This is a genomic window from Streptomyces prunicolor NBRC 13075, assembly GCF_000367365.1.
Taxonomy (GTDB): domain Bacteria; phylum Actinomycetota; class Actinomycetes; order Streptomycetales; family Streptomycetaceae; genus Streptomyces; species Streptomyces prunicolor.
The window spans coordinates 1-115,343 of the sequence record NZ_BARF01000074.1 but is presented as its reverse complement, the minus strand read 5'-3'; the positions used below and the strand labels follow the sequence as shown (position 1 = coordinate 115,343).

Annotated in this window: 91 protein-coding genes, 1 tRNA gene and 2 pseudogenes (1 of these 94 running past the window's edge); 39 read left to right on the top strand and 55 right to left on the bottom strand. The window is 67.5% G+C overall.

Features of this window, described 5'->3' with window-relative positions; translation table 11 throughout:
- The 7 genes from SPR02S_RS31490 to SPR02S_RS31460 form a co-directional block, all read right to left on the bottom strand.
- Positions 1-331, bottom strand: the beginning of a protein-coding gene (locus SPR02S_RS31490; protein WP_026151031.1) for an RNA polymerase sigma factor. 1,211 nt of this gene lie to the left of the window's left edge; 331 of the gene's 1,542 nt are visible here — the first part of the coding sequence; the start codon lies at positions 329-331; its stop codon lies off the left edge, out of view.
- 434 nt (positions 332-765) lie between these two features.
- Positions 766-1,653, bottom strand: a complete 888-nt coding sequence (locus SPR02S_RS31485) for a FadR/GntR family transcriptional regulator (RefSeq protein WP_174447576.1) — start codon at positions 1,651-1,653, stop codon at positions 766-768.
- Positions 1,654-1,815: 162 nt separating this feature from the next.
- Positions 1,816-4,002 (bottom strand): ABC transporter ATP-binding protein, encoded by a 2,187-nt coding sequence (locus SPR02S_RS31480; RefSeq protein ID WP_026151030.1) that lies wholly within the window; start codon positions 4,000-4,002, stop codon positions 1,816-1,818.
- 104 nt (positions 4,003-4,106) lie between these two features.
- Positions 4,107-4,865 (bottom strand): NUDIX hydrolase, encoded by a 759-nt coding sequence (locus SPR02S_RS31475; RefSeq protein WP_019061010.1) that lies wholly within the window; start codon positions 4,863-4,865, stop codon positions 4,107-4,109.
- 129 nt (positions 4,866-4,994) lie between these two features.
- Complete coding sequence (locus tag SPR02S_RS31470; RefSeq protein WP_019061009.1) at positions 4,995-6,905, bottom strand: glycogen debranching N-terminal domain-containing protein; 1,911 nt, start codon at positions 6,903-6,905, stop codon at positions 4,995-4,997.
- Between the two features lie 803 nt (positions 6,906-7,708).
- On the bottom strand, positions 7,709-9,430 hold the full coding sequence (locus SPR02S_RS56710) for a DUF4192 domain-containing protein (RefSeq protein WP_019061008.1): 1,722 nt from the start codon (positions 9,428-9,430) through the stop codon (positions 7,709-7,711).
- A 193-nt stretch (positions 9,431-9,623) separates the two neighbouring features.
- Complete coding sequence (locus SPR02S_RS31460) at positions 9,624-11,783, bottom strand: RecQ family ATP-dependent DNA helicase (protein ID WP_019061007.1); 2,160 nt, start codon at positions 11,781-11,783, stop codon at positions 9,624-9,626.
- A 371-nt stretch (positions 11,784-12,154) separates the two neighbouring features.
- Here SPR02S_RS31460 and SPR02S_RS31455 point away from each other — a divergent pair, with 371 nt between their 5' ends.
- Complete coding sequence (locus SPR02S_RS31455; protein ID WP_019061006.1) at positions 12,155-12,790, top strand: hypothetical protein; 636 nt, start codon at positions 12,155-12,157, stop codon at positions 12,788-12,790.
- 259 nt (positions 12,791-13,049) lie between these two features.
- Here the strand turns inward: SPR02S_RS31455 and SPR02S_RS31450 are convergent, their stop codons facing one another.
- The 3 genes from SPR02S_RS31450 to SPR02S_RS31440 all read right to left on the bottom strand — a co-directional run bounded on the left by SPR02S_RS31450 (position 13,050) and on the right by SPR02S_RS31440 (position 15,167).
- Entirely contained in the window at positions 13,050-13,691 is a 642-nt protein-coding gene (locus tag SPR02S_RS31450; protein ID WP_078623062.1) for a hypothetical protein, read from the bottom strand.
- Positions 13,692-13,759: 68 nt separating this feature from the next.
- Positions 13,760-14,461: a ribonuclease HII gene (gene rnhB / locus SPR02S_RS31445; RefSeq protein WP_019061004.1), complete on the bottom strand. Its 702-nt coding sequence runs from the start codon at positions 14,459-14,461 to the stop codon at positions 13,760-13,762.
- 82 nt (positions 14,462-14,543) lie between these two features.
- Positions 14,544-15,167, bottom strand: coding sequence for a TetR/AcrR family transcriptional regulator (locus tag SPR02S_RS31440; RefSeq protein ID WP_019061003.1), 624 nt, complete (start codon positions 15,165-15,167; stop codon positions 14,544-14,546).
- 187 nt (positions 15,168-15,354) lie between these two features.
- On the opposite strand from SPR02S_RS31440, the gene SPR02S_RS31435 reads away from it, so the two are divergent.
- Positions 15,355-16,902: an MFS transporter gene (locus SPR02S_RS31435; protein WP_026151027.1), complete on the top strand. Its 1,548-nt coding sequence runs from the start codon at positions 15,355-15,357 to the stop codon at positions 16,900-16,902.
- A gap of 213 nt (positions 16,903-17,115) precedes the next feature.
- On the opposite strand, the gene SPR02S_RS31430 is transcribed toward SPR02S_RS31435, so the two are convergent.
- The 3 genes from SPR02S_RS31430 to SPR02S_RS56705 form a co-directional block, all read right to left on the bottom strand.
- Complete coding sequence (locus tag SPR02S_RS31430; RefSeq protein ID WP_052347082.1) at positions 17,116-18,066, bottom strand: ADP-ribosylglycohydrolase family protein; 951 nt, start codon at positions 18,064-18,066, stop codon at positions 17,116-17,118.
- Positions 18,067-18,078: 12 nt separating this feature from the next.
- Positions 18,079-18,738 (bottom strand): histidine phosphatase family protein, encoded by a 660-nt coding sequence (locus tag SPR02S_RS31425; protein ID WP_019061000.1) that lies wholly within the window; start codon positions 18,736-18,738, stop codon positions 18,079-18,081.
- Positions 18,739-18,878: 140 nt separating this feature from the next.
- Positions 18,879-19,484, bottom strand: a complete 606-nt coding sequence (locus SPR02S_RS56705) for a YdbC family protein (protein ID WP_043258608.1) — start codon at positions 19,482-19,484, stop codon at positions 18,879-18,881.
- A 155-nt stretch (positions 19,485-19,639) separates the two neighbouring features.
- Here SPR02S_RS56705 and SPR02S_RS31415 point away from each other — a divergent pair, with 155 nt between their 5' ends.
- Complete coding sequence (locus SPR02S_RS31415) at positions 19,640-20,173, top strand: TerD family protein (RefSeq protein WP_043258621.1); 534 nt, start codon at positions 19,640-19,642, stop codon at positions 20,171-20,173.
- Positions 20,174-20,191: 18 nt separating this feature from the next.
- Here SPR02S_RS31415 and SPR02S_RS31410 read toward each other — a convergent pair whose 3' ends face one another.
- The 3 genes from SPR02S_RS31410 to nrdR all read right to left on the bottom strand — a co-directional run bounded on the left by SPR02S_RS31410 (position 20,192) and on the right by nrdR (position 24,674).
- Positions 20,192-20,887 (bottom strand): DUF6215 domain-containing protein, encoded by a 696-nt coding sequence (locus tag SPR02S_RS31410; RefSeq protein ID WP_019060997.1) that lies wholly within the window; start codon positions 20,885-20,887, stop codon positions 20,192-20,194.
- 170 nt (positions 20,888-21,057) lie between these two features.
- A complete protein-coding gene (locus SPR02S_RS31405) occupies positions 21,058-23,958 on the bottom strand; it encodes a vitamin B12-dependent ribonucleotide reductase (RefSeq protein ID WP_019060996.1) in 2,901 nt (966 codons plus the stop codon).
- Between the two features lie 164 nt (positions 23,959-24,122).
- Positions 24,123-24,674: a transcriptional regulator NrdR gene (gene nrdR, locus SPR02S_RS31400; protein WP_019060995.1), complete on the bottom strand. Its 552-nt coding sequence runs from the start codon at positions 24,672-24,674 to the stop codon at positions 24,123-24,125.
- Between the two features lie 565 nt (positions 24,675-25,239).
- Here nrdR and lexA point away from each other — a divergent pair.
- Positions 25,240-26,019, top strand: coding sequence for a transcriptional repressor LexA (lexA, locus tag SPR02S_RS31395; protein WP_026151025.1), 780 nt, complete (start codon positions 25,240-25,242; stop codon positions 26,017-26,019).
- 170 nt (positions 26,020-26,189) lie between these two features.
- Here the strand turns inward: lexA and SPR02S_RS31390 are convergent, their stop codons facing one another.
- The 4 genes and pseudogenes from SPR02S_RS31390 to SPR02S_RS65060 form a co-directional block, all read right to left on the bottom strand.
- Positions 26,190-28,172, bottom strand: coding sequence for an ATP-dependent DNA helicase (locus SPR02S_RS31390; RefSeq protein WP_019060993.1), 1,983 nt, complete (start codon positions 28,170-28,172; stop codon positions 26,190-26,192).
- A gap of 485 nt (positions 28,173-28,657) precedes the next feature.
- Positions 28,658-29,638: a GNAT family N-acetyltransferase gene (locus SPR02S_RS31385; protein ID WP_052347081.1), complete on the bottom strand. Its 981-nt coding sequence runs from the start codon at positions 29,636-29,638 to the stop codon at positions 28,658-28,660.
- Positions 29,639-29,803: 165 nt separating this feature from the next.
- Positions 29,804-32,002, bottom strand: a complete 2,199-nt coding sequence (locus SPR02S_RS31380; RefSeq protein ID WP_019060991.1) for an IucA/IucC family protein — start codon at positions 32,000-32,002, stop codon at positions 29,804-29,806.
- A 153-nt stretch (positions 32,003-32,155) separates the two neighbouring features.
- A pseudogene (locus tag SPR02S_RS65060) lies at positions 32,156-32,751 on the bottom strand (aminotransferase class III-fold pyridoxal phosphate-dependent enzyme); the annotation flags it as partial.
- Positions 32,752-33,141: 390 nt separating this feature from the next.
- Here SPR02S_RS65060 and SPR02S_RS31370 point away from each other — a divergent pair.
- A complete protein-coding gene (locus tag SPR02S_RS31370) occupies positions 33,142-34,371 on the top strand; it encodes a trypsin-like serine peptidase (protein WP_019060990.1) in 1,230 nt (409 codons plus the stop codon).
- A gap of 88 nt (positions 34,372-34,459) precedes the next feature.
- Here SPR02S_RS31370 and hflX read toward each other — a convergent pair whose 3' ends face one another.
- From hflX to miaA, 6 genes are all read right to left on the bottom strand, one after another.
- Positions 34,460-35,953 (bottom strand): GTPase HflX, encoded by a 1,494-nt coding sequence (gene hflX, locus SPR02S_RS31365; protein ID WP_026151023.1) that lies wholly within the window; start codon positions 35,951-35,953, stop codon positions 34,460-34,462.
- A gap of 187 nt (positions 35,954-36,140) precedes the next feature.
- Entirely contained in the window at positions 36,141-37,670 is a 1,530-nt protein-coding gene (locus tag SPR02S_RS31360) for a M1 family metallopeptidase (protein ID WP_019060988.1), read from the bottom strand.
- A 411-nt stretch (positions 37,671-38,081) separates the two neighbouring features.
- On the bottom strand, positions 38,082-40,229 hold the full coding sequence (locus SPR02S_RS31355) for a RelA/SpoT family protein (protein ID WP_026151022.1): 2,148 nt from the start codon (positions 40,227-40,229) through the stop codon (positions 38,082-38,084).
- Between the two features lie 283 nt (positions 40,230-40,512).
- Complete coding sequence (gene dapF / locus SPR02S_RS31350; protein ID WP_019060986.1) at positions 40,513-41,382, bottom strand: diaminopimelate epimerase; 870 nt, start codon at positions 41,380-41,382, stop codon at positions 40,513-40,515.
- A 58-nt stretch (positions 41,383-41,440) separates the two neighbouring features.
- Positions 41,441-41,941, bottom strand: coding sequence for a hypothetical protein (locus SPR02S_RS31345; RefSeq protein WP_019060985.1), 501 nt, complete (start codon positions 41,939-41,941; stop codon positions 41,441-41,443).
- A 108-nt stretch (positions 41,942-42,049) separates the two neighbouring features.
- The gene (gene miaA, locus SPR02S_RS31340; RefSeq protein WP_019060984.1) at positions 42,050-42,988 is read right to left on the bottom strand and encodes a tRNA (adenosine(37)-N6)-dimethylallyltransferase MiaA; all 939 of its coding nucleotides are present in this window, start codon (positions 42,986-42,988) and stop codon (positions 42,050-42,052) included.
- Positions 42,989-43,264: 276 nt separating this feature from the next.
- Between miaA and SPR02S_RS31335 the strand changes: the two genes are divergently transcribed.
- Together SPR02S_RS31335 and SPR02S_RS31330 are read left to right on the top strand one after the other, a co-directional pair.
- Entirely contained in the window at positions 43,265-43,468 is a 204-nt protein-coding gene (locus SPR02S_RS31335; RefSeq protein ID WP_306305749.1) for a gliding motility protein, read from the top strand.
- A 24-nt stretch (positions 43,469-43,492) separates the two neighbouring features.
- Positions 43,493-43,792 carry an antitoxin gene (locus SPR02S_RS31330; protein ID WP_019060982.1) on the top strand — a complete coding sequence of 100 codons (300 nt, stop codon included), beginning with the start codon at positions 43,493-43,495 and terminating at the stop codon, positions 43,790-43,792.
- 700 nt (positions 43,793-44,492) lie between these two features.
- Here SPR02S_RS31330 and SPR02S_RS31325 read toward each other — a convergent pair.
- Positions 44,493-45,218 (bottom strand): class III extradiol dioxygenase subunit B-like domain-containing protein, encoded by a 726-nt coding sequence (locus SPR02S_RS31325; protein ID WP_019060981.1) that lies wholly within the window; start codon positions 45,216-45,218, stop codon positions 44,493-44,495.
- 210 nt (positions 45,219-45,428) lie between these two features.
- Positions 45,429-46,958, bottom strand: coding sequence for a tRNA (N6-isopentenyl adenosine(37)-C2)-methylthiotransferase MiaB (gene miaB / locus SPR02S_RS31320; RefSeq protein ID WP_078623061.1), 1,530 nt, complete (start codon positions 46,956-46,958; stop codon positions 45,429-45,431).
- Between miaB and SPR02S_RS31315 the strand changes: the two genes are divergently transcribed.
- Complete coding sequence (locus tag SPR02S_RS31315; protein ID WP_019060979.1) at positions 46,927-47,712, top strand: tyrosine-type recombinase/integrase; 786 nt, start codon at positions 46,927-46,929, stop codon at positions 47,710-47,712. The genes miaB and SPR02S_RS31315 overlap by 32 nt on opposite strands.
- A 59-nt stretch (positions 47,713-47,771) precedes the next feature.
- Here the strand turns inward: SPR02S_RS31315 and SPR02S_RS63350 are convergent, their stop codons facing one another.
- Complete coding sequence (locus SPR02S_RS63350; RefSeq protein WP_158697902.1) at positions 47,772-48,206, bottom strand: ATP-binding protein; 435 nt, start codon at positions 48,204-48,206, stop codon at positions 47,772-47,774.
- Positions 48,207-48,348: 142 nt separating this feature from the next.
- Between SPR02S_RS63350 and SPR02S_RS56695 the strand changes: the two genes are divergently transcribed.
- Entirely contained in the window at positions 48,349-49,122 is a 774-nt protein-coding gene (locus SPR02S_RS56695) for a hypothetical protein (protein WP_043258619.1), read from the top strand.
- 74 nt (positions 49,123-49,196) lie between these two features.
- Here the strand turns inward: SPR02S_RS56695 and SPR02S_RS31295 are convergent, their stop codons facing one another.
- Positions 49,197-49,745 (bottom strand): Lsr2 family DNA-binding protein, encoded by a 549-nt coding sequence (locus SPR02S_RS31295; protein WP_019060975.1) that lies wholly within the window; start codon positions 49,743-49,745, stop codon positions 49,197-49,199.
- A gap of 1,310 nt (positions 49,746-51,055) precedes the next feature.
- On the opposite strand from SPR02S_RS31295, the gene SPR02S_RS63345 reads away from it, so the two are divergent.
- The 16 genes from SPR02S_RS63345 (at position 51,056) to SPR02S_RS63310 (ending at position 64,434) form a co-directional block, all read left to right on the top strand.
- Positions 51,056-51,649 (top strand): hypothetical protein, encoded by a 594-nt coding sequence (locus SPR02S_RS63345; RefSeq protein WP_158697901.1) that lies wholly within the window; start codon positions 51,056-51,058, stop codon positions 51,647-51,649.
- Positions 51,650-51,725: 76 nt separating this feature from the next.
- Entirely contained in the window at positions 51,726-51,923 is a 198-nt protein-coding gene (locus tag SPR02S_RS63340; RefSeq protein ID WP_158697900.1) for a hypothetical protein, read from the top strand.
- 168 nt (positions 51,924-52,091) lie between these two features.
- Complete coding sequence (locus SPR02S_RS66235; protein ID WP_019060974.1) at positions 52,092-52,346, top strand: HNH endonuclease; 255 nt, start codon at positions 52,092-52,094, stop codon at positions 52,344-52,346.
- Positions 52,347-52,548: 202 nt separating this feature from the next.
- Positions 52,549-52,782: a hypothetical protein gene (locus tag SPR02S_RS63335; protein WP_158697899.1), complete on the top strand. Its 234-nt coding sequence runs from the start codon at positions 52,549-52,551 to the stop codon at positions 52,780-52,782.
- Entirely contained in the window at positions 52,779-54,224 is a 1,446-nt protein-coding gene (locus SPR02S_RS60645; RefSeq protein ID WP_078623060.1) for a terminase large subunit domain-containing protein, read from the top strand. Before SPR02S_RS63335 ends, SPR02S_RS60645 begins: the two co-directional genes overlap by 4 nt.
- A 44-nt stretch (positions 54,225-54,268) precedes the next feature.
- Positions 54,269-55,411: a phage portal protein gene (locus SPR02S_RS59590; protein WP_063746276.1), complete on the top strand. Its 1,143-nt coding sequence runs from the start codon at positions 54,269-54,271 to the stop codon at positions 55,409-55,411.
- Entirely contained in the window at positions 55,398-56,897 is a 1,500-nt protein-coding gene (locus tag SPR02S_RS60640) for an HK97 family phage prohead protease (protein ID WP_078623059.1), read from the top strand. Before SPR02S_RS59590 ends, SPR02S_RS60640 begins: the two co-directional genes overlap by 14 nt.
- Positions 56,898-56,908: 11 nt before the next feature.
- Complete coding sequence (locus SPR02S_RS31275; RefSeq protein WP_019060973.1) at positions 56,909-57,220, top strand: hypothetical protein; 312 nt, start codon at positions 56,909-56,911, stop codon at positions 57,218-57,220.
- Positions 57,220-57,603 carry a hypothetical protein gene (locus tag SPR02S_RS63330; RefSeq protein ID WP_158697898.1) on the top strand — a complete coding sequence of 128 codons (384 nt, stop codon included), beginning with the start codon at positions 57,220-57,222 and terminating at the stop codon, positions 57,601-57,603. Before SPR02S_RS31275 ends, SPR02S_RS63330 begins: the two co-directional genes overlap by 1 nt.
- Before the next feature lie 2 nt (positions 57,604-57,605).
- A complete protein-coding gene (locus SPR02S_RS63325) occupies positions 57,606-58,010 on the top strand; it encodes a hypothetical protein (protein ID WP_158697897.1) in 405 nt (134 codons plus the stop codon).
- Between the two features lie 32 nt (positions 58,011-58,042).
- A complete protein-coding gene (locus tag SPR02S_RS63320; protein WP_158697896.1) occupies positions 58,043-58,393 on the top strand; it encodes a hypothetical protein in 351 nt (116 codons plus the stop codon).
- Between the two features lie 23 nt (positions 58,394-58,416).
- Positions 58,417-58,653, top strand: coding sequence for a hypothetical protein (locus tag SPR02S_RS31270; protein ID WP_019060972.1), 237 nt, complete (start codon positions 58,417-58,419; stop codon positions 58,651-58,653).
- A gap of 446 nt (positions 58,654-59,099) precedes the next feature.
- Positions 59,100-61,304, top strand: a complete 2,205-nt coding sequence (locus tag SPR02S_RS60635; protein WP_158697895.1) for a phage tail tape measure protein — start codon at positions 59,100-59,102, stop codon at positions 61,302-61,304.
- A complete protein-coding gene (locus SPR02S_RS65055) occupies positions 61,304-62,488 on the top strand; it encodes a hypothetical protein (protein ID WP_245607644.1) in 1,185 nt (394 codons plus the stop codon). Before SPR02S_RS60635 ends, SPR02S_RS65055 begins: the two co-directional genes overlap by 1 nt.
- A 14-nt stretch (positions 62,489-62,502) precedes the next feature.
- The gene (locus SPR02S_RS63315; RefSeq protein ID WP_158697894.1) at positions 62,503-63,225 is read left to right on the top strand and encodes a hypothetical protein; all 723 of its coding nucleotides are present in this window, start codon (positions 62,503-62,505) and stop codon (positions 63,223-63,225) included.
- Positions 63,226-63,948: 723 nt separating this feature from the next.
- Complete coding sequence (locus SPR02S_RS63310; protein WP_158697893.1) at positions 63,949-64,434, top strand: hypothetical protein; 486 nt, start codon at positions 63,949-63,951, stop codon at positions 64,432-64,434.
- 489 nt (positions 64,435-64,923) lie between these two features.
- Here SPR02S_RS63310 and SPR02S_RS31255 read toward each other — a convergent pair whose 3' ends face one another.
- Complete coding sequence (locus SPR02S_RS31255) at positions 64,924-65,328, bottom strand: pyrophosphohydrolase domain-containing protein (RefSeq protein WP_019060969.1); 405 nt, start codon at positions 65,326-65,328, stop codon at positions 64,924-64,926.
- 182 nt (positions 65,329-65,510) lie between these two features.
- On the opposite strand from SPR02S_RS31255, the gene SPR02S_RS31250 reads away from it, so the two are divergent.
- Positions 65,511-66,509: a TAXI family TRAP transporter solute-binding subunit gene (locus SPR02S_RS31250; RefSeq protein ID WP_019060968.1), complete on the top strand. Its 999-nt coding sequence runs from the start codon at positions 65,511-65,513 to the stop codon at positions 66,507-66,509.
- 122 nt (positions 66,510-66,631) lie between these two features.
- Here the strand turns inward: SPR02S_RS31250 and SPR02S_RS31245 are convergent, their stop codons facing one another.
- Complete coding sequence (locus SPR02S_RS31245; protein ID WP_019060967.1) at positions 66,632-68,044, bottom strand: sensor histidine kinase; 1,413 nt, start codon at positions 68,042-68,044, stop codon at positions 66,632-66,634.
- Between the two features lie 9 nt (positions 68,045-68,053).
- Positions 68,054-68,740: a response regulator transcription factor gene (locus tag SPR02S_RS31240; protein ID WP_019060966.1), complete on the bottom strand. Its 687-nt coding sequence runs from the start codon at positions 68,738-68,740 to the stop codon at positions 68,054-68,056.
- Between the two features lie 313 nt (positions 68,741-69,053).
- On the opposite strand from SPR02S_RS31240, the gene SPR02S_RS31235 reads away from it, so the two are divergent.
- The 7 genes from SPR02S_RS31235 (at position 69,054) to SPR02S_RS31205 (ending at position 75,430) form a co-directional block, all read left to right on the top strand.
- On the top strand, positions 69,054-69,830 hold the full coding sequence (locus SPR02S_RS31235; RefSeq protein ID WP_019060965.1) for an amino acid ABC transporter ATP-binding protein: 777 nt from the start codon (positions 69,054-69,056) through the stop codon (positions 69,828-69,830).
- Between the two features lie 183 nt (positions 69,831-70,013).
- Complete coding sequence (locus tag SPR02S_RS31230; RefSeq protein ID WP_020684229.1) at positions 70,014-70,856, top strand: glutamate ABC transporter substrate-binding protein; 843 nt, start codon at positions 70,014-70,016, stop codon at positions 70,854-70,856.
- A 50-nt stretch (positions 70,857-70,906) separates the two neighbouring features.
- On the top strand, positions 70,907-71,575 hold the full coding sequence (locus SPR02S_RS31225; protein WP_019060963.1) for an amino acid ABC transporter permease: 669 nt from the start codon (positions 70,907-70,909) through the stop codon (positions 71,573-71,575).
- Positions 71,572-72,480: an amino acid ABC transporter permease gene (locus SPR02S_RS31220; RefSeq protein ID WP_019060962.1), complete on the top strand. Its 909-nt coding sequence runs from the start codon at positions 71,572-71,574 to the stop codon at positions 72,478-72,480. Before SPR02S_RS31225 ends, SPR02S_RS31220 begins: the two co-directional genes overlap by 4 nt.
- 175 nt (positions 72,481-72,655) lie before the next feature.
- Complete coding sequence (locus SPR02S_RS31215; protein ID WP_019060961.1) at positions 72,656-74,251, top strand: FAD-dependent monooxygenase; 1,596 nt, start codon at positions 72,656-72,658, stop codon at positions 74,249-74,251.
- Positions 74,252-74,492: 241 nt separating this feature from the next.
- The gene (locus tag SPR02S_RS31210) at positions 74,493-75,032 is read left to right on the top strand and encodes a cupin domain-containing protein (protein ID WP_026151020.1); all 540 of its coding nucleotides are present in this window, start codon (positions 74,493-74,495) and stop codon (positions 75,030-75,032) included.
- Positions 75,029-75,430 (top strand): rhodanese-like domain-containing protein, encoded by a 402-nt coding sequence (locus tag SPR02S_RS31205; RefSeq protein WP_019060959.1) that lies wholly within the window; start codon positions 75,029-75,031, stop codon positions 75,428-75,430. The genes SPR02S_RS31210 and SPR02S_RS31205 overlap by 4 nt, the downstream gene beginning before the upstream one ends.
- Positions 75,431-75,484: 54 nt before the next feature.
- Here SPR02S_RS31205 and SPR02S_RS31200 read toward each other — a convergent pair whose 3' ends face one another.
- From SPR02S_RS31200 to SPR02S_RS56675, 6 genes are all read right to left on the bottom strand, one after another.
- Complete coding sequence (locus SPR02S_RS31200) at positions 75,485-76,453, bottom strand: sugar ABC transporter substrate-binding protein (protein WP_043258606.1); 969 nt, start codon at positions 76,451-76,453, stop codon at positions 75,485-75,487.
- Positions 76,454-76,772: 319 nt separating this feature from the next.
- Positions 76,773-79,613, bottom strand: coding sequence for an ABC transporter permease (locus tag SPR02S_RS65050; protein ID WP_026151019.1), 2,841 nt, complete (start codon positions 79,611-79,613; stop codon positions 76,773-76,775).
- Positions 79,610-80,458 (bottom strand): transcriptional regulator, encoded by an 849-nt coding sequence (locus tag SPR02S_RS31190; RefSeq protein ID WP_019060956.1) that lies wholly within the window; start codon positions 80,456-80,458, stop codon positions 79,610-79,612. Before SPR02S_RS31190 ends, SPR02S_RS65050 begins: the two co-directional genes overlap by 4 nt.
- Positions 80,459-80,661: 203 nt before the next feature.
- The gene (gene recX / locus SPR02S_RS60630; protein ID WP_078623057.1) at positions 80,662-81,630 is read right to left on the bottom strand and encodes a recombination regulator RecX; all 969 of its coding nucleotides are present in this window, start codon (positions 81,628-81,630) and stop codon (positions 80,662-80,664) included.
- Positions 81,631-81,633: 3 nt separating this feature from the next.
- Positions 81,634-82,767, bottom strand: a complete 1,134-nt coding sequence (gene recA / locus SPR02S_RS31180) for a recombinase RecA (RefSeq protein WP_019060954.1) — start codon at positions 82,765-82,767, stop codon at positions 81,634-81,636.
- Positions 82,768-83,236: 469 nt separating this feature from the next.
- On the bottom strand, positions 83,237-83,509 hold the full coding sequence (locus tag SPR02S_RS56675) for a dihydrofolate reductase family protein (RefSeq protein ID WP_026151017.1): 273 nt from the start codon (positions 83,507-83,509) through the stop codon (positions 83,237-83,239).
- Positions 83,510-83,661: 152 nt separating this feature from the next.
- Here SPR02S_RS56675 and SPR02S_RS31170 point away from each other — a divergent pair, with 152 nt between their 5' ends.
- The gene (locus SPR02S_RS31170; RefSeq protein WP_019060953.1) at positions 83,662-84,420 is read left to right on the top strand and encodes a hypothetical protein; all 759 of its coding nucleotides are present in this window, start codon (positions 83,662-83,664) and stop codon (positions 84,418-84,420) included.
- Between the two features lie 34 nt (positions 84,421-84,454).
- Here the strand turns inward: SPR02S_RS31170 and SPR02S_RS56670 are convergent, their stop codons facing one another.
- Together SPR02S_RS56670 and SPR02S_RS31160 are read right to left on the bottom strand one after the other, a co-directional pair.
- On the bottom strand, positions 84,455-85,828 hold the full coding sequence (locus SPR02S_RS56670) for an AI-2E family transporter (RefSeq protein ID WP_019060952.1): 1,374 nt from the start codon (positions 85,826-85,828) through the stop codon (positions 84,455-84,457).
- 60 nt (positions 85,829-85,888) lie between these two features.
- Complete coding sequence (locus tag SPR02S_RS31160) at positions 85,889-86,083, bottom strand: DUF3046 domain-containing protein (protein WP_019060951.1); 195 nt, start codon at positions 86,081-86,083, stop codon at positions 85,889-85,891.
- Between the two features lie 79 nt (positions 86,084-86,162).
- Here SPR02S_RS31160 and SPR02S_RS31155 point away from each other — a divergent pair, with 79 nt between their 5' ends.
- A complete protein-coding gene (locus tag SPR02S_RS31155) occupies positions 86,163-87,107 on the top strand; it encodes a prenyltransferase/squalene oxidase repeat-containing protein (protein ID WP_019060950.1) in 945 nt (314 codons plus the stop codon).
- A gap of 12 nt (positions 87,108-87,119) precedes the next feature.
- On the opposite strand, the gene SPR02S_RS31150 is transcribed toward SPR02S_RS31155, so the two are convergent.
- Genes SPR02S_RS31150 through SPR02S_RS31140 form a run of 3 tightly spaced genes read right to left on the bottom strand, consistent with a single transcriptional unit; the run spans position 87,120 to position 89,082 of the window.
- Positions 87,120-87,428: an AzlD domain-containing protein gene (locus SPR02S_RS31150; protein ID WP_019060949.1), complete on the bottom strand. Its 309-nt coding sequence runs from the start codon at positions 87,426-87,428 to the stop codon at positions 87,120-87,122.
- The gene (locus tag SPR02S_RS31145; protein WP_086021679.1) at positions 87,425-88,192 is read right to left on the bottom strand and encodes an AzlC family ABC transporter permease; all 768 of its coding nucleotides are present in this window, start codon (positions 88,190-88,192) and stop codon (positions 87,425-87,427) included. The genes SPR02S_RS31150 and SPR02S_RS31145 overlap by 4 nt, the downstream gene beginning before the upstream one ends.
- Positions 88,096-89,082 (bottom strand): AraC family transcriptional regulator, encoded by a 987-nt coding sequence (locus SPR02S_RS31140; RefSeq protein ID WP_019060947.1) that lies wholly within the window; start codon positions 89,080-89,082, stop codon positions 88,096-88,098. The genes SPR02S_RS31145 and SPR02S_RS31140 overlap by 97 nt, the downstream gene beginning before the upstream one ends.
- Positions 89,083-89,258: 176 nt before the next feature.
- On the opposite strand from SPR02S_RS31140, the gene SPR02S_RS31135 reads away from it, so the two are divergent.
- From SPR02S_RS31135 to SPR02S_RS31125, 3 genes are all read left to right on the top strand, one after another.
- Positions 89,259-94,412 carry an ATP-dependent helicase gene (locus SPR02S_RS31135; protein WP_019060946.1) on the top strand — a complete coding sequence of 1,718 codons (5,154 nt, stop codon included), beginning with the start codon at positions 89,259-89,261 and terminating at the stop codon, positions 94,410-94,412.
- Positions 94,413-94,827: 415 nt separating this feature from the next.
- Positions 94,828-95,760, top strand: coding sequence for an Fpg/Nei family DNA glycosylase (locus SPR02S_RS31130; protein WP_019060945.1), 933 nt, complete (start codon positions 94,828-94,830; stop codon positions 95,758-95,760).
- 32 nt (positions 95,761-95,792) lie between these two features.
- Positions 95,793-96,557, top strand: a complete 765-nt coding sequence (locus SPR02S_RS31125; RefSeq protein WP_019060944.1) for an SDR family NAD(P)-dependent oxidoreductase — start codon at positions 95,793-95,795, stop codon at positions 96,555-96,557.
- A 199-nt stretch (positions 96,558-96,756) separates the two neighbouring features.
- Here SPR02S_RS31125 and SPR02S_RS65045 read toward each other — a convergent pair.
- From SPR02S_RS65045 to SPR02S_RS31085, 9 genes and pseudogenes are all read right to left on the bottom strand, one after another.
- Positions 96,757-96,990, bottom strand: a pseudogene (locus SPR02S_RS65045) (hypothetical protein); the annotation flags it as partial.
- Positions 96,991-97,327: 337 nt separating this feature from the next.
- Positions 97,328-97,702 carry a helix-turn-helix domain-containing protein gene (locus tag SPR02S_RS31120; RefSeq protein WP_019060943.1) on the bottom strand — a complete coding sequence of 125 codons (375 nt, stop codon included), beginning with the start codon at positions 97,700-97,702 and terminating at the stop codon, positions 97,328-97,330.
- 109 nt (positions 97,703-97,811) lie between these two features.
- A complete protein-coding gene (locus SPR02S_RS31115) occupies positions 97,812-98,357 on the bottom strand; it encodes a CinA family protein (protein ID WP_019060942.1) in 546 nt (181 codons plus the stop codon).
- Complete coding sequence (pgsA, locus tag SPR02S_RS31110; protein WP_026151015.1) at positions 98,354-99,229, bottom strand: CDP-diacylglycerol--glycerol-3-phosphate 3-phosphatidyltransferase; 876 nt, start codon at positions 99,227-99,229, stop codon at positions 98,354-98,356. Before pgsA ends, SPR02S_RS31115 begins: the two co-directional genes overlap by 4 nt.
- Complete coding sequence (gene rimO, locus SPR02S_RS31105) at positions 99,226-100,698, bottom strand: 30S ribosomal protein S12 methylthiotransferase RimO (protein ID WP_026151014.1); 1,473 nt, start codon at positions 100,696-100,698, stop codon at positions 99,226-99,228. The genes pgsA and rimO overlap by 4 nt, the downstream gene beginning before the upstream one ends.
- A gap of 110 nt (positions 100,699-100,808) precedes the next feature.
- Positions 100,809-101,666 (bottom strand): helix-turn-helix domain-containing protein, encoded by an 858-nt coding sequence (locus SPR02S_RS31100; RefSeq protein ID WP_019060939.1) that lies wholly within the window; start codon positions 101,664-101,666, stop codon positions 100,809-100,811.
- 275 nt (positions 101,667-101,941) lie between these two features.
- Positions 101,942-104,662, bottom strand: a complete 2,721-nt coding sequence (locus SPR02S_RS31095; protein WP_019060938.1) for a DNA translocase FtsK — start codon at positions 104,660-104,662, stop codon at positions 101,942-101,944.
- Positions 104,663-104,785: 123 nt separating this feature from the next.
- Positions 104,786-105,469 carry a response regulator gene (locus tag SPR02S_RS31090; RefSeq protein ID WP_019060937.1) on the bottom strand — a complete coding sequence of 228 codons (684 nt, stop codon included), beginning with the start codon at positions 105,467-105,469 and terminating at the stop codon, positions 104,786-104,788.
- A gap of 286 nt (positions 105,470-105,755) precedes the next feature.
- Positions 105,756-111,218, bottom strand: a complete 5,463-nt coding sequence (locus tag SPR02S_RS31085) for a HAMP domain-containing protein (protein WP_086021678.1) — start codon at positions 111,216-111,218, stop codon at positions 105,756-105,758.
- Between the two features lie 378 nt (positions 111,219-111,596).
- On the opposite strand from SPR02S_RS31085, the gene SPR02S_RS31080 reads away from it, so the two are divergent.
- Positions 111,597-114,347: a SpoIIE family protein phosphatase gene (locus tag SPR02S_RS31080; protein WP_026151012.1), complete on the top strand. Its 2,751-nt coding sequence runs from the start codon at positions 111,597-111,599 to the stop codon at positions 114,345-114,347.
- Between the two features lie 49 nt (positions 114,348-114,396).
- Here the strand turns inward: SPR02S_RS31080 and SPR02S_RS31075 are convergent.
- Positions 114,397-114,472 (bottom strand) — tRNA-Thr (locus SPR02S_RS31075).
- A gap of 95 nt (positions 114,473-114,567) precedes the next feature.
- Positions 114,568-115,230, bottom strand: coding sequence for a DegT/DnrJ/EryC1/StrS family aminotransferase (locus tag SPR02S_RS31070; RefSeq protein WP_019060934.1), 663 nt, complete (start codon positions 115,228-115,230; stop codon positions 114,568-114,570).
- Positions 115,231-115,343: the final 113 nt, after the last annotated feature.

Here is a 115,343-nt window from a genome sequence, read left to right as displayed (position 1 = left end):
CGGTGGCGGTGGCCTTCTTGGCGGTCACCGTCTTCGCGGCGACCGTCTTGGTGGCGGTGCGCTTGGCCGGACTCTTCGCTGCGACGCTCTTTCGGGTGCGCTTGGGCTCCGCGGCACTGACCATCAGCGTCACACCCTCTTCCTCGAGGATCTGGTTGAGGCTGCGCAGTACGTTCTTCCACTGAGTGGCCGGAATCTGGTCAGCTTCGAAGGCCCGACGCACGTCATCGCCGGCGATCTGCCCCTCAGCCTTTCCCCGCTCGATGAGCGCCATGACAGAGACGGACTCGGCGATCTCCGGCGGGAGCGTACGGGATGTGCTGGCCGACACGAACAACCTCTCGGAACGATGGAAAACGGCTTCCGGCCCCGTCCGGTACGGACAGGAACCGACGACCGCCGACTGGGGATGGGCCGACGGCGCGGGCTGGGGCCGGGAAGAAACACAGCGCCTTGAACGGCGTCCGTATTCCCTTCCGCGGCTGTCACCTCTTAGGTCATCGCGCAGTGCCCGCGAGCGTTACGCCCAATCTGCGTGGCCCGAGTCACACCCCGTAAGCGTTCAAAAACGGTCAGACACGGACAGAGGAGGTCACCCGCGGCCGCGACAAGCGCTCCTCCAGGAGATCCGACACCCCGTCGCACCGCCGGACCCCGCCGGATTCCCTGAAGGATCCTGCGGGGTCCGGCGGAAGACGGGCGCCCCGGCCGGGCGCCGCCAGGAGAACGCGGCACACCTCGACCGCGCCGGCCATCCCGCGCGCGTCAGTGTTCGCGCGGGGCGGGCACCACACGCTCCGGCTCGGGGTGCACGATGAGCAGCTGCCGCATGGCCGCCTCGGCCGTCGCACCGTCGCCGGCCGCGAGGGCGTCGGCGATCCGGGCGTGGTGCCCCACGGAGGCGTCGGTCGGGCGGTCACAGCCCGTGACCGGGCCGCCGGAGACCTGAAGGGCCGAGGAGACGATCCCCGAAAGGTGCTCCAGCATCCGGTTGCCCGCGACCTGGATGAGCAGCGAGTGGAACTCGGCGTCCGCGCGGGAGAAGGTCAGCGCGTCCCCTTGCCCCATGGCGTGGCTCATGATCTCGACCATGTCGGAGAGGCGCTGCTGGACATCCTCGCGCCCGTGCCCGGCGGCGAGGCGCGCGGCGAGCGGCTCGATCGTCCAGCGCAGCTCGCTCAGCTCACGGCGCTGATTGTCGCGCTGCGGGCCGAAGGCGCGCCACTCGATGATGTCCGGGTCCAGGAGGTTCCAGTCGCTGACGGGACGCACGCGCGTGCCGACGTTCGGCCGGGCACTGACCAGGCCCTTGGCCTCCAGGACGCGGAGCGATTCACGGACGACGGTGCGGGAGACCTCGAAACGCTGGCCGATCTCCTCGGGCACCAGAGGGCGGTCGGCACCCAGGTCCCCGGAGACGATCATCTGGCCCAGCTGCTGGACGAGTTGGCCGTGCAGCCCGCGTCCGCGGCTGCCCGCGGCACGCCGGCCCACGCGGCCCAGCTCGGGGTCGGAACCGTCCCAGGAAGGGGCTCCGAGGCGCTCGGTGACGGGCGCCTCGGCATAGGGGTAGCGGTCGAGTCCGCCCGGGCCGGCCAGACCGGAGTCTGCGGAGCGGGCGGCGGTCATCATGGTGTGCGCAAGGGTACTCACGGATCCTTTGTCGGCGCTGTCTCCAACTCCCTTGAGGTCTTTGGTGAAAAGCACACGAAAGGGTGATCGCTCACACCGTCGCAATTGACGCCTTATCGGAAAGAAATGGGCTTTCTGCGGGGAGTTGTGCGCAGAGCGGCATCCGAAGGGTGCGGACGGTCGTCATCGGACCCTGCTCCGCAGGGTCGTGAGCAGATACGCGCAGAGCAGGGCGGTCAGCGACAACGTCAGTGCCCCGCCCACGGGTTGGGCGATCACCCGCGCCGCCGCGGAGAGGTAACGCTCTCCCCCGAAGGGCCACTGCAGCAGCAACACCTTCCGCAACCGCAGCGGAAAGCCTTCCGCGGTTCGCACGGCGGGCCCGTCCAACGCCTTGTGCACGAGGGGTACGACGAGAATCGGTACGGCGACCACCGCGGCGAGCCCGGCCGTGGTGGACCGGAAGATGCCCGCGGCCAGAACGCCGGCCCAGGCGCAGCCGACGACCAGGCCGAGCCAACTCGCGCTCATCGAAAGCCAGTCGGCGGGAACTTGCGCGAGCTCCCGTCCGTAGACGAGGTAGAGCACCTCGGCGTCGCAGCCCACCGTGAGGAAGGCCAGCAGCAGCGCGGTGGCCGCGGAGACGAGGAGCTTCGCGACGAGCAGCCCCATCCGGCGGGGCACGGTGCCGCGGTCCGCCGCCAGGGCGGGGTGGCGGAACTCGTCACCGAACGCGAACGCCCCGAGCAGTCCCGCACCGAGCGCCGCGGGCGGCAGGGGCAACTCCCGCGGCCACGCGGCCAGCAGACGCGGCTGCGGGGTGTGACCGATGCGGGCCAACAGCAGCGCGGTGAGAGCGGACACGACGAGCACGGCGGCCCCGGTCAGAAACCCGGTGCCGATACCGGCGGCACGACGCAACTCGTAGCGGAGCGGGCGCAGCGGGCTGGGGGCGGAGCGGACGGAGATGGGGGGCGGGAGCGGGGGCAGGGTGTCGAGGGTGAGGGCTTGCGAGGGGCGTGAGGCACGCGCGCGGGGATGAGTACCGGCCGACTTCTCGGGGTCGATGAGGGGAACCAGCCGGGAGGTTGTGGTGGCGGGGCTTGCAGTGGCTGTGTGGGTCTCGTACGGCGGGTGGGGTGCGGCGGCGGGTGCCGGTTCCTCGGCGACGGGCAGCGGGGCGGTGAGCGGCTGCGGACTGTGGGCGAGGGGCGCGGCGATGTGGGGCTGTGCGGTCTCGGCCGGAAGCGTGCCAGTGGACGGCGTCGGCGTCTCGCCAGGCAGCGGGTCGGTGGAGTGCGGCGGAGCCTCGGCAGGCAGCGGGACTGTGCAGGGCGGCGGCATCTCCGCGAGCGGCGCATCCGCGAGTCGCGTCGGCAGCTCGGCAAGTGATGCGTCAGCGCGGGCCGATGGAAGTTCGGCCGTCGACGAGGTGTCCGGCACTCGCGGCTCGTCGACGACTTCCGCCTCGCTCCGCAGGGTCGTTCCGGCGCCCGGCCCCATGTCCCCGATCTCGTCCGCGAGTTGGTGTACGAGGATGTCGTGCCGGAACGCCGTCTCGCCGACGTCGGCGCATGTACTGCCGTACACGGAAAGGCGGTTGCCGTCCTCCCGTACGACTTCGACGGAGCGGTGTGCGGTGCGGGCCTCCTTGGTGAGGAGGGCGGCAAGGCGGTTGGCGTGCGGGCTGCGGACGGCGACGCGGGGGCGCAGCCGGGTGCGGGCGAAGTCTCCGGCATCCTGGTCGGCGACGAGTCTGCCCTGCTCCAGGGTGACGACCCGGTCGGCGCTGCGGGCGGCCTCCTTGGGGTCGGCGGTGGTGAACAGGACCGTGCCACCCTGGGCGGCGTGTGCGCGCAGCATGCCGTACAGCCAACGGCTTTCGCGGGCGGAGAGGGCGTCCGCGGGTTCGTCCAGCACGAGTGTGTGCGGGTCGGACAGCAGAGCGCAGGCGAGGCCGAGGCGGCGGTCCATGCCGCGCGCGAGACTGCCGAGGCGCTCGTCGCGCAGGCTGACGATGCCGACCACTTCGAGGACTTCGTCAGCGCGCCGGGCCGGAACACCCGCCGCGGCGCACAGCATGCGGAGGTGGCCGCGGACCGATCGCGCCGGATGACCCGGCACATCGCCCAGGAGGACGCCGACCTCGCGCGACGGGTGGGCGATGCGGTACAGGGGACGGCCCCTGAAGTAGGTGATTCCACGTCCCTGTTGGAGTTCGAGCATGAGCCTGAGCGCGGCCGTCTTGCCCGCGCCCGGCGCTCCGAGGAGTGCGGTGACACGGCCCGCACGGGCCTCGAAGGAGACGTCGTCGACGGCGGGCGGATGCTCCTTGCGGGCGTTGCTGGTCAGTCCGAAGGCCTGGATCACCCACAGCAAGATAGCGCGCTATGTCCGTTTTTCCGGGCACCGAACGGCCCGCTCCACAACGGTTGATCGCCTCGGTCGACCGCCTCGGTCGAGGTGCTGCGGCGTCATACCTCGGGGCGCAGCATCGGCGGGTTGAGCAACGTGGCCCCGCCGGCCCGGAACAACTGTGCCGGGCGCCCGCCCTGACGGGTCGTCGTACCGCCCGTCGGGACGAGAAACCCGGGCGTGCCGGTCACCTTGCGGTGGAAGTTGCGCGGGTCGAGCGCCACGCCCCACACCGCCTCGTAGACGCGGCGCAGCTCGCCGACGGTGAACTCGGTGGGGCAGAACGCCGTGGCCAGGGACGAGTATTCGATCTTCGAACGGGCGCGCTCCACCCCGTCGGACAGGATCTGCGTGTGGTCGAAGGCGAGGGGTGCCACAGGGTCGCCGTCGCGTGCGAACCCCGCTTGCTGCAACAGCTCCTCGACAGGCGCCCAGCGCGCGTTGCTGGCGTCGCCGCCGGCGCGGGGTGCGGGCAGGTCGGGAGCGAGCGCGAGATGGGCGACGCTGACGACACGCATCCGCGGGTCACGCTTGGGGTCGCCGTAGGTCGCGAGCTGCTCCAGATGCGCTCCGTTGTCCTGGACCGGGACGGCCGGGTCGTGGGCGCGCAGTCCCGTCTCCTCGGCCAACTCGCGCGCGGCGGCCTGCGACAGATCCTCGTCGGCCCGCACGAAGCCACCGGGCAGCGCCCACCGCCCCTGGAACGGCGGCTCGCCCCTGCGTACCGCCAGCCCGCACAGAGCATGGCGGCGCACGGTCAGCACGACCAGGTCCACGGTGACGGCGAAGGGCGGATACGCTGACGGGTCGTAGGACATGCGGCGATCATAGTCGTCTGCCTGACGATAAACACTCCCTTCGCCGGTACCGCCATGACTGATCCACTTCGGTGCGATGCGTGGCCGGTCCTGCGCTCCGAGCGCCGGCCGATGCTGCTTCGCACGAGGTCACGCTCCCAATTGCAGGCCGTCGGCCGCCTCCTCGACCATGGCGACACCGAGTCGGCCGACCCGTACGGAGAAGGGGGCGCCCGCGATCCGCAGCCCGGTCAGGCCGATCTCGCCCAGGGGCGCACTGCGCACCGGGCGGAGGGTGACCGTGCGGGCGGGAGCGTCGGGGCGGATGCCCGCGAGGGTGGTCAGCAGCAGCACTCCGGCAGCCGCCGCCGTGGCCGCCGGGCGGCAGGCCGCCGGGTGCGGAAGGGGAGCGCTGCCGTCCGTGCGCTGCTCCCCCGCGTACATCTCGGGGAGCCGGTGCCCGAACGCCTCGGCCGCGGCGAGGACGCCCCGCAGCAGTGAGCTCGCCTCCTTCTCGTACGAGGCTGCGGCCAGGCCCGCGACGGCGATCGCCGTCTCCGCCACCCGCACGGCTCCGCCCCGGTGACTGAACGGGCTGTATCCCGGCTCCTTCACGCCCAGGCCGCGCAGTCCCCAGCCCGAGTCCATGGCCGGACCGCCGAGCAGCCGGGCGAGTTGTTCGGCCCGCACCTTGTCGAGCAGTCCGGGCGCGTACTCGCCGCCGCCCAGGAGCCCGGTGTCGAGGAGGTGGGCCGCGGTCGCGCCGAGGTGCGGTACGAGGCGTCCATCAGGGGCCCGGGCCGCTGCCGGGCGGCCGCCGCCCAGGTCTCCGATCCAGAAGTCCGCGCGGAAGGCGGTGCGTAACTCCTGGGCCCACTGCCGCAGTTCCGCGCCACCGGGTCTGCCGAACGCGTCGAGCAGATCGGCGCCGAGCAGCGCCGCCCGGTGGGCGTGGGCCTGTGTCTCGCAGCGGGCGGGGCCGCTCGGGTGCGGGTCGCGCAGATACGTGCCGTCGCCCACGGTGATCCGCAGCCAGGTCAGACAGCGCTCGGCGGCGGGGAGCAACTCCCGTGTCTCCTGCTCCGGGAGCCCCCAGCGGCGGGCCTCCGCGAGCAGCACCGGGAAGAGCAGGGTCGCCTCTGTCCCCGTGCAACTCGGCGGCAAATGGGCGCCGGCATCACGGCGCGGCCCGGGAATCATGCCCAACTGCGCTCCAGCGCGCTGGAGTTGGGTGCCGGCGAGAGTCCGCAGCGTGCCTGCGGCGAGCCGCGTGCCGAGAGGCAGCGTCATCCGCGCCGCCGTGAGCGACTCCACCGGCGCCAGACCGCAGCGCCAGGGTGCCCCTGCCGCGAGGTGGGTGTCGGACGGGTGCGCTGGGTCACGCAGCAGCAGTGCCTGGAGGTCCTCGACGCTGGTCCGCAGGAGCACGTGGACCCGTGGGTCGTCGCCGGTCGCCTGTGCGGAGGCCAAGGGACTGGTCGCCCCGTGACCCACGGCCCGTACCGGTCCCGCGCCGTCCGGCCGTACCCGGAGTTCCACGCTCACCGTGCCACCCGGCGGCAGTTTGAACTCCCAGCGCAGGAGTCCTGCGGAGGCCAGTGCGTCGGCGGGCGGTGGGTCGGCCGTGACCGCCGAGGTGCCGGCGGCTCCGGACCAGCGCAGGCCGGAGTCGTGCACGCTCGCAGGCAGTTCGGGTCCCGTGTTGCCTGCGGCGATCGCGCCCAGATCGGCCATGTCGGTGCCGAGCGCCACCTCGACCGGCAGGCGCAGCGGGCGCCGGGAGACGCTGCGCAGGGTGATGCGCTCGGTGCCCTCGGCGTGCCGGGTCCGCTCGACGACGAGGTCCGGGTCCGGGCCGCAGTCCGGGGACACCCGTACGGTCCCCACGAAACGGGCGCGGTCGGCCGCCGTCATCCTGGCCTGCACTGCCAGTGGTTCGCGTCCGGCCACCCGTACCTGACAGCGGGAGAGCACGCGCCGACCCGCGCGGTAGAACCCCTCCAACCCCCGGCCGTTCAGCTGCCCTTGCTCCGTGGAGACGGCGAGGCCCGGGAGGGCCACGCAGATCAGGGTGGTGTGGGTGGGAGGCAGTTCGAGGGAGCGGCGGGGTGCCGGGCGGGACGGGTGCGGCAGGTGCGGCGGAGAGTTTTTCGGCGGGGAGACGGGCGAGGCGATGGATGGCGACTGGCGTGGGGATGCGGGCTGGGGCGGGCGGCGGATCTGGCCGGGTGTCCGCCCTTCTGGCCTGCTGGTGGCCGTCGGCGGCAAGTTCACCGGCGCGTTCAGCCGATGGGACGGTTGCGGTGCATGTTCGGGATCGGCTGTGCCCGTGTACGGCGGCGATGAGCCGGCGCCCCGGCTCGGGCGCGGCTCGGGGTCACCGGAGTCAGGGCGGTCGTCGGCAGCGGAGGGCGGAGTCGGCTGGTGCATGGGCGGCTTCTTCTGCGCTCTGTGCGCCGCAGACGTGTTCGGCGCCGGTTGGACGGTTCCGGAAGGACAAGGGCTGTCCGGCGACACGACCCGTTCAGGCGTTCCGCCACTCAGGTGAACGGAGCCGGGCTCGTCCTGGTCACGCCCACGGCCTGGGAAGCCGACCGAATGGCGGCTCGGTGGCGGGGACGGACAGCTGGCGCCAGTCACTCCGTCCCGGTGGCCGCCGACCCGGCGCACGGTCCGTCCTCCAGACGCGCCCGTTTCTCGCGCCGCGTGCCCCTCGGTGAGTCCAGCGCCGCCCCGCATGTTGGGAACACTGACCGTGTGTGAAGTCGCCGCCCGCAACCGTACGGCCCGGTGGAACCAAGCTCCGAACACACCGAGTCGACCACTGGACCGGCGGGGCCGTTCTCTGCTCCCCAAGCCCTTGATCACCCGTCCCCCTCAACGCCGTTGCTCCCCGGCTGCGGCGCCTCCGAGCAGGTGTCGTAACGCTGCGACTCACCCTTCCTAGGAGCGCGCGCACGTGTGGTGCCGGGGCGTGCGGTGCGCTGCGCCGGTGTGCGCGGATGGGTTCCGTCCGTCCCGGATCGGCGGCCGTCCGCGTTCGCGGGACGGGGACGGCCCTCGGCTCCGTCGGCGGTCCGCGCACGTCGCCGACGGCGGGAGGCTGCGGGTGAGGCTTCCGCCGGTGCCGGACCGTCGCCGGGATCGCCCGCACCCTGCCTGAGGGAACCATCGGCGGCCTCAGCGGCGGCGGCCTGCCTTCCAGCGCGCGTCACCTCTCCAGCACCCGTCGGCCCTCCAGTGCCCGTCGCCTTGCCAACTCCCGCTGTCTGTGCGACTCCCGTCGCTTCTCCAACTCCCGCCACCTCTCCGGCTTCCGTCACCCCTCCAGCGCCTGTCACCTTTCCAACCCCCGCCGACCTGCCAGCGCCCGCCACCTCTCCAACTTCCGCCGCCCCTGCCCGTCCCACCCGCTCCGCGCGCAAACACCGCCGAATCGACTCCGGGTCCAGGCCCTCGTTGCAGGCCTGGTGCAAGAGGCGGGCGAACAGGTAGTCGGGGTCCGCGCCCAGGGCCATGGCCAGGGCCTCCCTCGCCTCCAGGTCGTCGCCGGTCGACCAGGCGACCCAGCCGGCGAGTGTGAGCGGAGCCGCGGCGTGCTCGCCGTACGGTCCGACGCAGCGGCGGGCCAGTGCGCGCCAGAGGCGCAGGGCCGGTACCGCGTCGTCGCCCTCCATCCATTCGGCGGCGCGGTCGCGGGTCGTACGGTCCTGGAGGCCGAGGATCAGCCTGGCGGCTTCATCGTGGGCGAGCAGTGCGTCGTCGCGGAAGTCCGAGTGGAGTGCGCCGGACACGTGCGATGCCGCGGCAAAGCGCCTCAGGATCCGCTGGGCGAGGTCCAGAGTCTCCTGCGCCACATCCACTCGGCTGACATCGTCGAGGATCCTCGGGACCAGATCCATACCGGCGGCGTCCAGGGCGACTTCCTGCTGAAGCGCGGCAGCCGTCTCCCAGGGCAGCAGCCGGGTCCGCAACTCCCGTAGCGTGCCGCGCACTTGGAGCCCCGCGTAGGTCGCCGCCGCGGCCAGTACGGAGGTGCCGGGCAGGCCCATCGGGGAGCCGTCGACCGGGCAACACCCCTCGGTCGCGCAGCAGTACGACCAGAAGCGGCCGTCCGAGATGCAGAGCGCCTCGATCACGGTCACGTCGAGTCGGCCGCACTCGGTGCGCAGCTTCTGCACGAGCGGGCCCAGTCGTTCCATGACCTGGCGACCCGACTCTCCCGGCGCCGGTTCCTGACAGACGTAGGCGATCATCTGCTCGGGCTTGGTTCCCCTGCGCTCGCTGCCGGTCACGAGGCCGTGGGCCAACTGCCGTGCCACGGAGGCCCAGTCGTCCGCGCCGGCGGGAATGCCGAGCCGGGCCCTGCCGCCGAACCGGCCCCGGCCGTCTTTGTCGTGCAGGGCGACGAGGACGATGCTGTCCTCGGGACGGTACCCGAGCAAATAGGGCAGCGCGTCGGCGAGTTCGGCGGGGGTGCGCAGGGTGACCTGGTGCTCGGCGCCGTGTCGGTCGTACGCGGTGGGGTCGATGTCGCCGTTTTCACGGTTTCCGGATGATCCGGTCGTTTCGCTGTGGTTCGTCATGCCTTGACGATCTCGCGAATCGCGATGTTCCGCTTGAGCCTGTGGATAAGTCCGGTCAGGGACACGCCACATGGGGTTCGGCACGGAACCAACTCGGCCCACGCGCCCCGGACACCTGGACCGCCTCGGCGATCACGCGATCACTCCCTTGCCCGGACCGCACGCCTCGGGCAAGAGTCCCCGTAACGAAACCTCAGCCCGCCGCGGCGAGAACCAGCGGAAGAACCTGTTCGCTGCCTGACCGGCGGAGCAGTCGGGCAGCGACCGCGAGTGTCCAGCCGGAGTCGGTGTAGTCGTCCACGAGCAGGACGGGGCCGGGCGAGGCGGCCAGTGCCTCGGCCAGCTCCCCCGAGACGGCGAAGGCGTCGGACAGTGCCCTGAGGCGTTGGGCGGAGTTGCTGCGCCGTGCCGCGTGCGTGCCGTCCGGTCCGGTGTACGTCAGGGTGCCCAGGAGGGGAAGGCGGCCGATGCTCGCGATGCCCTGGGCGAGGGAACCGACCAGTTGCGGGCGGGCCAAGGACGGTACCGCCACGACCCCCACCGGGCGGGCGGAGGCGTCCTCGACATTCGGCGCCCAACCGCCCGTAGAGCGCGCCCAGTCGGCGAGTACCGCCACCGCGGCCTTCAGGACGTCGTCGGGGACCGGACCGTCGGGCGCGTTGTCGGCCAGCAGCGGGCGCAGCCGGTTGCCCCAGCCGATGTCGGAGAGCCGTCCCAGGGCACGCCCCGTGGAGCACTGGTCCTTCGCGGGGATACGGCCCTTGAGGTCGACGCCCAGCGCGGCCATCCCGGTCGGCCACATCCGGCGCGGCTCGACCTCCACGCCCGGGCGGTCCAGTTCCTTCGTCGCCCCTGTCAACGTCTCCGCCGAGACCGAGGCATCGATCCAGGCGCCCGCGCAGTTGTCGCAGCGGCCGCACGGCACCGCCCCTTCGTCGTCCAGCTGCTGGCGCAGGAACTCCATCCGGCACTGTGACGTACTCACGTAGTCGCGCATGGCCTGTTGCTCGGCCGCGCGCTGCTTGGCCACCCAGGTGTACCGCTCGGCGTCGTACACCCACTCGGCGCCCGTGGCCGCCCAGCCGCCCTTCACTCGCTTGACCGCCCCGTCGACATCCAGGACCTTCAGCATCGTCTCCAGGCGGCCGCGTCGTAGGTCGACCGCCGTCTCCAGGGCAGGCACGGACAGCGGCCGTCCCGCGTCGGCGAGGGCCGAGAGGGTCTGCCGAACCTGCGTCTCGGGCGGGAAGGCCGTATCGGCGAAGTAGCGCCAGATGGCCTCGTCCTCGCGGCCCGGCAGGAGCAGCACATCGGCGTGGGCCACACCGCGCCCCGCACGGCCCACCTGCTGGTAGTAGGCGATCGGCGAGGAGGGCGAGCCGAGGTGGACCACGAAGCCCAGGTCCGGCTTGTCGTAGCCCATGCCCAGCGCGGACGTGGCGACCAGGGCCTTGACCCGGTTCTCCTGGAGGTCGATTTCAGCCTGCAGGCGGTCGGCGTTCTCCGTCTTCCCGGTGTACGAGGCCACCTTGAAGCCGCGTTGGCGCAGGAAGGCGGTGGCTTCCTCGGCGGCGGCCACGGTGAGGGTGTAGATGATCCCGGAGCCGGTCAGCTCGTCCAGGTGCTCGGCGAGCCAGGCCAAACGGTGCGCGGCGTCCGGCAGTTGGACCACTCCCAGCCGCAGGCTCTCCCGCTCCAGCGGGCCGCGCAGCACCAGGGCCTCGCCCGCGCCCGTGCCCAACTGCTCGGCCACATCGGCGGTCACGCGCGCGTTGGCGGTCGCGGTGGTGGCCAGCACCGGTACGCCGGCGGGCAGTTCGGTCAGCATCGCCCGCAGCCTGCGGTAGTCGGGGCGGAAGTCGTGTCCCCAGTCGGAGATGCAGTGCGCCTCGTCGACCACCAGCAGGCCGGTCGTGGCCGCGAGCTTGGGCAGCACCTGGTCACGGAAGTCCACGGAATTCAGCCGCTCCGGGCTCACGAGAAGCACGTCGGTCTCGCCCCGTTCGACCTCTCCGTAGATGCTGTCCCACTCCTCCGGGTTGGCCGAGTTGATGGTGTGCGCCCTGATGCCGGCCCGCGCCGCGGACTCGACCTGGTTGCGCATCAGCGCGAGCAACGGCGAGATGATCACAGTGGGACCGGAGCCGCGCCGACGCAGCAGGGCGGTGGCGACGAAGTACACCGCCGACTTGCCCCAGCCGGTGCGCTGCACCACCAGCGCGCGCCGGCGCTCCTCCACCAGTGCCTCCACCGCCTGCCACTGGTCCTCGCGCAGCCGCGCCGTACCGCTCGGATCACCGACCAGCTCGGCGAGGATGGCGTCGGCTTCGGCACGCAGCTCCTGGTTACTCATACCCCCCATGCAACCGCACGCCACTGACAACGGCCCAATCCCCCGCCGTGGCGAAGCGCGCGGAGACCCTGGTCCCGCACCAGGGCCGACCGGCTCCCTATGGACCTCCCGCACATCAATGGCGTACGAAAGTGTCGTGCCCGAACGTCCCAGGCGTCGCCGGGCGACGCATTGGGTAGGGATATAAGCCACAGAACATCAGATAAGGGGCCGTGGCCCCATTTGCTCGTTGCCGCATCCCAGTTCGACAGGAAGAATTGAAGTCCGCTCCCCGCACGGCTCGCCCCTGACCCGGTAGGGCTCTGCTGCGGTGCGCGCTCCCCCGAATCCGACCCCGCCCGTAGTGTGGGCGCGTAGCCGAAGGGAGGACCGTGACCTTCGGATTCGCTCCGTCCTCCGCGGCATCCACGTCGACGTCTGCCGACCTGTCCGCCGCTTCCGCCAACCCTCTCGCCCGTCTGCTCGAACCCTCCGAATGGGCCGCCGCCGGAATCCCGTTGCTGCGCAATCCCCGTGAGGTCGTCAGCGGGCTGCACTCCCGGCACGGTCTGAGACCGGCGACCGCGATCGTGGCCGTCCTCGACCCGGACGAGCGACTGCTCGCGAGCGCCTCGTTCGTCCGACGGCCCGCACCGGCCGACGGCTGGATGTTCCGCAACGCGCTGCTCGCGCAGCTGCGCCGGGTCATCCCGCACGATCTGCGCCGCCGTACCCCGGTGCGCACGGCCGTGCTGCTCTACTGCCGTGAGGGCGACGCGCGTTGGACGGAGGAGGACGGCGCGTGGATGTGGGGGCTGCGTGACGCCTGCACCCTGCACGGGCTGCGCTGCGGGGCCTACATCACGCTGACCCGGGACGGCTGGCAGGTGCTCGGCGAGGGGCGCGGCGGCCGTCGGCCCAGCGCGGACTCCACGCCGGAACCTTTCGCCATGTCCGAGGTACCGCCCCTGCTGCCGCGCACCGGCGGCGCCGCCTCGGAGGTCCTGCGCCGCGTCGCGGCCCGCTGAAGGTCGCGGCCCGCTGAAACCGGTCCGGGCTCCACGCCCGGACCGTACGGCCCCACCACTACGGAGTCCTTACGACGCCGAGTCAGGCACACTCCGGTGCCTGTACACGGGCCATGAAGTACGGCCGCAGTAGGCCCACTTGACCGACCCCGCCACAAATCCGCGCACGCCGAACGCGTCACCGTGCACAGACCGCCGCGACGGCGTTCACCTGACCGCCGTCGCGCTCCGAAAGCCTTCCGGGAGTTCCCGGAACGGCTCAGACGCCCGCGCCCAGCACCGAGTTGATCTGCTGTGGGTCGCCGCAGACGATCAGCAGGGTGCCGGCCCGGCCGAGGGCCAGGGGCAGGACGGTGGTGGCAACGGCGGCTGTGCCTCCGTTGACGGCGACCACGACGACGGGACGGGACGCCGCCCGGCCCGCGACGGCGGCGTCCGCGTAGAAGACGTCGTCGCGCGCGTCGTGCTGCGCCCAGTAGGAGGCTTCTCCGAAGGACAGTTCGTGGGCGGCCCACGGGTGCGGCTCGCCGGTGGTGATCACCAGCACGTCACCGGGGGCACGGCCCGACTCCAGGAGCAGGTCCACGGCTTCCTCGGCAGCGTCCAGCGCGCCCTCGGCCGAGGCGGGGAGCAGCTGGATCTGCGGGGTCGCCACAGCGGTGTCGGAAGAGGCGGGAACAGCCGGACCCGAGGGTCCGGGCTTGGCCACGGCCACGTCGCGCGGCGTACGTTGCGCCGGTGCCGTGGGCCGCAGGGGGCCGGGACGACCGGGACGCGACGGAGCCGCGGGGCGGGGACCGGGTACAGGGCGGGGGGTCGGCGCGACGCGGCTGCTGGCCGGAGTGGCGCTGGGACCCTGGGCGCTCTCGTGAATCTGAGGCTCCTCGGGAATGAGAGGCATGGGCTGATTTTTATCAAACGCTGGTGCGGCTTGCGGCAGCGGGTGGCACATGAGTGCGAGCGGAACGGTCAGAAGTCGAAACCGAGCTGGCCCTCGATCTTCGGAACGCTTCCCTCCGCCCAGCTGCGGGCCTTCTTGAGGTGCCGCCACTGGGGCAGCGCATCAAGATACGCCCACGACAACCGGTGGTACGGGGTGGGGCCCCGCTCCTCCAGTGCGGCCTTGTGCACGGGCGAGGGATACCCGGCGTTGGCCGCGAAAGCGAAGTCTGCATGGTCGATGCCCAGTTCGGCCATCATTTTGTCGCGCTGAACCTTGGCGATCACCGAAGCGGCCGCGACCGCCACGCACGACTGGTCGCCCTTGATCACCGTACGGACCCGCCAGGGGTCCCCGAGGTAATCGTGCTTCCCGTCGAGGATGACCGCGTCGGGGCGAACGGGCAAGGCCTCCAGAGCACGCACCGCGGCGAGCCGCAGCGCGGCCGTCATCCCCAGGTCGTCGATCTCTTCGTGGGAGGCATGCCCCAAGGCGTACGCCGTGACCCACTTGCGGAGTTCTTCGGCGAGTTCGGTGCGTCGTCTGACCGCGATGAGCTTGGAGTCGGTGAGGCCTTCGGGGGGTCGGCGCAGTCCGGTGACCGCCGCGCAGACGGTGACGGGGCCGGCCCACGCGCCGCGCCCCACCTCGTCGACGCCGGCAATGACCTTGGCCCCGGTCGTGGCGCGGAGTGAGCGCTCGACGGCATGAGTAGGTGGTTCGTACGGCATGGCGCGCTCAGCCTACGCCGCCCGGAACCCCCTGCGACACCCGGGTTCCCCGAGGCCCCCGCGAGTCCGTGCCGAGCCGGCTTCACGCACCGCCGGGCCGGAGCAGCGGAAGCATCAACTGGTCGAGCATTTCCTCGATGTCGCCGTCGGTCCATTCGCTGCCGCACATCTTCGAGCGGTACATCATCATCGCCGGAATGGCGTCCAGCACATAGCCGTTGGAGGCGTCGGAGCGGACCTCGCCTCGCCCTATTCCGCGGTTGACCACCTCGCCGAGCAGGCGGATCACCGGTTCCACGACCCCTTCGAAGATCACGCCGTGGAAGCGCTCCGCCTGCGCCGTGTCGCATTCGTGAATCACCGAGCGCAAGGCGTATCCGGGGCGCGAGTACATCGCGTCGCGCGCCTGCACGCACAACGCCAGCAGATCCTCACGCACGTTCCCGAGATCGGGCGCCTCCTCCAGACGTGGCAGTCCAGCCTGCAGCGCGTCCGCGACCAGGTCCTCCTTGGAGGACCAGCGTCGGTAGACCGCGGCCTTGCCCGTCTGAGCACCGGCGGCGACGCCCTCCATCGTGAGGGCGTTCCATCCGACCGTACTGAGTTGCTCCAACGCGGCGTCCAGGATCGCGCGTTCGAGCACGGCGCCGCGGCGGCGGAGGGAGGCCGTCTGAGCGGGAGCGGCCGTCCAGCCCGAGGTAACCATCTAGATATCTCCAGCGAGCAGTGGAAGTGGGGCTTCCGGGGAACGGGGACACATCACGCGGCAGCGACGGGGGAGGCGCCGCGCGAAAGCGGCTTAAGTGAACGCTTGCGTTCACTAGCGGGGACTCACTACCGTTGACGCGACAGTGAACGCGAGCGTTCACTAACACACTTGTGGGGGACCCATAGTGACAACCTCTCAGTTGATGAAGGACCCAAAACCAGGAGCGGCCCGCCGGGAGGGACATCCCGGCATCGCACTCGCGGTCATCGCGGCCTGCCAACTCATGGTCGTACTCGACGCGACGATTGTGAACATCGCCCTTCCGCACATTCAAGCCGCGCTCAGCTTCAGCACCACCGACCTCACATGGGTCGTCAGCGCCTACACGCTGACCTTTGGCGGCCTGCTGCTTCTCGGCGGCCGGGCCGGCGACATCCTCGGCCGACGCCGGGTGTTCATGACCGGCATCCTGCTCTTCACCTTCGCGTCGCTGCTCGGCGGCCTCGCCCAGGAGCCCTGGCAGTTGCTGGCCGCACGCGTCCTGCAGGGCGTGGGTGGCGCGATCGCGTCGCCCACCTCGCTGGCGCTCATCACCACCACGTTCCCCGAAGGCCCGGAGCGGAACAGGGCGTTCGGAGTCTTCGCCGCGGTCTCGGCGGGCGGTGGCGCGATCGGCCTGCTCGCGGGCGGCATGCTCACCGAGTGGCTCGACTGGCGCTGGGTGTTCTTCGTCAACCTGCCGATCGGCCTGCTGATCGCCGTCCTCACGCCGCTGTACATCAGCGAGTCCGAACGGCACACCGGCCGCTTCGACATCACGGGCGCGCTGACCTCGACGGCGGGCATGGCGTCGCTCGTGTACGGCTTCATCCGCGCGGCGGACCAGGGTTGGCGCGACAGCCTGACCATCGGATCCTTCGCCGCGGCCGCCGTCCTGCTGCTGGCCTTCGTGATCACCGAGAACCGGGCGAAGGAACCGATCACCCCGCTCAGGATGTTCGCCGACCGCAATCGCTCGGGCACCTACGTGATCATGCTGAGCCTGGCCGCCGCGATGTTCGGCATGTTCTTCTACATCGTGCTCTTCGTGCAGAACGTGCTGGGGTACACCCCGATCCAGGCCGGTCTCGCCTTCCTGCCGGTGACCGTCGTGATCGCGGCCGGCGCGGGACTGTCCCAACGGTTCCTGCCGACGTTCGGGCCACGGCCGTTCATGCTCGTCGGCTCGGCTCTCGCGGTCATCGGGCTGACCTGGCAGACCCTGATCAGCTCGGACAGTTCGTACGCCGGTGGGGTGCTCGGCCCGATGCTGGTGTTCGGCTTCGGGATGGGTCTGAACTTCGTCACGCTGACGGTAACCGCCGTCTCCGGTGTCGCCCAGCACGAGGCGGGCGCGGCGTCCGCGCTGCTCAACACCATGCAGCAGGTGGGCGGTTCGCTCGGTCTGTCCATCCTCACGACGGTGTTCGGCTCGGCCGGCAAGGACGAGGCGAAGAAGCAGCTGCCGAAGTTCCTGGCCGACGGATCGGCGGAGCAGAAGGAGACCTTCTCCAAGACGCACCAACTGCCGGCGCCGTGGGGGCACGAGGTGCTCGCGCACGGAATCTCGACGGCCTTCATCCCGGCCGCCGCGATGGCCGTACTCGCCCTGGTCACCGCCTGGTTGGTGATCCGGGTCCGCAAGAGCGACCTCGAGGCCCTCGCGGGCACGGCGGGTCCGGGGATCGGCTGACCGGCCGGGCCCGATCAGGGCCCGGCCGAGAGTCGCCGACGAAATCCTCATACCTCGCCCCCCTGCAACTGTCGTGTCCTGTCTGCCCGTGCGGACTCATGTGCCACACAGCAGCTACCAGGACAACGGCCGGTCGGTCACGGAGAGTTCCCGGCAAGCACAGAGAGTTTCAGCGCGTGCGGGCGGTACCGCCCGGGTGAGCAGTCGAAGACGTCAGACGGACGTCGGAACCCAGCCCGGCAGCGCCTCCGTCTGCCCCACCCACCCGGCGGGCGGCGTCCCCGCCTTCCCACCGGCGATCACACCGCCCACGATGGCGCAGTTGGTGTCCACATCCCCGCCGACCTGGGAGGTGGCCCAGAACGCCCCCTCGTAGTCGCCGAGGCCGCGCGCCGCCGACCAGAGCGCGAAGGGGACCGTGTCGTGAGCGGACGTACGGCGTCCACAGCCCAGTACGGCCGCGACGGTGCCCGGATCGGCGTAGTCGAGCATGTCCCGGGCGCGCCGCAGGCCCGCTCCGACGGCGCTCTTCGGTACGAGTGCGATGACGCCGTCGAGGAGTTCTCCGGGGCCGGGCGGACCACCGGGGGCCGCGGCCAGCGCGGCGGCCGCGGCGACGGCCATGGCACCGACCACGGCCTCACGGTGCTGGTGCGTCGGGTAGGCGGAGATCTCCGCCTGGTGGGTCGCCTGTTCGGGGTCGTCCGCGTACCAGGCGCCCAGGGGTGCGATGCGCATCGCCGCGCCGTTGCCCCATGACCCCTGTCCGTTGAAGAGCGCGGCGGACAGTTCACGCCAGTCGCCGCCCTCGCGGACGAGGCGCAACAGCCGGTTGACGGCGGGGCCGTAGCCGCGGTCGAAGTCGTGGTGTTCCGCGAAGGAGTGCGCCAGGGCGTCCTGGTCGATGCGGTGGTGAGCTGCCAGGACGGCTACTACGGAGCAGGCCATCTCTGTGTCGTCCGTCCACTGCCAAGGCCCTGGGGGTAGTTCGCGGCGCTTGAGCAGCGGGTAGTTAACGGGGACGAAGAACTGTGAGCCCAGCGCGTCGCCCACGGCGAGTCCACGCAAGCTCGCCAGGGCGCGGTCCAGGCGCACATCGGGCGAGCTGGCAGAGGTAAGAGAAACAGAAGGGTCGGGAGTGTCGGAAGAGGAGTCAGGGATCATCGGTCGGCAACTCTATCCGGTGATCCCGTACGGTTTCGGGTCTCGCCAGCTGTCGAACGGCCGGTCCAGCGCGTACCTGCCGTCGTCTCCCAGAACGAGCATCCGCATCTCGGCGTTCCCCGGATTCGACAGCGACTCGAACTCGGCGACCGTCCAGTGGAACCAGCGCATGCAGAACAACCGCATCGCCAGGCCGTGCGTCACCAGGAGCACGTTCGGCGGGTGGTCGGGGGCCTCGAAACTGCGGTACAGGCTCTCCAGGAAGCCGCCCACCCGGTCGTAGACGTCGGCGCCGGACTCGCCCTGCGCGAAGCGGTAGAAGAAGTGCCCGTACGCGTCCCGGTACGCCTTCTGGAGGCGTACGTCGTCGCGGTCCTGCCAGTTCCCCCAGTCCTGTTCGCGCAGCCGGGGTTCCTCGCGTACGCGGACGAGGTCGGGATCGAGATGGAAGGCGCGGAAGGTCTCGTGCGTGCGGCGGTACGGGGAGACGTACACGCTGATGCGCTCGCGGCCGAACACCTCCCGCAACCGCTTTCCGGTCTCCTCCGCCTGCCGCCAGCCCTGGTCGGTCAGCGCCAGAGAATGGTCGGGTTCACGCTCGTAGACGGTGTCATCAACATTGCCCGTTGACTCGCCGTGCCGGACAAGGACGATGCGCCGTGGTCGTGCCATGCCAAAACCCTAGATCGAGTGACGGGATATCGAGCACTCGTACGGGCTCCATACGGCGTAGGTCACACGAATTGTGCCCGATGAGCCACATAGGGACGCACGATTCACACATCGCGACGCCGACGACGTCAGTTCGGATTTCAAACCGTCCAAGACGGTTCCAGTTGCACGATGTCCCCCGTGAGGGACACGACGTCCGCCTCGATCTGGGCCCGCAGTGCGAGCCGCTCCACCCGCTCGGAGCGGTACTTGCCGTGCTCTGCGGCCGAGTGCCACATCGACAGCACCATGAACTCGTGTTCCGGGGCCTCGCCGAACAGCCCGCGGAGCATGCCGGGGGAACCGGCCATCGCCGGGTTCCAGACCTTCTCCTGCATCAGCGTGAAGTGCTCGGCGCGCTCCTCGTGGACACGGCACAGGGCCACCCGCACCAGGTCGGCGTCGGTGAAGCGCGGTTCGAAGCCGGTCTTCACGTCGAAGCGGTGATCGAACAGCTTGACCTGCGCATCCTTGAAGGTGCCCGCCTGGGCCGACGCCAGCCGGTCGTGGGATCGGGCCATGAAGGAGTCGTAGAAGGCACGGCTTTCCCAGAACGCGAAAATGTGTGCCACCCTTGGCCGCGCTCTGCTCCAGCCTCCCCCCTGTCCCCGAAATCCCGGCTCCCCCAGAAGCCCCGCCCACTTTCGCTGCCCGCGCTCGAAGCCGCGGCGGTCCATCACGGTGCAGCGAATCCACTTGACCAGCACCGCGCCATCGTAAGGCCACGGAGCGTGGCCCCGGTCACGCTCCGGCTGAGATCGTCGGCGCATGCGCCCCCGCGCGCGTGGCACGATGGACAACGCACGCTGATCGCCCAGTAGTTGGGGCGCGCGATCGAGGCGAACGGGGAAGGGGAACCGTGGTGAACGGCCTCAACAAGGGGATCCGCAAGGCCGAAGTCGGGCTCCAGTGGGATCCGAGTCCCACCGGGCAGCCGCCCGTCGATCTGGACATCGTCGCCACCACGTATGTGGCGGGCGATCTGTACGGCGCTCCCGCGTACGCGGTGCACTTCGACAGCCGCTCGCCCGACGGCACCATCTATCTCAACCGGGACAGCAAGGACGGCAAGGGCTTCGGCTGGGACGAGGTCATGACGCTGGAGCTCGACCGGCTCGCCGACCGGTACGCGCGCGTGGTGGTCGGTGTCGTCATCCAACAGCGGGTCACCCACCGCACGTTCGTCAATGTCCTCAACCCGAAGCTGCGCATCCGCGAGGGGTACACCATCCTCACCGAGGACGACTTCGGTGACGTCCTCGGCGCTACGGCGGCGACGGTCGGGGAGTTCGTCCGGGACGACTCCGGAAGCTGGGACTTCCATCCCGGCATCCGGGGCTTCGAGGACGACCCCGCGACCTTCACCAGGACGATGGGCAGGCCACAGCAGCCCTGAGCCCATCGGGACGGCGCGTCAGCCGGCGGTCCAGCCCGGGACCGTCGGCAGCACCTCCTCGGCGATGCGGAACAGCGCCTCGTCATCGGGCGGCACGTCGTCCTGACGCCAGATGGATATCTCGAAGGAGTCGCCGCCATCCTTCGCGGTCGTGGAGACCAGCAAGCTGCGGGCGATGCCCCCAGGGCCCGTACTGGCCTTCCCGCCGCCGAGGTTGAAGCTGATCGCGATGGTCTGGTCCGAGTAGAGAACGGCCGGGTGCCCCAGGACCATCTTCACCTCCGAGCTGGAGTCCACGTACCGGGCCGCCTGTGCGACGGGAACGTCGTCGTAGGACGCCGACAGCCGCACGGAGTAGGTCGTCAGGTCTACGTCGGCCTCGGGGCTGGCGATCTTGGTGCCGCCGGCGAGCGTCATCCAGCCCGCGCTGCCCGACGCGGTCTCCGCGTGTTCGTCCGGAGTCCCCAGCAGCGCCGGAAGGTCCGTGCGGTTCAGCGCCGTACAGAGCGCCGTCGGCGAGACGTACTTCGCCGGCAGGGCGTTGTCCGCGCTCGCCGAGCAGGTCGCCGGTGCGCTGTCTCGTGACGTCGTCTTCGGCAGGACTCCCCCAAGTCCCCACATACCGCCCACGACACCACCGACCACCACCACCGCCGCGACTGCCTGGGCCCCCGCCCTGATACCTCTTTCGGGTTCGACGGAATCGTCGACCATGCCCCCACCCTCCCCTGTGCGCACGCTATGCGCGTCGAGGGAGATTAACCGCTGATCGTTCCGCTGGGAAACCGGATTCGCCGTGGGCCGGGACATGCTGAGGGCGGCGGAGTCCTGATACCGACTCCGCCGCCCTGACCAGCTAGTTCACTTCAAGCAGCTACAGTTGATCAGCTGCAGCCGCTGGTCGAGCCGCACCCCTCGCAGATGTAGCAGGAACCGGCCCGCTGCATCTTCGTACCGCAGGAGAAGCAGAGTGGGGCGTCGGCCTGGATGCCCAGCTGCATCTCCACCAGCTCGGCGCTGGTGTGCGCCTGCTGCGGAGCGGGCTTGGCCGCCTCGACCACGGCCTTCGGCGCGGCCACGGCCTTCAACTCCTGGGCGCGCGGCGCCGACTGGGCCAGGCCCTCTACGTCGACCTCGACATCGTCGATGGATGGCTCGTACGAACCGGTCTCCAGGTGACGCTGGCGCTCCTCGGCGGAGTGGATGCCGAGCGCGGAGCGCGTCTCGAAGGGCAGGAAGTCGAGCGCCAGGCGGCGGAAGATGTAGTCGACGATCGACTGCGCCATCCGCACGTCCGGGTCGTCCGTCATGCCGGCCGGCTCGAAGCGCATGTTCGTGAACTTGGAGACGTACGTCTCCAGGGGCACGCCGTACTGCAGGCCTACGGAGACGGCGATCGAGAAGGCGTCCATCATGCCCGCGAGGGTCGAGCCCTGCTTCGACATCTTCAGGAAGACCTCACCGAGACCGTCGTCCGGGTAGGAGTTGGCGGTCATGTAACCCTCGGCGCCGCCGACCGTGAAGGAGGTCGTGATGCCCGGGCGGCCCTTGGGGAGGCGCTTGCGGACGGGGCGGTACTCGACGACCTTCTCGACCGCGGTACGGATGGTCTCCTCGGCCTTGGCGGTGACCTCGATCTTCTCCTTCTCCTTGGTCTTGGCGGAGAGGGGCTGGCCGACCTTGCAGTTGTCGCGGTAGATCGCGAGCGCCTTGACGCCCAGCTTCCACGCCTCGAAGTAGACCTCTTCGACGTCCTCGACGGTCGCCGTCTCCGGCAGGTTGACCGTCTTGGAGAGCGCGCCGGAGATCCAGGGCTGGATGGCGGCCATCATGCGGACATGACCCATCGCGGAGATGGAGCGCTCGCCCATGGCGCAGTCGAACACCTCGTAGTGCTCCTGCTTGAGCCCCGGGGCGTCGATCACATTGCCGTTGTCGGCGATGTGGGCGACGATCGCCTCGATCTGCTCCTCCTGGTAGCCCATGCGACGCAGGGCCTGCGGGACGGTGCCGTTGACGATCTGCATCGAGCCGCCGCCGACCAGCTTCTTGAACTTGACCAGGGCGAGGTCGGGCTCAAGTCCGGTGGTGTCGCAGGACATCGCGAGACCGATGGTGCCGGTCGGCGCGATGACGGACGCCTGCGAGTTACGGAAACCGTTCTTCTCGCCGAGGCGCAGCACGTCCTGCCAGGACTCCGTGGCCGCGGCCCAGATGGGCGTGTCCAGGTCGTCCGCGCGCGGGGCCACGGCGTTGGCGTCGGCGTGCTGCTTCATGACGCGCAGGTGCGGCTGCTCGTTGCGGGCGTAGCCGTCGTACGGGCCGACGACCGCGGCGAGTTCGGCGGAGCGCTTGTACGAGGTGCCGGTCATCAGGGAGGTGATGGCACCGGCGAGGGCACGGCCGCCGTCGGAGTCGTACGCGTGGCCGGTCGCCATCAGCAGGGCGCCGAGGTTGGCGTAGCCGATGCCGAGTTGGCGGAACGCGCGCGTGTTCTCACCGATCTTCTGCGTCGGGAAGTCGGCGAAGCAGATGGAGATGTCCATCGCGGTGATGACGAGCTCGACGACCTTGGCGAAGCGCTCGACCTCGAAGGACTGGAGGCCCTTGCCGTCGTCCTTGAGGAACTTCATCAGGTTCAGCGAGGCGAGGTTGCAGGACGTGTTGTCCAGGTGCATGTACTCGCTGCACGGGTTCGAGCCGTTGATACGGCCGGACTCCGGGCACGTGTGCCACTGGTTGATGGTGTCGTCGTACTGGATGCCCGGGTCGGCGCAGGCCCAGGCGGCCTCGGCCATCTTGCGGAAGAGCTCCTTGGCGTCGACCTCCTCGATGACCTCGCCGGTCATGCGGGACGTCAGGCCGAACTTGTCGCCGTTCTCCACGGCCTTCATGAACGTGTCGTTCACGCGGACCGAGTTGTTGGCGTTCTGGTACTGCACCGACGTGATGTCGTCGCCGCCCAGGTCCATGTCGAAGCCCGCGTCACGCAGGGCGCGGATCTTCTCTTCTTCCTTGACCTTGGTCTGGATGAAGTCCTCGATGTCGGGGTGGTCGACGTCCAGGATGACCATCTTGGCCGCGCGGCGGGTGGCGCCACCGGACTTGATGGTTCCCGCGGAGGCGTCGGCGCCGCGCATGAAGGAGACCGGTCCGGAAGCGTTGCCACCGGAGGAGAGCAGCTCCTTGGAGGAGCGGATGCGGGAGAGGTTCAGGCCGGCGCCAGAGCCGCCCTTGAAGATCATGCCCTCTTCCTTGTACCAGTCGAGGATCGACTCCATGGAGTCGTCGACGGCCAGGATGAAGCAGGCCGAGACCTGCTGGGGCTGCGGGGTCCCGACGTTGAACCAGACAGGGCTGTTGAAGCTGAAGACCTGGTGCAGGAGGGCGTACGCCAGCTCGTGCTCGAAGATCTCGGCGTCGGCGGGCGAGGCGAAGTACTTGTGGTCCTCGCCGGCCTTCCGATACGTCTTCACGATGCGGTCGATGAGCTGCTTGAGGCTCACCTCGCGCTGCGGGGTGCCCACGGCACCGCGGAAGTACTTGCTGGTGACGATGTTGACCGCGTTCACCGCCCATTCGGCGGGGAACTCGACGCCACGCTGCTCGAAATTGACCGAGCCGTCGCGCCAGTTGGTCATGACGACGTCACGACGCTCCCACTCCACCTCGTCGTACGGATGCACGCCGGGGGTGGTGTGAATACGCTCGATGCGCAGTCCCTTGGTGGTCTTGGTTCCCTTCGCGCGGGAACCTCGTGCCGGACCGCTCGCCGTCTCTGTCATGCCGCCTCCCTCTACAGGCAAAAACGCCCGAAAATGCCACGATGTTCCCGTGGCAGAGTGTTTGTCTGATGCCGCGGGCGCCCACAGCTCATGGCCCCGCAACAAGTCCTGATTCACCGCCGCCCGGCCGGACCCGGGGTCTCCACCCGGTTCCGGCCCGTCAGTCAGTCGGCGGAGTGGGCGGGCACGGGGACCTGAAGAGTCCCTCCGGTCCCGCCGTCGTCTTCCTGGCTCCCCGATACCGCGTCTTCGTCGTCCGCGGCGGGGCCTGGGGTCACTTCGCGCAGCTCCACGATCGCGGCCTCGAAGTCCTCGAGCGAGTTGAACGCCCGGTAGACGGAGGCGAATCGCAGATAGGCGACGAGGTCGAGTTCCTGCAACGGGCCGAGTATGGCCAGCCCGACGTCATGGGTGGTCAGTTCGGCACTTCCGGTGGCCCGCACCGCCTCTTCGACCCGCTGGCCGAGCTGAGCGAGTGCGTCCTCGGTGACAGGCCGTCCCTGGCATGCCTTGCGCACACCGTTGATGACCTTGGTACGACTGAAAGGCTCGGTGACTCCGGACCGCTTGACCACCATGAGCGAGCACGTCTCCACGGTCGTGAAACGACGGGAGCAGTCAGGGCACTGGCGGCGCCGGCGGATCGACGTGCCGTCGTCGGTCGTACGGCTGTCGACGACACGGCTGTCGGGGTGCCTGCAGAAGGGGCAGTGCATGGTCTCCAACCCTCCCTCACAGCAGACTCAATAGCCTCGTGAGACCCCTTGGGCCTCTCGAAGCAGCCCCAAGCATAGGCGATGACCGAGACTCTGGAGACCCGGGGGACCACAACTTCTGGGCTGCTGCCGCAATCCAACCACTAGATGTGGTGATTGGCTCACACAAACACGCCACACGCGCGTGTCGCACCGGTATTGGCATGTGCCATACGACCGTCCCGCCACCCCGAACACGCGGGCGCACAGCCGTACCGCCAGGCCACTTACGGAGATACCGTGAGCGCGGCACGGAGGAGGCGTGGGGCTCCCGCACAGAACGGGACCGGCCCCTGACCGCCGGGACACCGGGTGGCAGACTGAGGCGACAACCCACGAGGCCACCGCCCCGGCGGCGAAGAGCACAACAAAGGGCCCTTTTGTCCGCCAGGTGCCGCGTTAGCCATACACCCAGACGCGTGATCGCAACAGGCTATCTGCACTTTTTCACTCGAACGTGTGTTTGGCGCAACCTTTCGAAAGCAACTACCGTTGTCCAGCAGGGAGACCATCGAGAGGGGCCGACGTGACCACCACCGCAGACAGTGCCACCATCACTGCCCAGGATCGCTCCCAGGGCCGACTCGAGCCGGTGCATGCAATGAACGAAGCCGCGAATCCCGAGGGACACAAGCGCTCCCTGCCGGGCCGACCTCCCGGTATCCGGGCGGACAGCTCCGGGCTCACGGATCGGCAGCGCCGGGTGATCGAGGTCATCAGGGACTCGGTGCAGCGACGGGGCTACCCGCCGTCGATGCGCGAGATCGGCCAGGCCGTGGGCCTGTCCAGCACATCCTCGGTCGCACACCAGCTGATGGCACTGGAGCGCAAGGGCTTCCTGCGCCGCGACCCGCACCGCCCGCGCGCGTACGAGGTCCGCGGCTCGGACCAGTCCTCGTCGGTGCAGCCCACGGACACCGCGGGCAAACCGGCCGCGTCGTACGTCCCGCTGGTCGGCCGGATCGCCGCCGGTGGCCCGATCCTCGCCGAGGAGTCGGTCGAGGACGTCTTCCCCCTCCCCCGCCAACTGGTCGGTGACGGTGAGCTGTTCGTCCTCAAGGTCGTCGGTGACTCGATGATCGAGGCCGCGATCTGTGACGGCGACTGGGTCACCGTGCGCCGCCAGCCGGTCGCCGAGAACGGCGACATCGTGGCCGCCATGCTGGAGGGCGAGGCCACCGTCAAGCGCTTCAAGCGCGAGGACGGCCACGTCTGGCTCCTCCCGCACAACTCGGCCTACGAGCCGATCCCCGGCGACGACGCGACGATCCTCGGCAAGGTGGTGGCAGTGCTGCGGCGCGTGTGACGGCTGCGGCGGGCGGGCCTCATCGGCCCGGCCCCCTGACCGGACCCCGGGACCCCTGCGCCGGTTCCGGGGTCCTGTGCTGTCCCGATCCCGGTGGCGGCCGGGCGCCGATCTAGCGCCTGTCGTCGATCCAGTGTTGACCCGGCGCACCGGGCCAACACCGCCCCGGATCACTCCGCTTCGGCTTCCTCCTGCTTCGCCTTCGCGTCGATCGCGGCCAGCGACCTCCGGGCCTGGTTACGGTCCGTCGTGTACCAGAAGTCGGGCAGTGACGCCTTGAGATAGCTGCCGTATCGGGCGGTGGCGAGCCGCTGATCGAGAACGGCGACCACACCCCTGTCTCCCGACGCGCGGACGAGACGGCCGGCGCCCTGGGCCATGAGGAGTGCCGCGTGCGTGGCGGCCACCGCCATGAAGCCGTTGCCCCCGGCGTCCTCAACTGCCTTCTGGCGGGCACTCATCAGCGGGTCGTCCGGGCGCGGGAACGGGATCTTGTCCATGACGACCAGCTGACAGCTGGCTCCGGGGACGTCGACGCCCTGCCAGAGCGACAGCGTCCCGAAGAGACAGGTCTTCGGGTCGGCCGCGAAGTTCTTGATCAACTCGCCGAGCGTCTCCTCGCCCTGGAGGAGGATCGGGTACTCGGGGATGCGGGAGCGCAGTTCCTCGGCGGCGAGTTGGGCGCCCCGCATCGAGGAGAAGAGGCCGAGGGTGCGACCGCCGGCCGCCTGGATCAGCTCCGTCAACTCGTCCAGCATGTCGGCGCGATCGCCGTCCCGCGCGGGGCGCGCGAGGTGCTTGGCGACGTACAGGATGCCCTGCTTCGGGTAGTCGAAGGGTGAGCCCACGTCGACGCCCTTCCACTGCGGCAGGTCGTCGCCGGCGGTGCCCTCGGGGGCGAGCCCCAGGGAGGCGCCTACGCCGTTGAAGTCGCCGCCGAGCTTCAGCGTCGCGGAGGTCAGCGTCACCGAGCGGTCCGTGAAGAGCTTTTCCCTCAGCAGGCCCGACACGGACATGGGGGCGACGCGCAGGGAGGCGCCGAAGCGGTCGTGGCGTTCATACCAGACGACGTCCCACTCGGAGCCGTTGGTGATGCGCTCCGCCACGTCGTGGACGGACTCCACGGAGGCCAGCGCCTGCTTGCGGACCGCGTCCTCGTCCTGCACGGACTTATCGCGGGTGGCGCCGATCGCAGAGATCACCGTACGGCAGGCGTCGCGCAGCGCCATGAGGGCGTAACCGAGGTCCTCCGGGATCTCCTCCAGGCGGCCCGGCAGGGCGAGCTCCATCAGCCGCTCGAAGCCCTCGGCGGCGGTCTGGAGCTGGTCGGCGGCCTTCTCGTTGGCCAGCTTCGCGGCGCGGCGCACCGCGCGGTTGACCTGGCCGGGGGTGAGCTCGCCGGTGGCAACTCCGGTGACTCGGGAGACCAGTTCATGGGCCTCGTCGACGATCAGCACCTCGTGCTGCGGGAGGACGGGGGCGCCCTCGATGGCGTCGATCGCGAGCAGTGCGTGGTTCGTGACGACGACATCGGCGAGCTTGGCGCGCTCGCGGGCCGCCTCTGCGAAACACTCCGCTCCGTAAGCGCACTTCTGGGCGCCCAGGCACTCGCGGGAGGACACCGAAATCTGCGCCCACGCGCGGTCGGAGACTCCGGGTGTGAGGTCGTCGCGATCGCCGGTCTCGGTCTCGTCCGTCCAGTCGCGCAGCCGCAGCAGGTCCTGACCCAGCTTGCTGGTGGGGGCGGCCGCCTCGAACTGGTCGAAGAGGCCCTCCTCCTCGTCCTGCGGCATGCCCTCGTGGAGCCGGTGCAGACACAGGTAGTTCGACCTGCCCTTGAGCATCGCGTACTGAGGGCGGCGGCGCAGCAGGGGATGCAGCGCGTCGACCGTGCGCGGCAGGTCGCGCTCCACGAGCTGGCGCTGGAGCGCGAGGGTGGCGGTCGCTACGACCACACGCTCCCCGTGCGCGAGCGCGGGCACAAGGTAGCCGAGCGACTTGCCGGTGCCGGTGCCGGCCTGGACCAGCAAATGGGAGCCGTCGTCGATCGCCTCCGCGACGGCTTCGGCCATGGTCACCTGGCCGGGGCGCTCCGAACCGCCAACGGCAGTGACGGCAGCATGCAGGAGTTCGGGGAGTGAGGGCTTCGTCATAGCCCGACCACCCTACGGGGCAGGACTGACAACCGGGCGATCAAGGCTGGAGGGAGGGGGCGGATCAAGACCGGGGGCTTTGGGATGGGGGTTCTTTTTATTCGGGTGGCGATCGGGGTTGGTGGGGATCAGGTCGATTTGGTTTCGGTGGAGATTGGTTTGCTCGGTCGGCGGCTGGGTTGGTTCGAGGTGGGCGTGGGTTGTTGAGGGTGGGTTGTTGAGGTGGGGCCGATCGATTCGGCGGCTCGGGCTGGTTCGGGGGCTCCGCGGGGGCTCGGATTGTTCGGGGATCCGGTCGGATTTGGGTGGAGTCAGTTGGGGGTGGGGTGGGTTCGGTCGGTGGGACTAGTCGGTGGGTTCGGTCGGCGGGGCCAGTCGGTCGGGGCGTGAAGGTCGGTCCGACGACCGCCGAAATCCGATTCGAGCGAGTGGGAACCGGATCGGGCCGAGCGGTGTACCAAAAGTGATGGCGCTGCCACGTGGCGCTACAGCAGATCGCGCAAGGAACGGTCTCGGACCATGAGAGCGGCCCGCTTGCCGGGCAGGTCGACCTCGGCGGAGAACCGGAAACCGGCGCTCAGGAAAGCGGACACGGAAGGGGTGTTGCGAATGTCGGGTTCCGCGACGATGCGGGCGCAGGTGGAGCGCTTGTCGAGGACGAGATCGGCGACGGCTCGGAGGAGAGCGCCGCCCAGCCCTCGTGCTCGGTCTGTGACGTCACCGATGAGGAGGTGGATGCCGGTGTCGTGCGGTCGGGCGGGGTAGTGGCGGGCCAAGGGGTCGAGGTCCGCCCGGTAGATCTCCCAGTAGCTCATCGGGGTGCCGTCCAGCACGCCGAGACAGGGAACGCTGCGTCCGTCGCCGGAGAGTTGGGCGTGCAGGTGGTCCTCGGTCAGCGCCTGAGGTCCGGCCAGTTCCCAGAACTCCGCGACAGCAGGGTCGTTCATCCAGCGGTTGATCAGTGGAAGGTCGCGTTCGATGCGGACGGGGAGGAGGTGGAAGGTGCCTGCGGGTGTGTGGGTCGGCCCCCAGTCGCCGACGTGGTCGAGGAGGTCGTCGCCGGGCGGGATATAGGAGTTGGGCGAGATACCCAAGGCGGGCAGGGCCTCGGAGTCGGAGTTGGGTGGGAGCGCGGGGCTGGGCGGGAGCGCGAAGCTGGGCTGGGCCGGGCCTTCCGCGCGCTCCGCTGGGTTCCGGCGACCGATGGTGTCGGCCTCGTCGGAGGCGGCAGGATCCGGGGCGGATGCGTGGTGGTCTGTCGCGTCGTGAGCTGCCGCGCGGTGGGCTACCGCGTCAGCCGCATCGGCAGCGTCCGCCTCGGCGCAGAGCGCGATGAACTCCTCGGGCAGGCGGAGCTCGAGGGTGTCCTCTCCGTCCGCATCTGGAATCTGGCTCGCACTAGCGGTGGGGCTGGGGGCGGAGCCGGGGACAGTCGCGGTGTCGGCGTTCACATCGGTGGGAGGCACGGTGACGCTCCTCTCAGGAGATGGGGTGGGTCATGTTCCTTAGGTGTGAAGGGAGTTGGCGCCGGTCGAAGTCGGAAGAAGCTGGTGGAGTTCGAAGCCGGAGGCCGTTGGCGGGAATCGGATCAGGAGGTGGTTGGTAGTGGTCGTGTTCGGAGCCGGCGATGGTCACGCCATAAGGGGGTTCGCGATGGTGACGTAGACCGACTGGGTGTCGACCGGGCCGACGAGCTCGTCGAGGCCGTGCAGCCGGGTCAGCAGGTTGGCCTTGCAGCGCAGGACAGGTGAGTCGAGCAGGCGGGCCGGCAGGGAGGTGCGCAGCCGGGCAGGGCCGGAGGCCACGTCGCCGAGAAAGCGGCGGAAGGCGGAGAGCAACAGCCGCTCGTCGGCGAGACGTTGCGATCCGAACGCTCCGATGAGACCGAGTACGTTGTTGATCGCGAGGTAGTACGCGAAGCGTTCGTCGGTGACCTCGTCGGAGACGAAGGTGTCGCTGTGTTCGCCGATGCCGGGCAGCCGGGCATCGAGTTCCTCGCGCCGGGATGCACGGAAGTAGTAGCCCTGGTTGTCGCGGTAGCGGCCACCCACGGGCCAGCCTTCGCCGTCCAGCAGAAGCAGCGTGTTCTGCTGGTGCGCCTCCAGGGCGATCCCCACTTCGCTGTCCAGCCACAGCACAGGGCGGACGACCTGCTCCAGGTAGCGCAGGAACCACTCGGCGGCGACAGCTCCGCGCGACCGGCCGGTCCGCGCGGCGAGGCCGGTGACGACCTCGGCCAGGCGGGACCGCAACACGGGTGTGCCGGACGCGGAGTGGCTGGTGTGCGAGGTTGTCGCCGGTCCGCCGGCAGTAGCACGCCGTCCGGCGTACGGCCGGAGTGAGACGAGCCCGGCGATGCAGGACACGTCGTCGGACGGGCTGAACGGGTTGTGCCGGATCACCACGTCGAGTCCGGCCAAGGGCAGACGGGCGCCCCCTTCGCCACGGCCAACCTGCGCGCCGCCGCTCCTACCCGGGTCGGCAGCACACTCACCCGCACCCCGCTCCCCCGAGTCGGCGCCGCACTCGTCGTCCAGCGCGTCGACGGCCAGCCACGCCGGGTCGCGGACGATGTCGAAGCCCGGGTGGGCGGCACGCCAGTGCTGGGACAGGCCGGTACGCAGCAGGCGGTGTACCTCGACGCCGCGGTGGAGTTCCTTGCGGAGGTTCTCGCGGCGGGAGTTGGTGATGCGGAGGCCCAGGGACAGTTTGAGCATGGCGGGGGCGCCGGATTGGTGGACGGTTCGTACGGAGGAGGTGGGGTGCCACGGGGCGCCATGAGTGCCAAGGTCCTGGATCGAGCCGGCGTCGAGCAAGGCCGCGATATCGGCACGGTGTTGGATCTCGCGCCACTGCCACGGGTGCAGGGGAAGAGCGGCATGGCCTTCGGGCAACGGCAGTTCGGGGCCGGCGAGTCGGGCGGTGAGGTGGGCGGCGGGGACAGGGCGACCGCGTTCGGTCCAGGCCGAGTCGGTGGCGAGTACGGAAGGGGTGACAGCAAGCCAGTGCAGCGGAAAGGAGCCGCGCAACTCCGGTGAGTACAGGCGAGCTTCGGCCTCGGAGAGACCCTCGCGGCTCTTCGGGGTCGGGTGCAGCGGGTGGCCGAGCAGGAGTGCCTGTTCGGCGGAGAGGAAGAGATCGGGGCCGTCGGCCGGGCGGGCGCGGCGGTCGGTGAGGAAGGTGACGGTACGACGGACGGAGTCGGCTACGCGGGCCACCAGGTCGGTCACGGTTTCGGGTGCCGTTGCGGGCGCTGTTGCGGGCGCTTGTGTCGCTGCCGCTGTCATCGGCTCGTCAGCAACTCGGGCGTCGCGGCCGGCCGCCTGCGACGCCCCTGCCGCGGAGGCAACGGTCGCCGTAGCAGCACCCGTTGCGGAACTGCCGTCGCGCACATCCGTCTCCCTGGCGAGCAGCGCCGCGACCGTCACCGCGTCGGCCGATGGGGCGCCGTGGGGAGCGTCCGACAGGTACGGAAGGCCGAAGCGGTGCCAGCCCGTCGGGGACCAGTAGTGGACCTGGGCAAGCAGGGCCGTGTTGCTGGCGGGTAGGGGGATGCGCAGGGTGCCGTTGGTGGGGGCGGGGAGGTTCGTTTCGCGTACCCAGCAGCGCAGGAGGTTCTCGACCGCTGCTGCCTGGGCGGCGGTGTGGGGGTCGGGGTGCTCCAGGAGGTCGGTGATCGTGCCGCGCGGCTGGCCTGTTTCCGGGCTGCGGGGTCGCTGCCGGGGAACGGACTCGGCCGACTCCGCCGCCAGGGTCTGCGTGTGTCGAGGGCTCGCCTCGTGGGAGGGGCCGTCAAGAGAGTGACCGTCAGAGGTGGGCGTGGGATTCAAGGCTGTTCCTCGGGAGGTGATTCGGAGTGGGAAGCGTGTGGGGTCTAGTCCCGGTCTTCTGGCGGACGTTGGGCTTGGGCGTTGCGCAACTCGTGTTGCAGGTCAGTCGAGTTGACGTCTGGTGGCGCTCCGTCCTCTGTAGCGGTTGCCTGGACCGCCGTCGGCCTGGACGGGTTCGAGGAAATTCCGGCGAGATTCGGCACCCCGGGGTTGGGGCCATCGAGGCCACGCTCAGGCTCGCCCGCACCACCGACGCTCATGCCGTGGTGAGTGCTGGCGAAGGCGTGGACTCCGGTGCGCCCGGTCGCCCCCGGGAGGATCCTGAACTCGGCCCCGACCACGCCGATTTCGGTATCCGTCGGCCCGCAGACCCGCACGAGTGCGTGGTCGGCGAGTTCGGGCGGCAGCGCACGGAACAGTTCGGCGACGACGAAGGCGTCCCTGACGGGAGTCGCGAGGTTGAGCGCGCGGAGCGGGGCGCCCGAGTCGACGACGTTGCCGATCGCCTCCAGGACCACGGGGTGGTTGTGCTCGAGAGGCGCAGTCCCGGCGCCGGAAACGCAGTCCAGGAAACGGCGGCCGTCAGTGCCCTCCACGGTCAGGCCACGCGTCCGCGCCGACACGGCAGGAAGGGCCCGTGCGTAGGTCCGTGCCGCCGACTCACGCATCGACCGACGCCGCCGGTTCCCCTGGCGTTCCTCACACGCCGACCGCCGCCAGAGCCTCCCCTCGTAGCCCTCCGGCGCCACCCGCACCGCCGCGGACACACCGCCAAGTCCGCTCGCCCCGCCCCCCGCGAACCCCCATCTCCCGTACGCAGGCGCAGAGTTGGCCACGGTTCTCGTCCCTCCCGCTGTCCATGGGCGAGTTGAGGTCTCGCGTCGCCAGGGGCGCGGGGCACCGCGCATCGACAGCAGGCCCCTGTCGGTACAAACCCCGCACCGCTCACGGAGTTACGGGTCGCCTCAAGATCCTTGCCGTGACGGAACCGTTGCCGTTCCGTGGGAAGTCCCCCACAGCGAGCGCATAGTGTGTGATGCCGTTCCCGAAGGCCGTGAGTTCAGTGTGAACTCACCATGAGTTCCGGCTGAGATCACAGCCGTGACGCACCATCCGTACACCCAGGGGGAGTCAAGACCATGCGATCGATACGGCCGTCCTTCACCGCCCGTCGTGGGAGGGGCGCGCGTCGCGGAACCTCCCCCGCCCTGGCCGCCGTTGCCCTCGCCTCGGCGCTCGCGCTCACCGCGACCGCGTGCGGCTCCAGTGACACGAAGGCCGATGGCAAGTCCACCGCGTCCGCCACCAGCAGTGACACCGGTGACGGCAAGATCAAGATCCCGGACGACATCAAGGACAAGCTCAAAGAGCGCGGGATCGACATCGACAAGTGGAAGGGCGGCGCGTGGAAGAACTGGAACAAGGACGACTGGCTGCGCGAGGCCGACGACTACATCAACCCGATCATCCAGGGACTGTGGAGTTCCGGCCGGATGCGGGACGCCAACGACCCGGACACGGGCGTCGACACCAACGACATCTCCGGTGACCAGGGCGTGACCGACCCGACGCCCGCGGCGGTGGACGCGAAGGCCGTGACGCCTACGTACCACGCCAACGCGGCGACGGCGGGCAAGGTGTTCTTCGACTCCCCCGAGGGCACCATGGTCTGCTCGGCGACGGTCGTGGAGGACCCGGCGCACCCGGGCAAGTCCAACATGGTGTGGACGGCGGGCCATTGCGTCCACGCCGGCAAGAAGGGCGGCTGGTACCGCAACATCGCGTTCGTGCCGTCGTACAACAACTCGGGCCAGTCAGCAGCCCAGTTGGAGACCGCGACCCGGGAGCAGGTCGCTCCGTACGGTGTCTGGTGGGCCGACTGGGCGCGGACCTCGCAGCAGTGGATCGACCAGGGCGGCGAGACGGGCGGGCAGGGTTCGTCGTACGACTACGCCGTGATCCATGTGACGCCCGAGAAGGGCAGTGGGGGCAAGTCCCTTGAGGAGACGGTCGGTTCGGCGCTGCCGGTGAACTTCAACGCGCCGGCCGTGCCGAAGGTGTCCAGCATCACGGCGACCGGCTACCCCGAGGCGAAGCCGTACGACGGTTCGACGCTGTACCAGTGCACGGACAAGCCGGGACGGCTGTCGATCAACGCCTCGGACCCGACGATGTACCGCATCGGCTGCACCATGACCGGCGGTTCGTCCGGTGGCGGCTGGGTCGAGACAGGCTCCGACGGCAAGCCGACGCTGGTGTCCAACACCTCGATCGGCCCGGTGACTTCGGGCTGGCTGGCGGGTCCGCGGCTGGGCGATGTGGCCAAGGGCGTGTACGACTCGGTCAGCAAGAAGTTCGCCGACCAGTAGGCGGACGGACGGCGGTCGGTGACCCGCACACACGCCTGAGGGCCGCCCCATGTGGGGCGGCCCTCAGGACTTGCTGTGCTACGACCCGTCAGGCCAGCGGTGCCGGGACGTACGGCGCGAGCTCCGCCGCCAGTTCCTCGTGGACCCGCGCCTTGAGCTGGGTGCCCTCCGGGGTGTGCTCCTCGGAGATCACCTCGCCCTCGGAGTGGGCGCGGGCGACCAGCTTGCCGTGGGTGTACGGCACGAGCGCCTCGATCTCGACCGAGGGGCGCGGCAGTTCGCTGTCGATGAGCGCGAGCAGCTCGTCCATGCCCTGGCCGGTGCGGGCCGAGACCGCGATGGAGCGCTTCTCTTTCCGCATCAGCCGCTGGAGCGTCAGCGGGTCGGCCGCGTCCGCCTTGTTGATGATCACGATCTCGGGCACCTTGGTGGCGCCGACATCCCGGATCACCTCGCGTACGGCGGCCAGCTGCTCCTCCGGGAACGGGTGCGAACCGTCCACCACATGCAGGATCAGGTCGGCGTCGCCGACCTCCTCCATCGTGGAGCGGAAGGCCTCGACCAGGTGGTGCGGCAGGTGCCGGACGAATCCGACGGTGTCGACCAGCGTGTAGAGCCGTCCACCCGGGGTCTCGGCCCGGCGCACGGTCGGGTCGAGGGTCGCGAACAGCGCGTTCTCGACCAGCACGCCCGCGCCCGTGAGGCGGTTGAGCAGGGACGACTTGCCGGCGTTGGTGTAGCCGGCGATCGCGACCGAGGGCACCTTGTGGCGACGGCGCTCCTGGCGCTTGATGTCGCGGCCGGTCTTCATGTCCGCGATCTCCCGGCGCATCTTCGCCATCTTCTCGCGGATACGACGCCGGTCCGTCTCGATCTTGGTCTCACCGGGACCACGGGTGGCGAGGCCGCCGCCCGAGCCGCCGCCCATCTGACGGGACAGCGACTGGCCCCAGCCGCGGAGCCTCGGCAGCATGTACTGCATCTGCGCGAGCGCGACCTGTGCCTTGCCCTCTCGGGACTTGGCGTGCTGGGCAAAGATGTCGAGGATCAGGGCCGTCCGGTCGATGACCTTGACCTTGACGACGTCTTCGAGGTGGATCAGCTGGCCCGGGCTGAGCTCACCGTCGCAGATGACGGTGTCGGCGCCGGTCTCCAGGACGATGTCCCGCAGTTCGTTGGCCTTGCCGGAGCCGATGTAGGTGGCCGCGTCAGGCTTGTCGCGGCGCTGGACGACACCGTCGAGCACGAGCGCGCCCGCGGTCTCCGCGAGGGCGGCCAGCTCGGCGAGCGAGTTGTCCGCGTCCTGCACCGTTCCCGTGGTCCAGACGCCGACGAGTACAACGCGCTCCAGGCGGAGCTGTCGGTACTCGACCTCGGTGACGTCCTCGAGTTCGGTGGAGAGGCCGGCGACGCGGCGCAGGGCCGCGCGCTCGGAGCGGTCGAACTGGTCGCCGTCCCGCTCTCCGTCGATCTCGTGGCTCCAGGCGACGTCCTCTTCCATCAGGGCATCGGCCCGAAGACCTTCGGGGTAGGCGTGCGCGAGGCGCTCAGTGTCCTGGGAAGGGGAAGAAGAGGAGGTCATTGGGTCCTTACGTCGATGGGAGTCCTGCAAAGGTCATAACGTTCGGGCGCCTCCGGAGATTCCCGGTGGCTGCCGGGTGTGTCCCCGGTGACCCGCGCCGCCGACCTGACGATGGTCGCACGGCGCGGATCGCCACGTCACTGCCTTATTTATTGCCCTGTCACCGCTTTATTGCCCCGTCACCGCCCTATTTCACCGGTGCCTGCGACTTCCAGTCCGGGTGACCCGGCATCGGCGGGGTCTTCTCGCCGTAGAGCCAGCCCTGGAAGAAGTCGCTCAGGTCGCGGCCGGAGATCGCGGAGGCGAGTTCCTCGAAGTCGGCGGTGGTGGCCGTGCCGTCCCGGTGAACGCTCACCCAGGTGCGCTCCAGGCGTTCGAAGGCCGGGCGGCCGATCTCCTGGCGCAGGGCGTAGAGGGCCAGGGCAGCGCCGTCGTAGACGTTGGGGCGGAAGATGCTGATCTTCTGGCCGGGCGCGGGCGCCTTGGGGAGTGCGGGCGGTCCGCCGACGGCGCGCCAGCGGTCGGAGGCCGCGTAGGCCGCCTTCATGCGCGTCTCCATCGGCCGGTGCGCCTTCTCCTCGGCGTACAGCTCCTCGTACCAGGTGGCATGTCCCTCGTTGAGCCACAGGTCGGACCACGCGCGGGGGCTGACGCTGTCGCCGAACCACTGGTGGGACAGCTCGTGCACCATGATCGACTCGACGTACCACTTGGGGTAGGCGGGCTCGGTGAAGAGATCTCTCTCGAAGAGAGAGATCGTCTGCGTCTCGAGTTCGAAGCCGGTGGACGCGTCGGCCATGAGCAGCCCGTACGTCTCGAAGGGGTACCGGCCGACCTTGCTCTCCATCCAGGCGATCTGGTCGGGGGTCTTCTTGAGCCACGGTTCGAGCTGCTTGGCGTCCTTGGCGGGTACGACGTCGCGCATCGGCAGGTCGTGCGGTCCGGTGCGGTGCAGCACGGCGGAGCGGCCGATGGACACTTGGGCGAGTTCGGTGGCCATGGGGTGCTGGGTGCGGTACGTCCAGGTGGTGTTCCTGCCGACCTTGTCGACGCCGGCCGGCAGTCCGTTGGCGACGGCCGTGTAGGCGTTGGGGGCGGTGACCCTGATGGTGAACATCGCCTTGTCGGAGGGATGGTCGTTGCACGGGAACACCAGGTGCGCGGCGTCGGCCTGGTTGGCCATGGCGAGCCCGTCCTTGGTGCGCACCCAGCCGCCGTCCTGGCCCTTGGCCGACACCGGGTCGCTGGTGTGCCGCACGGTGATCCGCGTCCAACTCCCCTCGGAAATCGGCCTCTCCGGAGTCACGACCAGATCCTCGCCGGCACTGGCGAAGGTGGCGGGCCGCCCGTCGACCTCGACCGTGTCAACAGTCCCGTGCGCGAAGTCGAGGTTGATCCGGTCCAGCGTCTCGGTCGTCCACGCGTCGATCGTGGTGACGGCCTGGAGCGGCTTGGTGTTGCTGCCGGGATACGTGAACGCGAGGTCGTACGACGCCACGTCGTAGCCCGGGTTGCCCAGGGTCGGGAAGAGACGGTCACCGACACCCAGGGGCGCGGGCGGCGCGCTCGCGGCGACGAGACAGACGGACACGGCGGAGGCGAGCAGCGCCGCCTTCAGCCGTCGGGAGTTCCTGGTGCGCGAACGGGGAGCCGGATCACCGGAGCCGGTGCGGGGGATGCCGATGCCGGTCGTGCCGGTGCGAGGGGTGAGCAGCATGCCCCACCGCTACCAGCGCGCGCGTGCCCCACGGCGCCGACTCGCGCCCGGCCCACTCGAACGGGGTCCTCCCGGGGGCTCACGGGGCGCTGGGCACACCGGGGCGTGCGGGCGGGCCGCACCGGCGCGGACTTTCCGGGTGCCGGGGGTGGCGTACGCCCGCGCGTGCCGCATCGGAGCGCCGGAGGAGAGGCCCGCGCGTGGTTTCAAGGCGCCGGGGCACTCAGGACGAGCGCGCCTCAGCGGGGCGGGCCGTTTCACGTCGGCGCACACCTCGGAGGACCGGGCGCTCAGCGTCGGTGTGTATCTCAACGGGACGGGGGACCAAGGCGGACGCGGGTCTCCGGAGGCCAAGGGCCGCTCAAGCCCCACCCCCACCTCAACGGGCCGGCGGCAACGCCCGCGGCCCGCTCAGAAAGCGGGCGCGTTGTGGTGCTGCGCCCGGCTCACGTCGTAGACGCCCGGTACGTTGCGCATCGCCCGCATGAGGGTCAGGAGGTGGGCCGCGTCCGGGAGTTGGAGTGTGTAGGTGTGCCGGACGCGCTGCTGGGTCGGTGGTTCGACGGTCGCCGAGACGATTTCCGCGCCCTCCAGGGCAATCGCTTCGGTGAGGTCGGCGAGCAGATGCGGGCGGCCGAACGATTCGGCTACCAGCGTGACCCGGCACTCGGTGGTGTCACCCCAGCGCACACCGACTTCCGCGCGCCCCACGCCCTTCATGTGCGCCACCGCGCTGCACTCCACGCGGTGGACGGTCACGACGCCGCCGCGTACCGAGAATCCGGTGACCTCGTCGGGCGGTACGGGCGTACAGCAGCCCGCGAGCCGTACGGTCGCGCCGGGCTGGTCCACGACCGGGGTGGCGGGGCGTGCGGTGGACGTCTCCGGGGTGTCTTCGGGGGCGGGGGGCGCCGACCGGGTGCTCTGCGCCTCCTCGGCCACCTCGGCGCCCGCTCCGTCAGCGCGTCCCGGGTGCGCCGCGATCCATCGCTGGATGGCGATCCGGGCGGCGGGGGTGTGCGCGTGCTCCAGCCACTCTCTGGAGGGCTCGGAGGCCGGGTCCTGGCCCATGAGGAGCTGGACGGTGTCGCCGTCCTTCAGGACCGTACTGAGCGTCGCCAGACGGCCGTTGACGCGGGCGCCAATGCAGGCGTGGGCGTCCTCGCCGTACTGCTCGTACGCGGCGTCCACACAGGTCGCGCCGTCTGGCAGGCCCAACGTGCCGCCGTCGGGCCGGAACACGGTGATCTCGCGGTCCTGGGCGAGGTCCTCGCGGAGCGTGGACCAGAAGGTGTCGGGGTCGGGCGCGCCCTCCTGCCAGTCGAGGAGGCGGGAGAGCCAGCCGGGCCGGGTGGGGTCGGCGCGCTCGCCGTCGTTCGCGGCCTGTTGCTCCTCCGAAGGAGGAGCGTAGGGATTACCGAGCGCGATGACGCCGGCCTCGGCGACCTTGTGCATCTGGTGGGTGCGGATGAGGACTTCGACGACCTGGCCGTCCGTGTGGGCGACGGCGGTGTGCAGCGACTGGTACAGGTTGAACTTGGGGACGGCGATGAAGTCCTTGAACTCCGAGACGACCGGCTTCAGGCACGTGTGCAGTTCACCGAGGACGCCGTAACAGTCCGCGTCCTCGTTCACCAGCACCAGGAGGCGGCCGAAGTCGGCGCCGCGCAGTCGGCCGCGCTTGCGGGCCACGCGGTGCACGGAGACGAAGTGCCGTGGCCTGATGAGGACTTCGGCCTGGATGCCGGCGTCGCGCAGGACGGTGCGTACCTCGTCGGTGACCTCGGCGAGCGGATCGTCCGCGCGGGAGGAGTTGTCGACGATCAACTCGCGTGTGTGGTCGTACTCCTCGGGGTGGAGGATCGCGAAGACCAGGTCTTCCAGTTCGGTCTTGAGCGCCTGTACGCCGAGCCGTTCGGCGAGCGGGATGAGGACGTCCCGGGTGACCTTGGCGATGCGGGCCTGCTTCTCGGGGCGCATCACGCCCAGGGTGCGCATGTTGTGCAGCCGGTCGGCGAGTTTGATCGACATCACGCGGACGTCGCTGCCGGTGGCGACGAGCATCTTGCGGAAGGTCTCGGGCTCGGCCGCGGCCCCGTAGTCGACCTTCTCCAACTTCGTTACGCCGTCGACGAGATAGCGCACCTCCGCGCCGAACTCCTCGCCGACCTGATCGAGCGTCACTTCCGTGTCCTCGACGGTGTCGTGGAGCAGAGAGGCCGTCAACGTCGTGGTCTCGGCGCCGAGTTCGGCGAGGATCAGGGTCACCGCGAGCGGGTGTGTGATGTATGGCTCACCGCTCTTGCGCATCTGACCGCGGTGCGAGGACTCGGCCAGCACCCAGGCGCGGCGCAGCGGTTCGAGATCGGCGTCGGGATAGTGGGCGCGATGCGCCTCGGCGACATGGCCGATGGCGTCGGGCAGCCGGTCGCGCGCGGTGGGGCCGAGCAGGGCGGCCCGGCCGAGCCGGCGCAGGTCGATCCGGGGGCGGGCCTTCCTGCGGGGCACTGTGTTGATCACAGGGCCTGGGCTCGCAGGGTTCGTGGCCTCCGCACTCATGGGCACCTCCGGCTGCTTGACCGGCGGACGGGTGCCCCATGGCGTACTCGGCTCAGGGGATCTTCGATCCCCCGTCCGGGCCGGTGCTTGATGCTACCGAGCCCACCACGTGCGACTGACCGCCTCTCGCCGAGCGTGAAACGGATCACCCATTCGAGCGAAGGTCAGGAGGTTTACGGTTTCGCGCCACGCCATAGGACGTCAGCCGTGGTTTCCAGCCGCACCGGACACCGGAGACTTCGAATCAAGGTGCCCGGAGCGGCCAATGCTGCGATTCACCCGTTCAGCGGATGGCGTTTTCCAGCCATTCCGCGTCGATCTCGCCTTCGGCGACGATCACCGCGGGACCCGTCATCTCGATCTGACCGTCGGGCCGCTCGGTGATCACCAGCGTTCCACCGGGCACATCGACGGTGTACGTCGCGTGCGTCCCGGTCACGGCTGGGTCTGCGCCGTCCCTGCGGGCCGCGGCCACGGCGACCGCGCACGCTCCCGTGCCGCACGAGCGGGTCTCACCGGCACCGCGCTCGTGCACGCGCATGGCGACGTGCCCGGGGCCACGGTCGACCACGAACTCCACGTTCACGCCCTCCGGATACGCGGCGGGCGGGCTGAAGGGCGGCGGGGAGTACAGGTCACCGGCGTGCGCGAGGTCGTCCACGAAGGCGACGGCGTGTGGGTTGCCCATGTTCACGTTCCGCGCGGGCCAACTGCGCTCGCCGACGCTCACCGTGACGTCCCCTTCGGGGAGGCGGGCCTTGCCCATGCCGACGGTGACGTCACCGTCCTTGGCGACGTGGACGGTCTTGACTCCCCCGCGCGTGGCGACCGCGATATCCCCTTCGGCCACATGTCCGACGCGCTGGAGATAACGCGCGAACACTCGCACTCCGTTGCCGCACATCTCGGAGACCGAGCCGTCGCCGTTGCGATAGTCCATGAACCACTCCGCCTCGGCCGCCATGTCCCGCGCCTCGGGGTGCGCGGCGGACCGCACCACATGCAGCAGTCCGTCGCCGCCGATGCCCGCGCGACGGTCGCACAGGGCGGCCACGGCGGCCGGGGAGAGGTCGATGACGTTCTCGGGGTCCGGGACGATCACGAAGTCGTTCTCGGTGCCGTGCCCCTTGAGGAAGGCGATCCGCGTGCTCATTCCTCGATCGTACGGGGTGGCTATGACAACCCGACGACCCCGGTGACCGGCCTCGCGCCTAGCGCAGCCGGGCCACGCGCCACACGGCCAGGACCACCACCACGGCCACCACCAGGGCGTACGCGATGACGACCCGCCAGTCCAGGCGGCGTCCGGAGCCGCGCTGCGGGAAGCCGGGCCAGATGTGGCCGACGCGGCGGGCGGCCGTCATGCCCCAGCCGGCCGCGCAGGAGCAGATGAGCAGGCCGAGCATGGCGACCACGGCCCCGCTGTCGCCGAAGTCGAAGGCGAGCGGGAAGGCGAACATCAGGGAGCCGACCGCGGCCAGGGCCACGATGGGGGCGAGCTGCCAGATCCGCAGACGGCGCTGCGGGCGTAGCTCGACCTCGACCTCGGGTCCGGCGAACATCTCGTCAGGCCCGGGACCGTCGGCGGTCACGCCGCCCTGGATCTCGTCCGGGCCGTCCGGGCTCAGTAGGCCGTCGCCCTCTTCCGGTTCACCACGGTCCGTAGTGACCTGCTCGATGCCTTCTGCGGTGTCGCGAGGGCCGGCCTCCATCGCCACGCGCCCTCCCAACTCGGACTCCACTTGGTCGATCGAAGCTCGATGATGGCACGCCCCCGAAGGCCACAACGGCGGCCGGAGCGTCCCGATGCCATGACGTGATCAGGCTGTGACCGGTCGTTCGACCAACGCCAGTGCCAGGTCCGGCAGTTCTGTGAGATCCGCCGCGGCCCCACTCAACCAGTGCACCCGGGGATCGCGTCTGAACCACGAATCCTGGCGGCGCGCGAAGCGCTTGGTGGCACGCACGGTCTCCGTGCGCGCCTCCTGTTCCGTGCACTCCCCCGCGAGCGCCGCGAGCACCTGCTGATAGCCGAGCGCGCGGGACGCCGTGACCCCCGCGCGCAGTCCGCGCGCCGCCAGCGCCCGCACCTCGTCCACGAGCCCCGCGCCCCACATCCGGTCGACCCGGCGCGCGATGCGCTCGTCGAGTTCGGGGCGCGCCACGTCGACGCCGATCTGGACGGTGTCGTAGACCGAGTCGTGGCCGGGGAGGTTGGCGGTGAAGGGCTTGCCGGTGATCTCGATGACCTCCAGGGCCCGGACGATACGGCGGCCGTTGCTGGGCAGGATCGCGTGCGCGGCCTCGGGGTCGGCGGCGGCCAGGCGGGCGTGCAGGGCGCCCGAGCCGCGCAGTGTGAGCTCCTCCTCCAGGCGGGCCCGGACCTCGGGGTCGGTGCCGGGGAACTCCAGGTTGTCGACCGCCCCGCGCACGTACAGCCCGGAGCCGCCGACCAGGATCGGCCAGCGCCCCTCGGCGAGCAGTGCGTCGATGCGCTCACGGGCGAGCCGCTGGTACTCGGCGACGGACGCCGTGACCGTCACGTCCCAGATGTCCAGGAGGTGGTGCGGGACGCCGCCGCGCTCCTCTGGCGTCAGTTTGGCGGTGCCGATGTCCATCCCTCGGTAGAGCTGCATGGAGTCGGCGTTGACGACCTCACCACCTAGACGCTGGGCCAGGAAGACGCCCAGATCGGACTTTCCGGCCGCGGTCGGTCCGACGACGGCGATGACTCGGGGGGCGGGGGGTGCGCTGCTCACGTTCCCAGTCTCGCAAACGTCTGACCCTGGCCTCGAACGAGTTACGTGACAGCGCGTGCGTGGGGTCGTTGCCCGTTGCGAGGTATCCCGCCGCCGGTTTCGGGAGGCGGTGACCCGGGCGACGCAAACGGACGCACCGGGCTACGCGGGATTTCGCCCGCACGAGTAACGTATGGAGTTGATATGGGCGTTTTTGACCGGTTTCTTCGGAGGTCGAAGGCTACGGAGGAGGCGTCAACCGCCGAAGCTCAGGCCGACGCACACACGGCCGAGGACTTGACGGCCGAAGCGGCGGACGAGGTGTCGGAGTCCGAGGCAGGGGCAGGGGTCCAGGAAGCGGCAGGGACGAAGGAGCCGGAGGCCGGCGAACCCGTCGAAGCTGCCGGTGCCGCGGACGGCGTCGACAGCGTCGAGATCCCCAAGCAGCAGTCCGCCGTAGAGGCCGCCGACAACGAGGCCGGTGAAGGCGCCCGCACGTAACTGCCCCGCGTGGAAAGGTGAACCATGGGTCTGATGGACAACTTCAAGGCCAAGCTCGGCCCGGCGAAGGACAAGGTCTCGGGTCTCGCTCAGCAACACGGAGACAAGATCGGGAACGGGCTGGACAAGGCCGCGAAGATGGTCGACGAGAAGACCAAGGGCAAGTACAGCGACAGGATCCAGACGGGCACGGGCAAGGCCAAGGACGCCATGGACCGACTCGCCCACAAGGACGAGCCGGGAAGCGCCGGAAGCCCAGGGACTACGGGGCCGGAGGGCAGCGGCCCGACCACCCCGCCGGGCTCGACCCCGCCGGCTTCCTGAACGACACCCGCACATCGATCGGCGGACGGCCGCGGAGCGCACGGCTCCCCGGCCGTCCGCCGTTTCGTGAGGCGGAGGTAGGCCCCAGGAGGACACGTTGCAATTCAGGGCGGGGGGGGGTGGACGCGGTTCGCGAGCGCTACGACCGCCTCGCGCGCACCCGTCGCCTGCGCGACGGCCACGTCGGCACGCGCGCGTGCTGCCCGCGCCCCCCACGCATGTGTCACGGCCGCCGCCGGAGGGCGTACGGCCTCCTCAGCCGCCCGCCGTTCCCGATCGGACACACACCGCCGCCCTGTGCCACGCCCGAGCCGCGCGCGGACGCCCGGCGCGGGGCACGCCACCCCGCCGACGCCCACGGAGGTAGCGCCTCCTCAGCCGCCCCACCATTCGCGAGCGCACACGCACTGCCACACAGGGCCACAACTGGGCGACGCGCAGACAGCCCACGACGCCCGCACAAGCGTCGCGCAGGGGCCCCGCCGCCCCCGGAGGTAATGCCTCCCCAGCCGCACCACCGTGCTTACCGCCCCGCCACACGCGGGCGCGATGCCCGCCCCGCATCGCCACGCCTGGGCGGCGCGTCGCCCGGACACCCCAAGACGCTCCGCTCGGGCAACGCTCAGCCCCCGACGCGCCCACGGGCGACGTCACGAAGAGCACGCCATCCCCACCCGGCCCGCCCCTTGCGCGTCTACACCTACGACCAGGTCGCGACCAGGTACCCGACCCCGTACGGCGCATCCTCGTACAGCAGCGCGCCGCCCAGGTCCGCGCCCTCCGCCGCGCCCGCGAGGACCTGCCAGGGCGCGCGGCCGGAGGCCTTCAGCTCGTACGCCAGCTCGGCGTCCAGCACCTTGAGGGCCGCCACGTCCGCCGCCCCCAGCGCACGCGCAACCTCCGCGTCGAAGGGGGCCGCCCGCTCGTCGAGATAACCCGGCGCCTTGAGCGTCCGGCACGCGCTGGCGTCGCCCATCACCAGCAGCGCGACCCTGTCGGCCTGCGCGACGATGTCCCTCCCGGTTTGAATACACCGCTCGGCCTCAAGAGGTTCCCCCACGCCGAGCCCCTCGATCGGGGCGTCGGACCACCCGGTCCGCTCCAGCAGCCACGCGGCGACGGCGAGCGAGGGCGGAAGCTCACGCTCCGACGCCGCGCCCCCGTCCTCGGCCCCGTCGCCGCCCAGCCGTACGTCGAGTTCCACTCCGAAGCCGCGGAACGAACCCCGGGTGCCTTCAGGATGCGGCCCGCGCCCGCTCTGCTCGGCGGGTCCGACGACCACCAGGCGGTCGGGTCGGGCGGCGGCGAGCACGCCCAGCGCGTCGGTGCACGCGGCCCGCGCGGCGGCCAGCTCGGGCGCGGCACCTGCGGCGACATCGGGGACGAGGAGCGGCGGGCAGGGGCAGACTGCGGCGGCTACGAGCATGGCCGGAACACTAACAAGCGGGCACGGGCAGCGACGGCCCGCGTGGGGACACGGGCGGACGTACAAGTACTGGTCGGGTTGGTTCCGGCCCCGCCCAGGTCAGGGCACCGCCGTCGTGCAACAGCTCGGCGACCGCAGCCGGACAGGCGAAGGGGGGGCGGGAGCGTGCCCACTCACCAAGAAGCCCTCGCGGACCTGGAGATGCGTCCCTCAGTCGCAGCCGCAACCGCTCCCCGTGGCGACCGGCAGCGGCGCGGGTGCGCCGATCTTCGGCAGGCCCAGCATCACGCCGGCCGGCTTGGCGGCCTCGGCCGCGTTGCGCTTCTCCCAGGCGTCGCCCGCGCGCGTGGGGCGCACGTTCAGGGTGGGGCCTTCGGCGAGGAGGTGGTGCGGGGCGGCGTACGTGATCTCGACCGTCACCACGTCACCGGGGCGGACCTCCTGGTCCGGCTTGGTGAAGTGGACGAGGCGGTTGTCGGGGGCGCGCCCGGAGAGGCGGTGGGTGGCGCCGTCCTTGCGGCCCTCGCCCTCGGCGACCATCAGCTCCAGGGTGCGGCCGACCTGCTTCTTGTTCTCGTCCCAGGAGATCTCCTCCTGGAGGGCGACGAGACGCATGTAGCGCTCCTGGACGACCTCCTTGGGGATCTGGTTCTCCATGGTCGCGGCCGGGGTGCCGGGCCGCTTGGAGTACTGGAACGTAAACGCTTGCGCGAAGCGCGCCTCCCGGACCGCGTGCATCGTCTGCTCGAAGTCCTCCTCGGTCTCGCCGGGGAAGCCCACGATGATGTCGGTGGTGATGGCGGCGTGCGGGATGGACGCGCGGACCTTCTCGATGATCCCCAGGTAGCGCTCCTGGCGGTAGGACCGGCGCATGGCCTTGAGGATCGGGTCGGAACCGGACTGCATGGGCATGTGCAGCTGCGGCATCACGTTCGGCGTCTCGGCCATCGCGGCGATGACGTCGTCCGTGAAATCGCGCGGGTGCGGCGAAGTGAACCGGACTCGCTCCAGGCCCTCGATCGCGCCGCACGCGCGGAGCAGCTTGCTGAAGGCCTCGCGGTCGCCGATGTCGGAGCCGTACGCGTTGACGTTCTGGCCGAGCAGCGTGATCTCGGAGACGCCCTCGCCCACCAGGGCCTCGATCTCGGCGAGGATGTCGCCGGTGCGGCGGTCCTTCTCCTTGCCGCGCAGCGCCGGGACGATGCAGAAGGTGCACGTATTGTTGCAGCCGACGGAGATCGACACCCAGGCCGCGTAGGCGCTCTCGCGCCGGGTCGGCAGCGTCGAGGGGAAAGCCTCCAGGGACTCCGCGATCTCGACCTGCGCCTCTTCCTGCACGCGCGCGCGTTCCAGCAGGACCGGCAGCTTGCCGATGTTGTGCGTGCCGAAGACGACGTCCACCCAGGGCGCCTTCTTCACGATGGTGTCGCGGTCCTTCTGGGCGAGGCAGCCGCCGACGGCGATCTGCATCCCGGGCCGCTTCGTCTTCATCGGGGCGAGCCGGCCGAGGTTGCCGTAGAGGCGGTTGTCGGCGTTCTCGCGCACGGCGCAGGTGTTGAAGACGACGACGTCCGCGTCCCCGTCCGAACCTTCGGGCGCGCGCACATAACCGGCACCCTCCAGGAGACCGGAGAGCCGCTCGGAATCGTGAACGTTCATCTGGCACCCATAAGTGCGCACTTCGTACGTTCGGGGAGGTTCATCGGTCGTGCCGACACTGGAGACAACCTCAGGAACCATCGGGGAATTCGCCCTCACTACGCTGGCAACACGGCAGATACGACAGTCTACCGTCGACAGCTACCTCGGCTGTGTCTTGTATGACGACCTCTGGGACGAGGCACTGGAGAACGTGTCTCTCCAGCTCATCTACGAGCGCACACAGGAACAGCTCAACCAGAACACGCGCCGTAAGCACACCATTGCTTACCGCTCCATCTTCCGGGAAACACCCTGGATACGTGAGCTGAAAATTCCCGCCTCCATTCCTCGGGTATACGACTTCCCGCCCGAGGAAACATTGAGGTTCGTCATGATGCTCAGTCCTTTTGAGCTTCAGGGGCTCCTCATGATGTACGGCGGTCTGCGCCCTGGTGAGGCATGCGCAGCAAGCAAGAATGAACTTAAGGGCAACATCCTGATGGTTCATAAGCAGCGCATCAAGAACGGGCGGCTAGTAACCGCAAAGACAGCCGGGCAAGTGGTTCTGCCTCAATGGCTCGCAGACAGGCTCTCAAGGCATGAGCCAACCATCATCACGTCTGGTTCTCTCCGAGAGAGCATTTGGCGCAACGGGAAGAAGGTGGGTATCCACATCAACCCCGGAATGCTACGCCACTGGTACATCAGCAAAATGGTCAACAACAAAGTCAGTCCGAAGATAGCCCAGAAGCAAGCGAGGCATTCGGACATCACAACAACACTGAAGTACTACACGAACTTCAGTAAGGAGCAGCTAGACAGCATCGTTGAAGACCTCTACGGCGAAGACTAAGCCGTAACACAAAGGGCCCGGTTACCTGAAGATAGGTAACCGGGCCCTTTGCTGTTCTCTCACGCCTTCATCTCGAACCAAACAGTCTTGCCGTTCAGGTAGTTGCCGTGTCCGTCGTTGAAACGGCGGTGCTTCACGCCCCAGCGTGCCGACATCAGGTGAACGAGGATGAGACCCCTACCGTGCTCGGCGTCATCCGGTGGACCCTCTACTACCGGGTCTTGGCTTGAGGCATCGTCTACTTCAACACGGATGCCGTCCGAGAGGACAAGCCACCTGGTGGCAATAAGCATGTCGGGTGCCGGATACCTCAGAGCGTTAGCGAACAGCTCCGAGAAGAGAACACATGCGTCATCCTCAAGATGGGAGGCACCGACCCTGAAGAGCCATTTCCGGAACACCTTTCTTGAGAGCGGGGCGCATCCTGCTGTTGCTGCCCACCGCCATTCTTTAACCCCCGGTTTCTCCGGAAGCTCAACGTTCACCGTGGCCACTGCGTCTCCCTTGCGTCCGACAGTGCCCAACAGATAGCGAACCAAAGGCAGTTGACGTGATGTCAGTCAAGACGTCAGAGCGGCGACAGACAGGGCGTCAATTCGGTGTCATTCGGAGCCAGAGAGAGCTACCGTGATGACCATGAACACACCGAACGCCAAGCTCCGGGCGGTCCGCATGGGCTTGCTCATGAGCCAAGACGACATGGCAAGAGCGCTCAGGGAGGCAGGAGCATCAGCAGGGGAACCCAATGACGCCAACAAGCGGCTTGTACAGCGCTGGGAGGGCGGTACGACCGCAGCACCCCGACCGGTCTACGCAAGGGCCCTGGAGCGCGTCACAGGGCTCCCCATCGACGCCCTGGGGTTCGCTGCCCCTCTCACCCTGGCAAGCGTCCAGAGCGACGGACACGGCGGTCATGACCTTGAGCCGTCAACGGCGACAGCTCCCAGCTCCACCACACCAGCGGCACAGACAGCCACGAGAACCCAGAATGGCAACTATTCCGGTATCTGGCTTAGTCACTATGAATTCTTCTCAAGTGGCCGGGCGAACACATTCACCGGTAAGCATTACGTCGTGCTCTTGCAGCACGGCAACAAGCTCACGGTTAGGTCTCTGCCGGGTGCTTCACTTAACCCCAATTCTCCGCTCACCATGGACTTGACCCTTGACGGGAACGTGGTCACGGGAACATGGGTTGAGGAGACTGCCTCTGAGGGGTACTACGCAGGGGCTAGGTATCACGGAGCCATACAGATGCTCATTGAGCCGACCGGTAGGCGCATGGTCGGCAAGTGGCTGGGGTTCGGCAAGGAATTCGATGTGAACACGGGACCATGGACACTTGAATTCAAAGACGCCAACACCAACAAGGCGGCTCTAGAGAAGTGGAACATCCAGCCGGAAGCATGAAGGCAAGACAAAGGGCCCTAGGTCGACCTAGGGCCCTTTTTGCATGTCTGCACTACTGCACACCCGAGAAGGGTTTATCCCTTGTGGGCTTCCTCGTACTTCTCGATGAAAGCAGCAGGAACACGACCCTTGTCGTTAATGCCCTTGCCATCAACCTTGATGTTGTTGTCCACAGCCCACTTACGGACAGCGGCAGTGTCCACGCCAGAGGGAAGCGCCTGAGGCTTGTAGCCACCACGAGCGACAGCAGGAGCCTGAGCTTCACGCGCGTTCTTCAGGAAGGGAGCGAGAGCCTTCTCAAGCTTCTCTCGGGACGCCTGGCCCAAGTCCACCTCATAGTGAACGGTCTTCCAATACGTCTCAGTCTTGAGCTTGGTAGAGCCATCCTCGTTCTTCACCGGGTCACCCTCAGCGTCAAGCTCCTCCACCTCTTCCTCGGCCTCAACCGGAACAGAGAGCTTGAGCGTCTGAACGTCTTCCTTGGTCTTCTGGTCAACGTCGTCAACCGTCTCGACAAGGAAGTACGCCGTTACATCCCCTACACCAGGGATGTGCGTGTTGACTTCCCGCACGCCCTCCTCGTCCTTACGAGAGGCATCTACCGGGTTGGCGTTAGTGGCCACTTGCGTTCCCTTCATTGAGCGAGCCTCAAGGATAGCAGAACGTGATAGACGTCACAGAATTGTTACATAAAAAGCCTTGAAAACCGGGCTCAAAGCCGACGCCCTGATACAGACCATGGTACAATAGAACTAGTTCGTTAAAGCGTCTCGGGAAGGACAAGAACACCACAGACTTCAAGCTCTTGGCCCTAGGTTACTTCCCGAACCTAGGGCCTTTTTATACGCCCAAACAGTTTAAGAAACTGCGAATGCCTGCCGTTGAAACAATACGGAACTTGCCCCAAGGGAAAAGGCATGGGAGATGGAGCCAACAGCAAGAGGGTAATGCCAAGACTTGCGGGGAGGATGGACACCTTTAGTGGTGTTGCTGTCCCATTGAAGTGTGCGTATTTCTTACCCATTCTTTCTACGGTCCATCCTCTACAGCAGTACGGGTTAGACGTACATCAGGAGAAAGAACCTAGCAACGGCTAGGACCAGAGGCAAAGGCGCGTGTGACCGTGAGGCCCTTTGCATGGCAGCAACGAAAAACACAACGGCGAGACATCATCAGTCATCAACTTTGGCTGATGTCTCTAGGCACGCTGGGGGGGGATAAATTATTTAGAAGTTAAAGAAGCTAGCTACAAACAAGGAGAAGAAAATGAACCTACTGATAGTTGTTGCACTTGTCTTCATCGCTTACCAAGTAGGTAAGGCCAATGGATATAACAAGAGGAAGACAGAAGGATGTAAGCATGTCATTGTCGTTAAGGAGAAGAAGGGATAATTGGGCGGAACAGCTAGATGCGCTCGATGCGGTAAGGGTCTAGGGCCGTACGAGAAGTGGGCAGTCATTGATGGTGCGGTCTACCACAAGAAATGTGCCGAGAAGATAGAGAAGGGCAAAAAGTGAAGACTTGCATCAAGTGCAGGAAGGAGAAGGCTCTAGAGGACTTCCCCAAGCGCGGTGAGAAGCGGCGGGGCGTCTGTAAGGGATGTACCTACGAGGGCAAGGAGAACGGCAGAGAAAACCCAGCATACGACCGGTTCATGGCCTGGTTTGAGACCCTAAATTTGCAGCCATAGAAGTGCCGGCCCGGCTAGCCTTTGTACAAAGTGTGGTACAATAGACTTAGTCACACAACATCATTCCTTTTCGGGAGCCTAAGAGCTGATGCTCTTAGGCTCCTTTCCTTTTGTCACGTTTATGTAACAGAATAAAAGGCGCTACTAGCTGGAGACATTTCTTCAAGCCCACTAACGCAAATTCCTTTATAATGGTATTACCGGCAAAGAAAAGGGCCGGATACTAAAGGAATAGAGGAAACATGATGTTTGAAGTGACACAAGAAGGCTGGCTAAAGGTGCCAGTAACAAAGGATGAGAAGGACCGTTGCAAGGTAGTGGGTCAACAGCGTACGCACTATCAGAAGGTCGTTAAGGGGAATGTAGATAACCCCGAATACGCTGGAAAGAATTTCCGGGTCATGGGAGCAGACCAGGACGCCCTAGGCGTAATGGCAGAGATGGCAGTAGTCAAGGCTATGGGACTGCCTACCTTTGACCTCGGTAACTGGAGCTACTACGTGGAAGATAACCGCTACAAGCTCCCAGAAATTATGTGGTTCCTTGAGGTACGCAGGGTTAATAGCTCTGGCAACCCTTTGAAGGTGTTCCGCAAGGACGTAAGAGACAATGCGCTTAACGTCAAGACCTACATTGACTTTGAGGCAGAAAACGGCCGGGTATTTAGCTTCAAGCCCTATGTCTACATCCAAGGATGGAGAGAGGCAGTAAGAGGCTTTGATATCGGTCAGTACATCTCTAACGACCTACGACACGTCTACAAGCTAGAAGAGCCTGAGACGCTTATGGAAGCGTTCTACAGTCGCCTTGGCTTCGGTTACGAGATGGCAGCATGAGCTTTGCACTGTTCCTCATTGTGGCCATGCTTTGGGCATACGCACTAACACACACCCTATTGGAGATGAATAAGTAATGGAGACAAAGGATATGAACCAGCTAATGGTAGTCATGGAAAAGCTCTGCCTGGTATTCGGTCAGCCAGACACGGAGGTAACACGCATTGAACTAAGGCCGGGGGTTATTCGGTTTGTAAAGAAGAACGGATGGCTAGAATTCACCGGCATTGATGGTTCAGGAATGAAGTCCGGAGAGAACAAGGAGGAAGTATGAGATACGAATACAAGCGCTTGGTATCAAGCCTAGGCAGGCTACTAACAGAGCCAGAGCTAAACACCCTCGGCGCTGAGGGATGGGAGCTTATCCACATTGTGGGTACAACCTGGTACTTCAAGCGAGAACTGAAGGTAGCGCCAAAGCAGACAAGGGCACGTAAGACCAGTGAGCCAGCACAGCAGTAAGGGAGCCAAGTGGGAAGCACTAAGGCTTCAGGTTCTACAGCGTGACCAATACGTATGCCAACTACAGTTCGGAGACTGTGAGGGTCAAGCCACACAGGTAGACCACATCATTGCTAAGAACAATGGAGGCACCGACACATTGGATAACTTGCAGGCTGCATGTCGTAAGTGCAATGGACGTAAGCAAGACAAGGATGTAGTACGCACAACCTACATCAATAGACGATGGCTGTAAGGGTAGGGATAGACAACTATCTACCCCGCCCCCAGCTCGGATAAGCACAACCAAGGCTCAAACATTCGACATTGAATAGCCAAAGATGAAGGCGAATTCAAGGCAGAATGAAGGCCAGTTTTTTTGAGAATGGGTCTAGTTGACCCCGCCCCCAGAACCATTAGCTACAGGAGGGAGCAAAACATTTCACTTTGGAGGAAGCATGAGCACGACATTTACAAAGGCAGTTGAAGTCTTTCTAGGCAGAGCCTATTGGCTTGGCGAGGATGAGAAGCCAGCAACAGTAGCACTTGAGAAGATGGCAGAGACACTTGACAAGAACCTCTCTGCCGCATTGGTAACACAGTACAACCAGACGTTCCGTTACTTGCATGGTCTTAAGCCAACGGACGCTATTGAAGAGGATGAGCTAGACGCCATCCTTGGTGACAGTTGAGCCTCTGGCTTCCTAAGACCTACACCCCATCACTAACCGGAGACGAGAACTTCCCGAGCGCGGGCGACAAGCTACTAGAGCTAGTCGATAAGGCTTGGAAAGCCCAAGACCAAAGAGAGAAGTTCGAACTACTTCCCTGGCAAAGATGGGTCATCCGCCATGTCCTTGAGGTCTATCCCGAGGGACATCCTAAGGCGGGAACGCTTAGGTTCCGTCAGGTAGTTATCTCAGTCGGTAGGCAGAACGGGAAGTCAGTCCTCGGTGCCATCTTCGGTGTCTTTGGCTTGTTCATGCATGAGCCTGGTCCCGAGGTTGTCTCTGTCGCCTCCACGGTGCCTCAGGCGAACATCATCTATAAGCGCGTCAAGCACGTCATTGATGAGAACCCTTCTTTGCTCCGCAGGATGGAGAAGGCGCCTACCAAGACACGAGGTATGTCGACCAAGCGGGGCGGCTCCTACAAGGTGTTCGCCAAGAACGCTCAGGGTCTTCAGGGTGTGCCCGTGAGCCTCTGTCTCTACGACGAGGTACATATCACGCCGCCCGAGACCTGGTCCGCCATGGTGTCCGGTTCCAAGGAGCGTGCCAACGGCCTGGTGCTCGGCATTACGACGGCCGGTGACGACAGCAGCGAGCTGCTCAAGCACCTTTATGAATTGGGCCATCAGGCCAGTGCCGGCCCAGGTGACCTGGACCGGTTCGGGTTCTTCCTATGGGAGGCACCTGAGGGTGCGGCTGTAGACGACGCTGACGCTCTCCTAGCGGCCAACCCATCACTTGCCTGCGGTAGGGGCTCTGTGGCCGACCTACAGGCTCAGGTGCGTACACAGCCGGAAGAGGACGCACGCCGCTACCACCTCAACCAGTTCGTCAGCTCTAGCTCTTCATGGATGCCTATTGGCAGATGGATGAAGGCAGCAAAGGGCGGGGTTCCAGAAGGTAAGCGTCCCATCATCGCTATTGACCGTACGCCTGACTGGACATATGCAACCGTTACAGCAAGCGTCAAGGTCGACGGCATTGTCTACACAGAGCTAGTTGCCAGCCTCGTTAACCCGAACCTTGAACAGCTCGTTCTTATCTGTCAGCAGCTAAGGAACAAGCATTACCCACAGATGTTCGTCATGGATGGCTACGTTCTCAGAGAGCTAGCAGCAGAGCTTAAGACAAGGGGCTATCCGGTCCGGGTTCTTAACCTGCCAGACCAGACGAATGCATCCACTACGGCCTTTGCTCTTATCTCTCAGAGAAAGGTCTCTCATGCCGGTGACCCGCTGCTCACATACCAGATGCCAAGAGCAGTAAGAAAGAACATCGGAGATAGCTGGAAGCTAAGCCGTAAGGATAGCTCAGTTGAAATTGATGCGGTTATGGCAACCGTGATGGGCATTTATGTTGCAGAAATTACTAAGGAGGCCACCATTCAAGTGATGAGCCTTTAGTAATTGGACAGCAGAACCTAAAGGGCTTATAATGGTAATAACAAATGGAAAAGACATCTCAGGGTTTCTGGGGAAGGCTTTTCAATAGAGGGCAGTCAGAGCGCCACGTTCGCTCCACCCCTATTCCTTCCCGCCCTATCGATACAGCAACGGTTTCAGCCGAGAATGCACTAGGCATCTCGGCTGTCTACCGTGCCATCTTTATTCTTGGGCACACAGCTTCTCAGCTTCCACTAAGCGTTTGGAAGAACGGTACTGAGCTAGGCAGTGTGCCTAGTCTTGTTTCACAGCCAAACCTAAACGTCTCGCAGTCTGCCTTTGTAGAAGAGACAGTCAACAGTCTCGCAACGGCCGGTAATGCTTACTGGCGCATCTACAGAGACGGCTCAAAGGTCATCAACCTTGAGGTTCTTAACCCTCAGAATATGTACATTGACGTTGACAGCGAGACAGGTGAATACACATACCGCTATCACGGATACGGAACCCCTAAGCAGTTCAGCCGCAACGACATCAAGCACCTGTCTTTGATGCGTGTCGCAGGCTCACCTTACGGTCTTGGTCCTATTCAGGCGGCTCAGGCAGAGCTTACGGGAATGGTCGACGTACGAGACTACGCCGGTAACACATTCCGCCAGAACGCTCAGCCGACCGGAATTCTCAAGGTCTCAGGTGAACTAACACCTGACATGACCGCCGCTTACAAAGAGACATGGGACAACACAAACGGCGGTAAGCGAGGCACAGCCGTTCTCGGTAATGGCGTCGACTATCAGCCTATGTTGCTCTCCCCGGCTGACGCTCAGTTCCTTGAGGTACGCCAGTACGACGTAACCGCAGTTGCCCGCCTATTCGGTATCCCAGCATCAAAGCTGTTGGCCGAGGTTAACGGCAACAGCATGACTTACCAGAACCTTGAGCAGGCTAATACGGACTTCATCCGTGACACGCTTGCCGCTTACCTCAATGAAATTGAGGAAGCCCTAACTTCCCTTATCCCAAGAGGGCAAGAAGTCCGCTTCAACCTAGACGCTTTGCTTAGGGCGGACAAGCAGACCCGTTATGCAACCTATTCCGTTGGAACCGGCGGTAAGCCATTCCTCACGGTTAATGAGGCAAGAGCTAACGAGGGTCTCGCACCACTAACAGGAGGAGACGTTCTACCTAACGAGAATGGAAGTACGTAATTTTGAGCTAAGAGCAGTCAAGGAAGACCGCACTGTTGAAGGTGTTGCAGTTCCTTATGGGGACACCATCGACTTGGGCGGGGTATTTGAACGCTTTGAGCGTGGGGCTTTCGGTGACCCCACTAACGTAAAGCTCTTCTATGACCACAAGGAACCTATTGGCCTTGTCGAGAAGACCGAAGACACCGACCAGGGCTTTGTCATTAGAGCCCGCATCTCTCAGACACCAAGAGGCGACGAGGTTTACACCTTGCTTCGCGATGGTGTTCTAAACAAGTTTTCTGTTGGCTTCCTACCGGTTGAAGACCGTATGGAAGACGACGTAATTGTCAGGACTAAGGCCGACCTTAAGGAAGTCTCCGTTGTCGCTTTCCCTGCCTATGAAAACGCAGCCGTATCACAGGTTCGAACGGCTGAAACAACTAACAATAACCAGGAGGAAAATTCCACAATGTCCGATGAGACAAACAAGTCTCAGGAAGTAGAGGAGCTACGAGAGGCTTTCGAGAACCTTGACCGCAAGGTTTCAATGCTTGGCACTGTTTCAGAGCCAAAGAATGCTGCACCACAGTTCCGCTCTTTCGGAGCATACGTAAAGGCTGTCGCTAAGGGAGACGAGGACGCATACCGCGCCTACACAGGTCTCACTACCGCAGACAGCGTTGTAAAGGATGGTTGGGTTGGTTCTGCTGTTCGCCTAGTTCAGGACAACCGACTTGTCATCAATGCATTTTCAAAGGGTCAGCTTCCCGCTGAGGGTAACAACGTTGAATACGCTGTTCTCAGCACTAATACACATGCTGTTGCCGCTCAGTCTTCTGAGGGTGCCGACCTGCCTTACGGTGAGGTAACCCTTTCAACGGCTACCGCACCAGTTAAGACCTATGGCGGTTATGCACAGCTAACCCGTCAGGCTATTGAGCGCTCTAGCGTCAATATCCTTGACACTAACTTCCAGGCAATGGCTATCTCTTACGCCAAGGCTACTAATGCCGCTGCTCGTGCTGCTCTTGTTGCTGCCTCTGGCACCAACACTGCAACCCTTGCAGCTAACACCGTAGCCGGTTGGTCTGGTCTTCTAATTGATGCTGCGGCTGACCTTGATGTTGAAGGTCTTTCGCCTGAATTCATCATCGTTTCAAGTGACGTATTCAAGACCATCGGAACGCTTACAGCTACTGATGGACGTACCGCACTTGCCTACGGTGGCACCGGTGTTAACACCATCGGTTCCGTCTCGGGTGCACGTCTTACCGCTTCTCTTGATGGTGTCCCAGTTTACGCAGACCCATCACTTGCAGCGAATTCTTGCTACATCGCTAACGGCATTGCCCTTAAGACCTTTGAGAGCGCGGGTGCACCATTCCAGCTTCAGGACGAGAACACCATCAACCTTTCTAAGACGTTCTCTGTCTACGGCTTTATGGCTGTCGCTGTTCAGCACGCTAAGGCCATCGTCAAGTGCGACGTAGACCTTACGCCTTGAGGTGACGCCTGATGGACTGGACGGACTTCAAGAAGTACGTCACCGGTAATAACGATGCATACATCCTTACCGATGACGCTTATATCGAACAGTGCTGGGACGAGGCTGAAGAGCTAGTAACCCATTTCGTCGGAACGCAAACAGTTCCACAGTCCATCATGGATAGGGCCGCTCTCATTTGCGGGGCGGCCCTCTACCAGACGAGAAAGACCCCGATGGGTATTGCTCAGTTTGGTGAGGACAACAGCCCTATCCGCCTTGCTAGAGACCCTATGCAGGGCGCTTACCCACTACTTAAGGCATACATGGTGGTGGGTATCTGATGGCAACACTAAAGGAACTACGCACCGAAATTGCCGAAGCCTTCAACGACGCTGGCTTCAACGTGACTTTTGCAGTCTCGGGAAACATTGACCCGCCTGTTATTGCGGTAACCCGAGGACTGTCTTTCATTGCCCTTGGCTCTCGACAGAGCACAAAGGTTATTTCCTACGACGTGACGTTTCTAGTCGGCCCTGAAAGCAACGATGCTGTTGATGAAGCCCTAGACGCACTTCTGCCGGAACTTATTAACGTCCTTGAGGACAGTCTCTCTGACTGGGACTACGAGGATATCCAGCCCTATTCATTCAGCATTGAAGGCCAAGAGGCCGTGTTGGGTGTGCGGGTAACCCTTTCAATTGAAACTGAACTTGGAGGTTCATAAATATGTCAACACGCATTAAGGGTAAGTCCCTTGCCCTCAAGGTAGACGGTACTGACTACATGGCTGACGTTTCTGAGGTAACGCTTCAGAATGAAGAGGCCGATGGGGATGTAACGACTTTTGCCGATGCTGCGGCCGGTGGTGCTGTTCAGTGGTTCTTTGATGGTTCTGCCGTTCAGAGCACTGACACTAGCTCTTTCTGGTCTTACCTATGGGACAACACAGGCGAAGAGGTTACTTACATCTTCGCTCCGCATGGAAATGCATCAGCTTCATCTACACAGCCACACTTTACGGGAAGCGTAAAGGTCGGCTCTAAGCCACCTGTTGGTGGTACCGCTAACGAGACCTTTACTTTTGACTTCCGTCTCGACTGCACAGACGAGCCAACAAAGGTGACTGCGTAATTATGGCGGGCGTTCGGGTAACACTAGAAGGCTTGGGTCATGTGGTGGAAAGCCTAGAGGGCTTTTCCGTAAAGGCTTCGGACTTGCAGAACGCTTTCCAGCGCATTGCAGGGACTATCGACAGAAGCGCGCATGGTCTAGTCCCTAAGTTGTCCGGACGCCTAGCCGCTTCTATCAAGCCTTCTAAGGCTAAGAGCAAGGCAACCGTTCGTGCGGGTGGCGCAAGGGTGCCTTATGCCGGGGTTCAGAACTACGGCATGTACCACAACATTCAGGCCAAGTTCTTCATGAACAAGGCTCTTGAACAGAACGAAGCTCGTTCTGTAGCTGAAATTGAGCGAGAGCTAGACAGTCTTATCGTTCACTTCCAGCTAAACAATTAGACATTCATTTAAGGAGATACACCATGAAGTACACAGCAGAAGACCTTACCTTCAAGGAGATGAAGGTAATTCGTAAGCTGACAGGCAAGGGCCTGTCGGAACTTGCCAACGGCGATGAAGAGGTATTCCTCGCAGCTCTCTACTTCACGTTCAAGAAGCGTGAGGATGCGACTTACAAGTTTGAGGATGCCGAGAATAAGTCCGTGAAGGACCTATCGGAGCTTGTTGACCTTGACCCAAACCACAATGGGGAGAAGTAACCTCCCCTGATGAAGACGGCTGGGGCCAGTATTCGGCCCCGGCATCCGAAGATGACGATGCAGAGAACAAAGCAGCCTTTTGCTTGAACCTTGGCATTGCACCTAGCGAATACGACAACCTTACTTTGAGAGAATATCGAGCTTTCCTCAAGGTGCATAAGGCCAACGTAGACAGACAGAACAGACGACATTAGGAGGGCCGACTAGGCACATCACGCATGGCAAGAAACAACATCACTGTTTCCGTGTTGGCAAACACACGGAACCTAACCAGCGGAATTAGGACCGCTGCACAGACAACAAGCAACAGCCTGCGAGGGCTAGCACAGAGCGCGAGAACGCACGTTTCTTCCGCTCTCTCAAGCCTGCGCAGCCTTGCCGGCCCCGCTGCCCTGGGAGCTGGTGCAGCCCTCGGGGCCGCCCTAGTCGCAGGCCTCGGCGAGGCAATGGAGCAGGGCAAAATTAAGGCCCGCCTGGAAGCTCAGCTAGGGGCAACCCCTGCTGTAGCTGACAAGGTCGGTAAGGCTGCCGGAAAGCTCTATGCCAACGGTGTAGCCAACGACTTCCAGCAAGCGGCTGACGGCATCCGAGCCACCATGACGGCTGGCTTGTTCCCTCCAAATGCCAGCGTCAAGCAAATTCAGAGCGTCTCGACAAAGGCTCTGGACCTTGCCAATGTCTTTGAGGTTGACCTAGGCCAGGCTACTAATGCCGTTGGCCAGATGATGAAGACTGGTCTTGCGAAGAATGCTGATGAAGCATTCGACGTCATCACGCGCGGTTTTCAGACTATGGGACCAAGAGCCGATGACCTCTTGGACACCTTCAACGAATACAGCACACAGTTTCGTCAGATGGGGCTTAGCGCTGCTGATGCTACCGGCCTACTTTCCCAGGGAATGAAGGCGGGTGCTCGTGATACTGACGTTGTCGCAGACAGCCTTAAGGAATTCACCCTCATCGCTCAGGGTGGAGGAGCCAAGGTTGATGCCGCTTTCAAGAACGTTGGTCTTAACGGCAAGGACATGCAGAAGGTCTTTGTCCAGGGTGGACCAAAGGCAAAGAAGGCTCTAGACCAGGTCTTTGACGGCCTGCGTGCCATTAAGGACCCTGCCGAGCGAAACGCTACGGCACTTGCTCTATTCGGTACCAAGTCCGAGGACATGCAGAAGGCGCTTTTGGCGCTTGACCCCTCTAAGGCAACCGAAGCACTAGGCAAGGTCGGTGGTGCTGCCGACGACATGGGAAACAAGCTCCGTGACAACGCTGCGGCAAAGCTTGACATCTTCAAGCGAAAGCTACAGCAGGGGCTTATTGACTTCCTCGCTCAGAACGTTCTACCCGCGCTTAACAGCACCATCGGTTTCATTGCTAAAAACCAGGACTGGCTAAAGCCTCTGGCTCTTGGTGTCGGTGTTCTCGCTATCGCTCTAGGCATTGTGGCTACGGCTACATGGGCCTGGAATGCGGCTCTGCTGGCCAACCCGGTTGGTTTGGTAGTAGCGGCTATTGCCTTGCTTGTAGGGGCGTTCGTGGTCGCCTACAAGAAGTCTGAGACGTTCCGGACCATCGTCCAGGGCGTATGGGACTGGCTCAAGGCAACAACCGGCCCTGTCTTTGAAAGCATCAAGGAGCTTATTTCAGCGGCTCTCGACGCCATCGTTCTTTTCTGGAATGAGCATGGCACAACCATCATCGCGTATGTGACACAGGCATTCGGCTTCATTAAGGGAATTATTGAAGGCGTAATGCAGGTCATCCGAGGAATTATCCAGGTCGTTACTGGCCTCATCTCAGGTGACTGGTCAAAGGTCTGGGAAGGCATCAAGAACATTTTCCAGGGTGTCTGGAAGGCCATTTCCAACTACGTACAGCTTGTCTGGCTAGAAATTAAGGGCTACTTCACGCTCTACCTCGGCCTCATCAAGGCTCTTTGGCTAGCGCAGTGGAACCTTCTTAAGTCTATTGTCTCTGGTGTTTGGTCGGCCATCAAGAGCCTTATCTCTGGTGCCATCAATGGCGTTAAGACATCCATCTCAGGTGGACTAAACACCATCAAGAGCAATTGGTCTGGTGCCTGGTCTTCCGTCAAGAGCTACCTTTCAACGGCTTGGAGCGGCATTAAGACCATCGTTGGCGACGCTATTAACAGCCTCGTCGGCAAGGTCAAGGGCGTAAAGGGTTCTGTCCTCGGTGCACTTTCCGGGGCGGGTTCTTGGCTGTACAACGCTGGTAAGCAAATTATTCAAGGTCTCATCAACGGCATTAAGGCCGTTGCGGGAAGTGTTGCATCAGCAGCAAAGAGCGTGGTTCAGGGAGCCATCAACGCAGCAAAGAGCGTTCTGAAAATTAAGTCTCCTTCCCGCGTGTTCATGGAAATTGGTAAGTTCACTACCGAGGGTCTGGCTCTTGGCCTTAAGAAGACCGAGGGTGTCAAGAAGGCCACCATTGCCCTAGGCGAGACAGTCACAGGCAACTTTGGCGCAAGGCTTTCTGTACAGCCTGCTGTAGCCGGTACGGCCGCTTTCGGCGGCTCTGGCGCACCTGTAAATATCACCATCAATGCCGGGGTTGGTTCTGACCCTGTTGCCATTGGTCGTGAGGTAGACAAGGCTCTAAAGGCTTACCAGCGCATGAACGGGGTGCGCTGATGACTAACCTTATCGACAACCTGAAGTTGCAGGTTCAGACAGCTAAGCCAGACATCTTTGTTCTGACTACTTCAACCCTCGGCGCATACAAATTGGGGGGTGCTGCTGAGGCTGACAATTACGAGCCGAACACTGAATGGCTAGACATCCTCGGAGACACAACCAGTGTCAGCATTGAGCGAGGCTCCAAGCGCGGAGACAGCATTGATACCGAGGTTGAGGTAGGAACCCTAGAGGCTCACATCTTTGACGGAAACGTAGACCCCAACACCAACCCGTATATCAAGATGGGTGTTCCGATGCGCCTACAGGCTCTTGTAGACGCTGAATGGGTAACGCAGTACACAGGCACTATCTCAAGGGTCACGGTGTCCTACGACGCCGAAAAGAAGTCTCACGTCACCCTTTATGCAGTCGACCGGGTTAAGGACCTAGCGAACATTAACCGCGCGGGTGTTGTGGCTGGCACATTTGCCGAGCGTGTAGAGGACCTACTGACAAAGCATGGTATTGACTTCACCGTAGAAGGTGGAACATCAAGCCTTGCCGACAACAACTATGAAAGCACCCTGGTTAACCATTTGATGCTGGCTCAGAACACTGAGCTTGGCTCTGTCTTTGTGGACAAGAGCAACGTCGTGAAGGCGTACGGAAACGGCTCCCTGCCCACCTCAGAGCCTGTCATCAACTTCTATGACGCAGAGGTGGACGATGACCCGCTAGCGGCCTACTACCTCATCGACGGGTTCGGGGTTGCCTACGACGACAGCATCATGGTGAACGACATTTTCGTCAGGAACCTGACGCGTGGCGTAGACGAGGACTTGAATTACACGAGCGTGGAAACGGTCTACGGGCCGTTCGCCAACAACACTTCCGTAGCAACTTGGGGTGCTCGACAGACAGAGCTGACAACCAACTTTGCTACCGAGGGCGACGTAGAGGACTACGCAGCCGTTGTGCTCGATGAATTTGATGCACCCGAACTGCGCGTGGACACCATTAGATGGAACGCCACATTTTCGGTTGACCAGGTTGCCGGCCTAGAGCTGTTCGACATGGTCAACATTCAATACAGCAGCGAGGCTGTGACCATCAACAAGCCGTTCCGTGTTATGGCTATCAAACACGACATCACACCCGACGCATGGCTAGTCACCCTTGACTTGCTTGACGTCAATTAAGGAGACATATAGAAATGCCAAACATGCAAAAGACGTTCGCGGACTACGAGGTATTGACCGCAGACGACGTTAACGACTACCTCATGAACCAGGTCATTGTGAAGGTGGATACCTCAACAGACCTAGCCTCTCTGCCTACTGACGTTAAGGCCGCTTATGTCGTCGACACTGGCCTAACGATGGCAAGAGATAACACCGACGCTTGGGTACCTCTTGGAGGTGTCGCTACGGTGTCCACTACGGCCCCTAGCAACCCTCAGGTTGGTCAGCTATGGGTTATGCCATCACAGAGCCTGCCTGCCCCTGCTGCGGGCATTCTGGCTACATCAACAACCGACGTGACAGCCCTCAATGGAACCTACACAGCTTGGGGCTCCACCTTTGCCTACAACAACAGCAGTGGCCGTGCCATTAAGGCTTTCGTGGGATGGGGTGGAACAGCATCCATTCCTCTTTCGTCATCATCTATGCGAGCGCGTCTTAACTGGACGGGTGCCACGACAGGAAACACCTACGACTTGACTTCATCTGTCGGTCGCTCATTCCTGCTTTCAGCGCAAGCAACAGCCGGTGCCGAGAGCTGGGAGCGCACATGCGTTATCACATTGAACAGCGGAACGACCACGTTCCAAATTCATGCGGCTATGGATGCAGCATCTACCCCAACCAACAAGCCGGGTATTGGTAACGCTGGTATCCAGGTTGCTCCTATGGGCTTTGCGGACCAGTGGGCGTGATATTCCATGTCAATGTTCGTATGGGATGGCTCAGCTTGGGTCTCGGTTCAAAGCGTGCGCGTATGGGACGGAACACAGTGGCTTGCCCGTAACCCTTACTACTGGGATGGCGGAGCCTGGAAGCCCGAGGACAACCCTTATAGTCCTGGTTCTCTCAGGACAGATGTAACCCTATCTTGGAGCGTTGCAGCACCAACCCCGGCGGGTTCGTGGCATACACAGACCAAGACGTTCAATGCCACCTTTGGACAGAGCTACAAGTCAAATGGCTCTGTGAACACCTACACATCCAACTTGATGCAGGGGTATTACAGCTCAACCAATGGAAACCAGAAGAGCCTTTGCGGGTTCTCTGTGACGGGCATTCCATCAGGAGCAACGGTGACCGACGCAAAGCTAGTCCTCACTGCCTCACAGTGGTACTACAACGCAGGTGGAACAGCAGTCATCGGAACACACAACAAGACATCAGCACCTAGCACCTGGACTAGCTCAGGTGTTAATGACGATAGGTTCCGTAGCACATTCAGCGGTACGGGTACCAAGACTATTGATGTCAGCAACACCATCGGACAGGAATTCGTAGCCGGAACCTCTAAGGGTTTCGTGTTCGGTCCTGCGCCATCAAATTCATTGGACTACTACGGCGGGTTTGTTCGTACTGGCTCTGACAGGCCAGTGCTCAAGCTCACGTACAAGTGGTTTGCGTAAGGAGGTAATGACATGTCACTTGCTATCAGAAGTTCTAGCGCTAGCTCTCTGGGTTCACCAACAAGCACGAGCCTAGGAGGCTACGCATCTAATGCGGCTCCATCAGGTTCCACAAATGGTTTCTACGATGCCATCACTACGGCAGATGCAGACGCTCATGACGTTGAATACCGCTGCTTGCTCATCTACAACGATGGCGTCTATGCAGTAGACAGCGTGACTGTAGCCATCATCAACCAGCTATCGGGAGGCGCAACTATCGCCATTGCTACCAATGCAGCATCTGCGGCGGCTGTCGCTTCTTACAACAGTGGAACTATCGCCAATGAAAATACGGCTCCAACTGTCACAACCTCTTGGGGAACATCTCTAAGCATCGGCACTTTGAATGCCGGACAGGTAAGGCACTTTTGGCTAAGACGTACTGCTCTTGGAGACAAGGCAGTATCCGGCGACTACGTGAACCTACGCATCACGGGAACGGAGAATATCCCTTGATGAATGAAGACCATGAAGTTGCCATTGCTCTCACGCGCATTGAGACAAAATTGGATGCCGTCCTAACGGCTACAGCAGACCATGAAGCACGCATTAGGGAGCTAGAGAAGAATGACCTCGGGCGCATCATCCCGTTCATCATCGGTCTACTTACTGTCATCTCCCTTGTTCTTGCGTTCTTCAAGTAAGACCACATTTCCGCTCCTTAAATGCAGAAGAACCCCTAACCAATTATGGTCGGGGGTTCTTCTGTTCAGCCCTCTATGGCGCTGGCATTACGGCAAGTAAGCAGGGTTGACACACAGTGATAGACTAGAACCCGTAGGGTCCAAAACATTCAACATCGTGAACGTTCATCTGGCACCCATAAGTGCGCACTTCGTACGTTTTGACGTCCACTGCCCCGCTCCGGTCACCGCTACTCATGTGACAAGGGTAGGCGGTACCGGGAGTGGCTCCTCCGGCGGCCGAAAACCGCCGGGGCTCACGTCACTCGTCGCCCGCGTCCCACCCCTGCTTGCGCAGCACCCCCGCCACATCCGGCGCCTCGTAGTGCTCCCCCTTGAGCACCTTGCCGTCGGCCCGGCGGGCGATCTCACCGGCCGGGCCGATCTTGGTCATGTTGGCGCGGTGGATCTCGGCGATCACCGCGTCGAGGTCGACGCCGTGGACGAGGGCTGTGCCGTACGCGACGTAGACGACGTCGGCCAGCTCGTGCGCCAGCCGGTCGAGGGGGCCGCTCACCGAGACCTCGGCGACCTCCGCGGCCTCCTCGGCGAGCAGTTCGCCCCGGTGGGCGGCGAGGTCGGGGGCGACCTCGGTGGGTGTGGTGCGGGCGTCGAGCCCGAAGGCCAGGTGGAATTCGCGGACCAGGTCGGCGGGCGAAGAACTCATGCGACAACCCTAGTAGCCGCCACTGACACTTCTGGCCCGCAGGTGTCTGTCGAACGGATCAGCCCCCAGACGCGGGGCCGACACACACTCCCCTCGCACCGGCACCCATCAGCCACCGTCGATTCCCCCACCCCGAGTCGTGCCCTGGTCAGCACCGCGTACGGACTGGCAGGATCGCGCGCATGCTCAAGGTGTTCTCCCGTATCAGCAGGCGCCGGGCCCTGCAGGGCGCGACCGCAGGCTTCGTCGCGTTCGGGCTGTTGCTGTGGTGGCTGCTGCCCCTGGGCGACGAGCCCCCCACCGGGACGATCACCTTCAGCACCGGGACACCGCTCGGGGTCTACCAGAAGTACGGCAAGCTCCTGGACGACGCGCTCGACAAGAACATGCCGGGCCTCAAGGTGACGCTGAAGAACAGCGCCGGGTCGCAGGAGAACGTCAGGAGTGTGGCGATCGGCCACGCCGACTTCACCATCGCCGCGGCCGACGCGGTGGCTGCGTACCAACTGGACGGCAAGCCCGGTGCCGCCGGGCTGCGCGGAGTCGCGCGCCTGTATGACGACTATGTGCAGCTCATCGTCCCGCGCGACTCGCCCATCCGGTCGGTCGCGGATCTCCGGGGCAAGCGGGTGGCCATAGGGCTGACCAACTCGGGTGTACGGCTGATCGCCACCCGGGTGCTCACGGCGGCGGGCATCGACCCCAAGAAGGACATCACGCCGATGGCTGACGGCATCGACACCGGGCCCGAGCGGCTCGAGCAAGGCAAGATCGACGCGTTCTTCTGGTCGGGTGGGCTGCCCACGGACGGCCTGAAGGACCTCGCCACGCACTACGCGTTCCGGTTCGTGCCGATCGAGGCGGACCTCGTCGCCAAGATGCACGAGCAGGGCGACGCCACCCACTACTACCGCGCCACCAACATGCCGGAGTCGGCCTACCCCAGCATCCAGCAGGGGTCCACCGTCCCGACCATCGCCGTGTCCAACCTGCTGATGACCCGCAAGGACGTGAACGCCAGGCTCACCGAGTGGATCACCAAGATCGTGATCAAGAGCCGCGACGAGATCGGCAAGAAGGTCCACTCCGCACAGCTGGTGGACCTGCGCACAGCGATCTATACCGATCCCCTGGCCCTGCAGGAGGGCGCCCGGCGCTACTACCGCTCCGTCAAGCCGTAGGCCGTAGAGCAAACCGTAGGCCGCAGAGCCTTGGCCCGCGGCCCGAGCGCCCCACCCAGGTCCCTGGGTGGGGCGCTCGGGCCGCGGGGCCACGGGACCTCACCGGCCCCTGGGACGCCCGTTCAGGCCGCAGGTCCGCTCCTGGGCACCGACACGATCACCTTGAGGCCGTGCGGCTCGTGGTGGTCGTAGGCGAGGGAGCCGCCGCCCGCGGCCAGCAGGACCTTGGAGATGGACAGGCCCAGGCCGGAGCCGTTGATGTTCTGGTGACGGCCGCTGCGCCAGAAGCGGTCGCCGACGCGGGCGAGTTCGTCCTCGGTGAGGCCCGGGCCGTGGTCCGTGACGACGATGGTCGAGGTCTCGCCGTTCGACGCGACCGTCACCTCGACGGACTCCCCCTCGGGCGTGAACTTCACCGCGTTGTCGATCACCGCGTCCAGGGCGCTGGACAGCGTGACCGGGTCGGCCCAGGCCGTGGTGGGCGGGCAACCGCCCACCAGCCGCACGCCCTTGGCCTCGGCGGTCGGTGCCCAGGCCGCGACGCGCTCGGCGGTCAGCGCGCCGATGTCGGTGATCCTGAGGTCCGCGTCCGCGTGCTCGGCCAGGGCCAGGTCGAGCAGGTCGTCCAGGACCTGGGTCAGGCGTTTGCCCTCGGTGCGGACCGAGGCGATCTCTTCGTTGTCCTCCGGCAGTTCGAGCGCGAGCAGTTCGATGCGCAGCAGCAGCGCCGAGAGCGGGTTGCGCAACTGGTGTGAGGCGTCGGCGACGAAGGCGCGCTGCTGCTCCAGCACGTCCTCGACGTTGTCCGCCATCTCGTTGAACGAACGGGCCAGGCGCTGGAGTTCCGGCGGCCCCCCGGCGGCGGCGACCCGGGACTTGAGGCGTCCGGTGGCGATGTCGTGGGTGGTGGCGTCGAGGATCCGTACGGGTCGTAGGACCCAGCCCGTCAGCCGTAGGGCCGCGCCGACGGCCAGCAGCATCGCGGCGATCTCGCCGGCGCCGATCGTCAGCCAACCCCTCAGGATCCGTGAACGCATCGACCCGGTGGGCGAGTCGGTGACCACGACGGCGACGACGTCACCGTCCCGGATGACCGGCGAGGCGACGACAAGGCGACCGCGCTGCCAGGGCCACACCTGCTTCGGGTCGTGGCTGCGACGGCTCAGGAGCGCCTCGTTGAACGCGTCGCGCACCTCACCCGTCTTGGGCAGCAGGAAGTCGCCCGGCGCGTTCGCCATGGAGCTGAGGCTGCGGTAGAAGACGCCCGCGCGGATGCCGTAGACCTCGTAGTAGCTCGCGAGTTCACGGTCCAGGGTCTCCTGGCGTTCGTCCGGGACCGTGTCCGCCGGGCGCGTTCCCGTAGGCACGTCGGTGACGAACTGGGCGAGGGCCGCGAACCGCGCGGTGTCGTCGATACGGTCGACGATCACCTTCTGCTGCTGCGCCGCGGCCACGCTGACGGCGAGCGGGAAGCCGAGCGCCAGCAGCACGGCCGCCATCAGAACGATGAGCAGCGGGAGGAGACGTGTGCGCACCCGTGCCCGCTACGCGGCCGGAGCGACGAGCCGGTAGCCGACGCCTCGTACGGTCTCGATCAGTGCGGGCATCCGCAGTTTGGCGCGAAGGGAGGCGACATGCACCTCCAGGGTGCGTCCCGTGCCCTCCCAACTGGTGCGCCACACCTCGCTGATGATCTGCTCCCGCCGGAACACCACTCCTGGGCGCTGGGCCAGCAGCGCCAGCAGATCGAACTCCTTGCGGGTCAGTTGGACGATCGAACCGTCCACGGTGACCTGACGGGTGGGCAGTTCGATGCGCACCGGGCCGAGCCGCAGCGCGGTGTCGCCGCCGCCGCTCGCGTCCTCGTGGACGCTGCGCCGGCTGACGGCGTGGATGCGGGCGAGCAGCTCCCCGGTGTCGTACGGCTTCACCACGTAGTCGTCGGCTCCGAGGTTGAGGCCGTGGATGCGGGAGCGCACGTCGGAGCGGGCGGTGACCATGATCACCGGAGTGCTGGTGCGCTTGCGGATCTTGCCGCAGACCTCGTAGCCGTCCTGGTCGGGCAGGCCGAGGTCGAGGAGGACGACTCCGAAGACATCGCCCTCGGGGACGAGTGCCTGGAGGGCCTCCTCGCCGCTGCGGGCGTGCGTGACGTCGAATCCGTGCCGCGCCAGGACCGCGGACAGAGCGGCGGCGACATGGTTGTCGTCCTCGACGAGGAGCAGTCTCATCCCGGCCCCCTCCGGTTCATCGTTCGTATGGTGTCGGCCTGTACAAAAGCACGTCTCACGCGCGCGTGCACCCAGGCAGTCACGCTGATGGACGAAGACGCAGTCAAGAAGGTTCCGGTTGCGCGGGGCTTCCGTTATCCAGCCGGTACGGATCTGGCCTGTCCGGTCGGTAAGGGTCTCGTCGGCGAACTGCTACGACACGTGTCCGATTGCTATCCGATCGTGATGCTCAGATCTCGCTCAGATGTGATGACGCTGGTCGTACGGCGTCACTACTGTCCTCCGCAACCGACGAGGACGGAGCCAGCAAGCGATGACCGAAGTATCGGTGGCCAAGGAAGATGTGGCCGCGACCGGCGAACTCGTCGTCCTGAAGAGCGTCAACAAGCACTTCGGCGCGTTGCACGTACTCCAGGACATCGATCTCACGATCGCCCGCGGCGAAGTCGTCGTGGTGATCGGGCCTTCCGGGTCCGGAAAGTCCACTCTGTGCCGCACCATCAACCGCCTGGAGACAACCGATTCGGGTTCGATCACGATCGACGGCAAGCCGCTGCCCCAGGAGGGCAGGGAGCTGGCCCGACTGCGTGCCGATGTCGGAATGGTCTTCCAGTCCTTCAACCTCTTCGCGCACAAGACCGTGCTCGAGAACGTGATGCTGGGTCAGATCAAGGTCCGCAAGGCCGACCGCAAGCAGGCCGAGGAGAAGGCCCGGGCGCTGCTCGACCGGGTCGGCGTGGCCACTCAGGCGGACAAGTACCCGGCCCAGCTGTCCGGCGGCCAGCAGCAGCGCGTCGCCATCGCGCGGGCACTGGCCATGGACCCCAAGGTGATGCTCTTCGACGAGCCGACCTCGGCCCTCGACCCGGAAATGATCAACGAGGTGCTGGAGGTCATGCAGCAGCTCGCCCGGGACGGGATGACGATGATCGTCGTCACCCATGAGATGGGCTTCGCCCGCTCGGCCGCCAACCGAGTGGTGTTCATGGCCGACGGCCGCATCGTCGAAGAGGCCGTGCCGGACCAGTTCTTCAGCAACCCGCGCAGCGACCGGGCCAAGGACTTCCTGTCGAAGATCCTTCACCACTGACGATCAGCGCAGACGACCACTGACGATCAGCCACGAACGCTGACGAACCGCTACAGCCAGCCACCGGCGGCCCGCCGACGACGAGCGGCCGCCGACTGCCGCTGAGGGTCCCGCACACCCTCAGAGGGTCCGTCACACGCCCTGACGGACCCTCATCTCCTCACCAGCCAAAGGATGTTCATCATGAAGCTCCGCAAGGTCACCGTCTTCGCGACCACCGCTCTCGTCCTCTCGCTCGCCGCCACGGCATGCGGGAGCAGCGACAAGGACGACTCGGGTTCGGGCTCCAGCGGCGGCAGCAAGATCAAGATCGGTATCAAATTCGACCAGCCGGGCCTCGGCCTGAAGCAGCCGGACGGGACCTACGCCGGCTTCGACGTGGACGTAGCGACCTATGTGGCCGGGCAGCTCGGCTACAAGCCCGCCCAGATCGAGTGGGTCGAGACCAAGAGCGCCGACCGTGAGAACGCGCTGGCGCGCGGCGACGTCAAGTTCATCGCGGCCACGTACTCGATCAACGACGAGCGCAAGAAGAAGGTCGACTTCGCCGGCCCCTACCTCCTGGCCCACCAGGATCTGCTCGTCAAGAAGGACTCGACGATCGCCAAGGCCACGGACCTCAACGGCAAGAACCTGTGTTCCGTGACCGGCTCCACCTCGGCGCAGAACATCCACGACACGATCGCCCCGAAGGCCAACCTCCGTGAGAACTCGGGCTACTCGGAGTGCATCGCGGCCCTCCAGAGCGGTGCCGTCGACGCGGTGACCACCGACGACTCGATCCTCGCGGGCTTCGCCGCGCAGGACAAGTTCAAGGGTCAGTTCAAGCTCGCCGGCCTCAAGCTCAGCAACGAGAACTACGGCATCGGCGTCAAGAAGGGCGACTCCGCGACCGTCACCAAGATCAACACCGCGCTGGAGAAGATGGTCAGCAGCGGCGCCTGGAAGACCGCGGTCACCAAGAACTTCGGCCCGGCCGACTACAAGAACGAGCCCGCCCCGAAGATCGGCGACATCGTCAAGTAAGCCCGAAAAAACCGGTAAGGCAGGCCCCATACCCGGAAGCGCGGGAGATCGTGTTCGACTTTCTTCAAGGTTATGACGTCCTCGGGGCGTTCTGGATGACGGTGAAACTGACCGTCATCTCCGCCCTCGGCTCCCTGGTCTGGGGCACGCTACTGGCCGGGATGCGGGTCAGCCCGGTCCCACTGATGCGTGGTTTCGCGACCTTCTACGTGAACACCGTCCGGAACATCCCCCTGACGGTCATCATCGTCTTCACCTCGCTCGGCCTCGCCGACATCTTCGGCGCCACCATGGGCGCGTCCGACGACTTCAAGGTGCAGGGTTTCCGGCTGGCGCTCCTGGGCCTCGCGGCGTACCACGCGGCCTTCGTCTGTGAGGCGGTGCGCTCCGGCATCAACACCGTGCCCGTCGGACAGGCGGAGGCGGCCCGCGCCATCGGGCTGAGCTTCAGTCAGGTGCTGCGGATCGTCATCCTTCCGCAGGCGTTCCGCGCGGTCATCACACCCCTGGCCAACGTGCTGATCGCGCTGACCAAGAACACCACCGTGGCGGCGGCGATCGGTGTCGCCGAGGCGGCCGCCCTGATGAAGACGATGATCGAGAACGAGGCCCAGACGGTCGCCATCGGCGCGGTCTTCGCGTTCGGCTTCGTGGTACTGACCCTGCCCACCGGCCTCATCCTCGGCTGGCTGGGCGAGCGACTGGCGGTGAAGCGATGACCTCCGTCCTCTACGACGCGCCCGGCCCCCGCGCCAAGCGGCGCAATGTGCTCCTCTCTGTCGTGTTCTTCGTCCTGCTCGCCCTCTTCTTGTGGTGGGTCTGGCTGACGATGGACGACAAGGGCCAGCTGAAGTGGGCCCTGTGGCAGCCGTTCACCACGTCGGACGCCTGGACGACGTATCTGCTGCCGGGCCTCGGCGACACCCTGAAGGCCGCCGCTCTCGCCATGGTGATCGCCCTCCCCTTGGGCGCGTTCTTCGGTATCGCCCGCATGTCCGACCACCGGTGGGTGCGCGTCCCCGCCGGAGTGGTGGTCGAGTTCTTCCGCTCGATCCCGGTCCTGCTGCTGATGCTCTTCGCGAACGAGTTCTACGTCCGCTCCACGGGCGTCGGCAGCGAGGAACGGCCCCTGTACGCCGTCGTCACCGGCCTGGTGCTCTACAACGCCTCGGTGCTCGCCGAGATCGTCAGGGCGGGCATTCTGTCCCTCCCCAAGGGGCAGACGGAGGCCGCGCACGCGATCGGTCTGCGCAAGGGCCAGACGATGACGAGCATCCTGCTCCCGCAGTCCGTCACCGTCATGCTGCCGGCCATCGTCAGCCAGCTCGTGGTCATCGTGAAGGACACCGCGCTGGGCGGCGTGATGCTGGGCTTCACCGAGCTGCTCAACGCGCGCAGCACTCTGGCGGCCAACTACGCCAATGTGGTGGCGAGTTTCATCGTCGTAGGAATCATCTACATCGTGCTGAACCTCGCCCTCACCACCTTCGCGAGCTGGCTGGAGGGCAGGCTGCGGCGCAGCAAGAAGAGCACCGGCGCGACCGTCGCCCTCGAAGACGCCACGGGGATCAACCCCGCGCAGGTGGGAGGCGGCTTCGGAACCGGCGGCGGTGACTCGATCTGATGATCGGTCAAGTGGCATGAAGGACACGGGGGCAGTGGCATGATCGCCACTGCCTCCGTCACTTGACGCAAGCACCGGCAATGGGTTGCATACGTTCTGTGATCGTGCACCCTGCTCCAACTTCCTGTTCACATGCGTCCCTGAGGACACCGTCACGGGCAGGGGGCGCCGCACCGTGGACCCGGTGATCATCGTCGGGGCGGGGCCCGTGGGGCTCACGCTCGCCCTGGCACTGGCGCGGCAGGAGGTGCCCTCCGTCCTCCTCGACGAGGGTCCGGGCAAGGACGAACCACGCCCCGCGCGCACCGTCGTCCTGCGGGAGGACACCGCCGCGCTCCTGGAGCGGCTGACCGGCATGCCGCTCGCCGAGCTCGGGACGCGCTGGGCCGGATGGCGGTCGATGCGGCGCAAGCAGGTGATGCGCGAGATCAGGTTCGACGAGACCGAGCCCGCCCCCCTGCACATCGCCCAGCACGTCCTCACCGGCGCCCTCCGTCACGCCCTCGCGGGCGAGCGACTGGTGAGGATCGCCCCGGACAACCGCCTCGACTCGCTCGAACAGGAGCCCTCCGGCGTCACCGCCCACACCCGCGGCCCCAAGGGCACCTGGTGGCGCGGCAGTTACCTGGTCGGCTGCGACGGCCCACGCTCGACCGTGCGCAAACTCCTGGACATCCGCTTCCCCGGCCGTACGGCGGTGGAGCGACACGCCGTGGCCGCGCTGCGCACGGAACTTCCGTGGCCCGACCAGGCGTTGTTGCATCGGGCGCCTCCGTGGCGGACGTCCGGACCCTCGGCCGGTGAGGTCACCGGACGCCCCCTCCCGGACGGTGTGTGGCGCCTGGACTGGCTGCTGCCGCCGGGCAAGGACCTGGTCACCCCCGAGCTGCTGCTGGCCCGCATCCGGGAGACGCTCGCGGGCTGGACCGAGGGCCCGACACCGCCGTACGAACTGCTGGACACCGGCGTGCACACCGTGCACCACCGGCTCGCGCGGCGGTGGCGGGCGGGGCGGGTGTTTCTCGCCGGGGACGCGGCGCATCTGCTGGGGGCGCTCGGGACGCAGGGGCTGGACGAGGGGCTGCGGGACGCCGACAACCTCGCCTGGAAGCTGGCGCCGGCCTGGCACCACGGGCCGCACGAGGCGCTGCTCGACAGTTATCAGGCGGAGCGGCGGGCGGTCGTGGCGGCCCGGCTGCGCGCCGCCGACCAGGCGCTGCCGATGGTGCGCGGCGGCGCCGGGCTGCGCGCGGTCGTACCCGGCTCGGCCCGCGGCCATGACGTGCTGCTCACGGACGGTCACTTGGGGCACGGCGCGCTCGGTGCGCCGGGGGCGTACGCCGACTCGCCGCTCGCGCCCCGGCACATCGAGGCGGAGGTCCCCGTCGACACCCCGCCCGGCGCGCCGGTCGCCGACGTCCTGGTCACCGCCGAGGACGGCGCCTTCGTACGGCTACGGGACCGCCTCGGGCGCGGCTCCCTGCTGGTCGTGCTGATCGCGCCGGGCACGGGCGTGTGGGAGCGCAAGCACTGGGTGACCGCCGGAATCATGCCCCGCCTGGCGGCCGCGGTGACGGCACTGCCGCACCCGGCCGAGCTGCTGGTCGCCGAGAGCTACCCGGGCGCCGCCGCCCACACCGTCCTCCTCGTACGGCCCGACGGTCACCTGGTCACGGCGCTGAGCGGGGTGCGTCCGGCCGACCTGTACGCGGCGGCAGAGGCGACCCTGGGCGGTCCGGCGAGGACGGAGGCCACGGCCGGCTCGCGCTGAGGCCGCCGTATCCGAACTGTCCACATAGTGACGCTGAGTTGACCGGCCCGCACCACCGTGCTGTACTCCGGACCATGACCGACACCTCTGTCCACCTCTGGCGGAAGGTCCACCTGGACCTCGTCCGCTACGTGGGCTGTGTGTGTCACATCGCCTGCTGAATTCGCATCTCTCTCACCCGCGCGCGCCACTGTCGTGATGCCTGCGCGCACCTTTGCGAACACTCATCAGGACGGTGCACGTGTCTGTCTCCCCCTCTGCCTCCGTGTCCCCCGCCGCGCCCTCCCAGGCCCCGACACAGGCGGACCTGCTCGCCTTCGTCCGGCGTACGGCCGCCGACGCCGAACTGATCGCCTCGCTCCCCCTCGACCCCGAGGGCCGCACCTGGGTGCGGCTCGACGGTCCCGGCGGCAGCGAGGCCTGGCTGATCGCCTGGCCGCCCGGCAGCGGCACGGGCTGGCACGACCACGCCGACTCGGTCGGCGCCTTCCTCACCGCCGCCGGTGAGCTCAAGGAGAACTCGCTCGCCGCACGGCTACCGAGCCACGGCTGGAAGACCCTCGAACTGGAGGAGGGCGTGGACCGCGAGCGCCGGCTGCCGACCGGCAAGGGCCGCGCCTTCGGCCACCACCACGTCCACGAGGTGCTCAACGAGTCCTCCGAAGAGCACGCGATCTCCGTCCACGCCTACTACCCGCCGCTCCCGCAGATCCGCCGCTACAGCCGCACGGGCCCGGTGCTGCGCCTGGAGCAGGTCGAGCGCCCGGAGGACTGGCAGTGAGCGCCGTACGCGAACAGCCCCTCGGCATAGACGAGTTGCTGGAGCGGGTCCGCGCGGACTACGACCGCATCGAGGCCCGGGCCGCGTACGACGCGGTCCGCGACGGCGATGCCCTCCTGGTCGACATCCGCTACGAGGCCCTGCGCACCCGGGACGGCCTCATCTCGGGCGCCCTGGTCGTCGAGCGCAACGAACTGGAGTGGCGCCTCGACCCCCAGGGCAGCCACCGCGCCCCCGAAGCCACCGGCCACGACCTGCGCGTCGTGGTGATCTGCAACGAGGGCTACGCGTCCACTCTGGCGGCCGTGTCCCTGCACCGACTGGGCCTGCACCGCGCGACGGACCTGGTCGGCGGCTTCCAGGCCTGGAAGGCGGCGGGACTTCCCGTCACGTCGTAGACACTCTGTCTACGACGTGACACACCAGGTCCACGACGTGACACACCGACCCGCTCACGACCCGTCGGAGGGGCAGTAGAGCGGGGCGGTGTCCGCGTTGGACCTGGTGATGAGGCGGGCCGGTGTGGTGGCGATCTTCTCCACCTTCTCCTTACGGAGAAGGCTGATGGCGTTGGTGACGGCCAGTTCGCCGGTGTCCTTGGCCGAGTTGGAGACGGTGGCGGCGAAACGGCCGTCCTTGAGGGCGGCGAGGGCCTCGTCGGTGCCGTTGACCGTCACGATCCTGACCTTCTTGCCGCCGGCCGCGTCGAAGGCCTTGCGGGCGGCGAACGCCATCTCCTCGTTGGCGACGAAGGCGTAGTCCAGATCGGGATGCGCTTTGATCATGCTCGCGGCGACGGTCTTCGCCTTCGCGGCGACGAACATGGCGGGCTGGTTCGCAACCACCTTCGCGTTCACCGGCAGCCCCTTGGTGAATCCGCCGACGAGCAGGTCGGAGGCGGCACCCGGGGCGCCCGCGATGACGGCCACCTGGACCTCGCGTCCCGCGGCATCGTCCTCGATCCAGTCGGCGTCCAGCTTGCCCACCGCCTTCAGGTCGACGACGACGGCCCCGAGGATGTCGGAAGGATCGGCACTGACCGAGGTCAGGAAGATCGGGATGTGGGCGCTCTTGGCCTTGGCGATGTCGCTCTTGAGGGCGGTGGTGTTGACCGTCTGCAGGATGATCGCGTCTACATGGCGCGCGATCATGTCCTGGATGTTGGCCAGCTCCCGCGCGGCGTCCTGATGCGAGTTGACGGTGACGAGCTTCGCGAAGTTGCTCCTGGCTGTGTTCGCGATCGACTCCTGCAAGCAGGTGTGGAACTCCGTGCTGCCGCCGTTGACGAACCCGAGGGTGCTGGGCCCGTCGTCGGCGGGCGTGGCACCGGACTCCAGTCCGCAGCCGCTCAATAAAAGACCGGTGCCGATCAGGGAGGCCACCAGCGTTCTTCGGTGGCGGGCGGGCAGGGACGTGGACAAGAGAGGCCGCCTTTCAGGGCGTACGAGGACCGGTCGGCGAAACGGCCGGAGGCACTCGGGCAGGCCTGACTGCGGCTCAGCGGGCGGGGAGGCCGAGGTTCGGCAAGCGTGGAGAGCCGAGGTTCGGCAGCAGAAGCTACTCCCGCGGCAAACATGCGCACCCTCCGCGTCACGCACGCTAAGTCTGCGAAATGCGTGCCCTCCGGTGAGACGAGTTGCCGCTGGGACGGACGACTGACGGTTCCCGTCGCTCACTCTCGGGACGGACGACTGACGGTCTGCCTCACTCACTCTCGGAACGGACGGCGGTGTAGCGCGCTCACTCCCTCGCGGTGGCCACTGTGACCGCCCGGACCCGGAGGGCCACGCGTCCCGGCAGTGCTGTGGCGACGAGAGCGAGGGTCCCGGCCACCCCGATCACCGTGAGGTACACGAGGGGTGTCACCGACGGCGCCGCCCGGCCGGTCACGCCGACGCTGAACGCGGTCAGGACGGCGAGGGCGATACCGCTGCCGAGCGCTGTGGCGAGCAACAGCACCGACAGCGCCTCGGTGCGCAGCATCCGCAGCACCTGACGGCGGGTCGCCCCGGCGAGGCGCAGCAGCGCGAACTCCCGGACACGCTCCGCGACCGACATGGCTAGCGTGTTGACCACGGCGATGGCCGTGAACGCCAGGACGAGCCCCATGGCCAGGTAGTTGACCTCGGCGTTCGCCTGTTGCCGCTGCGCCTGGAGCGAGTCGGCGGCGGCCGACGCGAGAATTTGGACGCCCGGGAACTCACGGAGGGTAGTCGCGAGTTGTGTCTGTGTACGGGTCGTGCTGACGAGGACGGAGGAGGCGAGCGGGTTGTCGACATGCCGGGCGACGAGATCGTGCGCGAGGGTCAGATCACCGAAGCCGAGACCCCTGGCGTAGACGGCGACGACGGTGAGCGTGGCGGGCGTGCCGTCGCCGAGCGTCAGCTTCAGGGTGCTGCCGGGCCTCAAGTGGAGCTGGTCGGCGGCCAGTTCGCTTACGGCCGCGGTGTGCTCGGTGAGGTGGCCGAGTGATCCGGCGGTGACGTCGGGGTCCCAGGTGCGGGTGAGTCCGGCGGGGGTGACGCCTTGGGCCGCGTATTTGTCGAGGCCCACGCGGACGGTCGTACGGACGACTTCGGTGACGACGTCGTGCGGCGCGCGGAGTTGGCGCGCGGCCTCGGCCGGGACGCCCGGGCCCCGGGAGGCGACGACCCAGTCCGCGCGGACACCTTCGCGGACCTGGGCGCGGGCGGCGTCACCGAGGGTGGGCTGGACGAACAGCACGGTGCAGGTCATGCCGATCAGGAGGGTGAGGGGGGTGACGACGGAGGCCATGCGGGTGGCATTGCCCCGGACGTTGGCGACAGCGAGCCGACCACACGGGCCGGTGCGCCGGAGCGCGCCACCGACCACGAGGGTGGCCGCCCCGACGAGCAGCGGCCCGAGGAGAGCGACGGAGGTGGAGAGGACCACAACGGCGAGGAAGGTCACGGGAGTTGAGGCGGGTTCGGTGCGGAGCGTGCTGAGCAGGGTGACGAGGGTGACGCCGAGTGCGAGGAGGACCAGGCCTGCGAGGATGCGGGTGGGGCGGGGGCGTGCGGAGCGACCTTGGGTGGAGTGGGGGCGTGTCGGGCGGGAGTGCTTGATTCGGGGGCGTGTGGGGCGGGGGTCCTTGGGCCTGGTGGCTTCGAGGTTGGCTCGGACTCGGGGTTCGGCTGCGGCTTCGATTCCGGGTCCGGGTCCACCTCCGGGGTCAGATCCAACTCCAGGTTGGGCTGCCGCTTCAGGCTCGGCTCCGGCGCCGGATTCACCCCCTGCTTCGGCGAGTGCCTGGGCCGGGCTTATCCGGGAGATATGGCGAGAGGCAACCCTGGCCGCAGCCCAGGCGCCGAACACGGTCGCGGCGAGGGCGGCCAGCGGTGGGACAACTCCGGTGGTGTGCTGAAGCGTGGCGGGTACTGCGCCCAGGGCGACGAACCTGTCGTACAGCCAGGCGCCCAGGGGAAGTCCGAGCAGTGCGCCCGCGACACCGGCGACCGCGCCGACGATCAGGGCCTCGCGGCCCAGGAGTCCGCGGATCTGGCCGGAGGTGGCGGCCACCGCGCGGAGCAGGGCGAGTTCACGGTGGCGCTGTTGGACGGAGAGCGCGAAGGTGCCGACGACCACGAGGATCGCCACGAGCAGCGAGGTGCCGCCCATCGCACCGCCCATACTGACCAGCCTGATCCTGGCCGTGGCGGCGTCCAGGAACTCGACGGGGCCGCGTGCGTCGCCGGTGGTTACTTGGGCGGTGGCGCTGAGTTGAGCGGTGGTGTCGTGTGGGGCGGTGGAGTCGGGGAGCGCGGGGATTCCGACGTGCGACGCGATCGTGTCGGGGTGCGGCGCGCTGGTTCCGTGCAGCGCCGCGACGACAGCTTGCCGCAGCTGGGCCGTGCTCGTGCCCTTGGCCGGGAGGACGCCGAACGCGGTGACCTGCCCGGGGTGACCGGCCAGACGGCGGGCCTCGGCGGTGGAGAAGAAGAGTGACGTCTGATGGCGTACGGCTGTGGCGGGAACGGCGATTCCGGTGATCCGGTAGCTGCGCGGGGCCTGCGTCGACTGGACGGTGAGACGGTCGCCGGGCCGGAGCCGGGACCGTTCGGCGAGGTCGCGGTCGATGACGAGATCGGTCGCGGCCTGCGGAGCGCTGCCGGTGACTAGTCGGTACGGCGTCAGCGCGGCGGAGTCCCAGGCGTGCCCGTAGGCAGTCCGGCCGCCGGTACCGATGCCGACGCCAGCAGGTGTCAACGGCTGGGCAAAGAAGGTCAGTTCGGGGATGACCCGGGCGACGCCCGGAGTCCTGGCGAGCGTGCTCTCCAGGCTCGCGGGGAGCCAGGCGCGCTCGGCGATTGCTTTCGCCTTGTGCTTGACCTTGGTCTTGCCCTTCTTGTGTTTGACGGTGGTCCGATGGACGTTCTGGTCGGCGGAGACCACGACGGGGCTCGCCGCGTAGCGCTCGGTGCGGATGGTGCCGCGCAGACCGGTGTCGAGGAGGGTGCCGCACGCCGTGATGAGGGCGGCTGCGCACATCAGGGCGAGGAAGGCACCGAGGAAACCGGCCTTGCGGGCGCGGACGGACCGGAGGGCGTAGCGCAGCATCATGAGGGCTCGGTCTCTTTTCTGTTGTGCCCCGGGGCGGCGTCGACAGGGTGCGCAAGGGCGACTTCGCGACCGGCGCCGCCGACACCAGCACCCGCATCCGATTCGGCATCCGATTCGGCATCGGCATCGGCATCGGCATCGGCATCGATGAGAGGTGCCGGAAAGGCCAGGAACCGGGTGAGCACAGTGCGCGCCCCGGCCGGCGTCTCGGCTTCGGCGCGCTTGTAGCGGTTGAGAAGGGCGATGTACTCCTCGAAGAACACCCGGAGTTCCGGCGGGGTCAGCCGGATGGTGCCGCGTGAGTACGGGAACGCGTCCGCCCATGGCCCGGTCTCGGCGGAGTCCCGCTGAAGCTGCTCGAAGAGCTCCAGATCGGCGGCGTACGCATGGTGGTTGAGCTCGTCCATGACGTGCCGCATCTCCGCACTCTGACGACTGCGCGGCGGAAACCGGCGGTCACCGGGAACGGCCCGCCACCAACGCTCACGACCATGCCCGGGCGCCCGCTCCGCCCCTGTCCCCGTTGCCGCGTCCCCTTCGGCAACTCCCGCACCCGCACCCGTTGTTGCCGTCTCCGCCCCCGTCTCCTCGACGAAGCCGTAACGGGCGAGTTCACGCAAGTGGTAGCTGGTGGAGCCGGTGTTCAGGCCCAGCGCGCGGGCGAGCGTGGCCGAGGTCGCGGGGCCATGCAGGGTGAGGTGTTGGAGCACGCGCTGACGGCGGGGCTGCGCGAGGGCTTTGAGCGCGGCGAGATCGGAGAGTTCGACCAGTGCGGGTGTCGCCGGGGCCCGCTCGGCGGGTGTCTCCGCGCCGCGTATGCCGGGTGGGCCGGGTTCCTGTGCCATGCGTACACAGTCGTTTGTGCACAGGTGTCTGTGCACTGCGGCAATCCGGCGTCTTCAGCAGGGGGTTAGCCCTACCCCGAGCACTGCCCGGTGCTTGCCTGAACGCGGTCGGCGCCCCCGCGCGTCCACCGTGTTCAGGACGTTCGCACCATCAAGAGGTCAGAACCGGATCGATCCCGGATCAGTGCCCCCTCGTCTTCGGATCAGTACCCCTCGTCCCCGAGGAACTCCGTGTCCTCGCCCTCTTCCTCCAGTACCTGCCGAACCACTCTGAGGGCCATGCCCTGGGAGTAGCCCTTGCGGGCCAGCATGCCCGCGAGGCGGCGCAGCCTCTTGTCGCGGTCGAGGCCCCGGGTGGACCGCAGTTTGCGATCGACCAGTTCACGGGCCGTCGTCTCTTCCTGCTCGGAGTCGAGCTGGGACACGGCCTCGTCGATCAGCGTCGAGTCGACGCCCTTGGTGCGCAGTTCCTGGGCGAGCGCGCGCCGGGCCAGGCCCCGGCCATGGTGCCGGGACTCCACCCAGGCGTCCGCGAACGCGCCGTCGTTGATCAGTCCGACCTCCTCGAACCGCGACAGCACCTCGTCCGCCACCTCGTCCGGGATCTCCCGCTTGCGCAGGGCGTCCGCGAGTTGTTTGCGGGTGCGCGGGTTCCCGGTGAGCAGGCGCAGGCAGATTCCCCGCGCCCGCTCAGCCGGGTCCTCCGGCGGCTCCTCCTTCTCGGCCCTCGACGAGGAGAAGTCACCTCCGCCCTCTCCGGACGACTCTCCGAAGCCGCGGCTGCCGCCACGGCGCCCACGTCTACCGCGTGCGCCGTCACCGCGCGCTGTAGACCCTCGCGAGCCGCCCTCACCGCGCGCCCCACGGCTGCGGCGCGAGCCGCGGCCGGGTGCGTCGTCATCGGCGGACCCGTCGCCGGGCGAACTGCCGCCAGGCGCCGAGCTTCTGAAAAGCCGCCCGGTGCCCGCAGAACCATCTCCGGGCCCCGAGCCGCCGGAAGGCGGACCGGTCTCCCCCGCGAAACCGTCGGCCGGCCACTCGCCGCCCGGCTCATCGCCGTACGGCTCCTCGGGCATGCCGTCCGCACCGTAGGCCAGGCCGTCGCCGCTTCCCCCGCGCCCCTGCGGGGCGCCGGGATACGCGTAATCGGCCCAGTCCGTTCGTCGTGTCACGGGTCAGCTCTTGGCTGTCGTGGCCTTGGCCTTGGTGGTCTTGGCCGCGGCCGGAGCGGGCACCGCCTTGGCGGCGTCGTCCGTGGCGGTGGAGACCGCCGCGTCCGCGCCCGGCTCGGCGGTGGGCTTGTCCTTCTCCGGACGGACGCCCACGCCCAGCTTCTCCAGGATCTTCTTCTCGATCTCGTTGGCCAGGTCGGGGTTGTCCTTCAGGAAGTTGCGCGCGTTCTCCTTGCCCTGGCCGAGCTGGTCGCCCTCGTACGTGTACCAGGCGCCGGCCTTGCGGACGAAGCCGTTCTCCACGCCCATGTCGATCAGGCCGCCCTCGCGGCTGATGCCGTGGCCGTAGAGGATGTCGAACTCGGCCTGCTTGAAGGGCGGCGCGACCTTGTTCTTGACGACCTTGACGCGGGTGCGGTTGCCGACCGCGTCGGTGCCGTCCTTGAGGGTCTCGATACGACGGATGTCGAGTCGCACCGAGGCGTAGAACTTCAGCGCGCGGCCACCGGTCGTGGTCTCCGGGGAGCCGAACATCACGCCGATCTTCTCGCGGAGCTGGTTGATGAAGATCGCGGTGGTCCCGGACTGGTGGAGCGCGCCTGTGATCTTGCGGAGCGCCTGGCTCATCAGACGGGCCTGCAGGCCGACGTGGCTGTCTCCCATCTCGCCCTCGATCTCCGCGCGCGGGACGAGTGCCGCGACGGAGTCGATGACGATGAGGTCGAGGGCGCCGGAGCGGACCAGCATGTCCACGATCTCCAGGGCCTGCTCGCCGTTGTCCGGCTGGGACAGGATCAGGTTGTCGATGTCGACGCCGAGCTTCTTCGCGTACTCGGGGTCGAGGGCGTGCTCCGCGTCCACGAACGCGACCTGGCCGCCGGCCCGCTGGGCGTTCGCCACCGCGTGCAGGGTCAGGGTCGTCTTTCCGGAGGACTCCGGGCCGTAGACCTCCACCACTCGGCCGCGCGGCAGGCCGCCGACACCGAGGGCGACGTCCAGTGCGGTCGACCCGGTGGGGATGACTTCGATGGGCTCGTTCGGCCGCTCGCCGAGGCGCATCACCGCGCCCTTGCCGAATTGCCGTTCAATTTGTGCGAGTGCGGCGTCCAACGCCTTCTCGCGGTCGGTTCCTGCCATGGGTTCCACCCGGTTTGCTTGAGTCGATCGCTTCACGTCAAAGACGCTAACGCCTGCCACTGACAATGCGCCCCGACGCCCGCCCAGCCTGTGGATAACTCGGACACTTCACCATCAAAAGCCTGCCGAAATGCCCGTCATGGCCTCGCCGGAGCTTCCATGAGAATGGATGTTCGATTTTCGTGTCAAGCGCACCACGCGGCACTCGCGTCATCGATGTCGCTGTGACGCCGAGCGTCGCGGCGACGCTTCGAAGGGCATGGAAATGCTTCCCGTGCCGGGAGTCGGGCCCGTTGACTGGCGGCAGCACAGGGCACGGCGATCACCTCGGTCGGCGAGACCGGCACCGTCACCATCCTGTGCAGCGGTGGCTGCTACCAGTAGGACTCCCGAACCCCGATCCCACAGGACGATCGCGCCCCGACCGGCCGACAGCGCGCGTTCACTGCGGCCGCGCGGTCATCGCCGTTCAGCAGCCCGAGCCGGACCGGGCGCCGCCGGAGTTGCCGAAGAGCCAGATGCCGTCACAGAGCAACACCGGCACGATGTACAGGTTGGTCTCGTCGATCAGTGCGCACAGTTCGTACTCCAGGAGCTGTCGGCCAATCGTGGGCGAGAGCACTTCGAGGTTCTTGCCGTCGGCGGCCTCCAGCCCGATGCGTACGGCTCGGCCGCGTCGCAGTTCAGGAAGGTCACCCCAGGGGCGGGCGGCACCACGTTCGATCCCCGCTTCGGGGGTCACCGTTCCTCGGATTCCGGGCGGCTCTCACCTCCCTGGACCCGGCGCGCCCCCGAAACGATCACCAGCCCCTGGGAGTCCTACTTCCGCCGTCGTACGGCTGGTGTCTTCGGCCGTACGACGACTGCGCGGCGCGTTCCCGCGAGGCTCGGGCCATGACTCGGACCCTGAAGAGCCGCGTACGTCCCGCCGAGCGTCTCTGCCATGCGACCGGTGCCCTGCTGATCGTCTCCGGGCTGGTGCATCTCGTGGTGTTCGCGGTCGACGGCGGCCCCTGGTACGGGCCCGTCTCCTGGCGCAAGCCCATCACGTTCGGGCTCTCGTTCGGGGCGACGCTGATCGCGGTCACCTGGGTCACGTCGTATCTGCGCGTCGGGGCCCGGCTGCGCACCGTGCTGCTCGTCGTGTTCGCCGCCGACTGTGTCGTCGAGGTCGGCGGCATCACCCTCCAGGCGTGGCGCCGGGTGCCGTCGCACCTCGACAAGGAGACGCCCTTCGACACAGCGGTGTCCATAACACTCGCGGTGGGCGGTGGTGTCCTCGTGGTGCTGCTCACCGTGTTCGCCGTGGCGTCCTTCCGGCACCGGCCGACGGGGCCCACGGGGATGGCGATCGCGGTGCGCTCCGGGTTCGCGATCCTGCTCGTGGCGCTGGCCTCGGGCGCCGCGATGATCGCGCGCGGGGTCGTCCTCGCCCGAACCGGTCACCAGGAGGCGGCGTACCACTCGACGACTCCACTCAAGCCGCTCCACGGGGTGAGCCTGCACGCCGTCCTGGTGCTGCCGGCCCTGGCCCGGCTGCTGTCCCGTACGTCCTGGAGCGAGGCGGTACGACGGCGGACCGTGACAGTCGCGGTCGGGTGCTACGTGGTCGCCGTGGCCGGGGCCGGGGTGTGGGCGGTGCTCACGTACTGAACGCGACGCCCCGGTGTTCTCACCGGGTCATCCCTCAGGAGGAGCCGGAGGAGCCCTCTCCGGGGTCCTTCGGTTCGGAGTCGGTCGGTGCCGGATCGGTCGGCCGCGAGCCGGCTGTCCCGGAGTCGGCCGTACCGGCGGAATCAGTCGTACTGGCGGAATCGGCCGCTGTCGGCTCCGCCGCCCCCTGTCGCCGGTCCCACAGCCGTCGCGCGCGCGTCACCAGGCCGGGCCCGCCGGAGCCGCGGGTGGTCCGGTGGCCGTGGACCCGGGGGTCGTCGGTGACGGCGTACCGCTTCACATACGCCCCGAGGAACGCCTGGAGCGTGGCGACGGCCGGGATGGAGATCAGCGCGCCCACGGCACCCAGGAGCGCGGTGCCCGCGATGACCGAGCCGAAGGCGACCGCGGGATGGATGTCGACGGTCTTCGCGGTCAGCTTGGGCTGCAGCATGTAGTTCTCGAACTGCTGGTAGACCACGACGAAGATCAGCACCCACAGCGCGTACCAGGGGTCCACGGTGAAGGCGATCAGCATGGGCAGGGCGCCCGCCAGATACGTGCCGATGGTCGGGATGAACTGGGAGACCAGACCCACCCAGACGGCGAGCACGGGCGCGTACGGGATGCCCAGTGCCTGCAGCAGGATGTAGTGCGCCACTCCGGAGACCAGCGCCATCAGGCCGCGCGAGTATATGTAGCCGCCCGTCTTGTCGACGGCGATCTCCCACGCGCGCAGCACCTCGGCCTGCCGGGCGGGCGGCAGTACGGAGCACAGCGCGCGCCGCAGCCGTGGCCCGTCGGCGGCGAAGTAGAACGAGAACAGACCGATCGTCAGCAGTTGGAAGAGGCCCCCGAGCACCTGGGTGGACACGTCCAGCACACCGGTGGCGCTGTTCTGCACGTACTTGCGCAGCCAGTCGGAGTGGAGCAGCCCCTCCTGGATGTCGACGCGTCTCAGGTCGGTGTGGAAGTGCGTGTTGACCCAGTTGATGACGGAGTCGAGGTAGTTCGGGAAGTCCTCGATCATCTTGATGATCTGGCCGGCGAGCATCGACCCGAGCAGGGTGACGAACCCGGCGCTCACGATCAACAGCCCGAGAAAGACCAGGAAGGTGGCCAGCCCCCGGCGCATCCCCCGGTCCGCCATCCGGCTCACCGCGGGCTCGATGGCGAGCGCCAGGAAGAACGCAATGAGGATGTTGATCAGCAGCCCGAGGAGCTGGTGGAAGGCCCAACTGCCCAGCTGGAAAACGGCGACGAGGGCGAGCGCCAGCACCATGGCGCGCGGCAGCCAGCGCGGCATGCCGGTGGCCGGTGCGGCGCCGTCGGCCGGGGGCCGGGTCGGCGACGTACCGATCGGGGATGCCTGCGGGGCGTCGGGCCCGGTCTCGTCAGTGGCTGCCACGGTGCAAGTCTCGCCTACGCCACTGACAACCGGTCACCCGGCGGCGATCTTCGTGACCGATCAGCGACTTTCCCGCGGAACGTTCATGACGCCGCAGACCACACGCCACACGTCCTTGGCCTCCCAGCCCGAGTCCAGCGCCTCGTGCACCGTCCGCCCGCCGAGTTCCGTCATCACGTGATCCCGCGCGAAGCTCTCGGCGTACCCCGCGCCGAAGTGCTCCGTCATCCGCTCCCAGAAGACCGTCAACCGCATGACACCAGTATCCCGCCCTGAGAGTGGGACCAGGTCGGGACCCCTTACGGAGACCGCTTTCCGTCCTACGGTCTGACGCATGGCCGAAACAGGAGCTTCCCCACTCCCCCCGACGCCCCCGGCGCACTCCCCGCTCTTCCGCGCCGAGCACTTCGTCTGGCTCACCGCGCGCGTGCTGGAACAGCGCCTCTTCGCGTATCACTTCCTCAACGGCGAACCCGATCCGGTGGAGACCGCGCTGGACGCCTACCGCAACGAGGACGGCGGGTACGGGCACGCGCTGGAACCCGATCTGCGCGGCCCGGTCAGCCAGCCGCTGCACACCGGGCACGCGCTGCGCGTCCTGGACGCCGTCGGGCGCTGCGGCGGGCAGCGGATGGAACGCGTGTGCCGCTATCTGACCTCGGTCTCCACGTCCGACGGTGCCCTGCCTGCGATCCTTCCCGGCCAGCGTGGCTATCCGACGGCGCCCTTCGTGCCGATCGTGGACGACCCGCCCAGTGAACTCCTCGCCACCGGGCCGGTGGTGGGCCTGCTGCACCGCAACGAGGTGTGGCACGCCTGGCTGTTCCGGGCCACCGACTTCTGCTGGCAGGCCGTCGGCTCCCTGGAGAAGTCGCACCCCTACGAGATCGAGGCCGCCGTCGCCTTCCTGGACTCGGCACCCGACCGCCCGCGCGCGGAGGCCGCCGCCGACCGCCTCGGCCGCCTGGTGCGCGAGCACCGGCTCGCCGCCCTGGACCCGGAGCGTCTGGAGGCCTACCCGGTCGCCGCCGGGTACGCGCCCGGCGAACACCACTTCCCGTACGACTACGCGAAGACGCCGAGCTCACTCGCGCGCGCGTGGTTCACGGACGACGAGATGGACCGCTCCCTCGACCACCTGGCGGACGATCAACGGGAGGACGGCGGCTGGCCGATCCGCTGGCGCCAGTGGGCGCCGGGCATCGCCTTGGAGGCACGCCCCATGGCGACGATCCAGGCACTGCGCACCCTGAAGGCGTACGGCCGCTCCGTGGGCTGACCCCGGGCCGGCTCAGCCGCCGATGGCCCGCACGCCGGCCGTCACCAGTACGGCCGCCGCGACGACGAGCAGGAACGGCGCCCGCAGCACCAGCGCCACGGCGGCCGCCACGAGCCCTGCCGCCCGGGCGTCGAGCACGAGCGCGTGCCCGTCGGCGAAGGTCTGCTGGGCCGTGAGCGCGGCGAGCAGGGCGACCGGCAGCAGGGCCGCGAGCCGCCTCACCAGGGGTCGCTCCAGCGCGCCCGCGGGCACCAGCAGTCCGGCGAGCTTGACGACGTAGCAACCGAGGGCGGTCGCCGCGATCGCGATCCAGACGGTCAACGGTCTTCCTCCTGTGCGTCGTAACTGCCTTCTTCTGGTGCGCCGTTACGCACCTCGCCCTGCCGACGACCCTCTATGTAGAGGGCGATCGGCGCCGCGAGAGCCGCCGCCAGGACCGGCACACCGGCCGGCAGTACGGGCAGCAGCCCCAGTCCCAACAGGACCGCGAGTGCGGCGACGGCACGCTCGATGGTGGTCCTGAGCATGGGCGCGAGCAGCGCCAGGAAGACGGCGGGCCCGGCCGCGTCGAGACCCCAGGCGTCCGTGTCCCCGATGGCCTTGGCGCCCAGCGCACCGAGCAGCGTGGTGAGGTTCCACAGCAGATACAGGGTGAGCCCGGTGACGGTGAACCCGATCCGCGCGGCACGTCGCGTGGGTTGCGCGAGCGTGACGGCCGCCGTCTCGTCGATGACCCACTGGGCGGCGAACGGCCGCACCGCGCGCGGGAGGGCCAGCAACTGCGACAGGCGCAGCCCGTAGAAGGTGTTGCGCACACCCAGGAAGAAGGCGCCCGCCGCCGCGGTGAGCGGATTGCCACCGGCCGCGAGCGCTCCCACGAGCGCGAACTGGGAGGCGCCGGTGAACACCAGGAGGCTGAGGGCGCACGTCTGCAGCAGGGTGAGCCCGCCACCGGCCGAGGTCACCCCGAAGGCGAACCCGGAGAGCCCTACGGCGACCCCGACCCCGAGGGCGTCCCGTACGACGGCGGAGTCCGGCTTGCCCCCGGCACCTGAGTCCAGTCCTCCTCCCTCTTCGGCACGTATGTCTTCTGAAGCGATCTGTTCTGCCACGTGTCGGACGGTACGAGCAGCCGCCGTTCGGCGTCTTGTACGTTCTTGCGCTCCCGCTGGTACGCGCCCGGGGGCACGCCCACGATCCGGGCGAAGTGCCGGTTGAGGTGCGGCTGGTCCGTGAACCCGACGGCGACGGCGGCCTCCGCGGGCGCCGTACCCGCGTCCAGGAGCCGGCGTGCCTGCCGCACACGGGCATCGGTCAGCCAGGCGTGGGGCGGCATCCCGTAGGCGCCCCGGAACGCGCGCAGCAACGCGAAGGGGCTGGTCCCCAGATCCCCGGCGAGCCGCTCCAGGGTGGGCGGTTCCGCCATCCGCTCCTCCAGCACGGCACGCGCGCGTGCGGCGACCCGGCCACCGGCCGTGGGCACGGCGCGCTGCGGCAGCGGTCCGCCGTTCAGCCGGAGCAGTCTGGTGACGGCGACCCGCAGCAGGGTGTCGGCGGCGAGCGCGTTGCCCTCGTCGGCCGCGCGCAGGATCTGGTGGACGAGCCCTACGGTGTAGGGGTCATCGAGCACGGGCCTGATGAAACCGGGAGTTCCGCGGATCGAGGTGGTCTCTGCAGCTATCGCGGCCACCACCTCGGGCGACGGGTAGACCGCCCCATACCGCCAGCCCTCGGGCACACCCGCCCGGCCGGTGTGCGGAGTGTCCGGATTGACCAGCGCGAGCGCTCCCGCCCCGGCGGACACATCGCCCCCACCGTGGTGGAACACCTCGACGCCGTCCGCGATGGCGGCGATGACGAAGTTCTCGTGCGTGTGCCGGACGAAGGTCTTGCGGATGTACCGGGCCCGCAGCAGGTCGACGCCGGGCAGCTCCGTGTACTGCCAGTGCCGCGCCAACTCACCCGAACCCGCCATACGGCCATTCTCCGCCACGTCGACGGAACGAAGCGGCCCAGCCCACGGCGACCGGAAGCCGCCGAAACGATTCCTGGCCATGGCGGCCGGCGAAGACCGAAACGATTCCGCGAGCGACCGTCGCGGAATCCCCGCAGGTCAGACGCATTGTCAGTGGTCGGGTGCAGGATGGACGCATGGTCAGCTCCGCACATCGAGCCCTCGACGGCTTCTCCCCCGCGACCCGCGGCTGGTTCACGGGGGCCTTCTCCGCGCCCACCGCGGCCCAGGCGGGCGCGTGGCAGGCCATCGGCGAGGGCTCGGACGTGCTGGTGGTCGCCCCGACCGGTTCCGGCAAGACCCTGGCCGCCTTCCTCGCAGCGCTGGACCAGCTCGCCGCCACGCCCCCGCCCGCAGACCCGAAGAAGCGCTGCCGCGTCCTGTATGTGTCTCCGTTGAAGGCCCTCGCGGTCGACGTGGAGCGCAACCTCCGTTCCCCGCTCACCGGCATCCGCCAGGAATCCGTCCGCCTGGGCCTGCCCGAGCCCGAGGTCAAGGTCGGCATCCGCTCCGGCGACACCCCGCCCGCCGAGCGCCGCGCGCTGTCCACGCGACCGCCGGACATCCTGATCACCACCCCGGAGTCCCTGTTCCTGATGCTGACGTCGGCCACGCGCGACGCGCTGACCGGCATCGAGACGGTGATCCTGGACGAGGTGCACGCGGTCGCGGGCACCAAGCGGGGCGCGCATCTCGCGCTGTCCCTGGAGCGGCTGGACGAGCTGCTGCCGAAGCCGGCCCGCCGTATCGGCCTGTCGGCGACCGTGCGCCCGGTCGACGAGGTCGCCCGCTATCTCTCACCGCGCGGCAAGGTGGAGATCGTCCAGCCGAAGTCCGGCAAGGAGTTCGACCTCTCCGTGGTCGTCCCGGTCGAGGATCTGGGCGAGTTGGGCGGCTCCCCGGTTGCCGACGGCAAGGAGGGCGCGGAGAAGCCCTCGATCTGGCCGCATGTCGAGGAGCGCATCACCGACCTCGTCCAGTCGCATCGTTCAACGATCGTGTTCGCCAACTCCCGCCGCCTCGCGGAGCGGCTGTGCAACCGGCTCAACGAGATCGCCTACGAGCGCGCGACCGGAGAGTCCCTGGACGAGCACCACGCACCGGCCGAGCTGATGGGCGGTTCCGGCGCCGCCCAGGGCGCGCCTCCGGTCATCGCCCGCGCCCACCACGGCTCGGTCTCCAAGGAGCAGCGCGCCCAGGTCGAGGAGGACCTCAAGGCGGGCCGCCTGCCCGCAGTGGTCGCCACCTCGAGCCTGGAACTGGGCATCGACATGGGCGCCGTCGATCTCGTCATCCAGGTGGAGTCGCCGCCCTCCGTAGCCTCCGGCCTCCAGCGCGTGGGCCGCGCGGGACACCAGGTCGGCGCGGTCTCCACAGGCGTGGTCTTCCCGAAGTACCGGGGCGACCTCGTCCAGGCCGCCGTGGTCACCGAGCGGATGCGCACCGGTTCCATCGAGTCCCTGAGGGTCCCCGCCAACCCCCTGGACGTCCTCGCCCAGCAACTCGTCGCGATGACGGCGCTGGACACCTGGCAGGTCGACGACCTGCTCGCCACGGTCCGCCGTGCCGCGCCCTTCGCCTCGCTCCCGGAGTCGGCGTTCACGGCCGTGCTCGACATGCTCGCAGGCCGCTATCCGTCCGACGCGTTCGCGGAACTGCGCCCGCGCGTGGTGTGGGACCGCATCGCCGGCACGATCACCGGCCGCCCCGGAGCGCAGCGCCTCGCCGTCACCTCCGGGGGCACGATCCCCGACCGCGGGCTCTTCGGTGTCTTCCTGGCCGGCGCCGACCCGAAGAAGGGCGGCGGCCGGGTCGGCGAGCTGGACGAGGAGATGGTCTACGAGTCCCGGGTGGGCGACGTCTTCACGCTCGGCACCAGCTCCTGGCGGATCGAGGACATCACCCGCGACCGCGTCCTGGTCTCCCCCGCACCCGGCGTCCCCGGCCGCCTCCCCTTCTGGAAGGGCGACCAGCTGGGCCGCCCGCTCGAACTGGGCCGCGCGGTGGGCGCGTTCCTCCGCGAGGTCGGCTCACAGCCCAAGGAGGACGCCCGCCTGCGCCTCCTCGCCGCGGGCCTCGACGCCTGGGCCGCGGAGAACGTGCTGTCGTACCTGGCCGAACAGCGCGAGGCCTGCGGCCATATCCCGGACGACCGCACGATCGTCGTGGAGCGCTTCCGGGACGAACTCGGCGACTGGCGCGTGGTCATCCACTCCCCCTTCGGCGCCCAGGTCCACGCCCCCTGGGCCCTCGCGCTCGGCGCCCGCCTCTCCGAGCGCTACGGCATGGACGCCCAGGTGATGCACGCCGACGACGGCATCGTCCTCCGGCTGCCGGACGCCGACCTGATGGGCCTGGACCTGCTCGACCAGGAGCCCATGAAGGCCGGCACGGAGTACGACGCCGACCAAGCCCCCGTAGGCGCCGCCGACGTCGCCTTCGACAAGGGCGAGGTCAACCAGCTCGTCACCGACCAGGTCGGCGGCTCGGCCCTGTTCGCGGCCCGCTTCCGTGAATGCGCCGCCCGCGCGCTGCTGCTGCCGCGCCGCAACCCCGGCAAGCGCACCCCGCTGTGGCAGCAGCGTCAGCGCGCTGCCCAACTACTCCAGGTGGCCAGCGAGTTCGGCTCGTTCCCCATCGTCCTGGAGGCCGTCCGCGAATGCCTCCAGGACGTCTTCGACGTCCCCGGCCTCACCGAGCTGATGGGCGACCTGGAGTCCCGCAAGGTGCGCCTCGTGGAGGTCACCACCCCCGAGCCGTCCCCCTTCGCCCGCTCCCTCCTCTTCGGGTACGTCGCCCAGTTCCTCTACGAGGGAGACTCACCGCTCGCCGAGCGCCGCGCCGCCGCCCTGTCCCTGGACTCCCACCTGCTGGCCGAGCTGCTCGGCCAGGCGGAGCTGCGCGAACTCCTCGACGCCGAGGTACTGACCGAGCTGGAGCGCGAACTCCAGTGGCTCACCGAGGACCGCCGCATCAAGGACGTCGAGGGCGTCGCCGACCTGCTGCGCATGCTCGGCCCGCTCACCGACGCCGAGTTGGCCGAGCGGGGCGCCGCTCCGCAATGGGCCCAGAACCTGGCCTCGGCCCGCCGCGCGATCCGGGTCCGTATCGCCGGTGCCGACCACTGGGCGGCGATCGAGGACGCTGGCCGCCTGCGCGACGCCCTCGGTACGGCACTCCCGGTCGGCGTTCCGGAGGCATTCACCGAGCCGGTCAAGGACCCGCTCGGCGACCTGCTGGCACGGCACGCCCGCACCCACGGCCCGTTCACGTCGGCCACAGCAGCGGCCCGCTTCGGCCTGGGCGTGGCGGTCACCGACGGCGCGTTGCAGCGACTGGCAGCCAGCGGCCGTGTCGTACAAGGGGAGTTCCACCCGGCCGGGATCGGTCAGGAGTGGTGCGACGCGACGGTGCTGCGCCGCCTGCGCCGCCGTTCCCTGGCCGCGTTGCGGCACGAGTTGGAGCCGGTGCCGCCGGCCGCGCTGGCACAGTTCCTCCCTCAGTGGCAGCACATCGGCAAGGGCCACGGACTGCGCGGCATCGACGGACTAGTGCGCGCGGTCGAGCAGTTGCAGGGCGCCTCCGTGCCCGCGTCCGCCCTGGAGAAGCTCGTCCTGCCGTCCCGCGTGGCGAACTACGCACCCGCGATGCTCGACGAACTCACCTCCGCCGGCGAGCTGGTGTGGGCGGGCGCGGGCTCCCTCCCCGGCAAGGACGGCTGGGTCTCCCTGTACCTGGCGGACGCGGCCCCCCTGCTCCTCCCGCCCCCGCACCCCCTCGAACTAACAGCGCTGCACCAGTCGGTCCTGGACACCCTCTCCGGCGGCTACGGCCTCTTCTTCCGCCAGATCACCGACCAGATCCGCGCGACCACCCACCCCGACGTCACCGATCCCCAACTGGCCGACGCCGTATGGGACCTGGCCTGGTCCGGCCGACTCACGAACGACACGCTCGCCCCCATGCGTTCGCTGCTGGGCTCCGGCCGTACGGCAGGTTCCACGGCCCACCGCGCCAAACGCACGGTCCCGCGCGGGCGCTACGGCTCCCTCACCGCCGCCGCGCGCCCCGCCTCCCGCACGGGTCCGCCGACCGTCGCGGGCCGCTGGTCCCTGCTCCCGGCCCACGAGCCGGACCCCACCGTGCGCGCCCACGCCCTGGCCCGCACTCTGCTCGACCGCCACGGGGTCGTGACCCGGGGAGCGGTCGCCGCGGAGGGCGTCGAGGGCGGCTTCTCGGCGACGTACCGCGTCCTGTCCGCCTTCGAGGACAGCGGCCAGGCGCGGCGCGGCTATGTCGTGGAGGGGCTCGGCGCCGCCCAGTTCGCGATGGACGGCGCGGTGGACCGCCTCCGCGCGGTCGCCAACGCCCGCGACCGGGGCGACGACCTGCCCACTCCGGCCCCCACAGACAACGACCCCTACGGCTTCGGCGCCCTCACCACGTCCGGCTCACCGACCTCCGGCTCCGGCTCCGGCTCCGGCTCCGGCTCCGGCAACGATTCCGCCGCCCCCTCCGGCGCCCCGAGCACCACCTACGACTCGCCTGACAACCACAACCGGCAGGCCCCGTACGCCTCCCCCACCGGCCACGGCCGACACAATGAATCCAACTCCCCCGGAACGCCCAGCTCCCTGGGCTCACCCGACTCCCCCGGAGTCCACGACTTCGCCGACGCTTTCGGCCCGTTCACCGACTTCGACGACCTCGACAGCCTGGACTCACTGGACAACGGCCCCGCAAATCCGGGCGCCCCCACCTCCCGGCACCACCGCACCCCCGCCTCCCACCCCCCGTCCCCGGGCGACTACATCTCCCCCCGCGACTTCCCCGCCCCACCACCCCAGGGCAACACCAGCTCCCCCTACGCCAACCACCGCACCCACCGCCCCGCCCTCTCCACCCGAGCCGTGGTCCTGGCCGCCGCCGACCCCGCGAACGCATACGGCGCGGCCCTCCCCTGGCCCGAGCCGCCGACCGGTGCCGGGCACAAGCCGGGGCGCAAGGCAGGCTCTCTCGTAGTGCTGGTCGAGGGTGAGCTGACGCTCTACATGGAGCGCGGCGGCAAGACCCTGCTCGCCTGGCCCTCCGCACCGGACACGCCGGCCACCGAGGACCCACGCCTCCAGGCTGCCGCCGAGGCCCTCGCGGCAGCGGCCCGAGCCGGCTCCCTCGGCACGGTCACGGTGGAGCGGGTCAACGGCACCTCGGCCCTGACCTCCCCCATCGGCACCCTCCTGGAAGGAGCGGGCTTCATCGCGACCCCACGCGGCCTGCGCCTCCGCGCATGAACCAGCTCAACGCCCTTCCGAGGTCCGACCACTCCTCAGGCCGCACCGCCCCTCACTCCGCACCGCGCCTCACTCCGAGCCGCCGCGCACTCCGAGCCCGAGGGACCCCGGACCCCGCACCACCGCTCACCCCGAGCCGAACCCACCGCCGCAGCCGTACCCGCCCCCCTGGCCGCAGCCGCCGACGGCGATTCCGCTCCACAGGGGCCACCCGCACCCGACGACGAAAGCATCACGGGCGGTGCGGGTGGGGAAAACATCGAGGCCGACGGCGAAGCCAAGGCCGTGGGCAGCGGCTCCGCCGGCCTCGCCCCCACCCCATGCCGCTCCTCACCTCCATGCCACCCCTCACCCCAACCCCCTCCACACCCCAACCCCCTCCACACCCCTCCCCCTCCCATGCCACCCTTGACCCATGCCTGAAGGCGACACCGTCTGGCAGACCGCGAAGCGCCTCCACACGGCCCTCGCGGGCAAGGTGCTGACCCGTAGTGACTTCCGCGTCCCCAAATACGCCACGGTAGACCTCACCGGCCGCACCGTCCTGGACGTCACGCCCCGGGGCAAACACCTGCTGACCCGTGTCGAGGGCGGTCTCACCCTCCACTCGCACCTGCGGATGGACGGCACCTGGCGGGTGTACGCCAACGGCCAACGCTGGAGCGGCGGCGGACCGGCCCACCAGATCCGCGTGATCCTCGGCACCGCCGACCGCACGGCCGTCGGTTACCGCCTCCCCGTACTGGAACTCCTCCGCACGACCGACGAAGACCGAGCCGTGGGCCACCTCGGCCCCGACCTCCTGGGCCCCGACTGGAACCCGGAGCTGGCCCTCGCCAACCTCCTCGCAGACCCCGCCCGCCCCCTCGGCGAGGCCCTGCTCGACCAGCGCAACCTGGCCGGCATCGGCAACATCTACAAAAGCGAACTCTGCTTCCTCCTGGGCGCCACCCCCTGGCTCCCCATCGGCGCACTCCCCGCCGACCGCGCCGCAAAGCTCCCCGCCATCGCCAAGCTGCTCCTGGAAGCCAACCGCGACCGCCCCATCCGTAACACCACAAACACCCTCACGACCAACTCCCCGAACCAAACCCGCACCACAAGCCCCAGCACCACAGCCGCCGGCTCCACACTCCCCAGCGCCCCAACCCCCCGCCCCCACACCCCCGACCTCTTCGTCTACGGCCGCACCCCCCGCCCCTGCCTCCGCTGCGGCACCCCCATCCGCACCGCCGACCAGGGCGACGGCTCCCGCGAGCGCCCCACCTACTGGTGCCCGACCTGCCAGGTAGGCCCGGCGCCGGGCACCACCCCACCCCGCAAAACTCAGCACCGTACGACTAATTGACGACCCGTCAGAAACCCTCGTACCGTCGATTCATGCCCGTCAAGGCGTACGACCTCACCGGACGCACCGCTTTCGTCACTGGCGCCGCCAGCGGAATCGGCCGCGCATCCGCCGTACTGCTCGCCGAGGCGGGCGCCACCGTGCACTGCGCCGACCGCGACGCGCAGGGCCTGCACGAGACGGCGACCCTGCTCAAGGACAAGGGCGGCATCGCCCGCACCCACCACCTCGACGTCACGGATCGCGCCCAACTGAATCAGGCCGTGGACTCCTGCGAGGAGCTACACATCATGGCCGCCGTCGCCGGGATCATGCACAGCAGCACCGTCCTGGAGACCCAGGACGAGGACCTCGACCGGGTACTGAACGTCAACTTCAAGGGCGTCCTCTACGCCTGCCAGGAGGCGGCCCGACTGATGCTCGACCGCGGCACCCGCGGCAGCATCGTCACCATGGCGTCCGGTGCGATCGACACCGGAGGGGCCGGGCTGCTCTGCTACAGCGCGGCGAAAGCAGCCGTCGTCCAGCTGACGAAGACGCTGGCGACCGAGCTGGGCCGGCACGGCATCCGCGTCAACGCGGTCGCGCCGGGCTGGATCCGCACGCCCATGACCGACCACCACGAGGGCGAGGCGCAGGCCCGTACCGAGGCGCTGATGGTCCGGCTGTCGCCGCTGGGCCGGGTAGGTGAGCCCGAGGACATCGCCCACGCGGTGCTGCATCTGGCGTCGGACGCGTCGTCGTTCACGACGGGCCAGATCCTCCGCCCGAACGGCGGCGTGGCGATGCCTTGGTAACCGGCACCGACTCGACGCCCGGCGATGCTCCGGTGGCCGACGTCGGCCAGGCGCCCGGCGACGATCCGGTGCCCGGCAATGGCCCGTCCACCGGCCACACCCCAGCGTCCGTCACGCCGGGGTCGGTCGGCACCCCAGCGACCATCACGCCGACGTCCGGCGATACCCCAGCGACCGTCGATATCCCGGCGCCCGGAACACCCGGAGCCCCCGACGCCCGCCAAGCCGCCCGCCACCGCCCCGCAGCCACAGCCCCCGCAGCCCGCGCCTTGGGCATGCAGTGCACCGGAAGCAAGCTCAACCCCCACCCCCCGGCGGCCACGGCCCCCTCCAGTGCCCCCGCGTGCGGCGTCAGCGCGAGCCGCAGTACGGCCCACCACCACACCGCGCCGAGCCCCAGCGCGAGCCCCCAGCGTGCTATTCGCACCGCCATGGCCCCACCTCCAGCCCGACGCTAGATCGTCACGGTCACCCGCAAGGAGGGCGCATCGACGGCACACGGACGCACCAGTCGCCGCACCACTCGCCTCAACCATGACCGCACCGGGCCGCACCGGCAAACGCACCGCGCAGGCCGTACAGGCACCCGCCAGGCCTCCCGTCACCGTCTCCGTCCCCGTCCCCACGCGAAAGGACGGCAACACACAAGGACGACAACGCGAAAAACCCCGGCCGCACCTCCCCAGATCTCCCTGGAGAAGCCCCGGCCGGGGCTCCGCACACATCGTTGAGGCCGGTCAGCGCCTCATCGGTCTACACCAGCGTGAACGTCACGCGGCGACCACGTCCACCGCCTCGGCGGGGGCCTTGATCGTCACCCGTTCCGGTGGCACACCGGTCACCGACACGGAACCCAGCATCGGACGTACCGACGTGGGCACAGAACCGGTGGCCGCAGCAGACTGGGCCAGCTCGGCGAGAGCGAGCTCGTCGCTCACTTCCCGCATGAGCTCGGACATCCGTACGTCCAACGCGTCGCAGATGGCGGAGAGCAGTTCAGAGGAAGCCTCCTTCTGCCCCCGCTCCACCTCGGAGAGATAGCCGAGTGAGACTCGGGCGGACGAGGAGACTTCGCGCAGAGTACGGCCCTGGCGCTGGCGCTGCCGACGCAGCACGTCACCAAGCAGGCGACGGAGCAGAATCATCGGTGGCTCCCTCCTCGGACCGCGTAGCCGCATCCTTCTCGCCCCACCGTACCGCCTTGCGCCGCGGCCGTGCGGGGAGCGATGTCGTGTTCACTCAGGGCTGCAAACATCAAAACCCCCCGTTCTGTTCCGTATCCTGTGTCCGCTCATTCCCGGTCTGTTCGCTCACGAGCCGCTCCAGAAGCAGCGCGAGTACGCTCCGTACACTCTCTCTACGAATTTCCGCCCGGCCGCCGTTCAACCGCAGCGCGGCCACTTTCCCGCCACCGGCGGCATCCGAATCCGGTCCGAAGGGCCCGTCCACGGCCACGAAGACGGTACCCACGGGCTGTCCGTCCTGCGGCTCCGGGCCCGCCACGCCGGTGGTCGCGATGCCCCAGTCGGCGCCCAGCGCCTTCCGCACACCGGCCGCCATCTGGGCCGCGACCTGCGCATCTACCGCTCCCCGCTCGGCCAGCAGGGCGGCATCGACACCGAGCAGTTCATGCTTCAGCTCGGTGGCATAGGCGGTGACCGAACCACGGAAGGCCTTGGAGGCTCCGGGTACCGATGTGATCTCCGCCGCAACCAGGCCACCGGTGAGCGACTCGGCGACAGCGAGCGTCGCACCGCTCACCGTCAGTAGTCGCACCACTTCAGTGGCCGTGGAACTCACGCTTCCGTCTCCTCCGCCGCCGCCCTGCGCTCGGCGATTCCCTGCCTGCGCAGCACAATGGCCTGTCTCACATAGTCGAGCCCGGTCAGCACGGTCAGAACGACCGCCGCAGCCATCACCCAGAACCGCAGAGTGGCCAGCCAGCCCGTCAGCGCCAGCACATACATGCCTACGGCCACGCCCTGGATGAGCGTCTTCAGCTTGCCGCCGCGCGACGCGGGAATGACGCCGTACCGGATGACAACGAAACGCAGCAGCGTGATCCCGAGTTCCCGGCCGAGGATGACGACGGTCACCCACCACGGCAGATCGCCGAGCGAGGACAGACAGATCAGCGCCGCGCCCATGATCGCCTTGTCGGCGATGGGGTCGGCGATCTTCCCGAAGTCGGTGACGAGGTCGTACGTGCGCGCCAGATGGCCGTCGAACAGGTCGGTGATCATGGCGATGGCGAACGCCGCCCAGGCGAACGAGCGCATCGCCGGGTCGTACCCGCCGTCGGCCAGCATCAGGGCGACGAAGCCGGGGACGAGCAGCAGCCGGAGCATGGTCAGGAAGTTGGCGATGTTCCAGACGCTCGCCTGGTTGACGGCCGCGGCCACGACCTTCGCACCGCGCGCCGGCCTCGGACCACCGGACAGACCGGCCTCGACAACACCGGACGAAGCACTACCGACCGAGGCACTGTCAAGCGAGGCACTACCAACCGAGCCACTACCAGCCGAAGCGCCCCCGGAGGAAGCACCGCCGGAGACACTGCCCGACATCGCGCCGGAAGAGGCGCCACCGGAGGCCGCACCGGAACCCGCGCTCGCGGGCGCGCCGCTCGCGCTGGAGGTGCCGCCCGCCGCCGATGCCGGGACTCCGGTCATCTGCCCGCCTCCTCACTACACGCGAGCGAGCCCAGGAGCGGCTCGGCCACCAGGTCGACACCTTCCGTACCGACCACCTTGGCCTCGACGATACGGCCGACGCTCAGGCCTTCGCCGCTCGTGAGCAGCACCTGGCCGTCCGTCTCGGGCGCCTGGTGCTCGCTGCGGCCGTAGGCGCCGTCCTCGGAGTCCACCGACTCGACCAGCACGTGCACGGTCTCGCCGACGCGTTCCTCGGCACGCTGCGAGACGAGCTCCTCAGCGAGCCGCGAGATGTGCGCGAGCCGCTTGTCCACGACGTCCTGGTCGAGCTTCTTGTCGTACGTCGCCGCCTCCGTGCCCTCCTCGTCGGAGTAGCCGAAGACACCGATGGCGTCCAGGCGCGCGCCGTTCAGGAAGCGCTCCAGCTCGGCGAGGTCGGCCTCGGTCTCGCCGGGGAAGCCGACGATGAAGTTCGAGCGCACGCCGGCCTGCGGGGCCTTGGAGCGGATGGTGTCGAGCAGTTCGAGGAAGCGGTCGGTGTCGCCGAAGCGGCGCATGGAGCGCAGCACGTCGGGCGCGGAGTGCTGGAAGGACAGGTCGAAGTAGGGCGCGACCTTCGGTGTCGAGGTGAGCACATCGATGAGCCCCGGGCGCATCTCGGCGGGCTGGAGGTAGCTGACCCGCACGCGCTCCAGGCCGTCGATGTCCGCCAGTTCGGGCAGCAGCGTCTCCAGGAGGCGGATGTCGCCGAGGTCCTTGCCGTAGGACGTGTTGTTCTCGGAGACCAGCATGATCTCCTTGACGCCCTGCTCGGCCAGCCAGCGGGTCTCGTTCAGTACGTCGCTCGGGCGGCGGGAGATGAAGGAGCCCCGGAAGGACGGGATGGCGCAGAAGGAGCAGCGCCGGTCGCAGCCGGAGGCGAGCTTCACCGAGGCGACCGGGGAGCCGTCCAGGCGGCGGCGCAGGGGCGCGCGGGGGCCCGAGGCGGGCGCGAGGCCGTCCGGGAGGTCGACCGGGCCGTGGCCGGGCAGCGCGACGTCGGCGGCGGACTCCTGCCGCTCGGTGGGGCTGATCGGCAGCAGCTTGCGGCGGTCGCGCGGGGTGTGCGAGGCGTGGATGCCGCCGTTCAGGATGGTCTGCAGGCGGTCGGAGATGTCGGCGTAGTCGTCGAAGCCGAGCACTCCGTCGGCCTCGGGCAGCGCCTCGGCGAGCTCCTTGCCGTACCGCTCGGCCATGCAGCCCACCGCGACGACGGCCTGCGTTCTGCCATGACCCTTCAGGTCGTTGGCTTCGAGGAGGGCGTCGACGGAGTCCTTCTTGGCGGCCTCGACGAAGCCACAGGTGTTGACGACAGCGACGTCCGCGTCCTCGGCGTCCTCCACGAGTTGCCAGCCGTCCGCCTCCAAGCGGCCTGCGAGCTCCTCCGAGTCCACCTCGTTACGGGCGCAGCCAAGAGTGACGAGTGCGACGGTACGGCGTTCAGGCATGGGCTCAAGACTACTTGTTCCCACTGACACCCCACGTCGAAGGGGTTGGCCGATCTTGGCCAACCCCTTGGAACAACCACCCCGCCGGACGCTTGACCGGCCTCAAGGTCTTAACCGACCTCGGGGTCGCCCTTCGTGTACGTGAGCCGCTCGACCGCTCCGGGCTGGAAGTCGTCCTCGATCTTCTTGCCGTTGACGTAGAGCTGGATCGCCCCGGCGTCACCGAGGATCAGGTTGACCTTCGAGCTGTCCTGGAAGGTCTTGGACTCGCCCTTCTTAAGAAGTCCATCGAAGAGCATCCGGCCGTTGTGGTCCTTGGCGGAGATCCAGCTGCGGCCGTCGACCGCGCTCACCTGGACCGTCACCTTGTCCTGCGGCGCGGCGGCGATGGCACTGTCGGAGGGGTCGGACTTGGGCGTGGCGGAGTCGGTGTGCGAAGGCGTCGGCTTGGCGGGCTTGCTGGTGCTGGGCGAGGCTCCCTGGGCTACCGACGTGGCATCACTGTCGCTGTCGCCGCCCTTGAACGCCGTGAACCCGACGAAGCCGACCACGGCGACGATCGCCGCGACCATGGCCGCGGTCCAGTTGGGGCCCCGCCGCTCCGGACGGATACGTTCCGCCTCGAAGAGGGGCGCCGCCGGCGTCGGGGCCGGGCGCCCGCCGTGGTCGTCGTCGTAGCGCGCGAGGAGCGGTGCGGGATCGATGTGGACGGCCTTGGCGAGGGTCCTGATGTGCCCGCGGGCGTAGACGTCACCGCCGCAGGGCGTGAAGTCGTCGGCCTCGATGGCGTGCACGATGGCGATGCGGACCCGGGTGGCACTGCTGACGTCGTCGACGGTCAGCCCGGCGGCGATACGTGCCTGCTGCAGGGCTCGGCCGACGGAAGGGCGGGCTTCTTCCTCATGACCCTCTTCGGAGCGACCGTCTTCGAACGGACGCTCGTCTTCAGGGGAGTTGCCGATGGACACGGGGGCGCCTTTCGAGCGTGTAGCCGCCTGTGCTGGAAATTCAGTCTAGGGGGGGTACCGAAGGGTGGGGCAACCGGGCGGTAGGACTTTGTACGCCATCGGTATGGCCGGACGGCCTGATGGCGGGCCAGACACGGACCCCATGGTGGGAGCCCCATCTGTCTTCTCGCTCAACTTGACGTACGGCAAAGGGAAACGGTTGCCCGACGATCTCTAACGGGTGGATCACGGTCGCATCCTTTCGGCGGACCCTCCGACGGCCTTTAGGCGGACGCCTACCCTTCAGACTCCCCGCGGATCACCGCGAGCACGCCGTCCAGTTCGTCAGCCTTCACAAGAACGTCACGCGCCTTGGACCCCTCGCTGGGGCCGACGATGCCCCGGGACTCCATGAGGTCCATGAGCCGGCCGGCCTTGGCGAAGCCGACGCGCAGCTTGCGCTGGAGCATCGAGGTGGACCCGAACTGCGTGGACACGACCAGCTCGGCCGCCTGGCACAGCAGGTCGAGGTCGTCGCCGATCTCCTCGTCGATCTCCTTCTTCTGCTTGCTGCCCACGGTGACGTCGTCCCTGAAGACCGGCGCCATCTGGTCCTTGCAGTGCTGGACGATCACCGCGACCTCGGCCTCGGTGACGAAGGCGCCCTGCATACGGGTCGGCTTGTTCGCCCCCATCGGCAGGAACAGCCCGTCTCCCTTGCCGATCAGTTTCTCGGCGCCGGGCTGGTCGAGGATGACCCGCGAGTCGGCGAGCGAGGAGGTGGCGAACGCGAGCCTGGAGGGCACGTTCGCCTTGATCAGACCGGTGACGACGTCTACGGACGGCCGCTGCGTCGCGAGCACCAGGTGGATGCCGGCCGCGCGCGCGAGCTGCGTGATGCGCACGATGGAGTCCTCGACATCCCGGGGCGCGACCATCATCAGGTCGGCGAGCTCGTCGACGATCACCAGGAGATACGGATAGGTCTTGAGCTCCCGCTCGCTGCCCTCCGGAGTCTTCAGCTTGCCGTCGCGGATGGCCTGGTTGAAGTCGTCGATGTGCCGGTACCCGAAGGCAGCGAGGTCGTCATACCTGAGGTCCATCTCGCGTACGACCCACTGGAGCGCCTCGGCGGCCCGCTTCGGGTTGGTGATGATCGGCGTGATGAGGTGCGGGATGCCTTCGTAGGCGGTCAGTTCGACGCGCTTGGGGTCGACGAGGACCATACGCACGTCCTCGGGGGTCGCGCGCACCATCACGGACGTGATCAGGCAGTTAATGCATGACGATTTACCGGAACCGGTGGCTCCGGCGACCAGGACGTGCGGCATCTTCGCCAGGTTGGCCATCACGTAGCCGCCCTCGACGTCCTTGCCGAGCGCCACCAGCATCGGGTGGTCGTCCTCGGCCGCGTCCGCGAGGCGCAGTACGTCGCCCAGGTTGACCATCTCGCGGTCGGTGTTCGGGATCTCGATGCCGACCGCGGACTTGCCGGGGATCGGGCTGATGATCCGCACATCGGGGCTGGCGACGGCGTAGGCGATGTTCTTGGTGAGCGCGGTGATCCGCTCGACCTTGACCGCAGGGCCCAGCTCCACCTCGTAGCGCGTGACCGTCGGCCCGCGCGTGAAGCCGGTGACCGAGGCGTCGACCTTGAACTCCATGAAGACGTTCTGGAGGGAGGCGACGACGATGTCGTTGGCGGCGCTGCGCGTCTTGCCGGGGCCGCCGCGCTCCAGGAGGTCGAGCGACGGCAGCGAGTACGTGATGTCGCCGGACAACTGGAGCTGCTCGGCCCGCGGCGGCAGGTCGCGCATCTCCTCCGGAGGCGCCTTCGTCAGGTCCGCCACGACGCGCTCGGCCGGCTCGGCCTTGAGCTTCTCCTGCTTGGGGCGCGCGGCGGGGGCCGGTACGGGCGTCGGGGTGGTGTCCTCGCGGTCTCCCCCGACCCGTACGCCCTGGGTGAGGTCGGCGACGATCGGCGAGGGCGGCATGCCGTGCAGGACGGCCCCGTCGAGCGCGGCTGCGGCGGCCGCTGCGACGTCCACGGCGTCCATGGGGCGGTGCATGTCGGGCTGGGGCACCGCGGAGCGCCTGGGGCGGCTCCGGCGCTTGGAGAGGGCGTCCTGCTCCGCGCTGTCGGGGTCGTACGCCTCCGGGGCGCTCCCGCGCTTACGGGCGCGCGCTGGCAGCGCCTCGCGCCACTGCTCGTCGTAGCGCTCGTCGTCCTCGCCGAATTCTTCCTCGTGGTCGAAGTCGTGGACGATGCCGAGCTTGACCCCGAGCAGCCGCAGGCGCTGGGGGATCGCGTTCACGGGCGTGGCCGTGACGACCAGCAGCCCGAAGACCGTGAGCAGCACGAGGAGGGGTACGGCGAGGACCTCGCCCATGGTGTACGTCAGCGGGGTCGCCACGCCCCAGCCGATGAGACCGCCGGCGTCCCTTATGGCCTGCATGCCGTCGCTGCGCGCGGGCGCGCCGCAGGCGATGTGGACCTGGCCGAGCACGCCGATGACGAGCGCGGAGAGACCGATCACGATGCGGCCGTTGGCCTCGGGCTTCTCGGGGTGCCGGATGAAGCGCACGGCGATCACCGCGAGCAGTATCGGCACCAGCAGGTCGAGACGGCCGAAGGCGCCGGTCACCAGGATCTCGACGAGGTCGCCGACCGGGCCGCGCAGGTCGGCCCAGGTGCCGGCGGCGACGATCAGCGCGAGGCCGAACAGCAGCAGGGCGACGCCGTCCTTGCGGTGGGCCGGGTCCAAGTTCTTCGCCCCTTGCCCTATCCCGCGGAAGACCGCGCCGACGGCGTGCGCGGTGCCGAGCCAGACGGCGCGCACAAGCTTGACGATGCCACCGGTGGGGCTGGGCGCGGGCTTGGGCGCCGGGCGGGCGGTCTTCTTGACGACCGCCTTCTTCGCCGGCGCCCTTTTCGCGGCGGCCTTCTTCGCCGGAGCCTTCGCCGGAGCAGCCCTCTTGGCGGGCTGCTTCTTGGCTGCGGAGGGACGTGAGGCCATAGGTGCGAGGTTACCTGTGGAGACGGCAGGGGACACGTGCGTCCACTGCTTCACCCGTTCGTGTCGCCCGTGCGGAGCGGGGAACTGACGCCCACTCACGCACAACTGCGCCTGCGGCGGACGTCAGTTCTGCGACGGGACCGACGGTGCTCCGCTGCCCGTACCCGGCTCCAGGGCGTCGAGTGCCCTGCGCAACCCGGTGAGTTTGCGTTCGAGATGAGCCGCGGTCGCCACGGCCGCCGCATCCGCCGACTCGTCGTCGAGCTGCTTGGACAGCGCCTCGGCCTGTTCCTCGACGGCCGCGAGCCGCGCCGACAACTCGGCGAGCAGTCCGGCCGGTTCCTTGGCCGCACCGACCGCGGGCTTGCCGCCGCCCTCCAGCTGGAGTCGCAGCAGGGCCGCCTGCTCCCGCAGTTGGCAGTTCTTCATGTAGAGCTCGACGAAGACCGAGACCTTCGCGCGCAGCACCCATGGGTCGAACGGCTTGGAGATGTAGTCGACCGCGCCCGCCGCGTAACCCCGGAAGGTGTGGTGCGGGCCGTGGTTGATCGCGGTGAGGAAGATGATCGGGATGTCCCGGGTCCGCTCCCGTCGCTTGATGTGCGCGGCGGTTTCGAAACCGTCCATGCCCGGCATCTGGACGTCCAGCAGAATGACCGCGAAGTCGTCCGTCAGCAGTGCTTTGAGCGCTTCCTCCCCGGACGATGCCCGAACCAGTGTCTGATCGAGCGCAGAGAGGATGGCCTCCAGCGCCAGCAGATTCTCCGGCCGGTCATCGACCAGGAGGATCTTGGCCTTCTGCACCATGGCCCGCCCTCCTCGCCCCGGATGTGCACCGGGCGCCGCCCCAGGGGACGACTCTCTTGCGCCGTCCGTCCTTGTGCCGGTCATGGTAGCCGCACCCCGCCCGTCGCCACACCCTGTCACCGTGATGTCACTGTGCACGTAGCAGAAACGTAGCGGGAGACCAGAAGGTTCCCCGAATCCCGTGTTTCTACACGGCTCCGGCCACACTGAGTCAGCAACTCCGCGCGGCCACCGAACGTTCCCCGCGCCGTTCCTACCGCTTTCCCGTCACGTCCGGTCGTTTCCTTCACTCCGCACGCATCCACTGCTCCATCACCGACAACAGGTGATCGGGATCGACCGGCTTGGTGACATAGTCCGAAGCACCGGACTCGATCGCCTTCTCCCGGTCGCCCTTCATCGCCTTCGCGGTCAGCGCGATGATCGGCAGCCCGGCGAACTGCGGCATCCTGCGGATCGCCGTCGTCGTCGCGTATCCGTCCATCTCGGGCATCATGATGTCCATCAGAACGACCGTCACATCGTCGTGCTGCTCCAGGACTTCGATGCCCTCACGGCCGTTCTCCGCGTACAGCACGGACAGCCCGTGCTGCTCCAGGACACTGGTCAGCGCGAAGACGTTGCGGATGTCGTCGTCGACGATCAGCACCTTCTCCCCGCCGAACCGGATGCCCTGGCGCGACGGCGGCGTCGCCTCCGGTGCCGCCCACTGGTCCCGTACGGTCTGCCCCAGTTGAGCGGACTCGACGGCCCGGCGACGGCGCCTGAAGAGCGCCGCGGCACCGTTCTGCGTCTCGTGGTACGACTTCACCTCGGCCGGCGTCTCGATGCCCACCTCGCTGCGCTCCGCCAGCTCGGCGAGTTCCGCCGCCGACGCCACCATGTCGCCCGCCTCCAGCGCGGGCAGCTGCTGGTAGCCCTGCGGGGGCAGTTCGCTGGGGTGCAGCGGCAAATACAGCGTGAACGTCGAACCGCGTCCCGGTTCGCTCTGCGCGTGGATCTCACCGCCGAGCAGCTGCGCGATCTCCCGGGAGATCGACAACCCGAGGCCCGTACCGCCGTACTTGCGACTGGTCGTACCGTCCGCCTGCTTGAACGCCTCGAAGATGACCCGCATCTTGCTGCCGGCGATCCCGATCCCGGTGTCGGTCACCGAGAACGCGATCAGGCCTGCGTCCGCGTCCCGCAGCGAACCAGCCTCCAGGAGCTGCTCCCGGATCGCCACCGGCACATCCGCGCCGGCCGGCCGGATGACCAGCTCGACCGCCCCGGAGTCGGTGAACTTCACCGCGTTGGACAGCAGGTTGCGCAGCACCTGGAGGAGGCGCTGCTCGTCGGTGTGCAGCGTGGCGGGCAGTTCCGGCGACACCCGTACGGACAGATCGAGGCCCTTCTCCGCGGTCAGCGGGCGGAAAGTGGCCTCTACGTAGTCGACGAGTTGGACGAGCGCGATACGCGTCGGGGAGACGTCCATCTTGCCCGCCTCGACCTTCGACAGGTCCAGGATGTCGTTGATCAGCTGAAGCAGGTCGGATCCCGCGCCGTGGATCGTCTCGGCGAACTCGACCTGCTTCGGGGAGAGGTTCCCCTCCGCGTTGTCGGCGAGCAACTTGGCCAGGATCAGCAGCGAGTTGAGCGGTGTGCGCAGCTCGTGCGACATGTTGGCGAGGAACTCGCTCTTGTATCGCATCGACACCGCGAGCTGCTCGGCACGCTCCTCCAGGACCTGCCGCGCCTCCTCGATCTCGGTGTTCTTGACCTCGATGTCGCGGTTCTGCTGGGCCAACAGCTCGGCCTTCTCCTCCAGTTCGGCGTTGGACGACTGGAGTGCCTTCTGCCGGTTCTCCAACTCGGCCGACCGCTCCCGGAGTTGCTCGGTGAGCTCCTGCGACTGCTTCAGCAGCACCTCCGTCTTGGTGTTGACGGAGATGGTGTTGACGCTGGTCGCGATCATCTCGGCGATCTGGTTGAGGAAGTCCTTCTGGATGTGTGTGAAGGGCGTGAAGGAGGCCAGCTCGATGATGCCGAGCACCTTCCCCTCGAACAGCACCGGCAGCACGATCACCTGCGCGGGCGGCGCCTCCCCGAGCCCCGAGGAGATCTTCAAGTAGCCGCTGGGCGCGTTCTCCACGAGGATCGTGCGCCGCTCCTGGGCGGCCGTCCCGATCAGCGCCTCACCGGGCCTGAACGAGGTCGGCATGGACCCCATGGAGTAGCCGTACGACCCGAGCATGCGCAGTTCGTACGCCTCCTCACCCTCCGCGTCCGCCAGGGGCAGCGCGAGGAAGAACGCGCCGTGCTGCGCGGAGACCACCGGCGTCAGCTCGCTCATGATCAGCGAGGCGACGTCGTCCAGGTCGCGGCGGCCCTGCATCAGCGCGGAGATGCGGGCGAGGTTGCCCTTGAGCCAGTCCTGTTCCTTGTTGGCGATCGTGGTGTCGCGCAGGTTGGCGATCATCTTGTTGATGTAGTCCTGCAGTTCCTGGATCTCGCCCGCCGCGTCGACGTCGATCTTCAGGTTCAGGTCACCGCGGGTCACCGCGGTCGCCACGCGCGCGATGGCACGCACTTGCCGGGTCAGGTTCCCGGCCATCTCGTTCACCGACTCGGTGAGGTCGCGCCAGGTGCCGTCGACGTCACGCACGCGTGCCTGACCGCCCAGTTGACCCTCGGTGCCCACCTCGCGGGCGACCCGGGTGACCTCCTCGGCGAACGACGACAGCTGATCGACCATCGTGTTGATCGTCGTCTTGAGTTCGAGGATCTCGCCGCGGGCGTCGATGTCGATCTTCTTGGTCAGGTCGCCCTTGGCGATGGCCGTGGTGACCATCGCGATGTTCCGCACCTGACCGGTCAGGTTGGACGCCATCCCGTTCACCGACTCGGTGAGGTCCTTCCACGTGCCGGCCACACCGGGCACGCGCGCCTGACCGCCGAGGATGCCGTCCGTGCCCACCTCACGGGCCACCTTGGTGACCTGGTCGGCGAACGAACTCAGCGTCTTCACCATGGTGTTGAAGGTGTCGGCGAGCTGCGCGACCTCGCCGCGCGCCTCGATCGTCACCGTCCGCGTCAGGTCGCCGTTGGCGACGGCCGCCGCGACCTGGGAGATGTTCCGCACCTGGATGGTCAGGTTGTTGGCCATCAGGTTGACGTTGTCGGTGAGGTCCTTCCAGATGCCCGTGACACCCGACGCGTACGCCTGGCCGCCCAGGATGCCCTCGGTGCCCACCTCGCGGGCCACCCGGGTCACCTGCTCGGCGAACGACGACAGCTGATCAACCATCGTGTTGACCGTCGTGACGAGCTCAAGAATCTCGCCCTTGGCGTCAACAGTGATCTTCTTCGACAGGTCGCCCTTGGCGACGGCGGTCGTGACCTCGGCGATGTTGCGGACCTGGATGGTCAGGTTGTTCGCCATGAAGTTCACGGACTGCGTGAGGTCCTTCCAGGTGCCGGAGACACCCTGCACCTCGGCCTGCCCGCCGAGCATGCCCTCCGTGCCCACCTCGCGGGCCACCCTGGTGACCTCCTCGGCGAACGAGGACAGCTGGTCGACCATCGTGTTCAGGGTGTTCTTCAGCTCCAGGATCTCCCCGCGCGCGTCCACGGTGATCTTCTGGGACAGGTCACCCCGGGCCACCGCGGTCGCGACCTGGGCGATGTTGCGGACCTGGGCGGTGAGGTTGCCGGCCATGCCGTTCACCGAGTCGGTCAGGTCGCGCCACACACCGGCGACACCGGGCACCTGCGCCTGCCCGCCCAGGCGGCCCTCCGTGCCCACCTCACGGGCCACCCGGGTCACCTGGTCCGCGAAGGCCGAGAGCTGGTCGACCATCGTGTTGATGGTGTTCTTCAGCTCCAGGATCTCCCCGCGCGCGTCCACGTCGATCTTCTGGGACAGGTCACCCTGGGCCACCGCCGTGGTCACCTGGGCGATGTTGCGCACCTGGGAAGTCAGGTTCCCGGCCATCGAGTTGACGGAGTCGGTGAGTTCCTTCCAGGTGCCCGAGACGCCGTCCACGCGCGCCTGGCCGCCCAGCCGTCCCTCCGTGCCCACGTCACGGGCCATGCGGGTCACCTGGTCGGCGAACGACGACAGTTGGTCCACCATCGTGTTGACGGTGTTCTTCAACTGAAGCATCTCGCCGGAGACATCTACGGTGACCTTCTGCGACAGATCACCGTTGGCCACGGCCGTCGTCACCTGCGCGATGTTCCTCACCTGTCCGGTGAGGTTGCGGAACGCCGTGTTGACGGAGTCCGTCAGGTCCTTCCACGTCCCGGCCGCGCCCGGCACCTGCGCCTGGCCGCCCAGTTCACCCTCGACACCGATCTCGCGTGCCACGCGCGTGACCTCGGCACCGAACGAGGACAGCTGATCAACCATCCCGTTGACGGTGTTCTTCAGTTCCAGCATCTCGCCGGCCACGTTCACCGTGACCTTCTGGGACAGGTCACCGCTCGCCACGGCGGTCGTCACGGCGGCGATGTCCCGCACCTGGATCGTCAGGTTTCGGAAGACCGTGTTCACCGAATCGGTGAGGTCCTTCCACGTTCCCGCCGCACCCGGCACATTCGCCTGCCCGCCGAGCTGCCCCTCGGCACCGACCTCATTGGCCACGCGCGTGACCTCGTCCGCGAACGTACGCAGCGTCTCGGTCATCTGGTTGATCGTCTCGGCGAGCTGGGCGACCTCGCCCCGCGCGGAGACGGTCACCTTCTGCGACAGGTCACCGTTGGCGACAGCCGTCGTCACCTGGGCGATCCCGCGCACCTGGGCCGTCAGGTTGCCGGCCATGATGTTCACCGAGTCGGTGAGGTCTTTCCACACCCCGGCCACACCCGGCACCTGCGCCTGGCCGCCCAGCTCACCCTCGGTGCCCACCTCGCGGGCGACTCGCGTCACCTCGGAGGAGAACGACGACAGCTGGTCCACCATCGTGTTGACGGTGTTCTTGAGCTCCAGCATCTCGCCAGCGACATGGACCGTGACCTTGCGCGACAGGTCACCCTTGGCGACAGCCGTCGTCACCAGCGCGATGTCCCGCACCTGGGCCGTCAGCCGGTACGCCATCGTGTTGACCGACTCCGTGAGGTCCTTCCACGAGCCGGACATGCCACGCACGCGTGCCTGCCCGCCCAGCTTGCCCTCGGTGCCCACCTCGCTGGCCACGCGTGTGACCTCGTCGGTGAACGTCGAGAGCTGGTCGACCAGGTTGTTGACGGTCCGCCCGACCTTCAGGAACTCCCCGCGCAGCGGATGCCCGTTCCCGTCGTCCTGCGCCTGCGTCCGCAGCTCCATGCGCGGCGACAGATCACCCTCGGCCACCGCGGACAGCACCCGTCCGACCTCGGAGACGGGCCGTACGAGGTCGTCCACAAGCGCGTTGGAGGCATCGATGGCCGACGCCCAGGAACCCTCGCAGGCGCCCGTCTCCAGCCGTTCCGTGAGCTTTCCCTCACGTCCCACCATGCGCCGCACCCGGGACAGCTCACCCGTGAGGTGCAGATTGCGGTCGGCCACCTCGTTGAACACGGCGGCGATCTCCGACATCACGCCGTCGCCGGACACCGTGAGCCGCTTGCGGAAGTTCCCGTCCCGCATGGAGACGAGAGCCGTCAGCAGCCGGTCCAAGGAGGCCGCGTCCACTTCCGTGGTCCCATTGCGCGGTTTGCGCTGGTTCTTCAGGGACTGTCCGCCTTTCGCGCGCGTCTTGGTGGCCCGCGTCGCTGCGCCAGACTCCACTGTGTCCCTCCCGCAGGGGTCGACCGTTACTGCTGTGTCGGTGTGCTACTGCTCGGTGATCACGTACCGCCGGGTATCTCTGCCCGGTTTACCGGGCTTCAACAGGGTGTGGTGTCCTCCGTACACAGAAGACACCCGGCCTGCCCGGACCTTCACCAGAATCCTGCCCAGTGTTTCACCATGCCTGAACCAGGCCATAACAGTTCGGCAGCTTCGCACACGGTCCGCACACCCTGAGGACGGAAACACTGCGGACCGGCATCCGCATGGACGGTGAAGGTAAGTAACCTTGCATGCGGCTGTCCAGCCGCGCCGGTTCCGTCCGGCCTGGGCGGTGGCACGAGCACGAGCGGGCAGGCATCGGAGGGGCACCGCACCATGACCACCGGACTGCATCCTGGGGGAACGCCCCAGGATCCCCCGCCGACCGGAAACCAGCCGGTGCCCCGGCAGGCGCCGATCGGCCATGGTGACCTGCCCGCCGACAACAGGCCGAGGAGTTCTGTGATCACCGCGCGCGCGGCCGCCAGCTTCGAGCCCGTCGGACGATCGGTCGCCACCGCGCGGTCCTTCGTCCGCGACACCCTGCAGGGCTGGGGCTTCGCCGACATCGTCGACGACGCCGTGGTCCTCACCAGCGAGCTGGTGACCAACGCCGTCGTCCACGCGGGCACGGCCGCGGATGTTCTGTGCCTACGGAGTGACGACGGCGCGAGGATCGAGGTCGCCGACCACTACCCGGAACGCGAAATCCCCCTCCAGGGGGCCGCGATCACCATGAGCAGCCCCGACCGCGAGGGCGGCCGAGGACTCCAGTTGTGCGCCGCCCTGGCCAGCCGCTGGGGCGTCGACTACACCCCTACGAAGAAGCTGGTCTGGTTCCAACTCGACCTCCCCGCCCGCCCGGTGGGCACCCGCACGGCCGGCCCGTCCCTCCCGGCCGCCCTCCTCCCGCTCGCCGACGGCAGGGTCCGCGTCGCGGTCGTCCAGATCGACCGCACGGGCTCCATCGCGTCCTGGAACGAGGACGCCGAGGAACTCTTCGGCTACGCCGCCGAGCAGGTCACCGGCAAGCCCCTCACCGACCTCGCCGCCTGGCCGCACACCCCGGGCACCAGCACCGGCATCGCCGACGCCCTGCGCCTCTCCCGCTGGGAGGGCACCTACGGCATCCGCGGCGCCGACGGCCGCGTGACCCCGGTCTACGCCTCCCACCTCCGCGTCCGCGACACGGACGGCGAGCCGTCAACCGTGTGCCTCCTGGTGAGGGACCACGAACGCGCGGTTCTGCAGACCCCGTTGCGCGGCCCCGCCCCCGACGCGGCGTCCACCCCGGACGGCCAGAACACCGACCCCTTCGAGGTGTTCATCGGCTCCCCCGCGCCGGACGACCTCGACGGCCTCCTCCAGCGCACGGTCGAACGCGCGCGCGACATGCTCGACGGAGACTCCGCCTTCCTCCTCCTCGCGACCGACGACGAAACGGAGTTGGAGGTCCGCGCCTCCACCGGCCTGCCCTCCGCCCGCCAACGCTTCGCGCGCGTGCCCGTCGAGGCGGGCCCCGGCCGCTACGGCTCCGCCCGCATGCCGGCCGTCCACGAGGACCTCCAGGCCGTCCCGGGCGCCGTACCGCTCCTCAGCGGCACCGGCATGCGCTCGGTCGTCACAGTCCCTCTGAAGGTGGAGGGCCGCCTCACCGGCTCCCTCGGAGTGGCCGCCGAAGGCCCCAACAAGTACTCGAACGAAGAAGCGCTACGCCTCCAATTCGCCGCGGACCGCATCGCGTTGGCGGTCGAATCGGCCCGCCTGGGCGAACTGGAACGCCTGCGCCGCGGCTCGCTCAGCTTCCTGGTCGAGGCCTCCGACCTCCTCGCGGGCACCCTGGACCGCGATCAAACCCTGGCCCTGATGGCCCAGATGACGGTCCCGACCCTCGCCACCTGGTGCGCGGTCTACACGATCGCCGACCAGTCCTCGGACCCGTACCTCTCGTACGTGCTCCACGAGGACGAGGAACTCATCGACGGCATCAAGTCGTTGCTCTCGAAGATCGCCCCTCCGGACCCGGTCCCCACCCCCGGCGCCCGCGTCTGGGCCGCCCCCGCCGAGGCGGCCCACCAGGCCGCCCTGCGCACCTCCATGCGCAGCCTCGGCCTCGGCGAACCGACCCGCCGCGTCAGCTCGGGCATCGGACCGACTCTCGCCACGGCCTCGGCAGTCGGCGGCGAAACAGTCGTCCTCCCCCTGGTCGCCCGCAACCGCGTCATCGGCATGCTGACCCTCGGCAAGCCCACCGACGAACACTTCCGCCAGGAAATCCTGGAACTGGCCGAGGACTTGAGCCGCCGAGCCGCCCTCGCCCTCGACAACGCCCGCCTGTACTCGGAGCGCACGGCCATCAGCCAGTCCCTCCAGCGCAGCCTCCTGCCCCCCGACCTCCCGCACATCGAGGGCGTCGAGGTCGAGGTCATCTACCGCGCGGCCGGCGAGGGCAACGAAGTGGGCGGCGACTTCTACGACTTGTTCCCCATCCGAGACGGCGTCTACGGCTTCGCCATCGGCGACGTCTGCGGCACAGGCCCCGAGGCCGCCGCGGTCACCGGCCTGGCCCGCCACGCCCTCCGCCTGCTCGCCAGGGAGGGCTTCGGCGGCCCCGCGGTCCTGGAGCGCCTCAACTCCGCGATCCTCGACGAGGGAGCCCGCAGCCGCTTCCTGACGCTCCTCTACGGCGAGTTGTGGCCCCAGGAGGACGGCAGCGCCGAACTGAAGGTGGTCTGCGCCGGCCACCCGCTCCCGCTCCGCCTGCGCCAGGACGGCACGGTCGAACCGGCCGCCGAACCCCAGCCCCTCCTCGGCGTCATGGACGACCTGGAGCTCTACGAGCAGACGGTCACCCTCGACCCCGGCGACGTCCTCCTGTGCGTCACGGACGGCGTCACGGAACGCCGCGAGGGCACCCGCATGTTGGGCGACGACGGCCTCACGGACGTCCTCACGACCTGCACGGGCCTGACAGCCGGCGCGGTCGCGGCCCGCATCATGCGCGCGGTGGAACGCTTCGCGTCGGACGCCCCGTCCGACGACATGGCGATCCTCGCGATGCGCGTCCCGGGCCTCCAGAAGGACTGACCCGAACACGCAGAAGGCCCCGCCCAATTGGGCGGGGCCTTCTGATGTCTGGAGCCCTCTAACGGAATCGAACCGTTGACCTTCTCCTTACCATGGAGACGCTCTACCGACTGAGCTAAGAGGGCCTGTCGCTTTCCCGAGGTTTCCCTCGCGGCGACGAAAGAAATCATACCCCGAACAAGCCCGTGCGCCCAACCACCGCCACCTGACCGCGACTCGGTCAGAAAGCAGGCTGGAGCAGTCCCCCCAGCGCATTGCACGCGGACACGATCCGCTGCATCTCCCGCCTGGTCAACGAGGCGTCCACCGGCAGCGCGAGCGTCTCGTCCGAGGCCCGCTCGGTCTCCGGCAGAGCCACACATCGCCGGAACTCCGGCAGCCGGTGCACAGGCGTCTTCACCGGCACCCGGCACTCAACTCCCCGACCGCGCACGGCCCGAGCGAAAGCATCACGATCGGGCCGCCCGTTCCCCGGCACCCGCACGACGTACTGCTGGTAGGTGTGCCCGTCCCCACCATCGGGCGTCCGCACCCCACGCAACTTCGCATCGAGATACCCGGCCCGCTCCCGCCGCTGAGCCACCTCGTCGTACGGCGCTTCGGACTCCCCCTGCTGCAACACCAGCAGCCCATGCCGCTGCCCGACCCCGAGCATCCGCGCCATGTCGGCCAACCGCCCGAATCGATGTACGACAACTATCGCCGCCGTACGCGGAGTTACGGCCGCTTCGACAGCGGACGCGTCGAGGCAGTACGTCACCGGATCTATGTCGGCGAACACCGGCAGCCCACCCGCCAGGGTGACGGCCTCGGCGACTTCGACGTTCCCGAACGCCGGCACGACGACCTCGTCACCGAGTCCGACGCCCGCGGCCCTGAGCATTGCAGCAGTACCCATGCTCGGATGGTGATTGCGCAACGTGAACTTCAAGTGACGGCAAACAAAAAAGGGTTGGACCCCGAACCGAAGTTCAGGATCCAACCCTTTCAATATTT

Bases quoted from the DNA above. Each gene is read 5' to 3' on its own strand.
- nrdR (WP_019060995.1), bottom strand. From the start codon at position 24,674: ATGCACTGCCCCTTCTGCAGGCACCCCGACAGCCGTGTCGTCGACAGC.
- SPR02S_RS31360 (WP_019060988.1), bottom strand. From the start codon at position 37,670: ATGCTGCTCACCCCTCGCACCGGCACGACCGGCATCGGCATCCCCCGC.
- SPR02S_RS31095 (WP_019060938.1), bottom strand. From the start codon at position 104,662: ATGGCCTCACGTCCCTCCGCAGCCAAGAAGCAGCCCGCCAAGAGGGCT.
- SPR02S_RS31160 (WP_019060951.1), bottom strand. From the start codon at position 86,083: ATGCGGTTGACGGTCTTCTGGGAGCGGATGACGGAGCACTTCGGCGCG.
- SPR02S_RS31190 (WP_019060956.1), bottom strand. From the start codon at position 80,458: ATGGCACAGGAACCCGGCCCACCCGGCATACGCGGCGCGGAGACACCC.
- SPR02S_RS31345 (WP_019060985.1), bottom strand. From the start codon at position 41,941: ATGGAGGCCGGCCCTCGCGACACCGCAGAAGGCATCGAGCAGGTCACT.
- SPR02S_RS31250 (WP_019060968.1), top strand. From the start codon at position 65,511: ATGCTCAAGGTGTTCTCCCGTATCAGCAGGCGCCGGGCCCTGCAGGGC.
- recA (WP_019060954.1), bottom strand. From the start codon at position 82,767: ATGGCAGGAACCGACCGCGAGAAGGCGTTGGACGCCGCACTCGCACAA.
- SPR02S_RS63325 (WP_158697897.1), top strand. From the start codon at position 57,606: ATGTCAACACGCATTAAGGGTAAGTCCCTTGCCCTCAAGGTAGACGGT.
- SPR02S_RS31135 (WP_019060946.1), top strand. From the start codon at position 89,259: ATGGTCAGCTCCGCACATCGAGCCCTCGACGGCTTCTCCCCCGCGACC.
- SPR02S_RS31410 (WP_019060997.1), bottom strand. From the start codon at position 20,887: ATGGTCGACGATTCCGTCGAACCCGAAAGAGGTATCAGGGCGGGGGCC.
- SPR02S_RS31140 (WP_019060947.1), bottom strand. From the start codon at position 89,082: ATGGCGGGTTCGGGTGAGTTGGCGCGGCACTGGCAGTACACGGAGCTG.
- SPR02S_RS31450 (WP_078623062.1), bottom strand. From the start codon at position 13,691: ATGCCTCTCATTCCCGAGGAGCCTCAGATTCACGAGAGCGCCCAGGGT.
- SPR02S_RS31270 (WP_019060972.1), top strand. From the start codon at position 58,417: ATGAAGTACACAGCAGAAGACCTTACCTTCAAGGAGATGAAGGTAATT.
- rnhB (WP_019061004.1), bottom strand. From the start codon at position 14,461: ATGCCGTACGAACCACCTACTCATGCCGTCGAGCGCTCACTCCGCGCC.
- SPR02S_RS31370 (WP_019060990.1), top strand. From the start codon at position 33,142: ATGCGATCGATACGGCCGTCCTTCACCGCCCGTCGTGGGAGGGGCGCG.
- SPR02S_RS56695 (WP_043258619.1), top strand. From the start codon at position 48,349: ATGAACACACCGAACGCCAAGCTCCGGGCGGTCCGCATGGGCTTGCTC.
- SPR02S_RS60635 (WP_158697895.1), top strand. From the start codon at position 59,100: ATGGAGCAGGGCAAAATTAAGGCCCGCCTGGAAGCTCAGCTAGGGGCA.
- SPR02S_RS31430 (WP_052347082.1), bottom strand. From the start codon at position 18,066: ATGATCCCTGACTCCTCTTCCGACACTCCCGACCCTTCTGTTTCTCTT.
- dapF (WP_019060986.1), bottom strand. From the start codon at position 41,382: ATGAGCACGCGGATCGCCTTCCTCAAGGGGCACGGCACCGAGAACGAC.
- SPR02S_RS31080 (WP_026151012.1), top strand. From the start codon at position 111,597: ATGACCACCGGACTGCATCCTGGGGGAACGCCCCAGGATCCCCCGCCG.
- SPR02S_RS31255 (WP_019060969.1), bottom strand. From the start codon at position 65,328: ATGAGTTCTTCGCCCGCCGACCTGGTCCGCGAATTCCACCTGGCCTTC.
- SPR02S_RS63310 (WP_158697893.1), top strand. From the start codon at position 63,949: ATGTCACTTGCTATCAGAAGTTCTAGCGCTAGCTCTCTGGGTTCACCA.
- SPR02S_RS63330 (WP_158697898.1), top strand. From the start codon at position 57,220: ATGGCAACACTAAAGGAACTACGCACCGAAATTGCCGAAGCCTTCAAC.
- SPR02S_RS63345 (WP_158697901.1), top strand. From the start codon at position 51,056: ATGATGTTTGAAGTGACACAAGAAGGCTGGCTAAAGGTGCCAGTAACA.
- SPR02S_RS65055 (WP_245607644.1), top strand. From the start codon at position 61,304: ATGACTAACCTTATCGACAACCTGAAGTTGCAGGTTCAGACAGCTAAG.
- SPR02S_RS31170 (WP_019060953.1), top strand. From the start codon at position 83,662: ATGACTCGGACCCTGAAGAGCCGCGTACGTCCCGCCGAGCGTCTCTGC.
- SPR02S_RS31275 (WP_019060973.1), top strand. From the start codon at position 56,909: ATGGACTGGACGGACTTCAAGAAGTACGTCACCGGTAATAACGATGCA.
- SPR02S_RS31330 (WP_019060982.1), top strand. From the start codon at position 43,493: ATGGGTCTGATGGACAACTTCAAGGCCAAGCTCGGCCCGGCGAAGGAC.
- SPR02S_RS31405 (WP_019060996.1), bottom strand. From the start codon at position 23,958: ATGACAGAGACGGCGAGCGGTCCGGCACGAGGTTCCCGCGCGAAGGGA.
- SPR02S_RS63335 (WP_158697899.1), top strand. From the start codon at position 52,549: ATGAGCACGACATTTACAAAGGCAGTTGAAGTCTTTCTAGGCAGAGCC.
- SPR02S_RS31130 (WP_019060945.1), top strand. From the start codon at position 94,828: ATGCCTGAAGGCGACACCGTCTGGCAGACCGCGAAGCGCCTCCACACG.
- SPR02S_RS31125 (WP_019060944.1), top strand. From the start codon at position 95,793: ATGCCCGTCAAGGCGTACGACCTCACCGGACGCACCGCTTTCGTCACT.
- SPR02S_RS59590 (WP_063746276.1), top strand. From the start codon at position 54,269: ATGGAAAAGACATCTCAGGGTTTCTGGGGAAGGCTTTTCAATAGAGGG.
- SPR02S_RS63315 (WP_158697894.1), top strand. From the start codon at position 62,503: ATGCCAAACATGCAAAAGACGTTCGCGGACTACGAGGTATTGACCGCA.
- miaB (WP_078623061.1), bottom strand. From the start codon at position 46,958: ATGGTTCCTGAGGTTGTCTCCAGTGTCGGCACGACCGATGAACCTCCC.
- SPR02S_RS31155 (WP_019060950.1), top strand. From the start codon at position 86,163: ATGGCCGAAACAGGAGCTTCCCCACTCCCCCCGACGCCCCCGGCGCAC.
- SPR02S_RS31230 (WP_020684229.1), top strand. From the start codon at position 70,014: ATGAAGCTCCGCAAGGTCACCGTCTTCGCGACCACCGCTCTCGTCCTC.
- SPR02S_RS31325 (WP_019060981.1), bottom strand. From the start codon at position 45,218: ATGCTCGTAGCCGCCGCAGTCTGCCCCTGCCCGCCGCTCCTCGTCCCC.
- SPR02S_RS63340 (WP_158697900.1), top strand. From the start codon at position 51,726: ATGGAGACAAAGGATATGAACCAGCTAATGGTAGTCATGGAAAAGCTC.
- SPR02S_RS31390 (WP_019060993.1), bottom strand. From the start codon at position 28,172: ATGACGAAGCCCTCACTCCCCGAACTCCTGCATGCTGCCGTCACTGCC.
- SPR02S_RS31220 (WP_019060962.1), top strand. From the start codon at position 71,572: ATGACCTCCGTCCTCTACGACGCGCCCGGCCCCCGCGCCAAGCGGCGC.
- SPR02S_RS31090 (WP_019060937.1), bottom strand. From the start codon at position 105,469: ATGGTGCAGAAGGCCAAGATCCTCCTGGTCGATGACCGGCCGGAGAAT.
- SPR02S_RS31070 (WP_019060934.1), bottom strand. From the start codon at position 115,230: ATGCTCAGGGCCGCGGGCGTCGGACTCGGTGACGAGGTCGTCGTGCCG.
- SPR02S_RS56710 (WP_019061008.1), bottom strand. From the start codon at position 9,430: ATGACGAACCACAGCGAAACGACCGGATCATCCGGAAACCGTGAAAAC.
- SPR02S_RS31240 (WP_019060966.1), bottom strand. From the start codon at position 68,740: ATGAGACTGCTCCTCGTCGAGGACGACAACCATGTCGCCGCCGCTCTG.
- SPR02S_RS60640 (WP_078623059.1), top strand. From the start codon at position 55,398: ATGGAAGTACGTAATTTTGAGCTAAGAGCAGTCAAGGAAGACCGCACT.
- SPR02S_RS31425 (WP_019061000.1), bottom strand. From the start codon at position 18,738: ATGGCACGACCACGGCGCATCGTCCTTGTCCGGCACGGCGAGTCAACG.
- hflX (WP_026151023.1), bottom strand. From the start codon at position 35,953: ATGACCTCCTCTTCTTCCCCTTCCCAGGACACTGAGCGCCTCGCGCAC.
- SPR02S_RS31460 (WP_019061007.1), bottom strand. From the start codon at position 11,783: ATGAGTAACCAGGAGCTGCGTGCCGAAGCCGACGCCATCCTCGCCGAG.
- SPR02S_RS65050 (WP_026151019.1), bottom strand. From the start codon at position 79,613: ATGATGCTGCGCTACGCCCTCCGGTCCGTCCGCGCCCGCAAGGCCGGT.
- SPR02S_RS31235 (WP_019060965.1), top strand. From the start codon at position 69,054: ATGACCGAAGTATCGGTGGCCAAGGAAGATGTGGCCGCGACCGGCGAA.
- SPR02S_RS31440 (WP_019061003.1), bottom strand. From the start codon at position 15,167: ATGGTTACCTCGGGCTGGACGGCCGCTCCCGCTCAGACGGCCTCCCTC.
- pgsA (WP_026151015.1), bottom strand. From the start codon at position 99,229: ATGACCGGAGTCCCGGCATCGGCGGCGGGCGGCACCTCCAGCGCGAGC.
- rimO (WP_026151014.1), bottom strand. From the start codon at position 100,698: ATGCCTGAACGCCGTACCGTCGCACTCGTCACTCTTGGCTGCGCCCGT.
- SPR02S_RS31475 (WP_019061010.1), bottom strand. From the start codon at position 4,865: ATGTCCTACGACCCGTCAGCGTATCCGCCCTTCGCCGTCACCGTGGAC.
- SPR02S_RS31355 (WP_026151022.1), bottom strand. From the start codon at position 40,229: ATGAGTGCGGAGGCCACGAACCCTGCGAGCCCAGGCCCTGTGATCAAC.
- SPR02S_RS31120 (WP_019060943.1), bottom strand. From the start codon at position 97,702: ATGATTCTGCTCCGTCGCCTGCTTGGTGACGTGCTGCGTCGGCAGCGC.